Source organism: Actinoplanes sp. NPDC004185, assembly GCF_053603475.1.
In genome coordinates this window covers 169,048-280,931 of sequence record NZ_JBSGFR010000002.1, presented here as the reverse complement: position 1 = coordinate 280,931, position 111,884 = coordinate 169,048, and the positions used below count along the sequence as shown (strand labels likewise).

At 71.0% G+C, this 111,884-nt stretch carries 107 protein-coding genes, 1 tRNA gene, 1 pseudogene and 2 riboswitches (2 of these 111 only partly in view); of the genes and pseudogenes, 42 read left to right on the top strand and 67 right to left on the bottom strand.

Annotated features, from left to right (window positions below; translation table 11 throughout):
* A protein-coding gene (locus ACWEOZ_RS03455; protein WP_451909149.1) for a COG4315 family predicted lipoprotein crosses the window boundary here: on the top strand, window positions 1-775 show its 3' portion. The gene continues 5 nt to the left of window position 1, outside the view; only the last 775 of its 780 coding nucleotides appear in the window; its start codon lies beyond the left edge, outside the window; the stop codon is at window positions 773-775.
* On the opposite strand, the gene ACWEOZ_RS03450 is transcribed toward ACWEOZ_RS03455, so the two are convergent.
* Window positions 769-1,695, bottom strand: a complete 927-nt coding sequence (locus tag ACWEOZ_RS03450) for a DUF1996 domain-containing protein (RefSeq protein ID WP_451909148.1) — start codon at window positions 1,693-1,695, stop codon at window positions 769-771. The genes ACWEOZ_RS03455 and ACWEOZ_RS03450 overlap by 7 nt on opposite strands.
* Before the next feature lie 153 nt (window positions 1,696-1,848).
* Between ACWEOZ_RS03450 and ACWEOZ_RS03445 the strand changes: the two genes are divergently transcribed.
* Window positions 1,849-3,408, top strand: coding sequence for a diguanylate cyclase (locus ACWEOZ_RS03445; protein WP_451909147.1), 1,560 nt, complete (start codon window positions 1,849-1,851; stop codon window positions 3,406-3,408).
* 19 nt (window positions 3,409-3,427) lie between these two features.
* Complete coding sequence (locus ACWEOZ_RS03440) at window positions 3,428-3,946, top strand: GNAT family N-acetyltransferase (RefSeq protein WP_451909146.1); 519 nt, start codon at window positions 3,428-3,430, stop codon at window positions 3,944-3,946.
* Window positions 3,947-4,309: 363 nt separating this feature from the next.
* Here ACWEOZ_RS03440 and ygiD read toward each other — a convergent pair whose 3' ends face one another.
* The 7 genes from ygiD to ACWEOZ_RS03405 all read right to left on the bottom strand — a co-directional run bounded on the left by ygiD (window position 4,310) and on the right by ACWEOZ_RS03405 (window position 9,616).
* A complete protein-coding gene (gene ygiD, locus ACWEOZ_RS03435) occupies window positions 4,310-5,164 on the bottom strand; it encodes a 4,5-DOPA-extradiol-dioxygenase (RefSeq protein ID WP_451909145.1) in 855 nt (284 codons plus the stop codon).
* 17 nt (window positions 5,165-5,181) lie between these two features.
* Window positions 5,182-5,748 (bottom strand): hypothetical protein, encoded by a 567-nt coding sequence (locus ACWEOZ_RS03430; protein WP_451909144.1) that lies wholly within the window; start codon window positions 5,746-5,748, stop codon window positions 5,182-5,184.
* Between the two features lie 20 nt (window positions 5,749-5,768).
* Window positions 5,769-6,857, bottom strand: coding sequence for an AAA family ATPase (locus tag ACWEOZ_RS03425; RefSeq protein WP_451909143.1), 1,089 nt, complete (start codon window positions 6,855-6,857; stop codon window positions 5,769-5,771).
* Entirely contained in the window at window positions 6,854-7,477 is a 624-nt protein-coding gene (gene pnuC, locus ACWEOZ_RS03420) for a nicotinamide riboside transporter PnuC (RefSeq protein ID WP_451909142.1), read from the bottom strand. Before pnuC ends, ACWEOZ_RS03425 begins: the two co-directional genes overlap by 4 nt.
* Before the next feature lie 31 nt (window positions 7,478-7,508).
* Window positions 7,509-7,856, bottom strand: coding sequence for an Atu4866 domain-containing protein (locus ACWEOZ_RS03415; protein WP_451909141.1), 348 nt, complete (start codon window positions 7,854-7,856; stop codon window positions 7,509-7,511).
* 70 nt (window positions 7,857-7,926) lie between these two features.
* On the bottom strand, window positions 7,927-8,907 hold the full coding sequence (locus ACWEOZ_RS03410) for a glycerophosphodiester phosphodiesterase family protein (protein ID WP_451909140.1): 981 nt from the start codon (window positions 8,905-8,907) through the stop codon (window positions 7,927-7,929).
* 64 nt (window positions 8,908-8,971) lie between these two features.
* Window positions 8,972-9,616 carry a response regulator gene (locus ACWEOZ_RS03405; RefSeq protein ID WP_451909139.1) on the bottom strand — a complete coding sequence of 215 codons (645 nt, stop codon included), beginning with the start codon at window positions 9,614-9,616 and terminating at the stop codon, window positions 8,972-8,974.
* A gap of 21 nt (window positions 9,617-9,637) precedes the next feature.
* On the opposite strand from ACWEOZ_RS03405, the gene ACWEOZ_RS03400 reads away from it, so the two are divergent.
* On the top strand, window positions 9,638-10,756 hold the full coding sequence (locus ACWEOZ_RS03400) for a sensor histidine kinase (protein WP_451909138.1): 1,119 nt from the start codon (window positions 9,638-9,640) through the stop codon (window positions 10,754-10,756).
* Between the two features lie 2 nt (window positions 10,757-10,758).
* Here the strand turns inward: ACWEOZ_RS03400 and ACWEOZ_RS03395 are convergent, their stop codons facing one another.
* The gene (locus ACWEOZ_RS03395) at window positions 10,759-11,367 is read right to left on the bottom strand and encodes a TetR/AcrR family transcriptional regulator (protein WP_360551100.1); all 609 of its coding nucleotides are present in this window, start codon (window positions 11,365-11,367) and stop codon (window positions 10,759-10,761) included.
* A gap of 169 nt (window positions 11,368-11,536) precedes the next feature.
* Here ACWEOZ_RS03395 and ACWEOZ_RS03390 point away from each other — a divergent pair, with 169 nt between their 5' ends.
* Window positions 11,537-12,433, top strand: coding sequence for an ABC transporter permease (locus ACWEOZ_RS03390; protein WP_451909137.1), 897 nt, complete (start codon window positions 11,537-11,539; stop codon window positions 12,431-12,433).
* 4 nt (window positions 12,434-12,437) lie between these two features.
* Entirely contained in the window at window positions 12,438-13,214 is a 777-nt protein-coding gene (locus ACWEOZ_RS03385; protein ID WP_451909243.1) for an ABC transporter ATP-binding protein, read from the top strand.
* 18 nt (window positions 13,215-13,232) lie between these two features.
* Here ACWEOZ_RS03385 and ACWEOZ_RS03380 read toward each other — a convergent pair whose 3' ends face one another.
* Window positions 13,233-14,315, bottom strand: coding sequence for a coiled-coil domain-containing protein (locus ACWEOZ_RS03380; RefSeq protein ID WP_451909136.1), 1,083 nt, complete (start codon window positions 14,313-14,315; stop codon window positions 13,233-13,235).
* Window positions 14,313-14,462: riboswitch (cyclic di-AMP (ydaO/yuaA leader) on the bottom strand. Its footprint overlaps the gene before it by 3 nt.
* Before the next feature lie 277 nt (window positions 14,463-14,739).
* Window positions 14,740-14,875: riboswitch (cyclic di-AMP (ydaO/yuaA leader) on the top strand.
* A gap of 5 nt (window positions 14,876-14,880) precedes the next feature.
* Between ACWEOZ_RS03380 and ACWEOZ_RS03375 the strand changes: the two genes are divergently transcribed.
* Window positions 14,881-15,897, top strand: coding sequence for a coiled-coil domain-containing protein (locus ACWEOZ_RS03375; protein WP_451909135.1), 1,017 nt, complete (start codon window positions 14,881-14,883; stop codon window positions 15,895-15,897).
* A gap of 63 nt (window positions 15,898-15,960) precedes the next feature.
* Here ACWEOZ_RS03375 and ACWEOZ_RS03370 read toward each other — a convergent pair whose 3' ends face one another.
* From ACWEOZ_RS03370 to ACWEOZ_RS03345, 6 genes are all read right to left on the bottom strand, one after another.
* Complete coding sequence (locus ACWEOZ_RS03370) at window positions 15,961-18,327, bottom strand: glycoside hydrolase family 65 protein (protein ID WP_451909134.1); 2,367 nt, start codon at window positions 18,325-18,327, stop codon at window positions 15,961-15,963.
* 43 nt (window positions 18,328-18,370) lie between these two features.
* Entirely contained in the window at window positions 18,371-19,108 is a 738-nt protein-coding gene (locus tag ACWEOZ_RS03365) for a beta-phosphoglucomutase family hydrolase (protein WP_451909133.1), read from the bottom strand.
* Window positions 19,109-19,186: 78 nt separating this feature from the next.
* A complete protein-coding gene (locus ACWEOZ_RS03360; RefSeq protein WP_451909132.1) occupies window positions 19,187-19,705 on the bottom strand; it encodes an ATP-binding protein in 519 nt (172 codons plus the stop codon).
* An 83-nt stretch (window positions 19,706-19,788) separates the two neighbouring features.
* Window positions 19,789-21,087, bottom strand: a complete 1,299-nt coding sequence (locus tag ACWEOZ_RS03355; protein ID WP_360551086.1) for an ABC transporter ATP-binding protein — start codon at window positions 21,085-21,087, stop codon at window positions 19,789-19,791.
* A gap of 212 nt (window positions 21,088-21,299) precedes the next feature.
* Window positions 21,300-23,474 (bottom strand): bifunctional glycosyltransferase/CDP-glycerol:glycerophosphate glycerophosphotransferase, encoded by a 2,175-nt coding sequence (locus tag ACWEOZ_RS03350; protein WP_451909131.1) that lies wholly within the window; start codon window positions 23,472-23,474, stop codon window positions 21,300-21,302.
* Complete coding sequence (locus ACWEOZ_RS03345) at window positions 23,474-25,492, bottom strand: DUF5941 domain-containing protein (protein ID WP_451909130.1); 2,019 nt, start codon at window positions 25,490-25,492, stop codon at window positions 23,474-23,476. The genes ACWEOZ_RS03350 and ACWEOZ_RS03345 overlap by 1 nt, the downstream gene beginning before the upstream one ends.
* A gap of 218 nt (window positions 25,493-25,710) precedes the next feature.
* Here ACWEOZ_RS03345 and ACWEOZ_RS03340 point away from each other — a divergent pair, with 218 nt between their 5' ends.
* Entirely contained in the window at window positions 25,711-25,893 is a 183-nt protein-coding gene (locus tag ACWEOZ_RS03340) for a PspC domain-containing protein (protein WP_451909129.1), read from the top strand.
* 57 nt (window positions 25,894-25,950) lie between these two features.
* Here the strand turns inward: ACWEOZ_RS03340 and ACWEOZ_RS03335 are convergent, their stop codons facing one another.
* The 7 genes from ACWEOZ_RS03335 to pdxH form a co-directional block, all read right to left on the bottom strand.
* Complete coding sequence (locus tag ACWEOZ_RS03335) at window positions 25,951-26,718, bottom strand: DUF4230 domain-containing protein (RefSeq protein WP_451909128.1); 768 nt, start codon at window positions 26,716-26,718, stop codon at window positions 25,951-25,953.
* Window positions 26,719-26,779: 61 nt separating this feature from the next.
* Window positions 26,780-27,952, bottom strand: coding sequence for an acyl-CoA dehydrogenase family protein (locus ACWEOZ_RS03330; RefSeq protein WP_451909127.1), 1,173 nt, complete (start codon window positions 27,950-27,952; stop codon window positions 26,780-26,782).
* An 18-nt stretch (window positions 27,953-27,970) separates the two neighbouring features.
* A complete protein-coding gene (locus tag ACWEOZ_RS03325) occupies window positions 27,971-28,267 on the bottom strand; it encodes a type II toxin-antitoxin system VapB family antitoxin (protein WP_125807223.1) in 297 nt (98 codons plus the stop codon).
* Window positions 28,268-28,389: 122 nt separating this feature from the next.
* Window positions 28,390-29,040, bottom strand: a complete 651-nt coding sequence (locus ACWEOZ_RS03320; RefSeq protein WP_451909126.1) for a nitroreductase family protein — start codon at window positions 29,038-29,040, stop codon at window positions 28,390-28,392.
* Between the two features lie 2 nt (window positions 29,041-29,042).
* Entirely contained in the window at window positions 29,043-29,972 is a 930-nt protein-coding gene (locus tag ACWEOZ_RS03315; protein WP_451909125.1) for an aldose 1-epimerase family protein, read from the bottom strand.
* Between the two features lie 10 nt (window positions 29,973-29,982).
* A complete protein-coding gene (locus tag ACWEOZ_RS03310) occupies window positions 29,983-31,305 on the bottom strand; it encodes an MFS transporter (RefSeq protein WP_451909124.1) in 1,323 nt (440 codons plus the stop codon).
* Complete coding sequence (gene pdxH, locus ACWEOZ_RS03305) at window positions 31,302-31,928, bottom strand: pyridoxamine 5'-phosphate oxidase (protein WP_451909242.1); 627 nt, start codon at window positions 31,926-31,928, stop codon at window positions 31,302-31,304. Before pdxH ends, ACWEOZ_RS03310 begins: the two co-directional genes overlap by 4 nt.
* 204 nt (window positions 31,929-32,132) lie before the next feature.
* Between pdxH and ACWEOZ_RS03300 the strand changes: the two genes are divergently transcribed.
* The 4 genes from ACWEOZ_RS03300 (at window position 32,133) to sepH (ending at window position 37,009) form a co-directional block, all read left to right on the top strand.
* Window positions 32,133-33,239, top strand: coding sequence for a citrate synthase 2 (locus ACWEOZ_RS03300; protein ID WP_451909123.1), 1,107 nt, complete (start codon window positions 32,133-32,135; stop codon window positions 33,237-33,239).
* A gap of 30 nt (window positions 33,240-33,269) precedes the next feature.
* Complete coding sequence (gene serC / locus ACWEOZ_RS03295) at window positions 33,270-34,391, top strand: phosphoserine transaminase (RefSeq protein WP_451909122.1); 1,122 nt, start codon at window positions 33,270-33,272, stop codon at window positions 34,389-34,391.
* A gap of 139 nt (window positions 34,392-34,530) precedes the next feature.
* Window positions 34,531-35,712, top strand: coding sequence for a pyridoxal phosphate-dependent aminotransferase (locus ACWEOZ_RS03290; RefSeq protein WP_451909121.1), 1,182 nt, complete (start codon window positions 34,531-34,533; stop codon window positions 35,710-35,712).
* A 211-nt stretch (window positions 35,713-35,923) separates the two neighbouring features.
* Complete coding sequence (sepH, locus tag ACWEOZ_RS03285) at window positions 35,924-37,009, top strand: septation protein SepH (protein WP_360551060.1); 1,086 nt, start codon at window positions 35,924-35,926, stop codon at window positions 37,007-37,009.
* Here the strand turns inward: sepH and thpR are convergent, their stop codons facing one another.
* The 3 genes from thpR to ACWEOZ_RS03270 all read right to left on the bottom strand — a co-directional run bounded on the left by thpR (window position 37,010) and on the right by ACWEOZ_RS03270 (window position 39,312).
* Window positions 37,010-37,492 carry an RNA 2',3'-cyclic phosphodiesterase gene (thpR, locus tag ACWEOZ_RS03280; RefSeq protein WP_451909120.1) on the bottom strand — a complete coding sequence of 161 codons (483 nt, stop codon included), beginning with the start codon at window positions 37,490-37,492 and terminating at the stop codon, window positions 37,010-37,012.
* Window positions 37,493-37,509: 17 nt separating this feature from the next.
* Entirely contained in the window at window positions 37,510-37,965 is a 456-nt protein-coding gene (locus ACWEOZ_RS03275; RefSeq protein ID WP_451909119.1) for a hypothetical protein, read from the bottom strand.
* Window positions 37,966-38,049: 84 nt separating this feature from the next.
* Window positions 38,050-39,312: a CynX/NimT family MFS transporter gene (locus ACWEOZ_RS03270; protein WP_451909118.1), complete on the bottom strand. Its 1,263-nt coding sequence runs from the start codon at window positions 39,310-39,312 to the stop codon at window positions 38,050-38,052.
* A 22-nt stretch (window positions 39,313-39,334) separates the two neighbouring features.
* Here ACWEOZ_RS03270 and ACWEOZ_RS03265 point away from each other — a divergent pair, with 22 nt between their 5' ends.
* On the top strand, window positions 39,335-40,009 hold the full coding sequence (locus tag ACWEOZ_RS03265) for a FadR/GntR family transcriptional regulator (protein WP_451909117.1): 675 nt from the start codon (window positions 39,335-39,337) through the stop codon (window positions 40,007-40,009).
* A gap of 112 nt (window positions 40,010-40,121) precedes the next feature.
* On the opposite strand, the gene ACWEOZ_RS03260 is transcribed toward ACWEOZ_RS03265, so the two are convergent.
* The 3 genes from ACWEOZ_RS03260 to ACWEOZ_RS03250 form a co-directional block, all read right to left on the bottom strand.
* Complete coding sequence (locus ACWEOZ_RS03260) at window positions 40,122-41,459, bottom strand: MFS transporter (protein WP_451909116.1); 1,338 nt, start codon at window positions 41,457-41,459, stop codon at window positions 40,122-40,124.
* A gap of 67 nt (window positions 41,460-41,526) precedes the next feature.
* The gene (locus ACWEOZ_RS03255; RefSeq protein WP_360551053.1) at window positions 41,527-41,973 is read right to left on the bottom strand and encodes a MarR family winged helix-turn-helix transcriptional regulator; all 447 of its coding nucleotides are present in this window, start codon (window positions 41,971-41,973) and stop codon (window positions 41,527-41,529) included.
* Window positions 41,974-42,077: 104 nt separating this feature from the next.
* The gene (locus ACWEOZ_RS03250) at window positions 42,078-43,556 is read right to left on the bottom strand and encodes an NCS2 family permease (protein ID WP_451909115.1); all 1,479 of its coding nucleotides are present in this window, start codon (window positions 43,554-43,556) and stop codon (window positions 42,078-42,080) included.
* Between the two features lie 223 nt (window positions 43,557-43,779).
* Here ACWEOZ_RS03250 and ACWEOZ_RS03245 point away from each other — a divergent pair, with 223 nt between their 5' ends.
* The gene (locus ACWEOZ_RS03245; RefSeq protein WP_451909241.1) at window positions 43,780-43,992 is read left to right on the top strand and encodes a DUF2530 domain-containing protein; all 213 of its coding nucleotides are present in this window, start codon (window positions 43,780-43,782) and stop codon (window positions 43,990-43,992) included.
* 39 nt (window positions 43,993-44,031) lie between these two features.
* Here ACWEOZ_RS03245 and ACWEOZ_RS03240 read toward each other — a convergent pair whose 3' ends face one another.
* Window positions 44,032-44,904: a DUF3027 domain-containing protein gene (locus ACWEOZ_RS03240; protein WP_451909240.1), complete on the bottom strand. Its 873-nt coding sequence runs from the start codon at window positions 44,902-44,904 to the stop codon at window positions 44,032-44,034.
* 51 nt (window positions 44,905-44,955) lie between these two features.
* Between ACWEOZ_RS03240 and ACWEOZ_RS03235 the strand changes: the two genes are divergently transcribed.
* The 3 genes from ACWEOZ_RS03235 (at window position 44,956) to ACWEOZ_RS03225 (ending at window position 48,752) form a co-directional block, all read left to right on the top strand.
* Window positions 44,956-47,064, top strand: a complete 2,109-nt coding sequence (locus tag ACWEOZ_RS03235) for an MFS transporter (RefSeq protein WP_451909114.1) — start codon at window positions 44,956-44,958, stop codon at window positions 47,062-47,064.
* A 110-nt stretch (window positions 47,065-47,174) separates the two neighbouring features.
* Window positions 47,175-47,816, top strand: a complete 642-nt coding sequence (locus ACWEOZ_RS03230) for a futalosine hydrolase (protein WP_451909113.1) — start codon at window positions 47,175-47,177, stop codon at window positions 47,814-47,816.
* Between the two features lie 108 nt (window positions 47,817-47,924).
* Window positions 47,925-48,752 (top strand): 1,4-dihydroxy-6-naphthoate synthase, encoded by an 828-nt coding sequence (locus ACWEOZ_RS03225; protein WP_451909112.1) that lies wholly within the window; start codon window positions 47,925-47,927, stop codon window positions 48,750-48,752.
* 277 nt (window positions 48,753-49,029) lie between these two features.
* Here ACWEOZ_RS03225 and ACWEOZ_RS03220 read toward each other — a convergent pair whose 3' ends face one another.
* Genes ACWEOZ_RS03220 through ACWEOZ_RS03210 form a run of 3 tightly spaced genes read right to left on the bottom strand, consistent with a single transcriptional unit; the run spans window position 49,030 to window position 50,295 of the window.
* The gene (locus ACWEOZ_RS03220; RefSeq protein WP_451909111.1) at window positions 49,030-49,416 is read right to left on the bottom strand and encodes a cold-shock protein; all 387 of its coding nucleotides are present in this window, start codon (window positions 49,414-49,416) and stop codon (window positions 49,030-49,032) included.
* 46 nt (window positions 49,417-49,462) lie between these two features.
* On the bottom strand, window positions 49,463-50,089 hold the full coding sequence (locus tag ACWEOZ_RS03215) for an HAD family hydrolase (protein ID WP_451909110.1): 627 nt from the start codon (window positions 50,087-50,089) through the stop codon (window positions 49,463-49,465).
* Window positions 50,086-50,295, bottom strand: a complete 210-nt coding sequence (locus ACWEOZ_RS03210; RefSeq protein ID WP_451909109.1) for a hypothetical protein — start codon at window positions 50,293-50,295, stop codon at window positions 50,086-50,088. The genes ACWEOZ_RS03215 and ACWEOZ_RS03210 overlap by 4 nt, the downstream gene beginning before the upstream one ends.
* 83 nt (window positions 50,296-50,378) lie before the next feature.
* Between ACWEOZ_RS03210 and ACWEOZ_RS03205 the strand changes: the two genes are divergently transcribed.
* Window positions 50,379-52,814 (top strand): helicase-associated domain-containing protein, encoded by a 2,436-nt coding sequence (locus tag ACWEOZ_RS03205; protein ID WP_451909108.1) that lies wholly within the window; start codon window positions 50,379-50,381, stop codon window positions 52,812-52,814.
* Window positions 52,815-52,992: 178 nt separating this feature from the next.
* Entirely contained in the window at window positions 52,993-54,654 is a 1,662-nt protein-coding gene (locus tag ACWEOZ_RS03200) for a DNA repair helicase XPB (RefSeq protein WP_451909107.1), read from the top strand.
* A 4-nt stretch (window positions 54,655-54,658) separates the two neighbouring features.
* Here the strand turns inward: ACWEOZ_RS03200 and ACWEOZ_RS03195 are convergent, their stop codons facing one another.
* The 4 genes from ACWEOZ_RS03195 to ACWEOZ_RS03180 are packed head-to-tail and all read right to left on the bottom strand — an operon-like array spanning window position 54,659 to window position 57,510.
* Window positions 54,659-55,285, bottom strand: coding sequence for an HAAS signaling domain-containing protein (locus ACWEOZ_RS03195; protein WP_451909106.1), 627 nt, complete (start codon window positions 55,283-55,285; stop codon window positions 54,659-54,661).
* Window positions 55,282-55,623: a PadR family transcriptional regulator gene (locus tag ACWEOZ_RS03190; RefSeq protein WP_212991311.1), complete on the bottom strand. Its 342-nt coding sequence runs from the start codon at window positions 55,621-55,623 to the stop codon at window positions 55,282-55,284. Before ACWEOZ_RS03190 ends, ACWEOZ_RS03195 begins: the two co-directional genes overlap by 4 nt.
* A 32-nt stretch (window positions 55,624-55,655) precedes the next feature.
* A complete protein-coding gene (gene ligD, locus ACWEOZ_RS03185; RefSeq protein WP_451909105.1) occupies window positions 55,656-56,567 on the bottom strand; it encodes a non-homologous end-joining DNA ligase in 912 nt (303 codons plus the stop codon).
* The gene (locus ACWEOZ_RS03180) at window positions 56,560-57,510 is read right to left on the bottom strand and encodes an ATP-dependent DNA ligase (protein WP_451909104.1); all 951 of its coding nucleotides are present in this window, start codon (window positions 57,508-57,510) and stop codon (window positions 56,560-56,562) included. Before ACWEOZ_RS03180 ends, ligD begins: the two co-directional genes overlap by 8 nt.
* Before the next feature lie 94 nt (window positions 57,511-57,604).
* Here ACWEOZ_RS03180 and ku point away from each other — a divergent pair, with 94 nt between their 5' ends.
* Both ku and ACWEOZ_RS03170 read left to right on the top strand, forming a co-directional pair.
* Window positions 57,605-58,642 carry a non-homologous end joining protein Ku gene (gene ku, locus ACWEOZ_RS03175; protein ID WP_451909103.1) on the top strand — a complete coding sequence of 346 codons (1,038 nt, stop codon included), beginning with the start codon at window positions 57,605-57,607 and terminating at the stop codon, window positions 58,640-58,642.
* A gap of 13 nt (window positions 58,643-58,655) precedes the next feature.
* Window positions 58,656-59,144, top strand: a complete 489-nt coding sequence (locus ACWEOZ_RS03170; RefSeq protein ID WP_451909102.1) for an NUDIX domain-containing protein — start codon at window positions 58,656-58,658, stop codon at window positions 59,142-59,144.
* A gap of 99 nt (window positions 59,145-59,243) precedes the next feature.
* Here the strand turns inward: ACWEOZ_RS03170 and ACWEOZ_RS03165 are convergent, their stop codons facing one another.
* Together ACWEOZ_RS03165 and ACWEOZ_RS03160 are read right to left on the bottom strand one after the other, a co-directional pair.
* Window positions 59,244-59,789, bottom strand: a complete 546-nt coding sequence (locus tag ACWEOZ_RS03165) for a type 1 glutamine amidotransferase domain-containing protein (protein WP_451909101.1) — start codon at window positions 59,787-59,789, stop codon at window positions 59,244-59,246.
* A 29-nt stretch (window positions 59,790-59,818) separates the two neighbouring features.
* Window positions 59,819-60,283 carry a DUF2231 domain-containing protein gene (locus ACWEOZ_RS03160; RefSeq protein WP_451909100.1) on the bottom strand — a complete coding sequence of 155 codons (465 nt, stop codon included), beginning with the start codon at window positions 60,281-60,283 and terminating at the stop codon, window positions 59,819-59,821.
* Between the two features lie 175 nt (window positions 60,284-60,458).
* Here ACWEOZ_RS03160 and ACWEOZ_RS03155 point away from each other — a divergent pair, with 175 nt between their 5' ends.
* From ACWEOZ_RS03155 to ACWEOZ_RS03130, 6 genes are all read left to right on the top strand, one after another.
* Window positions 60,459-60,812 carry a DUF1304 domain-containing protein gene (locus ACWEOZ_RS03155; RefSeq protein ID WP_451909099.1) on the top strand — a complete coding sequence of 118 codons (354 nt, stop codon included), beginning with the start codon at window positions 60,459-60,461 and terminating at the stop codon, window positions 60,810-60,812.
* Between the two features lie 257 nt (window positions 60,813-61,069).
* A complete protein-coding gene (locus ACWEOZ_RS03150; protein WP_451909098.1) occupies window positions 61,070-61,510 on the top strand; it encodes a DUF6232 family protein in 441 nt (146 codons plus the stop codon).
* Between the two features lie 178 nt (window positions 61,511-61,688).
* Window positions 61,689-62,585 (top strand): helix-turn-helix domain-containing protein, encoded by an 897-nt coding sequence (locus ACWEOZ_RS03145; RefSeq protein WP_451909097.1) that lies wholly within the window; start codon window positions 61,689-61,691, stop codon window positions 62,583-62,585.
* A gap of 68 nt (window positions 62,586-62,653) precedes the next feature.
* Window positions 62,654-62,851 carry a DUF397 domain-containing protein gene (locus ACWEOZ_RS03140; protein ID WP_451909096.1) on the top strand — a complete coding sequence of 66 codons (198 nt, stop codon included), beginning with the start codon at window positions 62,654-62,656 and terminating at the stop codon, window positions 62,849-62,851.
* A gap of 656 nt (window positions 62,852-63,507) precedes the next feature.
* Window positions 63,508-63,708: a DUF397 domain-containing protein gene (locus tag ACWEOZ_RS03135; protein ID WP_451909095.1), complete on the top strand. Its 201-nt coding sequence runs from the start codon at window positions 63,508-63,510 to the stop codon at window positions 63,706-63,708.
* Between the two features lie 65 nt (window positions 63,709-63,773).
* A complete protein-coding gene (locus tag ACWEOZ_RS03130) occupies window positions 63,774-64,328 on the top strand; it encodes a DUF6226 family protein (protein ID WP_451909094.1) in 555 nt (184 codons plus the stop codon).
* Here the strand turns inward: ACWEOZ_RS03130 and ACWEOZ_RS03125 are convergent.
* Window positions 64,325-65,488: a geranylgeranyl reductase family protein gene (locus ACWEOZ_RS03125; RefSeq protein ID WP_451909093.1), complete on the bottom strand. Its 1,164-nt coding sequence runs from the start codon at window positions 65,486-65,488 to the stop codon at window positions 64,325-64,327. The genes ACWEOZ_RS03130 and ACWEOZ_RS03125 overlap by 4 nt on opposite strands.
* 41 nt (window positions 65,489-65,529) lie before the next feature.
* On the opposite strand from ACWEOZ_RS03125, the gene ACWEOZ_RS03120 reads away from it, so the two are divergent.
* From ACWEOZ_RS03120 to ACWEOZ_RS03110, 3 genes are read left to right on the top strand one after another with little or no spacing between them, the layout of a single operon-like run.
* Window positions 65,530-66,096 (top strand): sugar O-acetyltransferase, encoded by a 567-nt coding sequence (locus ACWEOZ_RS03120; protein WP_451909092.1) that lies wholly within the window; start codon window positions 65,530-65,532, stop codon window positions 66,094-66,096.
* On the top strand, window positions 66,093-66,668 hold the full coding sequence (locus ACWEOZ_RS03115; RefSeq protein ID WP_451909091.1) for a TetR/AcrR family transcriptional regulator: 576 nt from the start codon (window positions 66,093-66,095) through the stop codon (window positions 66,666-66,668). The genes ACWEOZ_RS03120 and ACWEOZ_RS03115 overlap by 4 nt, the downstream gene beginning before the upstream one ends.
* Entirely contained in the window at window positions 66,665-67,864 is a 1,200-nt protein-coding gene (locus tag ACWEOZ_RS03110; RefSeq protein ID WP_451909090.1) for an MFS transporter, read from the top strand. The genes ACWEOZ_RS03115 and ACWEOZ_RS03110 overlap by 4 nt, the downstream gene beginning before the upstream one ends.
* A gap of 144 nt (window positions 67,865-68,008) precedes the next feature.
* Here the strand turns inward: ACWEOZ_RS03110 and ACWEOZ_RS03105 are convergent, their stop codons facing one another.
* From ACWEOZ_RS03105 to ACWEOZ_RS03095, 3 genes are all read right to left on the bottom strand, one after another.
* Entirely contained in the window at window positions 68,009-70,522 is a 2,514-nt protein-coding gene (locus ACWEOZ_RS03105) for an FtsX-like permease family protein (protein WP_451909089.1), read from the bottom strand.
* A gap of 3 nt (window positions 70,523-70,525) precedes the next feature.
* The gene (locus ACWEOZ_RS03100; protein WP_451909088.1) at window positions 70,526-71,278 is read right to left on the bottom strand and encodes an ABC transporter ATP-binding protein; all 753 of its coding nucleotides are present in this window, start codon (window positions 71,276-71,278) and stop codon (window positions 70,526-70,528) included.
* A 121-nt stretch (window positions 71,279-71,399) separates the two neighbouring features.
* Window positions 71,400-71,966 (bottom strand): hypothetical protein, encoded by a 567-nt coding sequence (locus ACWEOZ_RS03095; protein ID WP_451909087.1) that lies wholly within the window; start codon window positions 71,964-71,966, stop codon window positions 71,400-71,402.
* Window positions 71,967-72,122: 156 nt separating this feature from the next.
* Here ACWEOZ_RS03095 and ACWEOZ_RS03090 point away from each other — a divergent pair, with 156 nt between their 5' ends.
* Genes ACWEOZ_RS03090 through ACWEOZ_RS03080 form a run of 3 tightly spaced genes read left to right on the top strand, consistent with a single transcriptional unit; the run spans window position 72,123 to window position 74,885 of the window.
* A complete protein-coding gene (locus ACWEOZ_RS03090) occupies window positions 72,123-73,313 on the top strand; it encodes an NHL domain-containing protein (protein WP_451909086.1) in 1,191 nt (396 codons plus the stop codon).
* Window positions 73,314-73,349: 36 nt separating this feature from the next.
* A complete protein-coding gene (locus tag ACWEOZ_RS03085) occupies window positions 73,350-73,751 on the top strand; it encodes a hypothetical protein (RefSeq protein ID WP_451909085.1) in 402 nt (133 codons plus the stop codon).
* A gap of 54 nt (window positions 73,752-73,805) precedes the next feature.
* Window positions 73,806-74,885: a hypothetical protein gene (locus tag ACWEOZ_RS03080; RefSeq protein WP_451909084.1), complete on the top strand. Its 1,080-nt coding sequence runs from the start codon at window positions 73,806-73,808 to the stop codon at window positions 74,883-74,885.
* 71 nt (window positions 74,886-74,956) lie between these two features.
* On the opposite strand, the gene ACWEOZ_RS03075 is transcribed toward ACWEOZ_RS03080, so the two are convergent.
* Window positions 74,957-75,033: transfer RNA gene (locus ACWEOZ_RS03075), tRNA-Thr, on the bottom strand.
* A gap of 189 nt (window positions 75,034-75,222) precedes the next feature.
* On the opposite strand from ACWEOZ_RS03075, the gene ACWEOZ_RS03070 reads away from it, so the two are divergent.
* Window positions 75,223-76,986 carry a metallophosphoesterase gene (locus ACWEOZ_RS03070; RefSeq protein WP_451909239.1) on the top strand — a complete coding sequence of 588 codons (1,764 nt, stop codon included), beginning with the start codon at window positions 75,223-75,225 and terminating at the stop codon, window positions 76,984-76,986.
* An 85-nt stretch (window positions 76,987-77,071) separates the two neighbouring features.
* Here ACWEOZ_RS03070 and ACWEOZ_RS03065 read toward each other — a convergent pair whose 3' ends face one another.
* Complete coding sequence (locus ACWEOZ_RS03065) at window positions 77,072-78,043, bottom strand: NAD-dependent epimerase/dehydratase family protein (protein ID WP_451909083.1); 972 nt, start codon at window positions 78,041-78,043, stop codon at window positions 77,072-77,074.
* A 20-nt stretch (window positions 78,044-78,063) separates the two neighbouring features.
* Window positions 78,064-78,900: a PSP1 domain-containing protein gene (locus tag ACWEOZ_RS03060; RefSeq protein WP_360550984.1), complete on the bottom strand. Its 837-nt coding sequence runs from the start codon at window positions 78,898-78,900 to the stop codon at window positions 78,064-78,066.
* A 151-nt stretch (window positions 78,901-79,051) separates the two neighbouring features.
* Here ACWEOZ_RS03060 and ACWEOZ_RS03055 point away from each other — a divergent pair, with 151 nt between their 5' ends.
* On the top strand, window positions 79,052-80,725 hold the full coding sequence (locus ACWEOZ_RS03055) for a hypothetical protein (RefSeq protein WP_451909082.1): 1,674 nt from the start codon (window positions 79,052-79,054) through the stop codon (window positions 80,723-80,725).
* Between the two features lie 211 nt (window positions 80,726-80,936).
* Here ACWEOZ_RS03055 and ACWEOZ_RS03050 read toward each other — a convergent pair whose 3' ends face one another.
* The 5 genes and pseudogenes from ACWEOZ_RS03050 to tmk all read right to left on the bottom strand — a co-directional run.
* Window positions 80,937-81,554 (bottom strand): hypothetical protein, encoded by a 618-nt coding sequence (locus ACWEOZ_RS03050; protein WP_451909081.1) that lies wholly within the window; start codon window positions 81,552-81,554, stop codon window positions 80,937-80,939.
* Window positions 81,554-81,850: a type VII secretion target gene (locus ACWEOZ_RS03045; RefSeq protein WP_451909080.1), complete on the bottom strand. Its 297-nt coding sequence runs from the start codon at window positions 81,848-81,850 to the stop codon at window positions 81,554-81,556. The genes ACWEOZ_RS03050 and ACWEOZ_RS03045 overlap by 1 nt, the downstream gene beginning before the upstream one ends.
* A gap of 1 nt (window position 81,851) precedes the next feature.
* The gene (locus ACWEOZ_RS03040; RefSeq protein WP_451909079.1) at window positions 81,852-82,178 is read right to left on the bottom strand and encodes a YbaB/EbfC family DNA-binding protein; all 327 of its coding nucleotides are present in this window, start codon (window positions 82,176-82,178) and stop codon (window positions 81,852-81,854) included.
* A gap of 102 nt (window positions 82,179-82,280) precedes the next feature.
* Window positions 82,281-83,474 carry a DNA polymerase III subunit delta' gene (locus ACWEOZ_RS03035; protein ID WP_451909078.1) on the bottom strand — a complete coding sequence of 398 codons (1,194 nt, stop codon included), beginning with the start codon at window positions 83,472-83,474 and terminating at the stop codon, window positions 82,281-82,283.
* A 619-nt stretch (window positions 83,475-84,093) separates the two neighbouring features.
* Window positions 84,094-86,181: pseudogene (gene tmk, locus ACWEOZ_RS03030) on the bottom strand (dTMP kinase); the annotation flags it as partial.
* Window positions 86,182-86,426: 245 nt separating this feature from the next.
* Here tmk and ACWEOZ_RS03025 point away from each other — a divergent pair.
* Window positions 86,427-87,632, top strand: coding sequence for an amino acid deaminase/aldolase (locus ACWEOZ_RS03025; protein WP_451909077.1), 1,206 nt, complete (start codon window positions 86,427-86,429; stop codon window positions 87,630-87,632).
* A gap of 1 nt (window position 87,633) precedes the next feature.
* Here ACWEOZ_RS03025 and ACWEOZ_RS03020 read toward each other — a convergent pair whose 3' ends face one another.
* On the bottom strand, window positions 87,634-88,263 hold the full coding sequence (locus ACWEOZ_RS03020) for a TetR/AcrR family transcriptional regulator (protein WP_451909076.1): 630 nt from the start codon (window positions 88,261-88,263) through the stop codon (window positions 87,634-87,636).
* Between the two features lie 137 nt (window positions 88,264-88,400).
* Between ACWEOZ_RS03020 and ACWEOZ_RS03015 the strand changes: the two genes are divergently transcribed.
* Window positions 88,401-89,690 (top strand): D-arabinono-1,4-lactone oxidase, encoded by a 1,290-nt coding sequence (locus ACWEOZ_RS03015; RefSeq protein ID WP_451909075.1) that lies wholly within the window; start codon window positions 88,401-88,403, stop codon window positions 89,688-89,690.
* 77 nt (window positions 89,691-89,767) lie between these two features.
* On the opposite strand, the gene topA is transcribed toward ACWEOZ_RS03015, so the two are convergent.
* From topA to ACWEOZ_RS02985, 6 genes are all read right to left on the bottom strand, one after another.
* Window positions 89,768-92,593 (bottom strand): type I DNA topoisomerase, encoded by a 2,826-nt coding sequence (gene topA, locus ACWEOZ_RS03010; protein WP_451909074.1) that lies wholly within the window; start codon window positions 92,591-92,593, stop codon window positions 89,768-89,770.
* A 198-nt stretch (window positions 92,594-92,791) separates the two neighbouring features.
* Complete coding sequence (locus ACWEOZ_RS03005; protein ID WP_451909073.1) at window positions 92,792-93,652, bottom strand: hypothetical protein; 861 nt, start codon at window positions 93,650-93,652, stop codon at window positions 92,792-92,794.
* A gap of 33 nt (window positions 93,653-93,685) precedes the next feature.
* A complete protein-coding gene (locus ACWEOZ_RS03000; RefSeq protein ID WP_360829758.1) occupies window positions 93,686-94,216 on the bottom strand; it encodes a hypothetical protein in 531 nt (176 codons plus the stop codon).
* 74 nt (window positions 94,217-94,290) lie between these two features.
* Window positions 94,291-96,657 carry a sodium-translocating pyrophosphatase gene (locus ACWEOZ_RS02995; protein ID WP_451909072.1) on the bottom strand — a complete coding sequence of 789 codons (2,367 nt, stop codon included), beginning with the start codon at window positions 96,655-96,657 and terminating at the stop codon, window positions 94,291-94,293.
* A 308-nt stretch (window positions 96,658-96,965) separates the two neighbouring features.
* Window positions 96,966-97,406, bottom strand: a complete 441-nt coding sequence (locus tag ACWEOZ_RS02990; protein WP_212993691.1) for an ATP-binding protein — start codon at window positions 97,404-97,406, stop codon at window positions 96,966-96,968.
* A complete protein-coding gene (locus tag ACWEOZ_RS02985; protein ID WP_451909071.1) occupies window positions 97,403-97,774 on the bottom strand; it encodes an STAS domain-containing protein in 372 nt (123 codons plus the stop codon). The genes ACWEOZ_RS02990 and ACWEOZ_RS02985 overlap by 4 nt, the downstream gene beginning before the upstream one ends.
* A gap of 141 nt (window positions 97,775-97,915) precedes the next feature.
* On the opposite strand from ACWEOZ_RS02985, the gene ACWEOZ_RS02980 reads away from it, so the two are divergent.
* On the top strand, window positions 97,916-100,306 hold the full coding sequence (locus tag ACWEOZ_RS02980; RefSeq protein ID WP_451909070.1) for a DEAD/DEAH box helicase: 2,391 nt from the start codon (window positions 97,916-97,918) through the stop codon (window positions 100,304-100,306).
* Here the strand turns inward: ACWEOZ_RS02980 and ACWEOZ_RS02975 are convergent.
* From ACWEOZ_RS02975 to ssd, 7 genes are all read right to left on the bottom strand, one after another.
* A complete protein-coding gene (locus tag ACWEOZ_RS02975) occupies window positions 100,270-100,617 on the bottom strand; it encodes an Rv3654c family TadE-like protein (RefSeq protein WP_451909069.1) in 348 nt (115 codons plus the stop codon). The two genes, ACWEOZ_RS02980 and ACWEOZ_RS02975, sit on opposite strands and share 37 nt — an antisense overlap.
* A complete protein-coding gene (locus ACWEOZ_RS02970; RefSeq protein ID WP_451909068.1) occupies window positions 100,614-101,000 on the bottom strand; it encodes a TadE family type IV pilus minor pilin in 387 nt (128 codons plus the stop codon). The genes ACWEOZ_RS02975 and ACWEOZ_RS02970 overlap by 4 nt, the downstream gene beginning before the upstream one ends.
* Window positions 100,997-101,179, bottom strand: a complete 183-nt coding sequence (locus ACWEOZ_RS02965; RefSeq protein WP_451909238.1) for a DUF4244 domain-containing protein — start codon at window positions 101,177-101,179, stop codon at window positions 100,997-100,999. Before ACWEOZ_RS02965 ends, ACWEOZ_RS02970 begins: the two co-directional genes overlap by 4 nt.
* Before the next feature lie 109 nt (window positions 101,180-101,288).
* Complete coding sequence (locus tag ACWEOZ_RS02960) at window positions 101,289-101,999, bottom strand: type II secretion system F family protein (RefSeq protein WP_451909067.1); 711 nt, start codon at window positions 101,997-101,999, stop codon at window positions 101,289-101,291.
* 285 nt (window positions 102,000-102,284) lie between these two features.
* Window positions 102,285-103,073, bottom strand: a complete 789-nt coding sequence (locus ACWEOZ_RS02955; protein WP_451909066.1) for a type II secretion system F family protein — start codon at window positions 103,071-103,073, stop codon at window positions 102,285-102,287.
* Complete coding sequence (locus ACWEOZ_RS02950; RefSeq protein ID WP_451909065.1) at window positions 103,070-104,278, bottom strand: TadA family conjugal transfer-associated ATPase; 1,209 nt, start codon at window positions 104,276-104,278, stop codon at window positions 103,070-103,072. The genes ACWEOZ_RS02955 and ACWEOZ_RS02950 overlap by 4 nt, the downstream gene beginning before the upstream one ends.
* On the bottom strand, window positions 104,275-105,372 hold the full coding sequence (gene ssd / locus ACWEOZ_RS02945; RefSeq protein ID WP_451909064.1) for a septum site-determining protein Ssd: 1,098 nt from the start codon (window positions 105,370-105,372) through the stop codon (window positions 104,275-104,277). The genes ACWEOZ_RS02950 and ssd overlap by 4 nt, the downstream gene beginning before the upstream one ends.
* Before the next feature lie 245 nt (window positions 105,373-105,617).
* On the opposite strand from ssd, the gene ACWEOZ_RS02940 reads away from it, so the two are divergent.
* A complete protein-coding gene (locus ACWEOZ_RS02940) occupies window positions 105,618-105,983 on the top strand; it encodes an STAS domain-containing protein (RefSeq protein ID WP_451909063.1) in 366 nt (121 codons plus the stop codon).
* 339 nt (window positions 105,984-106,322) lie between these two features.
* Window positions 106,323-107,123 carry an HAD family hydrolase gene (locus ACWEOZ_RS02935; protein ID WP_451909062.1) on the top strand — a complete coding sequence of 267 codons (801 nt, stop codon included), beginning with the start codon at window positions 106,323-106,325 and terminating at the stop codon, window positions 107,121-107,123.
* Window positions 107,124-107,440: 317 nt separating this feature from the next.
* Here ACWEOZ_RS02935 and ACWEOZ_RS02930 read toward each other — a convergent pair whose 3' ends face one another.
* Both ACWEOZ_RS02930 and ACWEOZ_RS02925 read right to left on the bottom strand, forming a co-directional pair.
* Entirely contained in the window at window positions 107,441-107,920 is a 480-nt protein-coding gene (locus tag ACWEOZ_RS02930) for a PH domain-containing protein (protein WP_451909061.1), read from the bottom strand.
* Window positions 107,921-108,001: 81 nt separating this feature from the next.
* Window positions 108,002-108,745, bottom strand: coding sequence for an oxidoreductase (locus ACWEOZ_RS02925; RefSeq protein ID WP_451909060.1), 744 nt, complete (start codon window positions 108,743-108,745; stop codon window positions 108,002-108,004).
* 220 nt (window positions 108,746-108,965) lie between these two features.
* Here ACWEOZ_RS02925 and acs point away from each other — a divergent pair, with 220 nt between their 5' ends.
* Both acs and ACWEOZ_RS02915 read left to right on the top strand, forming a co-directional pair.
* Window positions 108,966-110,951 (top strand): acetate--CoA ligase, encoded by a 1,986-nt coding sequence (gene acs, locus ACWEOZ_RS02920; protein ID WP_451909059.1) that lies wholly within the window; start codon window positions 108,966-108,968, stop codon window positions 110,949-110,951.
* 273 nt (window positions 110,952-111,224) lie between these two features.
* Window positions 111,225-111,884 carry the 5' portion of an immune inhibitor A domain-containing protein gene (locus ACWEOZ_RS02915; protein WP_451909237.1) on the top strand. It continues 1,746 nt past the right edge of the window, so 660 of the gene's 2,406 nt are visible here — the first part of the coding sequence; the start codon lies at window positions 111,225-111,227; the stop codon falls past the right edge of the window.

The following is a 111,884-nucleotide window of genomic DNA, read 5'->3' as shown; positions in this document are numbered from 1 at the left end:
GCGCAGCCGCACCACCATCGCCATCCTGGCGCTGACCAGCGCGTTCGGTCTCGCCGCGTGCGCACCGGCCGGCACCACCCCGACCGAAGTGCGTTTCGTGGCCGCGGAGGGCGAGACGCCCGCCGCGCCGGCGGTGCCGCCCGAGCCGAGCACTGCACCCGAGCAGGCCGAGCTGGCCGCGGAGACCCCGGACCGGTCATCCGAGCCGATCCCCGAGCCGACCGTGGCCAAGACCCAGAAGTGGGTCAAGATCTTCAGCGGTGCGTCCGACCAGGACATCACGCCGCCCAGGAGCATCCGTAAGGGCAGCAAGACGGTCGAGCTCAACACCGCCGAGAACCCCGTCATCGGCACCTACGTGACCGACGGGGCCGGGCGCACGCTCTACCGCTTCGACGAGGACAGCAACAAGCCGCCGAAGGCGACCTGCAACGGCGACTGCGCCAAGGCCTGGCCGCCGCTGCTGATCAAGTCGCCCGGCAGGATCTTCCCGAAGGGCATCAACCCCAAGATCCTGGGGTACGTCGAGCGCGCCGACGGGACCTGCCAGGTCACCATCAACGGCTGGCCGGTGTACTTCTTCGCCAAGGACGCCAAGCCGGGCGACATCCTGGGTCAGGGCGTCAAGGGCACCTGGTTCGCGGTCGACCCGAAGGGTGGCCGGACCGGGGCGCTGCCCGAGTCCGCCGGCGGGACCGGTGGCACCGCGGACTCCGGTGGCACCGCGAAGTCCGATGACGCCGGTGGTGACGCTCCCGCCGACCCGGGCTACTGACAGCTGCGAGCGGCGTTCAGGCACCGTACGACCTCGTTCATCAGGGCATCCGGCATCAGATTGACGAAGAACGCGTGATCGGTCAGGGAACTGTGCCGCTGCGCGTCGAAGGAGTCGATCCGGTACCGGGTGCCCGGCGCGATGGCGTAGGCGACGACGATGCGCAGCCGCGGCACCGCGAAGGTCGAGATCGGACAACCGCCCCCGGGCCGGGCGAAGACGAGCTGCTGGCGATGGTCGTTGCTGTCCACCCGCCGGCCGTCCCAGCAGCTCGGGAAGTCGAAGACCCGCAGCACCTGCTCACCACGGGGGCAGACGACGTACCGCAGGCTGCGGCGCTCGGGGCTGCCGGAACAACTCCAGACCGCGGCGGCCCGCGCACCACCGTTCGTCACCGCGTACGCGTCCCCCACCGCCCCCCGGAGCAGACGCGGCATCGCCAGGACCGGCCCCCGCGGGTTGCCGTGGAAAGCGAAGCTGACCCGGACCGGCGTCTGCACCGCCCCGCCGTGCGGACCGTCCTCCCGCCCGAAGGTGCGCAGCACCGGCCAGTAATAGCTTGATTCGTCGCCGTTGGTACAGGTGGTGCCGCCCCCGGCGAGGCTCTTCACCGTGCTGCCGACGTCGACGGACAGGTTGCCGAAGAAGTCGTGCAGATGGTGCACCGGCCCGGCCTTGCCCGGCGTCACGACGATGTTGCTGCTGTTGCGATGGCCGTTCTCATTGCGCCCGCAGTCCCACGTGTACGACCCGGTGACCGCCTCCACCGGCAGCGCGGCGACGTCTTCGATGTCGACATAGTCCGCACCCAGCGACGGCCGGCGCAGCGTGCCCGCGGTGATCGCGCCGGCGGCGAGCAGCAACTCGACGGCCAGGGCCCACAGGGCCGCCCTGCGCCGACCTGTCGCGGCGTACGCCATACCGTCACCATACGCAAACATTCCGCACCCGCCGCTGGCACAAACAGGACAGTGCAGGCAAAGTCCTCGACTTCGGCGGCCATCGGCGAACCCGAATGCAGGCCTATCGGTCCGGTGGATTTACTAACGCCCGGAACGGCTGATACTGGGCAGATGGCGGACTGGATCTCGGGGGACCGACGATTGCCGGTGCCGGTGACCGTGTACGGGCCGCTCCATCTGCTCGCCCTGCAGGTGCACCGGATGGCGAACGACGGTCAGGCGTACGAGGCAGTCGCGGCGGCCGACGCCTTCCTGATGATCGCCCGGACGGTCCGCGACGACCGGACGGCCCGGTTCCTGATCCAGGGAAAGATGTACGCCCTGCTGGCCATGGGCCGGCTCGTGGAGGGCACCGCACTGGGCGAGGAGCTGCTGCGCACCGCCGGTTCCCTGCTCAGCGAGGCCAAGGCCCGCTGCGACCTGGCCCAGCTGCACCTGCTGCGCGGCCACTACGTCGACTGCATGCAACACCTGGCCCGCGCCGGCGCCCTGCTGAAGGCGGGCCCGGCGGGCACGGACCGGCACCGGTCGGCGATGTGCTCGTTCGCCGAGGCCGCCACCGCCGCGGAGATGTACGAGACAGCGGCGACGGCGTACGACCAGCTGTGCGCCTCGGACGCGCCGAACCGCTCGTCGTCGTTCGACCTGGTGCACGCGGTCACCCTGCTCTACTGGGGACTGCGGCTGTCGCACGTCGGCCGGGCCGAGGAGGCCCGCAGCAAACTGCGCCGCAGCGCCGAGATCACCCGGCACCGTCTGGACTCCCAGCCGGACGTGCACGCGACCGCCGTGCACGCCCTGGCCCTGGCCAAGCTGGGCGAGACCACAGTGGCCGAGAAGCTGGCCCGCGAGGCGATCATGCCGCTGCGCGGCGGCGGCACCCACCAGTACGCCCGGATGGCGCACCTGGCGCTGGGCATCAGCCTGCGGGCACACGGCTTTCCGCACGAGGCCCGCCGCGAGTTCATCGCCGCCCGCGAGCTCAGCGAGCAGGGCTCCCGCCCCGACGAACGACCGATCATCCGCTTCGAACTCGCCCTGACCGCCCTGGAGATCGAGGACTGCCAGTCCAGCCGCGACCTGTTCGAGACGGTCGAGGGCCAGGTGCGCGAGCTGTGGCGGCTGCGGCTGCAACGGCTGGCGATGCTGCGACAGGCGGGCCAGCGCGAGGAGGCCGAGGAGGCCCGGGCCCGAGCGGAACGCGAGATCCTGCTCGACCCGCTGACCGGGCTGGGCAACCGGCGCCGGTTCGACCTGCTGATCGAGGACGTGGACCGGGCCTCGGGGGCACGGCCGCTGACGGTGCTGCTCATCGACCTGGACCACTTCAAGGCGGTGAACGACGCGTACTCGCACAGCGCGGGCGACCGCGCCCTGCGCGAGGTGGCGACGATCCTGCGCGCCCACTGCCGCACCGGCGACGAAGCGGTCCGGTACGCGGGCGACGAGTTCGTGGTCTTCCTGCAGGGCGACGGCACGACGGGCCGCGAGGTGGCGGAACGCATCCGCACCGCGGTGGCCGCGGCGACGATCCTGCCGGAGGTCCGCCTGACGGTGAGCGTGGGCGTGGCAACCTGGTCCCCGGGCATGACGGGCGACGCCCTGTTCCGAGCAGCCGACGACCGCCTGTACGCCGCCAAATGGAGCGGCCGCAACACCACCGCCGCCTGACCGGTGCCAAGATCTGGTGGTGGAGCTTTCGGGACAGCAGGTTCGGATCGTTCATCTCTCGGAGCCGGTTTTTGCCGCGCTGGCCGCCGGTGATCTCGCTGCGGCGCAGGCCGTCAGCCCTGTGCCGCTCTCGGAGTATCTGGCCGGGCCGGACAACCGTGGCGTCTGGGAGCGGCGCCGCGGCCAGGTCGAGCGGGATCCCGCCGAGGCCGGGTGGGTCACCGGGGTCATCTGGGACGAGCGGCGGCAGCTGGCCGTCGGGCGGGCCGGTTTTCACTCCCGGCCCGACGCCGCCGGCCTGGTCGAGATCGGCTACGCCGTTGATCCCGCGTACCGGCGGCAGGGTCATGCCCGGGCCGCGTTCGAGGCACTGCTCGCCCGGGCCGCCGCTGACCCGGAGGTCCGGACCGTGCGGGTGACGATCAGCCCGGACAACGTGGCCTCGCTCGGCCTCATCGCGCAGTATGGCTTCACGGAGGTCGGCGAGCAGTGGGACGACGAGGACGGGCTGGAGATCATCTATGAGAGGAACGCCTAGTGCTGCAACGGGTTCCATGATGGTGTGATCTCACCTTGTCCTGGTATGAAGTTCGGCATCCCTCATAGCCCTGACGGGATGTACGGCCGCGACCGACCCGTCGACAGCGGGACCTGGTGAGTCCTCCAGGACCACGACGAGTGCATCGGCGACAACGGGCGTGCGGGGAGCTGCTGCTGTTTGGCACCTCAGGCCGGGCCAGGACCTTCAAAGATCATCCACAACGTTCACTGCTCTTGTCCGGCGACTCGACTGCAACAGCGGGGTCACCGGGGAGGTGCAGCCACAGCCGACTGCGTTCACCGCCCCACGCGCTTCAGGCTGTAGGGCCGATCGAGGGCGTTCCGCTCGTGAACGGGCGTCCTAGATGTTCACGCCGTCGGCGGGCAGGCCGGCCGGGATCGCCGCTGCCGCGGTGGTGTCCGTCGACGGGGTCGCGGCCGGCAGGCCCAGCGTGTACGCCGTCATCGACAGGCTGCCGTACGCGTACCCGTCGACCAGCACGTCCGTGCCCTCGCCGCTCGCGCCGGCCAGTCCGGCCAGGTAGAGCAGCGGGAGGAAGTGGTCCGGGGTCGGCACCGCGTGCCGGAAGTCGCGGTGGGCGTCCAGCCGGGCCGCGTTGAGCGGGTCGTCCAGCATCGTCTCCTTGGCGTCGGAGTCGAAGCGCTGCGCCCAGTCGAAGCCCTCGTCCGGCATGTCGCGGTTCACCCCGCCGAGGTTGTGCACGACGTTGCCGCTGCCCAGGATCAGTACGCCGGACTCGCGCAGCGGGGCCAGCTTGGCCCCCAGCTCCAGGTGGTAGTCGAAGCCACGGTCAGCGTTGATCGAGAGCTGGGTGACCGGGATGTCGGCGTCCGGGAAGGCGTGCACCAGCACCGACCAGGTGCCGTGGTCGATGCCCCAGGAGTCGATGTCGGCGCCGACCCAGGTCGGTTCGACGATGTCGCTGACCTCCTCGGCCAGTCCGGGCAGGCCCGGCGCCGGGTAGTCGACGTCGAAGAGCTGCTGCGGGAAGCCGAAGAAGTCGTGGATCGTGCGGGGCCGCGGCATCGCGGTGACCGCGGTCGCGTTGATGTACCAGTGCGCCGACACCACCAGGATCGCCCTCGGCCTCGGCACCGACGCGCCGAACGCCCGCCACGCCTGGGTGTAGCGGTTGGTCTCGAGCGCGTTCATCGGGTTGCCGTGGCCGATGAACGCGGCCGGCATCGTGGTCATCGTTGCAGCTTAAACCTTCACCGCGGGTAGACGACCCCGGAGCGGCCGCTGTACGGGTGCCGGGCGCCGTCCAGCTCGTGCCCGGTGTTCGGCGCGTCCAGCCAGACGATGTAGGGCACGCCCCGCTGGAGCCCGGTGATCGTGGCGGTGACGGTGCAGCCGGTCCCCGTGGGCACGTTCTGCCAGGTGTAGGCCGGTTGATTGCCGGCGATCAGCGGCTGCTTGACCGCGGTGATCCGGTATCCGGAGTCGTACTGGCGCGGCCAGGTCACGGTGAGTCTGCCGGCGCCCGGCACGACCTCGACCGGGATCAGCGGCGGGTTGACGGTCCAGTCCTTGGCGCACCCCGGCTGGACCGGCAGGAAGGACACCGGCGGCAGGACGGGCGGCCGCGAGGCAGCCGGCGACGCCACCGGGCTGGGTGTGGCGCTGCCGGTGGCCACCACCAGCCAGTCACCGCCGCCGGCGATCGGGGTGGCGCTCGCGGCCGCGCCGGGGGTGCCCGCCGACGAGCCGAGCATGCCGCAGCCGCCCAGGGCGATCGGCAGGGCCAGCAGCGGGAGCAGGAGTTTTCTGAGCCGCATGCACCTTGCTTCGGCCCGGATCAGGAATGGCTTAGCGGAGGAGCAAAAGACCACCCGGACGCCAGCAGGTCGTCGCAGGCGGCGACCGCGGCCCGCAGCCGGGCGGCATAGCGTCCGGTCAACACCAGTGACGGTACGCCGCGAGCAGCCAGTTCACGCTCGAAGCGGGCGGTCATCCACGCCCGTACGCCCTCGCCGTCGCGCAGCCCGTCGTCGACGAACGGCACGCCCTCGTGATGGGTGAGCAGATACAGGTCGGGTGCCCGTACGCGTTCCGCGACGCCCGGCGAGGTCGTCCAGGCGCCGCCCTCCCCCAGGTAGCGCTCTTCCCAGATCGTGGTGGCCAGGACGTCGGTGTCGCCGAAGAGGATCGGTGCACCGTCGCGGGCAGCGCTGTCCTCGGCCGCATTCTGCTCGGCGGCGACCGTCACGAAGTCTTCCCGCCCCCACGTCACGTCCTCGACCACCGCTCCGGGCCGGGTCAGACGCAGGCTGTCGAGCTTGCGCGCGGTCAGCTCGCGGCCGAACTCGGGCACCCAGCGGGTCCGCGCCCACACCCCGCCCCGCGTGCGGTAGTGCCGGGCCAGGGCCCGGGCCATCGTGGTGGTCCCGGTGGACTCGGCCCCCACGACGATCACCCGGCGGGTCAGCCAGGCGCGTACCCCGGGACCGAGCAGATCCCAGTACGCGACCGGATCAGCCCGGACCGCCGTTCCGGACACCGGTGTCCTGATCCGCTCCGGGTCGACGGTGACGGCCTGCGCGCCGAACCGCCGGGCCAGCTCCTCGCCGTACGCCTCGGAGGAGAACACCGCATCCACCCGGTCCGGGCCGGCAGCCGCGCGGAACACGGCTGTGTGCAGCTCCCAGGCCCTGGGATCGGCGTAGTCGACCGGGTGATCGTCATGGACGCCGACGAAGCGGACGTGCGCCGGGTGGGCCTCGCGCAGCCAGGCGAGACGCAGTTCCAGCGGTACGGACTCCCGCGAGCTGGGCGCCACCACGACGGTGACCCGGTCACAGGCGGCGGCCGCGGCGTCGATCAGCTCGTGGTGCCCGGCATGCGGCGGATAGAACTTGCCCACGATGAGGCCGTGCCCCCACCTCATACGGCCACCGCGTGCTGGGTGCGCAGCGCCGCCCGCCACGCGCGCAGGCCCAGGACGCAGAGCGCCAGGAACGCCACGTAGAGCAGGGCGGTGAGCCAGAGGTCCTTGTAGCCGTACAGCGGGATGTAGATCAGGTCGGCCGCGATCCAGAGCCACCAGCTCTCCACCAGCTTGCGGGTCTGGCCGTAGGTGGCCAGCAGCGACAGCGCCGTGGTGAGCGCGTCGGCCAGCGGCACGGTGGAGCTGGTCAGCCGGTCCAGGAAGAGCCAGAGACCCCCGGTGAGCAGCACCCCGGCGACCGCCAGGCCGAGCCACTCGGCCCCGGTGGTGGTGCGCACGGTCAGCGGGGTGCGGCTGGCGCCGCCGTAGAGCCAGGCCCACCAGCCGTACGCGCCGAGCACCACGTAGACGATCTGCAGGCTCGCGTCGGCGTACAGGCCGGCGGACCAGAAGACCAGCATGAGCAGCAGCACGTTGAGGATGCCCACCGGCCAGTTGAGGATGTGCCGGCGCACCAGCAGTCCCACGTTCACCAGACCGGTACCGAAGCCGAGCACCTCGGCCCACGTGGTGCCGGCCCCGAAGGCGGTGAAGGCGACGCCGGAGAGCCAATCGATCATCGGGTCAGCATCGCATCCGGTCGCGGCGGTGTCAGGCCCGGAACAGCTGGTGCCCGGCCATCTCCAGGACGTCGTCGGCGACCGTCACCGGCGTACGCAGGCCCGTGTCGTCGCGCAGCACCAGCCCCGTACCCTCCGGCCGGTAGGTGCCCTTCGCCGCCCGGTGCCGGCCCGCGACCCGGCCCAGGTACGACCAGTCGGCGTCGAGCCGCAGCCGTACCGTCTTGTCGGCGCTGAGCCACAGCCCGGCGACCGCCTCCGCGTGCCCGGACGCGACCGGCACCGGCGCGGTCAGCTGCTCGGGGGCGACGCCGCCGAGCGCGAGCGTGAGCAGCGACGTCGCACCGAAGATGGTCGTGTCTACGCGGGGGGTTCGCATGAGGTGCTCCGGGGGGACGGCGCGGGTGGGGCCCCTACCTTCGGCACGACCCGCGTCCCGGTTGAGCACTTCAGGGCGTGATCGCGTCCACCCGGTTGGTCCACAGCCAGCCGGACCAGCCCGCGGGCACCTGGGCCAGGTCGGCCGGCCGGTCGAAGCCCGCCGACCAGGGTCCGTCCCCGGCCACCAGCACCACCCGGGTGTCCGCGGCCCGCATCCGGTCGACGAAGAGGTTGGGCCAGCCCCACAGCAGGCGGCCGTAGCGTTGCGGCAGGTGCAGTTCGGTGTGCCGGCAGGCGTCCGGGACGTGACCGGTCCAGCCGGTCCCGAGGTAGCGCACCAGGCAGTCCTTCATGATCTTCTTCGAGGTGGCGCGGAGCTGGGGCAACTGGTCCGTGACCGCAGTGACCGCGGCGTCCCCGCCGTACACGCTGATCGTGGTCAGTCGCTCGGCGGGCAGGGTGGTCAGGTAGCCGGCCAGCCGTTCACCCTCGGCCGGGTCGTCGTTCTTGAGGTCGACGAGCAGCTCCCGCTCCGGGAACGCGGTGACGACCTGGTCCAGCGTGGGCAGCAGCCCGGCACCGGTGCCGCGCAACGGGTGGGTGGCGCCGGCGTCGGCCGTGTAGCCGTACCCCAGGTCGAGCCGGCGCAGCTCGGCGAGCGTGTGGTCGCGCACCGGGCCGGTGCCGTCGGTGCGGCACTCGAGCGTCGAGTCGTGGAACACGGCGAGCTGGTCGTCGGCGGTGACCTGGACGTCGACCTCCAGCATGTCGGCGCCCGCGGCGAACGCCGCCCGCATCGACGGCAACGTGTTCTCGATGTAGCTGTGGTCCGGCGGGTGGATGCGACCGGCGGTGCAGGTGTCGTTCTCCACCCCGTCCAGCGGGAAGGTCTGGGCGATCCCGCGGTGTGCCAGCAACTGGGTGCGGCCGTCGCCGCCACCCCATAGCGCGGAGCTGTTACCCACCCAGAGCCCGGCGGTGATCAGCAGGACGACACCGAGGGTGAGCCAGAGCCGGCGGAACCGGCGCACGCGTTTGTCGTGGGGCATCCGGGCAGCCTCGCAGCGGCCGGCGCGCGCCGGAACCGGCGAAGGACATAGCCGGGCTACGTCCTTAGGACAGGTCCCGGGCGAGCAGGGCCGCCTGGGTGCGGCTGGTCACCGAGAGCTTCGCCAGCAGGTTGCTCACGTGGGCCTTGACGGTGCGTTCGGCGAGATTCAGGTCGCGGGCGATGACCTGGTTGGTCAGGCCCCGCCCGAGCAGAGTGAGCACCTCGCGCTCGCGGCCGGTCAGGGTGTCCAGCCGGGCCGCGGTGGCCGCCGGCGGCGCGGCGGTGGCCGACGGCCAGAGCAGCTCGGCCGCCGAGGCACTGAGCGCGGTGACCCCGGCGTGCGCGCCGCGGACTGCCGCGGCGAGCTCGCTGCCGCCGGCGTCCTTGAGCACGAAGCCGTCGGCGCCGGCGGCCAGCGCCCGCTGGATGTCCGAGGCCCGGCCGACCGTGGTCAGCATCACCACCTTCGCCGGCACCTCGGGCCGGCGGGCGCGCAACTGACCCAGCACCCGCACCCCGTCCGCGCCGGGCAGGTAAAGGTCCAGCAGGATGACGTCCGCGACGAGCGGGTCACCGGCCAGCAGCTCCAGCAGTGCGGTGCCGTCCGGCAGCTCCGCGACCACCTGGAGATCCGGCTGCGCCCCCAGGATCAGGCTCAGCCCTTCCCGGACCAGCGCCTGGTCGTCGACGACGGCAAGCCGGATCATCGGGCCATGGTAAGCAGTCGCATGGCGTTCAGGATCACGACCGGCGGGCTGCGCGGGCATTGGCAGCCGCTGGTGGATCTCTCCCTGGGCGCCGCGGTCACCCTGCTCTTCGTGCTGTCCGGCACGATCGTCTCGGCACCGCTCGCGCTGGCCCAGCTGCTGCCGCTGGTCTGGCGGCGGCGTTTCCCGGCCGCGGTGCTGATCGTCGTGGGCTGTGCGACCGCCGCGCACACCACGCTCGGCATGGCCCGCGCGGTCGGCTTCTTCCCCGCCACGATCGCGCTCTACACCGCGGCCACCCACCGCTCACCGGCGATCCGGTGGGTGCTGTGCCCGGCGGTCGGGCTGGTCATGGCGGCCGCCAGCGCGGTCCGGCACGGTCCGGTCGAGGGTCTGCTGATGGCCGCGGTCACGGTCACGGTGGCCTGGCTGGCCGGGGTGGACCGCAGTGAGCACCTGCGCCGGCGGGCCGAGGCGACGCACCTGCGCCTGGAACGCCGGTTCGCCGAGCAGGCCACCGCGGCCGCCGAAGACCGGGAACGCCTGGCCCGCCGGGTGCACGACACGCTCGCCCACACAGTGACGGTGATGCTGCTGCAGACCGAGGCTCTGAAGGCGACCACGCCGCTCGGCGACGCCGCCCGGGACCGGCTGGACGTGGTCCTGCGGGCCGGCCGGGAAGCGTTGACCGAGGTCCGGGCCGCGCTGGCCGACGCCGGCGAACCGGACTCCGCGGCCCGGCTGGCGGCGCGGCTGGAGTCCCTGGGCGCGGCCGGGCTGCGCCTGGCGGCTGACCCGCCGGACCTGCGGAACGTGCTGACGCCGCCGGTGCTCGCGCTGGCCGACCGGCTGATCGGCGAGGCCGCCACGAATGCCCTGCGCCATGACGGATCCGGCACCCTGCTCAGCATCAGCACCGAGCGCGGTGCGGAGACGCTGATCCTGCGGATCACCAGCGAACCTCCGGGCCCGCCGCGACCCCGGTCCGGGCCGGCGGCCGGCGGCTTCGGCCTGCTCAGCCTGGCCGAGGACCTCAACCGGTACGGCGGAAGCCTGGTCCACGGTCCACGTGTCCCGGCCGGCTGGCGGATCGAGGCGTCGTTCCCGCTGCGGGTGGGGAACGCCGTCGCGGGCCGATGACGTCAGTGCGCGGGGCGGGTCTCCTGCAGCGCACGCAGGACGGCGTTGCTGAGGTTCTCGAGGTAGTCGTCGTCGATCGGGGTGCGCGACACCGCCAGCCGCCAGTACAGCGGGCCCAGCATCATGTCGACGGCCAGGTCGGCGTTCGTGCCGGGGGGCAGTTCGCCGCGCTCGACCGCCTGGCCCACGATCTTCTCGCCGACGGCCTGCTGGTGGGTGCGCAGGGCCCGTTGCAGCGTCTCGGCGATCTTCGGGTTGCGGGCCGCCTCGGCCATCAGGTCCGGGATGATCTGTGACGCGATCCGGTGCTGCAGGGCCCGGCTCACGATGAACAGCAGCAGTTGCAGATCGCCGGCGAAGCTTCCGGTGTCGGGCATCGGCACGCTACGCTCCGCCACGGCGGAGACGATCTCGAGGACCATCTCCAGCTTGTTGCTCCACCGGCGATAGATCGCGGTCTTGCCGACGCCGGCCCGGCGTGCCACCGCCTCGATGGACAGGCGCCCGTAGCCGACCTCGGCCAGCTCGTTCATGACCGCGTTGCGGATGGCCGCGGTGATGTCCCCGCGGAGCACCGCCGCTCCGGCGGGTGCACGTTTCGCTGTAACCACAGGTGCACTATACGCCAGGACGCAACGGTTGCGTTCCGGCGCTCGTTCGGCTACTTTCGGGGCTGACGTCGATACGACGCCGTTCCATCGCGGCACACTGTTTAGTGTGTTCCCGCGCAAGTCATCCAGGTCCCCCATCCCCAGCGGACCGACCAGATCGGAGCGCCCCATGCCTCAGACGGCGGTCGCCGATTCCGAGACCGGCCTGACGCTCAAGGAGCTGGCCCGCAGACACGGGCTCAGCGCGGCCGGGAAGCTGCCTTCCCTGCCCGAGTACACGCGTCAGCTCTGGGCGTACCGGCACTTCATCGCGTCGTACGCCAACGCCAAGGTCTCCTCGGCGCTCGGCAAGACCCGGCTCGGTGTCTTCTGGCAGGTGCTGACGCCGCTGATCAACGCGTCTGTCTACTACCTGATCTTCGGTGTCATCCTGAACACGAAGAGCGGCGTCGACAACTTCGTCGCGTACCTGTGCACCGGCGTGTTCATCTTCGGCTTCACCCAGTCGACCGTGTCGGCGGGCATCCAGGCGATCAGCGGCAACCTCGGGCTGATCCGGGCGCTGCACTTCCCGAGAGCGAGCCTGCCCCTGGCCATCACCATGGTCGAGGTCCGCAACACCATCGCCTCGCTGGCCGTGCTGATGGTCATCGTGGTCGCCTTCGGCGAGCCGATCACCCTGGAATGGTTGCTCATCCTGCCGATCTTCCTGATCCAGGCCGTGTTCAACGCCGGACTGGCGCTGGCCGGCGCCCGGCTCGGCAGCAAGTTCCCGGACGTCCGGAATCTCATCCCGTTCGTCATGCGGATGTGGTTCTACATGTCGGCGGTGCTCTACCCGGTCACCCGCTTCACCGACCACCTCAGCGGCTGGAAGCTGCACCTGGTCGAGGCCAACCCGATGCTGGTGTTCATCGACCTCATGCGGCACGCGCTGATGGAGGACGTGCCGCTCGCGGCGAGTCCCATGTTGATGTGGCTCGAGGCGATCGGCTGGACGCTCGTGGTGGGCACCGGGGGTTACGTCTACTTCTGGCGCGGAGAGAAGGGCTACGGCCGTGGCTGACAACATGACCGGCAGCGACCGGCGCGATCCGACGGTCATCGTCGACAACGCCCACGTGGTCTACCGGATCCAGCAGTCGGCGAGCCCGGGCAGCGGCAGCCCGCTCGCCAGCTTCAAGCGGCTCGTCACCCGCACCAAGCCGGCGACCATGCGCGAGGTGCACGCCATCAAGGGTGTGAGCTTCGTCGCGTACAAGGGTGAGGCCGTCGGCCTGATCGGCACCAACGGATCGGGCAAGTCCACGCTGCTGCGGGCGATCGCCGGGCTGCTCCCGGTCGAGCGCGGGGCGATCTACGCGGCCGGCCAGCCGTCCCTGCTCGGCGTCAGCGCCGCCCTGATGAACGACCTGCCGGGTGAGCGCAACGTGGTCCTGGGCTGCCTGGCCATGGGCATGTCCCCGGCCGAGGTCAAGAGCAAGACCCAGGACATCATCGACTTCTCCGGCATCAACGAGCGCGGTGACTTCAGCTCGCTGCCGATGCGGACGTACTCGTCCGGCATGGGGGCCCGGTTGCGGTTCGCCATCGCGGCCGCCAAGCAGCACGACGTGCTGCTCATCGACGAGGCGCTGGCCACCGGTGACGCGAAGTTCCGCCGGCGCAGCGAGCAGCGGGTCCGCGATCTGCGCGCGCAGGCCGGCACCGTCTTCCTGGTGAGCCACAGCGAGCAGTCGATCCGCGACACCTGCGAGCGGGCCATCTGGCTGGAGTCGGGCCTGATCCGCGCCGACGGCCCGACCGACGACGTGCTGAAGGAGTACGAGGCCTACGTCAAGCGGTAGGCCCCGCACCCCCTGGAGTCAGCGCATCGACATGTGCACGTGGTTGGTGTGATCGCTCGACGGGTCGCCGCCGGCACCGGAGTACGACTTCCAGCCGCTGCTGGGCAGCCAGATCCGCCGGTACCAGATGACGTAGAGGATCCCGAGCCGGCTTGCGTTGTGGATGAAGTAGTTCGCCAGCCGGTTGCCGTAGTCCTTGCTGGCCCCGGTCGCGTCGCCGCCGAAGCCGCCCTTGTCGGCCGCCCAGTCGCAGGCCCGGCCCTTCGGGTGTTCACCGCTGTTCTGGTGGCGGAAGCAGGCGATGAAGTGGTTGAAACCGTCCTTCTTCGCCTCCTGCATCGCGTGCAGGGTGCGCGGCGTGATGCAGCCGGTCGTGGTCGGGTCGTTGACGCTGCACGACTCGTCCGGCAGTGAGCCGTCGGAGTTGCGCGGTGCGGCCGCGGCCAGTGAGCTGCTGCCACCACCGCTGGAGGAACCGCCACCGGACGACGAGGAGTCGCTCGTCCCGTTGGCGGCATTGGCGGCCTTCAGCGCGGACTCGGCCTGGTTCTTGCGCTTGGCCATGACGGTGAGCTGGCGCTGCTGATCGCGGACGGCGGTGTCGATCGCCGTCTTGGCCTGCGCCTGCTGGTCCCGGCTGTCCTTCAGGTCACGCACCGCGCGGTCCTGCTTGACGGCGATGGTCTCCAGGGTCTGGGCGCGGTCCAGCATGCTGCCGGTGGAGTCGGCGGTGATCATCGCCGTCATCGGCCCGAGCCGCCCGGTGCGGTACGCCCGCTGGACGATCTCGTCCAGCGCCGCCTGCTTGGGGCCGAGCTGGGTGTCGAGCTCCTTGAGCTTGGCGGACAGCTCCTGCTGGCGCTTCTTGGAGCGGTCCAGCGCCTCCTTGGCCTCGACGAAGCCCTTGGACGCCGCCTCGAGCTGCTTGATGAGGGACTTCGAACCGCCCTCGCCGTCGTCGCCCGAGTCGCCCGGCGCGGCGAAGGGTCGGGGTGCGGCGGAGGCGGAGGTCGGGGCGGCGAGCGCCAGCCCCGAGGTGGCGACGAGGACCGCGAGGACGGTCGCTAATCGCCGGCGGACAGGGTTGAACCTCACGGACATTCCTTCCGTCGGCCGCCGACCGAGTTAGCTGACGGGTTCGGGACGGAAGCGATCCCTACCGATCGCGCGGGGGTGCGCGGATCGGATTCACCCCATTACTCGAGTGGTTCCCCGGCTCGCCGTGCGGCGATTAGGCGGCGGTCTGCGCTGAGACCGTGACGAACACTACCCAGCAATGCTAGGAATCGACAGTCGTCACACCGAGCGCAATCGATCGTGCACACAAGGTGAGGGACGGCGGAAAGAATGCAACGACTCACATTAATGCGTCGTTACGGGCTATGACCTGCGTCATTTCATTGATCGGTGACGGAAAGTCGTTGCCCGGTAACCCTTTTGCCGTTCGCGGCAGCACTGCCAGTTCGGGCGTTGTCAGGTAAGCTGGCCGCCGGTCACTGCCAGAAGGCGCTGCCCCCAAGGCGCCGGCAGCCCACCATCTAATCGTCGCAAGATGAGCCGGGGAACCACAGAACTACCGGGGTGAATCCACGAGTCAGTGGTAGGGATCGCTTCCGTCCCGAACCCGTCAGCTAACCCGGCCGGTGGTCACGCGGAAGGATTCTGAATGACGGCAAGACCCCGCCGGTGGCTGATCCTCGCCCTGGCACCGCTCGCCGCGGTCACGATGATGCTCGTGCCCGCATCCCCGGCGAACGCCGGTCCGGACGGCACCAACTCCACCGCCGACGACGGCGACGACAACCCGATGCTGAACGACGTGCTGGACTCCACCGGCCGGCGTTATCTGGCGGCGAAGTCGGCCGTTGCCAAGTCGACCAAGACCCAGCTCGGTCTGGCCCTGAAGGTCAAGAACGCCGAGGCGAAGCGCGACCTGCTGCTGCCCGAGGTGGGCGCGGTCGCCGCTCAGCAGTACCGCACCGGCGGCATCTCGACCATGGGCTTCCTGCTCAACACCAGCAGCCCGGACGGCTTCCTCAAGAAAGCGGTCTCCCTGGAGGAGATCAACGCCCTCAACGACGGCAAACTGCGCGAGCTGGACCAGGCCATCGACGAGGTGACCGCCAACAAGACGCGCCTGGACCAGGAGGTCAAGGCGCAGAAGCAGAACCTCGCGCTGATGGAGAAGCAGAAGGAGTCGGCCGAGAAGGCGCTGGCCCAGGTCGGCGGCACGTCGGTCACCGGTGGCTTCGTGGACGTCAAGTCCAAGATCGCCGCGCCCGCACCGCGCAACTCCGACGGCGAGTTCGGCCCGGAGTCCTGCAACGTCGACGACCCGACCACGGGCGGCTGCATCACCGCGCGGACCTTCCACATGTACAAGGAAGTGAAGAAGGCGAAGTTCAACCGGTTCGTCGGTTGTCACCGCAACGGCGGTCCGTTCGAGCATCCCAAGGGCCGTGCCTGCGACTGGTCCCTGCAGAAGAGCGGCTTCTCACCCTGGCACAACCAGGACACCCGGGAGTACGGCAACAACCTGATGGCCTTCCTGGTGCGCAACGCCGACCGGCTCGGCATCCTCTACGTCATCTGGAACAAACAGATCTGGTTCCCGGCCACGGGCTGGAAGACGTACCACGGCCCCAGTGACCACACGGACCACGTACACGTCTCGATGCTTTAGCGCGGTGAGCGCAGAGAAGCCCCCGTCCTCCTCGCGGAGGACGGGGGCTTCTTCGTGGCAGGATCAGACGCCGGTGGCCCGGCGCACCGGGGCCCGACCGGCCGGCTGGCTGGGCGCGGGTCCCGTCGGCGGCGCCGGCGGGATCGGCAGCACGACCGGCTTCACCTGGGTGATGGTGACCTCCTTGCCGTGGTGCAGCAGGTCCAGACGCGCCGACCCACCGCCGTTGCGCAGCGAGTAGGTCACCTCGTCGGCGGTGACCTCCACCCGCAGCCGCAGGCCACGCCAGAGCAGCGAGAACTCCAGCGCGTTGATCCGGCTCGGCAGCCGGGGCGCGAAGGAGAGCTGCCCGTTGAAGTCACGCATGCCGCCCAGGCCCGCCACCAGGGCGATCCAGGAACCGGCCAGGGATGCCACGTGCACGCCGTCCCGGGCGTTCTGGTGCAGGTCGTGCAGGTCCATCAGGGCGGCCTCGCCCAGGTAGTCGTGGGCCAGCTCCAGGAAGCCCACCTCGGCGGCCATGACGGCCTGGATGCAGGCCGACAGCGACGAGTCCCGCACGGTACGGGCGTCGTAGTACGCGAAGTTGCGCGCCTTCTCCTCCGGGGTGAAGGCATCACCTCGCAGGTACATCGCCATGACCAGGTCGGCCTGCTTGACCACCTGCTTGCGGTACAGGTCGAAGTACGGGTAGTTCAGCAGCAGCGGGTACGCCTCGGGCGGGGTGTTGTCGAAGTCCCACTCCGCCAGCCGGGTGAAGCCCTCCGACTGCTGGTGCACGCCGAGCTCCCGGTCGTACGGGATGTGCACGGAAGCCGCCGCGTCCCGCCACGACGCCGACTCCTCGTCGTCCACGCCCAGCTTGCGGGCGAGCTCCGGGTGCCGCTTGGCCGCGTCCGCCGCGGCGAACATGTTCTGCTGCGCCATCAGGTTGGTGTAGACGTTGTCGTCGACCACGGCCGTGTACTCGTCCGGACCGGTGACGCCGTCGATGTGGAAGCGGCCGTGCCGGTCGTGATGCCCGAGCGAGCGCCACAGCCGGGCGGTCTCGACGAGCAGCTCCAGGCCGTAGTCGCGTTCGAATTCGAAGTCGCCCGTCGCCGAGACGTAGCGCCGCACGGCGTCGGCGATGTCCGCTCCGATGTGGAACCCGGCGGTGCCGGCCGGCCAGTACGCCGAGCACTCCTGCCCGCGGATCGTGCGCCACGGGAAGGCCGCGCCCTGCAGGCCGAGGGTCTGCGCACGCTCCCGGGCAAGATCCAGTGTGGAGTGCCGCCAGCGCAGCACGTCGGCCGCCGCGGACGGCTGCGTGTACGTCAGGGCCGGCAGCACGAAGGTCTCGGCGTCCCAGAACGTGTGACCGTCGTAACCGGGGCCGGTGAGACCCTTGGAGCCGACCGGGCGCTGCTCGGCCCGGGCGCCGGCCTGCAGGGTGTGGAAGAGGCCGAAGCGGACGGCCTGCTGCACCTCCGGGTCACCCTCGACCTTGACGTCGGAGTGGTCCCAGAACGCGTCCAGGTATTCCCGCTGCGCCTCGACCAGGCCCTCCCAGCCGTCCAGCCGGGCGCTGGCCAGAGCCGCACCCACCTGGTCACGCACGGCGGGCAGCGAGCGGTTGCTCGACCAGCCGTACGCGGCGATCTTGACGACCCGCAGCTTCTGTCCCGGCTCGAGCTTGCAGGCGACCGTGGTGCGCAGCCAGTCCGGGTGGCCCTCGGTGGTCACCGCGTGCTTGCCCGGCGTCTCCACCAGGTGCTCCATCGCCGCGGCCATCCGCAGGTCACTGGCCTTGGTGCGGTGCACGAGCAGGCCACCGGTGCGCTGCTCCAGCATCTCCTCGGCCTGCAGCGGGTGATCCAGCACCGCCGCCACCCGCGGGTCCTTGCTGGTCGCCGGGAGCTGCTCGTTGGCCACCAGCTCGGACTGCAGGATCAGCCGGGCGGAGGCGTCCAGCGGCTCGACCTCGTACAGGAAGGCGACGATGGCGCGGTGGGTGAACGACACCATGCGTACGGTGCGCACCCGGATCGCCTGACCGGAGGGTGAGACCCACTCCACGATCCGCTCGAGGGTGCCCGCGCGCAGGTCCAGCGTGCGCTCGTGGGAGCGCAGCTCGCCGTAGCGCACGTCGAACGGTTCGTCGTCGACGAGCAGCCGCATGAGCTTGGCGTTGGTGACGTTGACCATCGTCTGGCCCGACTCGGGGAACCCGTAACCCGCCTCGGCGTACGGCAGCGGCCGCAGCTCGTAGAACGAGTTGAGGTAGGTGCCGGGCAGGCCGTGCGGCTCGCCCTCGTCCAGGTTTCCCCGGATGCCGATGTGGCCGTTGGCCAGGGCGAAGACCGACTCGGACTGAGCCAGCACATCCAGGTCCAGCCGGGTCTCCCTGATGTGCCAGGGATCGACGGGGTAGGCCCGTTCACGGATCACGGTGGTGCCTCTCGCAACTGAGAAAGGAAGTCTGTAAGGGGAACTACTTGAGGAGCTCGGCGAGATCCTGCACGACGATGTCGGCGCCGTGCTCGCGCAGCGCGTCGGCCTGGCCGACCCGGTCCACGCCGATCACGATGCCGAAACCGCCGGCCTGGCCGGCGGCCACGCCGGCCAGAGCGTCCTCGAACACCGCGCACTGCTCCGGCGCCACGCCGAGCAGTTTCGCGCCGTACAGGAAGGTGTCCGGGGCAGGCTTGCCGGGCAAGTGTTGCTCACGAGCGGTGACACCGTCCACGCGCACCTCCAGGAGCTCCGCGATGCCGGCTGCGCGCAGCACGTCGGCGCAGTTGGCGCTGGCCGACACGACAGCCCGGCGCAGCCCGGCGGCCTTGGCGGCGTTCAGGTAGTCCACCGAGCCGGCGTAGACCTGCACGGCGCCCTCCTGGATCTTCTGCAGGACGAGCTCGTTCTTGCGGTTGCCGATGCCGTTGACGGTCTCCGCGTCAGGACCGTCGTCGGGCGTGCCTTCGGGCAGGGTGATGCTCCGCGAGGCGAGGAACGTGCGCACACCGTCCGCGCGCGGCCGGCCGTCGACGTACTGGTGGTAGTCGGCGCCCGAGTCGAACGGCACGAACGGCTGTCCGTGGTGCTCGGACCACGTCCGGAGGAACGCGTCGAAGGTCTGTTTCCACGCCGCGTTATGCACCAGGGCGGTCTGCGTGAGCACGCCGTCGAGGTCGAAGAGGCACGTCGTCACATGAGGAGGTAGTCCAAGCACTGGCCCAATGTAGTCGCCTCGGATGGCCGACACGCCTCAATGCCCTCGATCACATTTCCACGGCGTTTCATTCCGCGTTCAGCCGGCTGTCGCGCCCTCGTTGACCAGGCCAGACATGGTATTGCGGCCGGGCAGGTGTACGCACAGTTCGATAGTCGTGCCAATGGGGCCGGTCGCCATCGTCACTTCGTCGCACAGTTGGTGCGCCAGCCAGATGCCCCGGCCGCCCACCTCGAACGCCTCGGGCACGTTCGGCGGCCGGCGGAACTGCTCGGGGATGCCCGGCCCGGAATCGGTCACCGTGCAGCACACCGTCGTCGCCGTGACCGACAGCACGATGCGACCCTGGCCACCGGCGTGCAGGACGGCGTTGGTGATCACCTCGTTGATCGCGAGGACGAAGCCGTGCAGCCGGTCGGCGAGCAACCCGGTGTCCAGCCGCGCGGTGACCTCGTGGCGGACCACGGTGATCTCGTCGCGGCCGAACCTGCGGTCCAGCAGGGTGGACCCACCGGCCGGAGAGTGCACGAGGGTGGCGTCCGGCGACTCCCTGTCCGGAGCCGGACGCAGCACCCGCTGGTCGACAGTCTCTTCCACCGCCGGTCAGCCTACGCTGCGTACCGCCTCCGTGGCAGCCGTGGAACGGGTAATAGATCAGAACAAGGGCGACGGGGAGGTGTTCAGCGCCAGCCGACGTCGATCCGATCGCCGCGCTCGTCGAAGAAGTGCAGGGCGTCCATCCGTACGTTGATCGCCAGCGGATGCCCCGGCGACACAGCCGGGTACGGCGCCAGCCGCACAGCCAGCTCCGCGGGCCGCCGGTGGTGCCGGCCGGGATCGCTGAGCACCGAGGCCTTCTCGGCCTCCTCCCGCTCCAGCACGGCCTTGTCCGTACGCCCGGTGAGCCGCTGCAGCGCTCCCCCGATCCGCCGCACCACCCCGGTCTCGGAGTCGGTCTCGGTGACCGCCTTGCCGAGCTCGTCGACGACGACCGCGGTCGCCCCGATGTCCAGGAAGGCCAGCGACTCGTGTCCGTGGTGCTCGAGGTAGCGGATGCGTCCCTGCAACACGTCGCCCGGGGTGTCGGGGGCGACCGGGGTGAGCGCCTCGGCCCGCATGCCGACGACGATGCGCTCACCGTGGTAGTGCGAGATGGCCCGCGCCCGGATGTCGTTCCAGGGCAGGTAGAGGGCCTGCTCGCCGAGGTTCAGGGCGATGTAGCGGTCCAGGTGCACGTAGACCGAGGCCTCGAGCAGGTTCATCCGGGGCGCGCCCAGGAAGGCGGCGACGTAGAGGGTGGCCGGGCGGCCGTACACCTCGGTCGGGGTGCCCAGGTCCTGCAGCACGCCCTTGCGCATGATCGCCACCCGGTCGGCCATGGTCAGCGCCTCGGCCTGGTCGTGGGTGACGTACATGGTGGTGACGCCCAGCTCGCGGGTCAGGCTGGTGATCTCGGCGCGCAGCTCCGCGCGCAGACCGCTGTCGAGGTTGGACAGCGGCTCGTCCATCAGGAACAGCCCCGGGCGGCGCACGATGGCCCGGCCCATCGCCACCCGCTGGCGCTGGCCGCCGGAGAGCTGGCCGGGCTTGCGGGCGAGCACGTCACCGATGCCCAGCGCGCTGGCCACGTCGCCGATCCGTTCCCCGCGCGGCCCGGGCTCGATGCCGGAGAGCTTGAGCGGGAAGCCGATGTTGTCGCCGACGGTCATGTGCGGGTAGAGCGCGAAGTCCTGGAAGACCATGGCGATCCGCCGGTCGCGCGGCGCCAGGTCCATGACCGGTTCGCCGTTGAGCAGGATGGCGCCCGCCGAGGGGTCCTCCAGGCCGGCGATCATGCGCAGAACGGTGGACTTGCCGCAGCCGGACGGCCCCAGCAGGACCATGAACTCACCGTCCTCGACGTCGAGGCTGACGCGGTCGACCGCGACCGTACCGTCCGGCCAGACCTTGGTGACGTCCTTGAGCGCGACGGTGGACACCGTCAACCTCCTGCGTTTGAGCTGCGACGATGGCTTAGCGTGACTACAGCCATCGATGCCTGCCATCGGGTGAACGTGCCATTTGCCGACAGTCACCGGATCGTCACCCGTTTGTGGGCTTCGCAAGATCGACTAATTGCATCGTCTGTGCAGGTCGCAGCACTCAGGACCCCCGCGCGGGCGGAAGGACCGGGTGTACCGGACCGGAAGATTTACTTACCGGTACCGGCCAGTAACACGCGGCGTACGACCCGTTCGGCCGCTCTGCCGTCGTCGAGGGAGCAGAACCGCTCCCGGAACCGGGCCCGCCGCTCGCCCGCGGTGGCGTCCTCGTAGGTGCCGCCCTGGAAGACCTCGACCAGTTCGGCGAAGGTCGTCGCCACCGCCCCCGGCGGAAGTTCCATCAGGTCGAAGTACGTGCCCCGCAGCTCACGGTAGGCCGGCCAGTCGGGCGCGAAGATCACCACAGGCCGGTCGAGCACGGCGAAATCGAACATCGCCGACGAGTAGTCGGTGATCAGCACGTCGGCGGCCAGATAGAGATCCTCGACCACCGGGTACGCCGACACGTCCAGGATCCGCCCCCGCCGCGCCTCGGTCCGCTGAGCCGCGGTCACATGGAAGTAGTGCGCCCGGACGAGCAGCACCGTGTCCGGTCCGAGCCGGTCGGCGAACGCGTCGATGTCCAGCACCTGCTGACCGGGCGGCAGCCACTCCCGGTGCGTCGGCGTGTAGAGCACGACCCGCTCGCCCGGGGCGATCCCCAGCTTCTCCCGCACGGCGGCCGTCTCCGCCGGCGTCGCGAGCGCCAGCCGGTCGTTGCGCGGATAGCCGACCTCGAGGGTCTCGTACCGGCAGGGGTACGCCCGTTCCCAGGCGACCGTCGTGTGCGCGTTCGCCGTGATGCTGAAGTCCCAGCGGTCCGCCCGGCGCATCTGCGCCCGGAAGTCCTGATCCTTGGCCGCGGCCGGGTGATCGGCCTGGTCCATGCCCATCATCTTCAGCGGCGTGCCGTGGTGGGTCATCACGTGCGTGGTGCCGGGCCGCTTGACCACCCAGTTCGGCCAGTTGACGTTGTTGACCAGCCAGCGCGCCCGGGCCAGCAGGCGGTAGTACTCCCGCGAGCCGGCGACCACGTAGTCGGTGCCCGGCGGCACGGACTTCAGCCGGGACCGGCCGACCACCCACACGTTGCGCACGTCCGGGGCCAGCTCCGCCGCCTTGGCCGCGATCGCCGCCGGGTTGCAGCTCACCCCGCGATACCAGTACGCGGCGTACAGCGCGAGCTTGTCGTCCACCGGCCGCCGCAGCTGGAGGTTGTAGTAGCCGCGGTACAGGCCCTCCCGGACCATGCGGGCGAGCTTGCGGGCCCGGCGGATCGAGACCCGCTTGAACCGTCGCGCCTTCTTGGCCTTACGAGCCGCGCCCTCGGCGGCCCGGAACGGCAGGAACGCGTTCTTCTCCACGAGCCGGTACGGCAGCCCCTCCAGCCCGTCCGGGATCTCGTAACCCCCCGCCGGCCGGTACTTGCGGGCGTGCTCGACGATCCGCTGGAAGAACCGCCGGCGCGAGCCCCGCCGCACCCGCTCGGCGTTGCGCAGCACGCTGAGGTAGTGCCAGAGCATCCGCTTGTACAGAGCCGGCCGCAGCGCCTCGGGGTGCGCCGAGAAGGAGTCGACCATGGTGAACGCGTGCTCCCAGTGGTCGAAGATCTCGAAGTGCCGGTCCCCCAGGGTCCGGGTGATCGCCCCGGTCCGGCGCTGCCGGTAGTGCACGCAGGTGCGCGGCAGGCCACTGATCCGCTGGGCCGCGGCCAGCACCGGGTACGTGAACGAGACGTCCTCGTACCAGCCCTGCTCGAAGCGGAAGTCGAGCTTGACCAGCAGGTCCCGGCGGACGACCTTGTTCCAGGCGACGTGCAGCACGTTGAGCACCCGTGGCCACTCCGCCACGGTGAACGTCTCCGGCGCCTCGGCCAGCACCTTCGCGGCGCCGGCGACCACCACCCGGCCGTCCCAGTGCACCCGGTCGAAACCGAAGATCAGCACGTCGGGATCGGTGTCGGCGAGCCGGTCGGCGATCGCGGTGAGCGCGCCCTGGGCCAGCCAGTCGTCGCTGTCCAGGAACCAGACGTAGTCGCCGGTCGCGTGATCGAGGCCGAGGTTGCGGGCCCGGCCCAGCCCGACGTTCTCAGGCGCGGTGACGACCTTGACCCGGGGGTCACGCGCGGCGTACTCGGCGAGGACGGCGCCGCTGTGGTCCGGCGAGCAGTCGTCGACGGCCACGACCTCGATGTCGGTGAACGGCTGCTCGAGCAGGGAGTCCAGGCACTGGCGCAGGTAGCCCTGCACCTTGTACACGGGCAGGACCACGCTGAGCAGGGTCATCACTTACCTCCGGAGCGCCAGTCACGAACCGCACCCGCGAGGAACGAGCCGCCCACGACGACGGCGAGCAGCAGCTCCCCGACCGTGGTGACCCCGGCCAGTGCACTCAGCACCAGCAGGACGACCCGGCCGTCCCAGCCGAGCCGTGCCCTCGCCGCAGTGGCGTCGGGCGCACCCTTCTCCATCCGGGCGGTCAGGTCGTAGTGATCCAGTGCCAGGACGAACAACAGCAGGAAAACAATGGGTGGCGGCACGGCACAGATCAGGCCGACCGCGACGACCATGAGGTATTCGGCCGCGCGCAGCCCGGCGGGGACCAGCCAGTCCAGCGGGCCGCCGTGCCGCGCCCGGGCCGCCAGCCCGGCGCCGAGCACCAGCAGGGTGACCACGACCAGCCAGATCGAGGCGTCGCCGGCCCCGACCAGCTCCACCCGGAGGTCGCCGGAGGTCCACAGACCCCACTGGCTGCCACCCGGCACGCCGCCGGTCAGCAACCCGATCACCAGTCCCAGCGCGGCCAGGGCCGCCACGACAGCGCCGACCAGCGGGGCTTTGACCTTTGCCGCGGACAGGACCGCGCGGACGAGCAGGCCGTCGTCGCGGTGCCGCGAGGTGTCGACCGTGTCCAGCACGCCGACGCGCATCGAGATCGAGCGCAAAGAGCGCAGACCCAACGTGTACGCGGCCGCGAGCAGTCCCCAGCCCACCACGGCGGCCAGGGCGACCCGCCCGTTGCTCACCGCGGCGAGCACGGCGATCAGAGCCCAGCGCTCGCCGATCGGGAAGACCACGATCCGCTTGAGCCAGTACGCCGCCGACCCGGTGTCCGCCTGGACCCGGTTCGAGGCCCGGCTCAGCCGCGCTCCCACCCCGCCGCCGGCGTCACTGTTGCCCGCGGTGCCGACGGACTGCCGGGCAGCGGCTTCGTCGTGCAGGGCGCCGTACCAGGTGTCGGTCATGTGGCGGACCGTCTGGAGCACGATCGCGGTGATCGCGAGCGGCCACGCGTACGGCAGGCCGGCCCGTTCCGCCCCGGCGGCGAGACCGGCGTAGACCGCGTACTCCTTGGCGCGGTCGGCCATGGTGTCGAGCCAGCCGCCGAAGGCGCCGAACGTACGGGTGTAGCGGGCCAGTTGTCCGTCCACACAGTCCAGGACGAAGCCGAGGTAGAGCAGGACGGCCCCGGCGATCAGCCCGGGCCGTGAACCCTCCCAGAAGGCGAGGGCGGCGGCCACGGCGAAGGCGACGGACACCGCGGTGACGCCGCTCGGGGTCAGGCCGAGGCGGGCGCACAGCTTGGTGACGATCGGGGACCAGGTGCTCACCGCGTACGTGGTGAAGAAGTCGTCCTTCTCCTTGACGGCCAGCCGCAGCAACGCGGCGTCCTCGTCCACCGCGGCGACGGCGGCCCGGGCGGTGACGAGACCGGCCTCGGTGTGCACCCGCTCGGCGTGCAGCAGCCGCACCCGGGTGGCGATGGGCACCAGCCCGGCCTCCAGCAGGGCGCGCAGCAGCACGTCGATGGCGTCGCGCTGCGCGGTCGCGGTGGCCGCGCCCTCGCCGGCATCATTCGCGGGCGGCGGCTGAACCGAGTGGTCGGCCGCCTGCGACGCGGCGGCCGCCAGGATCGGCAGGTCGGCCGGGGCGATGCTGATCGCGCCCAGGAAGCGGGTCGTCCCGTCGGCGGCGAACACCAGGCGGCCGCGCTCCTCGCGCAGGTCGCCACCGTCCTCGGCGACCACCAGCGCGGTGCTGCGGCCGGCCGGCTCGGTGGCCAGGGTGCGCAGCAGGCTCGGATGCGCGACCAGGTTGTCGGCGCAGAGCAGCAGCGGCTCGCGGGCGCCGACGGCGATCCGGGCGACCTCGCGCAGCTGACCCGCGACGTCGAGACCATCCACCGGAACGACGGTCGTGGATCCCGCGGCGGCCAGCGCCGCGGTCAGCTCGTCGGCGAGCCGGCGGGCGGCACCCGGACCGAGGTCGTTGCCGGTGCTCCCGCACAGGACGGCGAGCGTCACCGAGACACCCCTCCCACCTCGGACGCCCGTGCACGCGGTGTGTGGGGGCGAGATTGCCCAGATGTTAACAGCGGCCTCACGACGGGTACGGGTAGCCCTTACGGGAATGTGAGCGCCCTTCTCCACCTCGGGACCGAGGGCGAGGGGGCGGCTGATCCATACCGTTGACAGTGGTTGCGGTGCTCGGCCGCAGCCACCACCGATGAGGAGTGAGTGACGTGACCCGCCGACTGGCCCGGCCCCGCAACGACCGATGGATCGCCGGCGTCTGTTCCGCCCTGGCCCGCCGGTTCGGAGTCTCCTCCGGCACGATGCGGCTGATCTTCGTGGTGTCCTGCCTGCTGCCCGGCCCGCAGTTCCTGATCTACCTGATCCTCTGGGTCCTGCTGCCCAACGAGTGACCTCAGCGCAGCGCGGCGCCCCTCCCCGATCGTGGGAAGGGGCGCCGCCTCTTTGCGTCAGGGAGTGGCGAAGGTGACTGTCACCGAGGTGTAGCCCAGGCTGGCGAGCAGGCCGGAGAGCATCTTCTCGGTGTTGTCGCGGGCCCGCTGATCCAGCCCGCTGCTGCGCGCCGCCTCGGTGATCCGCTGCTGGGCGAGCTGATAGACGCGCTGCTGCTGGTTGGGATCGTTGCTGAACGCACCGCCGATGCGGTTGAGCAGGCCGCGCTCCTCAGCGACGACGTAGCTGCGCTCCATGTCGAGGGCGGCCTGGCCCTGCTGCGGCGCGGGCAGCTCGATCTGCACCGACTTGTCCGCGTTGTTGACCTTGAGGGCGCCCTCGGTGAGCGTGCCGAAGTCGACGTACTCCTCGACGGTGCCCGAGCCCACGAACAGCGTGCGCTTGTTGAGCAGGAAATCGGGGATGTTCTCCTTGTTCTCCTGGAGGTCGACGATGACCTGGAAGGTGCCGTCGGCCGCGACGTAGCGGCTCAGGTCCCGCATCGACTGCAGCAGCACCGGCTGGCTGCGGTCGGTGGTCTTGTCGGAGAACGGATTGTCGAAGCTGGGCAGGACGTTGATCGCGCGCAGCCCGAGGCACATGGCCACGATCAGCGCGAAGACCACTCCGGTGAAGATGACGACACGGGCGAACCCGCCGAGACCCGGCTTGGGGTCCCGGGCCGGAGCCGGATCGTCCACGGATGGTGCGGGGCGGGTCGCTACCTGGTCGTCGACCTCGGGATACTCCCGGGTCGGCTCCTCGACGTCACGCGAACTTGCCATCGGTGCTCACCCCCTCCTTCTGCGGTCAACGGTACGGAAGGGGTGCGACACTCGCACCCGGTCAGCCGGCGAAGGCGCTCAGCCCCGTCAATTTCTGCCCGATGACCAGCTGATGGATCTCCGAGGTTCCCTCGTACGTGAGCACACTCTCGAGGTTGTTGGCGTGCCGGAGCACCGGATACTCGCCGCTGATGCCGTTGGCGCCCAAAATCGTGCGGCACTGCCGGGCGATCTTGATGGCTTCCCGGACGTTGTTGAGCTTGCCCACGCTGACCTGCTCGGGGCGCAGCCCGACCGAGTCGTGCCGGCGGCCCAGGTGCAGCGCCAGCAGATAGCCCTTCTGCAGCTCGAGGGTCATGTCGGCCAGCTTCGCCTGGGTGAGCTGGAAACCCGCGATCGGGCGGCCGAACTGCTCGCGGGTGCCCGCGTACGCGATCGCGGTCTCCAGGCAGTCGCGGGCCGCACCCAGCGCGCCCCAGACGATGCCGAACCGGGCCTCGGTCAGGCAGGACAGCGGAGCCTTGAGACCGCGCGCGGTGGGCAGCCGGGCCGAGTCGGGCACCCGGACGTCGTCCAGGGTGATCTCGCCGGTGGCCGAGGCCCGCAGTGACAGCTTGAGCTTGACCTCGCGGGCGGTGAAACCCTCGGTCGAGGTGGGCACGGCGAACCCGGCCACGCCCTCGTCGGTGCGGGCCCAGATCACCGCCACGTCGGCGACCGGGGCGTTGGTGATCCACATCTTGCCGCCGGTCAGCACCCAGTCGTCGCCGTCGCGCCGGGCCCGGGTCGCCATGTTCGCCGGGTCGGAGCCATGGTCCGGCTCGGTCAGCCCGAAGCAGCCGATCAGCTCCCCCGCGGCCATGCCGGGCAGCCAGCGCTGCTTCTGCTCCTCGCTGCCGTACTTCCAGATGGCGTACATCGCGAGCGAGCCCTGCACGGAGACGAGCGAGCGCACGCCCGAGTCGGCGGCCTCCAGCTCCAGGCAGGCCAGCCCGTACGCGACCGCCGACGCGCCGGCGCAGCCGTAACCCGTCAGGTGCATGCCGAGCAGGCCCAGCTTGCCGAACTCGAGGGACAGGTCGCGGACGGGGACCTCGCCGCGCTCGTACCAGTCGGCGACGTAGGGGCGGACCCGGTCGTCGACGACCCGGCGGGCGAGCGCGCGGACATCGCGCTCCTCGTCGGTCAGCAGAGCGTCCAGGTCCAGGAGATCGAGCGGAGAGACGACGGCCATACCCATAAACTAGCGGTGTTAGTTGTCGATGACGAGCACTCTCGCGTGGATCTGGTTGCGCTGTTGCAGCGCGGCCCGCAGCGCGCGGTGCAGACCGTCCTCCAGATAGAGGCCGCCGTGCCACTCGACGACGTGCGGGAACAGGTCGCCGTAGAACGTCGAGTCCTCGGCCAGCAGCTTGTCCAGGGCCAGCTCACGCTTGGTGGTGATGAGATCGGCCAGCCGGATCGGCCGGGGCGGGATCTCGGCCCATCTCTTGAGTGTCGTGTGATGGTCGGGGTACGGCGCTCCGTCCCGTACCGCTTTGAAGATCACGACGGCACGCTCCCCTCAGGTCCCTCACGCACGTCCAGCCCGCCCGGCGCGCAGCTCTGCCTGCCAGCCTAGCGAGCCGCCAGCCTAGCGGCCGGTCCGCGTCCCGGCGTCGTCACCCGTTGTCAGGTTTCCCTCGCGGACGGCCCACCGACCGCGGTCCATCGGCCATGATGCACCACCTCGTCCACCGGGCGGTGCCCCCGGCGTAGTGACGGTGACCTCTTGTCGGGTGCCGGATAGCCGATGGTCAGGGCGCCGACCGGGACAAATTCGTCAGGAACGCCGAAAGCGTCCCGGAATGCACCGACGCGGTCGGCCGGCACCCCGAAGAACAGCGAACCCAGCTCCTCGTTCACCGCGGTGAGGTGGATGAGCAGGGCGGCGAAGCCGGTGTCGATGTCCCAGTACGGCACCGGCCAGCGGCTCTCGTCCCGGTCGGTCCAGCCCTTGTCGGACTGGGCGTAACGCTCCAGGTAGACCGACTTGTTGGAGAGCGCCACGATGATCAGCGGCGCCGAGCGCATCCGGTCGAGCCAGGAGCCGGCCGCGGCCTGTTCCGCCGCGGTGTCGCCCCGCGGTGCGGTCACCGACCAGTAGAGCTCGCGGTCCGCCGGCTCGCTCAGCACCAGGAAACCCCAGCCCTGCGAGAAGCCGGCCGAGGGTGCCCGCAGGGCGTGCCGGATCAGCTTGTCGACGATCTCCGGCGGCACCGGCCGGTCCTTGTCGTACGTGCGGACCATCCGGCGCCGGCGCAGGACCTCGTCGAACTCCATGCTCAGGCCGCCGAGGGCCGCACACCCCAGCTGGCCCGCCAGGTCTGCCCGGGCGCCAGCACGATCAGGTCGCGGCCGGAGCGGAACGCGTCCGGCGGGCAGGTCATCGGCTCGATGGCCAGGGACCGGCGGAACCGCTCGCCGGTCAACGTGTCGCCAGTGAAGACCTGCCACCAGTGGAAGTTCTCGTCGCCCCAGACCGTGACGGACTGCGAGCCGTCCGGCGCGGCGATGGTCACTTCGGAACCGCTGTCCGGCCGGCGGTCCAGATCGCCCCAGGTGGTGTCCAGCACGGCCGAGCCCACCCGGCGGGGCTCGGTGTAGTCGTACTCGGTGCCGGCCACCTTGACCGCGCCGATCGGCAGCAGCCGGGCGTCGGCCAGGACCCGGCTGCGGCCGGGCACGTGCAGCAGGATGTCGTCGACCGCGACGCCGGGCAGCTGGACGTACGGGTGCACGGAGAAGCCCCAGGGCGCGTTCTGGTCGCTGGTGTTGACGACCTCCTGCTCGGAGAGCAGCCCGTCGGCGGAGACGCTCCACCGGGTGCGCAGGGTCAGCGCCCACGGGTAGCCGATCTGCGGCGGCAGGTCGAATTCCACCGTCACCGAGTCGCCCGTCTGGTCGGCGAGCTTCCACCGCGACCAGTTGGTCAGCCCGTGGATCGCGTTGTGCCGCGCCGGCTCGGTCAGCGGCAGCTGGTACGCGGTGTCCTCGAAGGTGTAGTGCCCGTCGCGGATCCGGTTGGGCCAGGGGGCCAGGATCTGGCCGGCCGAAGCGGGCGAGATCTCGTCCGGGCCGAAGCCGTCCAGAACCTCCCGGCCGCCCGCGGAGTAATGGCGCAGTGCGCCACCGACCTCCACGATCACGGCCCGATGGCCATCGGCCTCGATGGCCCACTGCAATCCAGATTTCGCCGCCACGACGTCAGTCATGCCGCTGACATTATCGGTTGTCCCCTTCAGCGGCGGGGGGACGGTAGCGAAGCAGGGCGGGGAAGGCCAGCGCGAGCACGACCGCCAGCCCGGCGGCGGCGAAACCGCCACCCGCCCAGGAGGCGGTGGGCCCGGCCACGTCGGCGGTGGCACCGGCCCGCAGATCACCCAGCCGAGGACCACCGGCCACCACCACGGTGAAGACACCCTGCAGCCGGCCGCGCAGCCGATCGGGCGCGAACGTCTGCAGGATCGACTGCCGATAGACGGCGCTGACCAGGTCGGCCGCGCCGCCGACGGCAAGCAGCAGCACCATGAGCCAGAGCGAGTGGGCCAGGCCGGCCAGCCCGACCGCGATGCCCCAGCCCACGACGGCGATGACCAGGGCGACCCCCTGCCGCCTGATCCGCCCGATCCAGCCCGAGGTCAGGCCGCCGAGCACCGAGCCGATCGCGATGGCGGCGAAGAGCCAGCCCACGGCCGAGCCACCGCCGAAGCGGTCCTCGGCGATCTCCGGGAACAGCGCCCGGGGCATGGCCAGCACCATCGCGACGATGTCCACCGCGAAGGAGAGCAGCAGCACCGGCTGGGTGGCCAGGAACCGCAGGCCGTCGGTGATGCCGCGCAGACCCGCGGTGGGCCGGGCGGTGACGCCGTCGTCGTACACCGGCGGGATCGGCGGCAGCCGGTAGGTGGCCCAGAACGAGATGGTGAACAGCAGCGCGTCGACCGCGTACGCGATGGTCACGCCGGTGTCGGTGGACCATGCGCCGAAGATCAGGCCCGCGGCCAGCGGGCCGAGCACGCCGCCGGCGGTCGTGGTCGTGTAGGCCAGGGTGTTCGCCGCCGGCACCAGGTCGCCCGGCACGATCCGCGGGATGATCGCCTGCCGGGCCGGTGAGCTCACCGCGAAGCCGGCCGACTGCACGGCGGTCAGCGCGAGCAGCACCCAGGGGCTGTGCAGGCCGAGCAGCGCCTGCGCCAGCAGGCCGGCCGTGGCCACCCAGGCCAGCGTGGAACTGGCCAGCAGCAGCTTGCGGCGATCCACCACGTCGGCGGCGGCGCCGCCCCACAATCCGAAGATCAGCAGCGGGACCAGGGCGGCGATCCCGAGCAGGCCCACCCAGGCGGAGGACCGGGTGATCGAGAACATCTCCACCGGTACGGCCACCGAGGTGAACTGGAAGCCGAAGTACGAGACGCCGTTGCCGATCCACATCCGCCGGTACGCCGTCCCGCGCAGCGGCCGGACGTCGATGACCCAGCTGCGGCGCCGCTCCTCGACGGCTTCCCCGGTGACCTGGCCCGCGGCCTCGACCGGCTCCTGGCTCACGGAGCCAGCCGCTCGACGACCCAGCCGTCCGCCGTACGGCGGAAGCGCAGTCTGTCGTGCAGCCGGTTGCTGCGGCCCTGCCAGAACTCGACCGTCTCGGGGATCACCCGCAGGCCACCCCAGTGCGGCGGGGGCGGCACGGGCCCGTCGGTGCCGAACCGCTCCACGGCGGCGGCCAGCCCGGCCTCCACCGCGGCCCGGTCGGGCAGCACCTGACTCTGCGGGCTCGCCCACGCGCCGAGCTGCGAGCCGCGCGGCCGGGTCGCGAAATACTCCTCCGTCTCGGCCCGGTCCACCTGCTCGACGGCGCCGGCCACCAGCACCTGCCGCTGCATCGGGAACCACGGGAACACCAGGCTCGCGGCCGGGTTGCTCAACGCCTCGGTGCCCTTGCGGGAGGTGTAGTTGGTGAAGAAGACGAAACCGCGCTCGTCGTAGCCCTTGAGCAGGACCGTACGGGCGCTGGGCCGGGCTGCCGCGTCGGCCGTGGCGACGATCATGGCGTTGGGCTCGGGCAGGCCGGCCGCGCCGGCCTCAGCGAACCAGCGGGCGAACTGGCTGGTCCAGTCCGCGGCCAGGTCGGACTCGAGCAGCGCGCCCCGCTCGGTGTAGTCGCGCCGCATGCCGGCGGGCGACAAGGATTCGGGGGTCACACGCTCTCCTTATCCGAGATTGACCAATCGAACCTAAGTCCCGGACGGGGGCCCGTCCCCTCGGCGAGGATAGGTGTCGCCGACAGCACATTTCCGCGGGTCGACCACCGGTCACCCAGCGGGCAAGATGAAACACCCACGGCTTTGTCCAGCCGGGATCCCAGGAGGCGCATCGTGTCCGATTTCAAGCCGGGCCTGGAAGGCGTGATCGCCTTCGAGACGGAGATCGCCGAGCCGGACAAAGCGGGCGGCGCGCTGCGCTACCGGGGCGTCGACATCGAGGATCTCATCGGACACGTCTCGTTCGGCAACGTCTGGGCCCTGCTGGTCGACGGGCGCTTCGGTCCCGGGCTGCCGCCGGCCGAGCCGTTCCCGGTCCCGGTGCACTCCGGCGACATCCGCGTCGACGTGCAGTCCGCGGTCGCCATGCTCGCGCCGTACTGGGGGCTCGGCCAGCTGCTCGACATCGACGACGAGCAGGTCCGCACCGACCTGGCCCGGGTCTCGGTCACCGCGCTGTCGTTCGTCGCGCAGGCCGCCCGCGGGCTCGGCCTGCCGGCCGTGCCGCAGAAGGACATCGACAAGGCGCAGACGATCGTCGAGCGGTTCATGAAGCGCTGGCGGGGCGAGCCCGACCCCCGGCACGTCAAGGCGGTCGACGCGTATTTCATCTCGGCGGCCGAGCACGGCCTGAACGCCTCCACCTTCACGGCCCGGATCGTCGCCTCGACCGGCGCGGACGCCGCGGCCTGCATCTCCTCCGGCATCGGGGCGCTCTCCGGCCCGCTGCACGGCGGCGCCCCGTCCCGGGTGCTGCACATGATCGAGGCCGTCGAGCGCAGCGGCGACGCGGAGGGGTACGTCAAGGGCGTGCTCGACCGCGGCGAGCGGCTGATGGGCTTCGGCCACCGCGTCTACCGCGCCGAGGACCCGCGTGCCCGCGTGCTGCGGCGCACGGCCAAGGAGCTGGGCGCGCCCCGCTTCGAGGTCGCCGAGGCCCTGGAGAAGGCCGCCCTGGCCGAGCTGCACGCCCGCAAGCCCGACCGGGTGCTGGCCACCAACGTCGAGTTCTGGTCCGCCGTCGTGCTGGACTTCGCCGAGGTGCCGTCGCACATGTTCACCTCGATGTTCACCTGCGCCCGGGTGGCGGGCTGGAGCGCCCACATCCTGGAGCAGAAGAAGCTGGGCCGCATCGTGCGCCCGAGCGCTCTCTACGTGGGACCGGAGCCGCGCAAGCCCCAGGACGTCGAGGGCTGGGACGCGGTGCCGCATAATCTGTAACGGCTGACTGACCCTCTGGAAGGACCCCCCGTGGCTGACCCGATCCGGATTCCCGACGACCTCAAGCCCGTCGACGGGCGGTTCGGCTCCGGGCCGAGCAAGGTCCGTCCGGAGGGCCTCGCCGCGCTGTCCCGGGTGGCCACCAGCTACATGGGCACGTCGCACCGTCAGCGCACGGTCAAGGACCAGGTGGCCCGGTTGCGCGCCGGCATCGCCGAGTTCTTCTCCGCCCCCGACGGCTACGAGGTGATCATCTCCAACGGTGGCACCAGCGCGTTCTGGGAGACGGCGGCGTTCGGGCTGATCCGCGACAAGGCCCAGTTCGCCGAGTTCGGCGAGTTCGGCGCCAAGTTCGCCAAGGCGGTTCGCGACGCGCCGTTCCTGGCCGAGCCGACCGTGCACAAGGCCCCGGCCGGCAGCGCGGCCTACCTGACCGCCGAGGCCGGGGTGGACGCGTACGCCAGCGTGCAGAACGAGACGTCCACCGGCGTGGCGGTACCGGTGCAGCGGGTGGCCGGCGCCGACCCGGGCGCGCTCATCCTGACCGACGCCACGTCGGGCGGTGGCAGCATCGACGTCGACCTGACCCAGACCGACGTCTACTACCTGGCCCCGCAGAAGGCGTTCGGCTCGGACGGGGGCCTGTGGATCGCCCTGATGTCACCGGCCGCGATCGCCCGCGCCCACGAGATCAAGGAGTCGGGCCGCTACATCCCGCAGTTCCTGGATCTGGTCACGGCGATCGAGCAGTCCCGGCTGGAGCAGACCTACAACACCCCGGCGCTGGCCACCGTCTTCCTGGCCGCCGAGCAGGTCGACTGGATGAACGCGCAGGGCGGCCTCGGGTGGGCGGCCAAGCGCAGCGCCGAGAGCGCGGCGGCGATCTACGGTTGGGCGGACCGCTCGGAGGTGGCGAGCCCGTTCGTCACCGACCCGGCGCTGCGGTCCCACGCGGTCGCCACGATCGACTTCGCCGACGGTGTGGACGCGGCCCAGCTGGCCAAGGTGCTCCGGGCCAACGGCATCGTGGACACGGAGCCGTACCGCAAGCTGGGCCGCAATCAACTGCGCATCGCGCTGTACCCGACCGTGGACCCGGCCGACGTCGAGGCGCTGACCCGCTGCATCGATTACGTCATCCATAAGTCCTGAACGATCCCGCGGCATCGCCCGTACTGACGGGCGGCAAGGTCGCCGGACTCGGGAGGGCACGATGGCACGGACGGGTATCGATACCTCGATCCTGCACAAGGGTGCACACAGCGCCTCTTATTTCGATCTCTCTCGCAGCATGAACGACGGCGCCGAGATCGTGGACTTCTGCATCCCGTGCAACCCGTACTTCCCCACCCCGGAGATGTTCGACGAGCTGTCCCGCGACCTGAAGAACATCCTGAAGTACTACCCGAGCGACTCGGCCAGCATCACCAACAAGCTGGCCGCCGTGCTGGGCCTGCACCCGCAGACCGTGGCGATGGCGAACGGGTCCACCGAGCTGATCACCTGGATCGACCACCTCCTGATCAAGGAGAGCGTCGCCATCCCGATCCCGACGTTCGGCCGGTGGACCGACCAGCCACTGGAGACCGGCAAGCGGGTCGACATGTTCCCGCTGCAGGAACGCGACGGCTTCCGGCTCAACCTGGAGGACTACGTACGGTTCATCCGCGACCGCGGCTCCCGGGTCGCGGTCGTCTGCAACGTCAACAACCCGGACGGCTGCTACCTGCCCCGCCGCGACGTCATCCGCTTCATGGACGCCCTCGGCGACCTCGACCTGGTCGTCATCGACGAGTCGTTCATCGACTTCTCCGACGCCGAGCAGTACCCCTCGGTCGGGCCGGACGCGGTGATCAGGCCGAACACCGTCGTGCTGAAGAGCCTCGGCAAGAACTTCGGCCTGCACGGCATCCGCTTCGGCTACCTGATGGCCAACCCGGCGATCGCCGGCAAGATCGCCAAGGTGCTGCCCAAGTGGAACCTGAACTCGCTGGCCGAGAAGGTCGTCTACATGATCGAGGACCACCAGGACGAGTACGAGGACAGCCTGCGCCTGCTCAGCCGCGACCGCCGCGCGATGGCCGCCGAGCTGGCCCGCATCCCGGGGCTGACCGTCTTCCCGTCGCAGGGCAACTTCATCCTGGTCAAGTTGCCGACCGAGTGGTCCGGCGTGGCCCTGCGCGACTACCTGGTCGCCAACCACGGCGTCTACACCCGCGAGTGCGGCAACAAGCTGGGCATGACCAGCCAGTTCATGCGCCTGGTGGTCCGGCCGACCCGCGACGTCGACCGGCTCATCGACGGCATGCTCGACTACGGCCGGCAGTTCCGCGGCCGGCTCATGTACGAGGAGGACCCGCTGGAGCCGGCCCGCCGCTGGGCCAGCACGGTGGAGGAGGAACCGGACAACCTGATCCAGTACCCGGCCCACCGCACCACGGAGTACGCCGGCCGCCGCGCGGCGAACGGCTAGACCGAGCGGATGTAGGCCTGCCCGGCGCGGGCCGCAACGCCTTATCACCGCCGGAGATCGTTGAAGATCATCTCTGCAGGTCAATGACTTTGACGGCGTGGCATACCCCCATCGAGTGACCGGGGCGCGTACCGTGTTCCGAGACGCGCCCGGGTGGCTGACTCTCGGGAGCACAGGCCAGACAGCGGCGAGCACGGGACGGAGGCAACGCATGCGGCCGGTACGCTTCGTGGCCCTCTCCGAAGATGGTCAGGCCCTGGTGCTCGCCGACGAGGTCGGCAGGCTCCTGGCACTCCCGATCGACGACCGGATCAGCGGTGCGTTGCAGGCCGACGGCACGCCACACCCGGTCGGCACGGCCGTGGCGGTGGCGAACGCCGAGGTGATGGCGTCCCTGTCCCCCCGCGACATCCAGGCCAGGATCCGCTCCGGCGAGTCCGCCGAGGACGTCGCCCGGGTGGCCGGTGTCCCGGTCGATCGCGTCTTGCGCTACGCGGGCCCGGTGCTGCAGGAGCGGGCCATGCTGGCCCAGCACGCGCGCCGCACCCGCCTCAAGACCTCCGACTCCGGTGCCCCGCTGGCCGAGGTCGTGGACAGCCGGCTGGCCCAGCACGGCATCGACACCGAGAAGATCTCCTGGGACGCGTTCCGCCGCGAGGACGGCACCTGGCGCATCGTCGCCACGTGGCCGTCCGGCAAGGCGACCGCCCAGGCGATGTGGGATCTCGACAAGGGCCGCCAGGTGGTGGCCCCGCACGACGACATGGCGCAATACCTGTGCGCCGAGCGTCCGACCCAGATCCTGGGTCAGGAGCCGGTGCCGGAGCGCACCCCGCACGAGCGCGGCGGCCACGGCCTGCCGGGCCCGTCGCGGATCAACGAGCCGGCCCGCGGTGGCCGCGGCCTGCCCGCCGCGTCCGACGCGCCCCGGCAGACCCGCGACCCGATCCGGGCCGGTCGCGACGCCCTGCTGGCGTCGCTGGACCGCCCGCTCAGTGGTCAGGGTTCCGGCCGTGGCCTCGAGCCGGCCGCGCAGGAGTCGCGCCGGCCGGTCGCCGGCGGCGCGGCGGCATTGCTCGGTGGCGGCGCCGGTTCCGCGTTCGACGACGACGCCGACCTGCCCAAGGAGGTCCCGGCGGTGCCGAGCCTCGCGGTCCTGCGCCCCCGCCGCACGGTGGGCCAGTCCCAGGGCGGCGACTCGACCGATTCCGAGGAGACGGCGAAGCCCCGCAAGCGCCTGCCGAGCTGGGACGACGTCCTCTTCGGGGGCGGCCCGGCGGCCCGCGAAAGCTCCTGATCACCAGCTCTTCAGCGTGACATAGCCCTCGCCCGGAACACTGTGGACGAGGGCTATCTCGCGCAGCGGCCAGGACGGCCCGGCGTAACCGTCCAGGGCCAGCCTGACCACGGGATCATCCTTGTACGCCACGGTGAGATGCGGCGTGAACTCCCGCTCCGCCAGCCCCAGCCGTCCCGAGACGTCCCGGTGCAACGCCGCCAGATCGCCCTCGACGCCGGCCCACAGCACGGTCGACCTGCCTTTACCGAAGTGCCCACCGCCGCGCAGCCGCAGCACGACATCCCGGGGCACGGTGATCCCGTCGAGCGCCCGCTCCACCTCGGGCAGCCCCTCCTCCGCGACCTCGCCGAGGAACGCCACCGTGATGTGCCAGCGCTCGATCGGGGTGAGCCGCACCGGCCGGGAGCTGCCGTCGGTCAGGCGGTGGCGCAGGTCCCGGCACACGTTCCCGGGTGGATAGATCGCCACGAAGAGCCGCACGCTGCGACCCTAGCCGATCAAGCGGCGCTCAACCGCAGGCCCGCGGCGTGCAGCAGCCCCTCCACCCGGACCCGTTCGATCTCGCGGTCCATCCCGTCGAGCTGGGCGAGATGCTCGGTGAGCCCGAGGGACCGGCTGGCCATGGCGAGCCGCTGGTCGTAGGCCCGCAGCACCGCGGTGAGCCAGGCAACCGAGTCGATGGTCGGCGAACTGCGCCGCTGCCTGTTGAGCCGGCGCAACTCGGCGACCAGCTCGTCGATGCTCGGCTCGAAGTCGGGCGGCCGCAGCTCCAGCTCCGCGACGGACAGCTCCCGTTCGAGACACCGCAGGGCACGAACCTCCTGCCGCCCGCCCCGGCTCCAGAGACGACGGGCGACCAGCTCGTCGGCGCAGACGACGACCGCGACGGCACACGGCAGACACAGCAGCGCGAGCAGCGCCGTCGCGAGCACAGCTATGTGCGTGATTGCCACGGTCTGACGCTAAGGCAGCCGTCGAGTAAACGGAGAGGGCCGTTCGGATGACCCGGTCTGCCATACATATCCACAGGTTTGTCCTCAGCCGATCTGCCGGTCCCGGCCGGCCAGCACCCCGGCGATCATCTGCGGCACCATGAGGACGGTCAGCAGGGCCAGCGGAATCCGCCAGCTGCCGGTGTGGTCGTAGAGCACACCGACCACGATGGGCCCGGGAACGGACAGCAGATACCCGGTGCTCTGCGCGAAGGCCGACAGCCGCGAAACGGTGGCAGCATCCCGGCCCCGCAGCGCGATCATGGTGAGCACCAGGGGGAACGAGCAGTTGGCCACGCCCAGCAGCACGACCCACAGCCAGGGGGCGGCGGCCGGATCGAACCACAGGCCGGCGTAACCGGCGATGCCGAAGAGCCCGATGAGGACGGCGACCCCGCTCTGCCGCGGCAGCCGGCCCGCGAGGGCGGAAAGAACAAAAGACAGCGGTACGCCGAGCAGGGCGGTCACGGCGAAAAGCAGACCAGCGGTACGCGCGGAGAGCCCGGCATCCCGGAAGATCTGCGGCAACCAACCCATGATCACGTACGCGACGGTCGACTGCAGCCCGAAGTAGACCGCCAACGCCCACGCGATCGGCTGCCGCCGCAGCTGCAGGGTCCCCGCACCACCGCTGACCGGCGTGCTCGACCCCGCCGCGGTCGGAGCCAGCACGGCTCGGCCCGACGTGGCCGGGCCCGGCGCAGGCTGGCCGGGGGTGCGGTCGCGGGCGAGCAGGATCCAGGCCGGCAGGGCCGCAGCCGCGATCACGGCCCACACTCCCAGCCCGAGCCGCCAGTCACCGCCGAAGACCCCAGCGGTCAGCGGAACCGTGACCGCCGCCGCGGTGGAGGCGCCGAGGTTGAGCGCGACCGAGTACAGCCCGGTCATCGCCCCCACCCGGTCCGGGAAGCGCTGCTTGACCACCACCGGGAGCAGGACGTTGGCCAGCGCGATACCGGCCAGCGCCAACGCGGTCAGCGCCAGGAACGAGCCAGTGCCCCCGGCGAAGGGCCGTACCGCCAGGCCGAGCGCCAGCGCGGTGGTGCCGAGCGCGATCACGCCGCCGGTCCCCCACCGCCGGGCCAGCAGCGGCGCGGTCGAACCGACCAGCGCAAAACACACCGCGGGCACCGACGTGAGCAGGCCGGCCACGGCCGCGCTCATGCCGAGACTGGCCCGCACCTCCTCCAGCACCGGCCCGAGGCTGGTGACGGCCGGCCGCAGGTTGATGGCGACCAGCACCAGCCCGACGACCGCGAGCGGACGGATCTTCGCGCCGGTACGCGGCTCGATGCTGGTGCTCGTCATGGACCCATCATAGAATCATGGGATGAATCTGGGTCCAGTGTCGCGGGGCACATCGCTGTCCGATCAGGTGATCGCCCGGCTGCGGATGCAGATCACCTCGGGCGCCTGGCCGGTCGGCTCGCGCATCCCGACCGAGCCGGAGCTGGTGGCTCAGCTCGGCGTCGCTCGCAACACGGTGCGCGAGGCGGTCCGGGCACTCGCCCACAACGGGCTGCTCGACATCCGGCAGGGCTCGGGCACCTGGGTGATCGCCACCAGCGAGCTGGCTGGGGTCATGCAGCGCCGCTTCGCAGCCGCGAACCCGGCCGACGTGACCGAGCTCCGAGGCACGCTGGAGGCCGCGGCGGCCGGCTTCGCGGCGCGCCGCCGCACCGCCGAGGACCTGCTCCGGCTCGACGACCTGCTGGCCCAGCGCGAGCAGGCCTGGGCGTCCGGTGAGCGCGACGCCTTCGTCGACGCCGACACGGCATTCCACCAGGCGGTGGTCGCGGCCTCGCACAACGAGGTCCTGATGGAGCTGTACGCCGACCTGGGCCAGGTGATCCGCGACTCTCTCCGGGACCACTTCGGCGCCCGGCTGAGCCCGGAGGAGTACATGGACCACACCCGCCTGCTCGCCGCGATCCGCGCCGAAGATCCCGCGACGGCCACCGCCGAAGCGGCCGCCCACACCGCGAGCTGCGAAGCCGTCCGCTGACCTCGCGCAGCAACCAGGGGGCCGGCGCCGGCCCCGAAGCCCGCGCGTCCACCTGAGGCGGCGACCGTCCGGACCCTCCGGCCCCCGCTGACCGCAGAGCCGCCCCACGACCTCAAGCAGCGACCGTGCGGGCCGGCTCGGCCGGCGCCTGCGCCGGCTCGTCGATCTCCTCGTCCGGCGTCGTCCGGACCAGCGTCAGCCCAGGCCGGGAACCACCGTGCAGGGAGAGCCGGTCCCCACTGGTGCGGAGCTGCCAGACCAGCGCCACGACCGCCGCGACCAGGCAGAACGCCCCAGCCGCCCAGATGCTCGACGGAACGCCGAAGTGCTCCCCCCACCATCCCGCCAGCGACGCGCCGATCGGGGTCGTGCCCAGGAAGACCAGCACGTACAGGGCCATCACCCGGCCGCGGTAGGCCGAGTGCAGCCCCATCTGGACCCGGTGGTTCGCCGCCTGGGCCAGGTAGATCGAGAAGAACCCGGTCGGCACCAGCAGGATCATCGCCACGATGAAGTTGGGGGCGAAGCCGACCGCCACCTCGAAGACCGCGAATGCCAGCGCCGCGCCCAGGACGACGTACACCCCGGGCCTGCTGCGGCGGCCGCTGCCCGCCAGGGCGCCGCCGAGCGCGCCCACCGCCAGGGCCGTGGTCAGCAGGCCGAAGGATGACGGGCCGGCGTGGAAGTTGATTTTGGCCAGGGCGGCCAGGGTGACCGGGAAGTTGAAGCCGATCATGCCGATCGCGGCCATCAGGGCGATCGGGAGCAGCAGGTCGTGCCGCTTCCACACGTAGCGCAGGCCGTCGGCGATGCGGGTGTCGTCCGCGGACGGGCGGGACATGGAGCGGTGCAGGTCCTGGGGGCGCATGGCCAGGTAGCTGAAGATCGGCGCGACGGCGAGGGCGGTGGCGATCAGGAAGACCGGGCCGGTGTCGAACAGCGCGAGGGCCACGCCGGCCAGGGCCGGGCCGCCGATGCGGGCGGTGTTGAACGTCGCGGCCGACAGTGCGAGGGCGTTCGGCAGCAAGGGCAGCTCGACCAGTTCCGAGACGAAGGACTGGCGCACCGGGGTCTCGATCGCGTTGGCCACGCCGAGCAGGGAGGCGAACAGGAACACGTGCCAGAGCACCACGACGCCGCTGGCCACCAGGATCGCGAACAGGATCGCGGTGACCGCGAAGGCGGCGTTCGCGCTGATCAGCAGCTTGCGCTTGTCGAAGCGGTCGGCGAGCTTCCCGGCCCACAGCGTCAGCAGCAGAACGGGCAGGAACTGCAGGGCGGTCACGATGCCCAGGGCGCCGGGCGAGTTGTTGGACAGGTTGAGCACCAGCCAGTCCTGCGCGGTGAACATCATCCACACGCCGACGAGCTTGACCAGCTGCCCGATCGAGAACAGCCGGTAGTTTCGGACCTGCAGGGACCGGAATGTCGTGCTCAGCACTGCCCGCACTCGGGTTGCGCCTCCTCATCAGCCGTACGCGTCATCGCGGTGTGACGGAGGCTGCGGGTGCGCTCGCTCAGTTGCGGGCGACCTGCCGCAGGATCTGCGCGGCCCGCTCGAGCGTGTCGCGTTCGTCCTCGGTGAGCTCGGCCAGCTGCAGCGCCAGCCATTCGTTGCGCGCCTTCTCGAACTGGGCGTAGACGGCCCGGCCCTCCTCGGTCGCCGCCAGGATCACCTGACGGCGGTCGGTCGGGTGCGGCGTCCGCGCGACCAGGCCGCGCTCCTCCAGCTTGCCGACGATCTTGGTCATCGTCGGTGGCTGCACCCGCTCGACGTCGGCCAGCTCCCGCGGGGTCAGCGCGCCGGCCAGTTGCAGGCTGGTCAGCGCCGAGAGCTGGCTGAACGTGAGGTCGCCGACCGCGCGGGCCTGCCGCAACCGCCGGTTGAGCCGCATGATCGCTTCGCGTAGCGAAATGGCCAGTTGCTCGGCTGTAACCCGCTCCGCCACCGACCGCTCCATCACGTTTCTTAGCCTAGCTAATGAGCTTGGCTAACGACATGCCAACGGCTATGACCGTGGTCACCGGGCACGCTAGCGCACCCGGTGACCACTTCGTGCCGCCGCCGTCAGAGCAGGATCGACTCCAGCGGACCCCGCAGGAAGTACAGGACGAAGAGCACCGCGACGCCGTACAGCAGGGGGTGGACCTCCCGGGCCTTGCCGACCGCCACCTTGATCACGACGTAGGAGATGATCCCGGCACCGATGCCGTTGGAGATCGAGTACGTGAACGGCATCAGCGTGATCGCCAGGAACGCCGGGATGGCGATCTCGTAGTCCGTCCAGTCGATCTGCCGGACCGCCATCATCATCAGGAAGCCGACCACCACCAGCGCGGTCGACGCCGCCTCGAACGGCACCACCGTGACCAGCGGGGCCAGGAACATGGCCAGCAGGAACAGCACGCCGGTGACCAGGTTGGCCACGCCCGTACGGGCACCCTCGGCGACACCGGACGCGCTCTCGATGAACGAGGTGTTGCTCGACACACTGGCCGCGCCACCGGCCGCCGCGGCGACCGAGTCGACGAGCAGGATCTCCCGGGTGCGCGGGGGCATGCCCTCCTCGTCCAGCAGGCCACCCTCCTGGCCGACCGCGACCATCGTGCCCATCGTGTCGAAGAAGTCGGTGATCAGCAGGGTGAAGATGAACATCAGCACGACCAGCCAGCCGGCCCGGCCCCACGAGTCGAAGACGTTGAACTTGCCCAGCAGCGACAGGTCGGGGGTGTCCACGATCTTGTCCGGCAGCGCGGGCACGTTCAGCGACCAGCCGCTCGGGTTCGGCTTGCCGTCGACGAACGACGGGCCGACCTTGGCGATCGCCTCCACGATGATCGCCAGCACCGTGGTGACCAGGATGCCGATCAGGATCGCGCCCTTGACCTTGCGGACGAAGAGCACGAGCGTGATCAGCAGGCCGAGGCAGAAGACGAACAGCGGCCAGGTCGCCAGCTTGCCGCCGAGGCCGAGCTCGACCGGGACGGTGGTGCCGGCGGCGTCCGGGATGCGCCGCACGAAGCCCGCGTCGACCAGGCCGATGATCATGAGGAACAGGCCGATGCCGACCCCGATGGCCGTCTTGAGCTGGGTGGGCACGGCCCGGAAAACGGCGGTACGCAGCCCGGTCAGCACCAGGACGGCGATGATCACACCCTCGATGAAGACCAGGCCCATCGCATCGGCCCAGGTCATCTCGGGCGCGATCTCGTACGCCACCAGCGCGTTCACGCCGAGGCCGGCCGCCAGCGCCAGCGGGAAACGCGCCACGACGCCCATCAGAATCGTCATCACGCCGGCCACCAGCGCCGTACCGGCCGCCAGGGCCGCGACGGGCAGCTTGCCGCCGACCGCGTCCACGCCCGCGGCCAGGATCAGCGGGTTGAGCACCACGATGTAGGCCATCGTGAAGAAGGTGGCGAGACCACCGCGAACCTCCCGGCCGACGGTCGAGCCGCGGGCCGAGATCTCAAAATATCGATCAAAACCGTTCTTCGGGGTACGCCCGGACGCGCCAGCATCCGTCTCGGCAGCAGCAGTGGACATTCGCGCCTCTCCACAGGACCTACAGGGGTCGATGGGCGCATCAAATCAGAACCCTGACCTCGGCAAAAGTCAGGAACTGTTACAACTGTCACGAGGGCCCCCGAAGGATCTCCGCGGCCGTAGTCTGATGGTCGTGGCCGACCTGTCCCCCGCACACGAACACCCGCACGGCCTGGACGCGGTGACGGGCACCAAGCCGCGCCCCGAGCCGCTGGATCCGCCGATGGTCCCCTTCGCCCTGGCCGGCATCGCCGCCTTCACCGTGGCGGGAGTGATCCTGCTGCTCGCCGGCGCGCCGGAGGACTGGCTGTGGACGTGCCTGGCCGGGGCGCTGTGCGGCATCCCGGGCCTGCTGACCATGCTGCGCCACGACGCCAACCGCAAACGCCGGCGGGCGCTGTCGCATCCCGAGTTCAAGGTGACCGAGACGGCTTAGGTCTGTCCGGCCGTCAGGGCTGGACAGGACAGGACCGGACTAGCTGTGGCCGTAGGGCTCCGCGGGCTCGCCGGCCTCGACCGAGCCGGGTGCGCGGCTGACCGCGACCGCCTCGACCTCGCTGTCGTCGTAGACGGTCGGCAGCTCCTCGACCGGCTGCTCCGTCGCGCCGAGCAGAGCCTCCGAGTGGGCGCCGCAGCCGTGGTCGGCACTGACCGCCTTGGCGTCGTCGGGGGCGTACAGGTTGCCGCACACGCCGAACATGCGGCGCAGCGAACCGGCCAGCGGCAGGTAGAAGCCGCAGGTGCCGCAGCGGGCGTTGCGCGGGGCGGCGGTGGAGATGGGTGCCTCGGGGCCGGCCTCGCCGTCGTACCAGCGCTGGGCGGTCTCGATCCGGCCCTCGCGGGACATCACGCGGGGGCGGCCCAGGCCGAGCTCCCAGGAGACCTCCTCGACGGCCGGGTCGTCGCTGAGGACGTACCCGGGGGCGAGCCGTTCGTCGTCCGGCGCGGTCGGCATGAGGTCGCCGACGCCCAGGTCGCCCGCCTGCACCCGCTCGTTCCACGGCACCCAGGCCGGGGCGAGCATCGCCTCGGGGCCGGGCAGCAGCACGGTCTCGCAGACGGTGACGTGCCGCGAGCGCGGCACCCGGGTCACGGTGACGGCCCAGCGCCAGCCCTTGTAACCGGCCAGGTGGCTCTCGAAGAAGTGGGTCACGACCCGGTCGCCCTCGGCCACCGCCTCGAGATGGTCACCGATGTCACTCGGATCCACTTCGGTGATGGCACCCCGCGCAACCCCGACAGCATCGGCACAGACCTGGTCGAGTCGGGCAGCACGCACTGAGGTCCTGGTCGTCACGTCTCCATTGTCCCCTACTGGTGGACGGCCGACGCAGCGACTCCCCCAGATCTCCGCGCCCGGGAGGGGACGGAAGTCGCCTCGATGCGACAGGATGGGGCGATGCCGCTGCTTCCCACCATCGGACGCACCGTCGGCACCGGCGTCAAGGCCCTGCGGATGCTGGTGCGGGGATCCCTGCGCGGCAGCGCGTGGGCCACCCGCCGGGTGGGCGACGCCCGGGCCCGCGGCGCGGCCAACGAGGTCGGCATGGTCCGGCTCTTCGACCTGCACGCCGTCTCCTGCGCGGGCGACACCCTCATCGCGATCGGCCTGGCCGGCACGATTTTCTTCAACGTGCCGCTGGGCGAGGCCCGCAGCAAGGTCGCGCTCTATCTGCTGATCACGATGGTGCCGTTCGCCCTGCTGGCCCCGGTGGTGGGCCCGGTGCTGGACCACTTCCGGCACGGCCGCCGGTACGCCCTGGCCGTGACGATGCTGGGCCGGGCGTTCCTGGCCTACGTGATCTCGGACAACCTGCTGGGCTGGGGCCTGTACCCGGCAGCGTTCGGCGTGCTGGCGCTGTCCCGCGCGTACGGGGTGGCCCGCTCCGCCGCCGTCCCCCGGCTGCTGCCCAAGGACATCGGTCTGTCCCAGGTGGGCGCCCGCGCGAGTGTCTACGGCACCTTCGCGGGGGCGGTGGTCGCACCGATCGGGCTGGCCGCGTTCTGGTTCGGTCCGCAGTGGCCGCTGCGGGTCGCGTTCCTGATCTTCCTGGTCGGCGTGGTGATCTCCCTGCGCCTGCCGCCCCGCGCCGACTCCGACCCGCCGGAAGCGGTGCCCAGGCCGTTCCGCACGATGCTGCGCCTGCGCCGCGGCGACGACCGCCCCCTGTCGGGCAAGCTGGTGATCGCCACCCTGATCGGCAGCGCGAGCTTCCGATGCCTGTACGGCTTCCTGCTGCTCTACTTCGCCTTCGCGGTGAAAGCAGGCTCACTGGGCACAACATTCTTCGGCCGCGACATCGGCAGCCAAGGCGCGGTGGCCCTGGTCGGCGGCGCCCTGGCGGTCGGCACCTTCCTGGCGACGGCGGTCGGCACCCGGCTCCGCATCCGCCGCCCGACGGCCCTGCAATCGAGCGGCCTGACAATCACGGCCGGGGTGGCCGTGCTCACAGCGATCTTCTTCACCCTCCCGATGGTGGCGCTGCTGTCTCTGGTGGCCTCGATCTTCAGCGGCATCTCCAAGCTGACCGTCGACGCGAGCATTCAGGAACGCGTCCCGGAACGGCTGCGGGCGAGCGCGTTCGCCCACTCGGAAACGGTGCTGATGATCGCCTGGGTGGTGGGCGGCGCGGTCGGCATCATCCCGCTGAACGGCAGGCTGGGCGTATCGGTCATGGCGGCCTTCGCGGTGGCGGCCGCGGTACGCGGAACGATCGCGGCCGGGCGCCTGCACAAGGAACGGCTGCACGGGCGGCCGGATGTGGCGATGGAGGAGCCGGGGGTCGAGGGTGGTTCGGCGGCCGAGGTGATTCCGACGTCGCCGGCTCCGGCTGGGGCCTCGACCGACCGGACGGCGGGAGGCTCTGGGACGCGGGGCCGACCGGCTTCTGGCGCAGGCTCAGGCGCGTCGGCGGGCCCCGGTTCGGGCGCGCCCGCGGGCTCGGGCTCGGGCGCGTCGTCAGCCCCCGGTTCGAGCGCGCCCATGGGCTCGGGTTCGGGCGCGTCGGCGGCCTTGGGTTCGGCGGCGGGTACGGGTTCGGCCGTGGGCACGGGTTCGGCCGCGGGCACGGGCGCGCCCGCCGGCAGAGGCTCTGGCACGTCGGCGGCGCCGACGGAATCGTCGGCTGAGACGGCATCCGGCCGACCCACCTCCCAGCGGACGGCTGGCAGCAAGCCCGGCGAGGGGAATGCGGAAGCGGGCCCGGCCAAGCGTCGCCTCTTCTCGCGATCGAGTTCTCGGAAGGGGTCGACGGCCACGCCCGGTTCGCCTTCCTCGCCATCCGCAGCAGCGGCGGGGACAGACGCCAGCCCGGACGTGCCGAGCCGACCGGGTTCCGCGGACGAGACCGGGTCCGCCCTCGGAGCCGGGTCCCGCCTCGGAAAAGGAGCCGGCGCGGGAGGCGGCCCGGACGAGCCCAAGGACGACCTGGCACCGCCCGGCTTCCACATCTACCGGCCCTCATCGGCCACGAATGGCAACGGCTCCCGCGAGGAGCCCAACCCGTGACGCCAGGCCGATCGACCCCGTCAAACCAATCCGGCCGGCGAGGCCAGCTCGCCCAGTCAGGCCAGCTCGCCCAGTCAGACCAGCCCGACCAGCCCGCATCGCGTGGCCGCTTGCTCATCGTCACCGCGGTGGAGGCCGAAGCCGCTGCCGTCCAGGCCGGCGTCCACGCCTCCGGCACCGACCCCGACACGGTCGTAGTCGCCCTCATAGGCGTCGGTCCGGCCGCCGCTGCCGCCGGCACAGCCCGTCTGCTCACCCTGGCCGAGGCCACAGGCGCCCCGTACCGTGCCGTCATCAGCGCCGGCATCGCCGGTGGTTTTCCCGGCCGTGCCGCCGTCGGAGCGACCGTCCTGGGTGCCCGGACGATTGCCGCTGATCTGGGCGCGGAATCCCCGGACGGCTTCCTCCCGGTCGATCAGCTCGGCTTCGGCAGCAACCTCCTCGAAGCCGACCCAGCCCTGCTCAAGGCCCTGACCGCCGCCCTGCCGACCGCCATCGTCGGCGACGTCCTCACCCTCGCCACCGTGACCGGCACCGCGCAGACCGCCGTCGTCCTGCAGGCCCGCCATCCCCTCGCTGTGGCCGAGGCCATGGAGGGTTACGGCGTCGCCTGCGCCGCGCAGATCGCCGATGTCCCGTTCATCGAGCTACGCACCATCTCCAATCCGATCGGCCCGCGAGACCGGGCTGCCTGGCGCCTCCGAGAAGCATTTTCCGCCCTCACCGAGGCGGCCGCCGCAGCCTGTGGATAACTCTGTAGAAAACAGCCGGGGCACGGCGGTGTGGGCGAAACTACGTGTGGCAATGCAGACACCGTTCGTTGCGGGTATCGGGGGTCCGGCGTCGTTACCGTGAGGGGCGTGGCGCTTTCTCTGGCGGTTTCGCCCTGTCCCAACGACACGTTCGTCTTCCATGCGCTCGTGCACGGTCTGATCCCCGGCGCCGAGCCGGTGGAGTTGACCTTCGCCGACGTGGACGTCACCAACACCGCAGCCGAGCGCGGCGCGTTCGACCTGGTCAAGGTCAGTTTTGCGGCGTTGCCGTGGCTGCTCGACGACTACGAGCTGCTGCCCTGCGGCGGTGCGCTGGGCCGGGGCTGCGGCCCGCTGGTGCTGACTCGCGGCGACGGCCGGTTCGCCGACGGCGACCTGTCCGGCGCGACGGTCGCTGTGCCCGGCGACCGCACCACGGCGTACCTGTTGTTCCGCCTCTGGTCGGAAAAGCACCCGGCCGCGCGCATCGAGGTCGTTCCGTTCCACCAGATCATGCCCGGGGTCGCCGAGGGCCGGTTCGACGCCGGCCTGGTGATCCACGAGGCGCGTTTCACCTACCCGCGGCACGGGCTGACCGCGCTGGTCGACCTCGGCGAGTGGTGGGAGGGCGACACCGGCCTGCCGATTCCGCTGGGGGCGATCCTGGCCCGCAAGGGTGCCGTGGATCCGGCCGAGGCGGCGGAGTGGATTCGCAAGTCGGTCAGCATGGCGTGGGCCGATCCCGACGCGAGTCGTGAGTTCGTGCTGAGTAATGCGCAGGAGATGGAGCCGGAGGTCGTGCAGCAGCACATCGGGCTCTATGTCAACGAGTTCACGCTCGACCTGGGTCAGGAGGGCTTCGCCGCGGCTGACGCTCTGCTCGGCCGTGCGGCGGCGGCAGCAATCACTCCGGCGGTCAAGCCGCTGGCCGGCTAGGCGGCCGGCGCGGAGGCCGAGCGGACAACAGGCCTGCCGCTCGCCCCGGCCGAGCGACAGCCCAGACCGAGCGACAGCCCAGACCAGACCAAGCGGCGGCCCGGGTCAGAGCGGCAGCCCAGGCCAAAGCCACAGCTCAGACCAAGCGGCAGCCCGGACTAAAGCGGCAGCCCAGACCCGAAAACCGGCCCAAGCAAAGCCGGACCGAGCAGAAGGCCGGCAAAAGAAAGCCGGACCGAGCAAAAGCCCGGCCCGGCAAACCCCCACCCAAAAACTCCTAGATCTCCAGCTCCCGAGCCACAGCATGCACAATCTGCGCGACCTTCTCAGCCGTCCGCTTGTCCGGGTACTTCCCCCGCCGCAGATCCGGCTGGATCTTCGCCTCGATCACCTTGATCATGTCTTCGACCATGCCGTGCAGCTCGTCGGCGGGCCGGCGGCGCAGCTGGGCCATCGACGGCGGCGCGTCCAGCACCTTGACGCCCATCGCCTGCGCGCCCTTGCGGCTGTCCACCACCCCGAATTCCAGCCGCTGACCCGCTTTCAGGTCCGCGGTCCCGGTGGGCAGGGCGCCCTTGGGCAGGAACACGTCCCCGCCCTCGTCACTGGTGACGAACCCGAAACCCTTTGCCGCGTCGTACCACTTCACTCGACCCGTGGGCACCGCTGACCTCGACTTCACTCATTGGACTCGATTGCTCACGGCAAGGTTATCCAGCGCCTGTGCCGGGCCCAACCGTTATCTTTCGCAGCAGCGCCGGGAAGGTGGTCAAGTCGGACAGCACGTGTGCCGCGCCGGCCTTCTCGAGTTCGTCCGCGCTGCATGGGCCGGTGGCGACTCCGATGCCCGGGATTCCCGCTGTCCGGGCCGCCACCATGTCTCCGACGTGGTCGCCCACGTACCACTCGACGCCGTGGGCTGTCAGAGCCGCCGCTTTGCCTTCGGCGAACAGGTCACCGGCCAGCTCGTCGGCTTTCAGGCCGAGGTGGGCCAGGTGCAGGGCGGCGAGCCGACCCAGCTTGGACGTGACAACCACCACACGAAAACCTTGATCCCGTACGGCGGCCAGCGCGTCGACGGCTCCCGGCATCGGGACCGTCGGCGTGATCGCGTAGTCCGGGTACAGGGCCCGGTATGTGGTGACCGCTTCCTCGACCTCCGCGGGCGGGAACCACTCGCTCATCTCGGTGCGCAGCGGTGGGCCCAGCCGGCTGACCGCCAGGTCGGCGTCGACCCACACGCCGGTCTTGGCCGTCAGGGCCCGGTAGGCCTCGCGGATCCCCGGCCGGGAGTCGATCAGGGTCATGTCCAGGTCGAACCCGACCGCCGGGGTCACGGCGTGGTGGTGGGGGTGTACGTCAGCTGGTCCACCGGCAGCGGGAACTCCTGGTCGTCACCGAACGGCGACGGCGCGGCCGGCCGGTCGGCGATCAGCTCGGAGACGGGCAGGTGCCCCTCTTTGATGGAAGACTCCCGGCCCGGGTTCTGGGTGGCGTGGCCCTCCGCGACCGACGTGCCCGGCATCTTGTTGTCTGCCCCCACAGTTACTCCCCTTGGTATCTCACCGGGTCCGGCCAAGCCCCGGACCCCTCACCATGCTCCCACGGCGGCTAGCGTTGAGAACGATGGCCACCGCATTCGCCGACCAGCTCCGGTCGCTCACCGATGACGCCCTGGGCGCGCTGATCCAGCTGCGCCCGGATCTCGTCGTGCCCGTGCCGTCCGACGTCTCCGCGCTGGCCGTCCGCGCCCAGTCCCGGGGTTCGGTGGCCCGCTGCCTCGACGCGCTGGACGAGTTCACCCTGGCCGTGCTGGACGCCGCGCGGCTCAGCCGGGCCGAGGAGACCGCGCTGACCTCGGTGGCAGCCATCGTCGAGCTGGCCGCGGCCACGGTCGCCCCGGAGGACGTACGGGTGGCGATCGACCGTCTCCGTGCCCGGTTCCTGCTGCACGGCCCCGAGGACGCGCTGCAGATCGTCGGTGCGGTCGATGAGGTCACGTCGCCGTACCCCGCTGGTCTGGGCCGTCCCGCCGACTACCTTGACCCGCAGGCGGCGGTCCTGTGCGCGGACCGCGCGAAGCTGCGCCGGGCCGTGCTGGCCGCGCCGCCGGGCGCCCGGGCGGTGCTCGACCGGCTCGCGGCCGGGCCGCCGGTCGGGGCGCTGAGCTCGGGCGGTTCGGTCGCCGAGCCGGTGCAGTGGCTGATCGACCAGCACATCCTGGTGCCGGTCTCGGAGGCCGGCCGGGCCCCGCGGGCCGACGGTGAGCTGGTCGAGCTGCCCCGCGAGGTGGGTCTGCTGCTGCGTCGTGACTCCGGGCCGCTGGGCCCGCTGCGACCGTTGCCGCCGACACCCGAGGGTCCGGTACGCGAGCCCAAGTCGGTCGATTCCGCCGGGGCCGGGCAGGCCATGGAGGCGGTCCGGCACGTCGAGACCCTGCTGGAGGCGCTGTCGGCCGAGCCGGCCGTGGTGCTCAAAACGGGCGGGCTGGGCGTCCGCGACCTCAAGCGGCTGGCCCGTTCCGCGAACCTGGACGAGCCCTCGGCGGCGCTGCTGATCGAGGTGGCGCATGCGGCGGGCCTGCTCGGCGAGGCGGACGCGGCCGGCACCGGGCGGGGCGTCACAGCCAGCCGGGCGTCCGGGCTGGTCGACGAGATCTTCCTGCCCACCGGCGGTTACGACCTGTGGCGGGCGTTGAGCATCGCGCAGCGCTGGGAGGCCCTGGCCAACTCGTGGCTGGCGATGACCCGGCAGCCCGGTCTGATCGGGCAGCGTGACGACCGGGACCGGCCGATCAATCCGCTGGCCCCGGACGCCGAGCGGGCGGGCGCACCGCAGGCCCGCCGGGAGGCGCTGGCCGCTCTGGCCACGCTCGGGCCCAGCACCGCGCCCAAGGCGGACGAGGTGCTCGAGCTGCTGGCCTGGCAGGCCCCACGCCGCGCTCGCGGCCGGGAAGCGGCCCACCGTGACGCGCTGACCGGAGCGGCCACGCTCGGCGTGACCGGGCTGGGCGCGCTCACCTCGTACGGGCGGCTGTTGCAGGAGGACGTCCCGACCGCCGACATCGATCCGCTGGGTGCCGGTCCGGGCGGCGGACGGGTGCCGGGCGCTTCTGACACCGTTCGCACGCTCGATGCTCTGCTGCCCGCGCCCGTTGATCACGTACTGGTCCAGGCCGACCTGTCGGTCGTCGTGCCCGGGCCGCCCGAGCCCGAGCTGGCCGCCGAGCTCGACGTCGTGGCCGAGCCCGAGTCCGCCGGCGGCGCGAGCGTCTACCGGGTCACCACGGCGAGTGTGCGCCGGGCCCTGGACGTCGGTTACAGCGCCGGTGACCTGCACGCGCTCTTCCGGCGCCGGTCGCGGACCCCGGTGCCGCAGGCGATGACCTACCTGATCGACGACTCCGCCCGCAAGCACGGTGGCCTGCGCGCCGGCTCGGCCGGTTCCTACCTGCGCAGCGACGACGAGGCCCTGATCGCCGAGGTGCTGGCGGACAAGCGGCTGGGCACGCTCGCGCTGCGCCGGCTGGCTCCCACGGTGCTGTGCAGCCCGGTGCAGATCGCCCGGCTGCTGGGCGCGTTGCGGGACGCCGGCTTCGCCCCGGTGGCCGAGGACGCCGCCGGGTCGGCCGTGCTGGCCCGGCCGAAGGTGCGCCGCGCGGTGACCCGTACCCCGGTCTCGTCGCGGCTCGGTGAGCAGACCGGGCCCCCGATCCTGGCCGGCCCGCGGCTGGCCGGAGTGGTCGAGCAGATCCGGCGCGGCGACGTCGCAACCCGCGCGGCCCGCCGCGCGCCGGTCACCGTGCGGGCCGCGAACGGCCAGCAGGTGCCCGGGCTGACCTCGGTGCAGGCGCACACGCAGGCGATGGCGGTGCTGCAGCAAGCGGTACGCGACAAAGCCCGCGTCTGGGTCGGTTACGTGGACTCGCACGGCGCGACGCTGTCGCGGCTGGTGCGGCCGGTGTCCCTGAGCGCCGGCTATCTGCGCGCCGAGGACGAACGGACGGAGACGTTGCACACCTTCGCGCTGCACCGGATCACAGCCGCGGTCGTGGAGGACTGACGGCCGGGACCGCGCGCCCCCGTTGCCCTGCTCGCGCGCGACCCGCCCGCCGTCCGCTGGTGCTTCTTGTTCAAACGCCCGGCCTGACCGAAGCGTTGCACATGGGATCAACCTTCTACAGTGGGTGGGAAGCCGTGTCACACTGGAGGGTCTTCTCTCGCTCGTCGAAGGGCACCTGGTGACCGGCGGACCATTGATCGTCCAGTCCGACAAGACTCTGCTGCTGGAAGTCGACCACCCGGACGCGCAGGCGTGCCGGATGGCGATCGCCCCGTTCGCGGAGCTGGAGCGCTCCCCCGAGCACGTGCACACTTACCGGCTGACGCCGCTGGGTCTGTGGAACGCGCGCGCCGCCGGGCACGACGCGGAGGGCGTGGTCGACTCCCTGATCAAGTTCTCCCGCTATCCGGTGCCGCACGCGCTGCTGGTCGACGTGGCCGAGACCATGGACCGTTACGGCCGGCTGCAGCTGATCAACGACCCGTCGCACGGGCTGGTCCTGCGCGGGCTCGACAAGATCGTGCTGGTCGAGGTGGCCAAGAGCAAGAAGCTGGCCGGCATGCTCGGCGCGCGGCTCGACGACGAGACCATCGCCGTGCACGCCTCCGAGCGGGGGCGGCTCAAGCAGGCGTTGCTCAAGCTGGGCTGGCCGGCCGAGGACCTGGCCGGTTACGTGGACGGCGAGGCGCACGAGATCGACCTGGCCGAGGACGGCTGGACCCTGCGGTCGTACCAGCAGGAAGCGGTGGACGGCTTCTGGGCCGGTGGCTCCGGCGTGGTCGTGCTGCCCTGTGGCGCCGGCAAGACGCTGGTCGGCGCGGCCGCGATGGCCACCGCCAAGGCGACCACGCTGATCCTGGTGACCAACACGGTGGCCGGCCGGCAGTGGAAGCGTGAGCTGGTCGCCCGTACGTCGCTGACCGAGGACGAGATCGGCGAGTACAGCGGCGAGCGCAAGGAGATCCGCCCGGTCACCATCGCGACATACCAGGTGCTCACCTCGCGGCGCGGCGGCGCGTTCACCCACCTCGACCTGTTCGGCGCGCGCGACTGGGGCCTGGTCATCTACGACGAGGTGCACCTGCTGCCGGCGCCGATCTTCCGCTTCACAGCCGACCTGCAGGCGCGCCGCCGGCTGGGTCTGACCGCGACGCTGGTCCGCGAGGACGGCCGCGAGGGCGACGTGTTCTCGCTGATCGGCCCGAAGCGTTACGACGCGCCCTGGAAGGACATCGAGGCGCAGGGCTGGATCGCCCCGGCCGAGTGCACCGAGGTCCGGGTCACACTGACCGACGCCGAGCGCATGACGTACGCGGTGACCGAGGCCGAGGAGCGCTACCGGGTGGCCGCGACCGCCCGCACCAAGCTCCCGGTGGTCCGCGCGCTGGTCGAGAAGCACCCGAACGAGCAGGTGCTGGTGATCGGCGGCTACATCGACCAGCTGCACCAGCTCGGCGAATACCTCGACGCCCCGATCGTGCAGGGCTCGACGACCAACAAGGAACGCGAGCGGCTGTTCGACGAGTTCCGCTCGGGCACGCTGAAGACGCTGGTGATCTCCAAGGTCGGCAACTTCAGCATCGACCTGCCCGAGGCGGCCGTGGCGATCCAGGTCTCCGGCACGTTCGGCTCCCGGCAGGAGGAGGCCCAGCGCCTCGGCCGGGTGCTGCGCCCGAAGGCCGACGGCCGCCAGGCGCACTTCTACACGGTGGTGTCCCGCGACACGATCGACACGGAGTACGCCGCGCACCGCCAGCGCTTCCTGGCCGAGCAGGGCTACGCCTACACGATCGTGGACGCCGACGACGTGCTCGGCCCGCCGTTGCCGCAGGTCGACTGACCGGTCACTCGACGGTCGGCGGCACGGGGACGGCATCCGGGGCGTCGGGCTCCAGCGGGGCCTCGGTGCCGGGCACCACGCTCACCGCGGGGGCGTCGACGGAGGCGCTCCGGGTCAGGAAGACAGCCCCGGCCGCGCAGCCGAGCAGGGCCATGACCACGGCGACGATCCCGGCCGCGACCACCGCCCGCAGCCCGCTGCCGGTGTCCTGCTGACGAGTCGGGGGCGGCGGCGCGAGGGGCGGCCCGGCGACCGGCGGGACGGAGTACGGGCGGTGCCCGAACGAGGGCGGGAACGGGCCGGAGTAGGCCCGCGGCGGCGAGTCCGGCGGCGGCGGGATCGTCGGCAGCGCCCGGGCCGGCGCGCGGGTCGCCCCGGCGTACGAGAGCACCGGCTCAGCCATGCCGGCCTCCTCGTACGCCGCGGCCGCGACGACCTCCGGGCTGCCCAGCCGTTCCAGTAGCTCCAACAGCTCGCTTTCCGAGGTCACGGCCCGTTCGACGCGCTCGTTGCTGATGTGCGCCGCGATCTCCGCGAGCAGTTCGCGGCGCTGGAGCACCGGCAAGCCGGTGAGCCGCAGCTCCAGCTCGTGCAGATACTCCGCGACGGCGTCGTTGGTCTTGTCGCTCATGCCCCACCGGTCCCTACGAGACGGTCGACGGTCTGTCGAAAGGAAACCCACTCCGAGCGGAAGTGCTCGAGTGCCGACCGCCCGCTGTCGGTGAGCGCGTAGTAGCGCCGCGGCGGCCCGGACGGCGACTCGCTCCACTTGCTGTCCAGCCAACCCACCCGGCGCAAGCGGGACAGCAGCGGATAGATCGTGCCCTCGGAGGCGGCGAGGTTCCGTTCCTCACCGAAGCGCCGGACGATCTCCGTGCCGTAGCGGTCCTCGTGCTCGACCATGGCGAGCACACAGAACTCGAGCGTCCCGCGCCGGAGGCTGGTGGAGAGTTGCGCGACGTCGGCCATGCGCCACACGGTACCTTGCCACGCAAGGTAGCTCAACGAGTCGGTACGGCCGGTCCAGGTTCCAGCAGGTCAGCCAGCAGATCGCCATGGGCTTCCACGCGCTCCAGCACCTCAGCGGCGCCGAACTGCCGGGCCACGTCGGAGCCCAGGGCCATCTCCGCGACCTCGTCCCAGGTCAGCGGCGTCGAGGCGGTCGGGCTGGTTTGGGCCCGCAACGAGTACGGCGCCACCGTGGTCTTCGCCGCGTTGTTCTGACTCCAGTCGATGAACACCTTGCCGGGCCGGACCGCCTTGGCCATCTTGGCCGTGATGGACCCCGGCACCCGCGCGGACAGCTCCTCGGCGACCCGCTTGGCATAGCCCGAGACCGTCTCGGCGTCCTGCGTCCCGGAGATCGGCACGCACAGCTGCATGCCCTTCTTGCCGGAGGTCTTGGGATAGGCGGTGAGGCCGTCGTCGGCGAGCCGGTCGCGCATCAGCATCGCGACGCCGCAGCACTCCTTGAGCGCGGCCGGCGCGCCCGGGTCGAGGTCGACCACCAGCAGGTCAGGGTCCGCACCGATCCGCCACTGCGGGGTGTGCAGCTCCAGGGAGGCGAGATTGGCCACCCAGACCAGGGTGGCCAGCTCGTCGACGACCACGAAGTCGATGGTCTCGCGGTCCTTGGTCGAGCCGGGGACGGGCAGCGTCTCCAGCCGTACCCACGACGGGGTCCCGCCGGGGGCGTTCTTCTCGAAGAAGTGCATGCCGTCGACGCCGTTCGGATAGCGGATCCGGGTCAGCGCGCGGTCCTTGAGATGGGGCAGCAGCACGGGCGCGATCCGGGTGTAGTAGTCGATCACCTCACCCTTGGTGAAGCCGGCCGCCGGATACATCACCTTGTCGAGGTTGGACACCTCGAGGTCGCGGCCCTCGATCTGCACCGCATACCGCTGCCTAACCATCCTCGTCCTCCTCGGCGCACTCGTCGGGAGACTTATCCGGGCGCAGCCGCAGGAAACGCGGGAACCGCAGCCGGCCGTCCGGGGTCCGGTTGCCGTACCGCACCTCGGTGACCAGCTCCGGCCGCACCCAGTGCGCACCCCGGGAGTCCTCGCGGGGCACCGCGCCGGGCAGGAACGGCGACTCCCGGGTCTCCAGCGGCGCCAGCACCGACAACAGCTCCTGCTCGGCGGCCGCCCCGATGCCGCCGCCGACGCGACCACGGAACCGCAGCCGCCCGTCCGGGCCCGGTACGCCCACCAGCAGGCCGCCGAGCTTGCGCACCCCGGCCCGCCAGCCACCGATGACGTAGTCCCCGGTCCGGTCGAACTTGACCTTGATCCAGTCCGGTGACCGGGCCCCCGGCAGGTACGCCGAGTCCAGCCGCTTGGCCACGACACCCTCGAGGCGGTTCTCCCGGGCGGCGGCCTCGGTGGCCACCCCGTCCGTGAACGCCGGGGGCACCATCCACGCTCCGCTGCCCAGGTCGATGCTCTCCAGATGACCCCGCCGCTCCACGTACGGGACGTCGAGCAGGGACTGGTCGCCGTACCGGAGCAGGTCGAAGATCATGTAGGTGACCGGCAGGGTCACCGCCAGCCGGGCCGCCCGGCCGGGATCGCGGACGTGCATCCGCTCGGCCAGCGCGGTGAACGACGGCCGCCCGGCCGCGTCCAGCACGACCATCTCGCCGTCCAGCAGCGATCCGGGCGGCAGCGAGAGACCGGTGACCTCGGGATATGCCAGCGTCACGGCCGCGCCCGAGCGGGCCCACAGCTGCGGCGGCCCGCCGGTGAACGAGGACAGCACGCGCACGCCGTCCCACTTGAACTCGTAGCTCCAGCCCGGCCCAGGGGGCAGCGTGCCCGCGGTAGCGAGCATCGGCGAGAGCGGCGCACCCGGCACGTGATCACCATAGGCACCAGCGAACACCTTACGCAGGAGTCTCACTAATGCGATCCTTGATCGGGGACTGCTCACGGGTGGTAGGAGAAGCGAAATGCGAGCGATCTGGAAGGGCGCGGTCTCGTTCGGCCTGGTGTCGATCGCCGTGAAGCTCTTCTCCGCGACGGAGGAGAAGGACATCCGGTTCCACCAGGTGCACCGCACCGACGGCGGCCGGATCAAGTACAAGCGCACCTGCTCGATCGACGGCGAGGAGGTGACCTACGACGACATCGCCAAGGGTTACGACCTCGGCGGCGGCGAGATGGTCATCCTGACCGACGAGGACTTCGCCGAGCTTCCGCTGACCACCTCACGGGCGATCGACGTGCTGCAGTTCGTGCCGGCCGAGCAGATCGACCCGCTGCTGTTCGCCAAGGCCTACTACCTCGAGCCCGAGGGCCAGGCCGCGAAGCCGTACGTGCTGCTCAGAGACGCGCTGACCGAGTCCGACCGGGTCGCGATCGTCAAGGTCGCGCTGCGTCAGCGCGAGCAGCTGGCCACCCTGCGGGTGCACGACGACGTCCTGGTGCTCAACACGATGCTCTGGCCCGACGAGGTCCGCACGCCCGACTTCGGCTTCCTGGACGAGGACATCGAGACCCGCCCGGCCGAGCTGGCGATGGCCAGCTCGCTGATCGACTCGATGGCCGGCAGTTTCAAGGCCGAGGAGTTCACCGACAACTACCGGGCCGCGTTGCAGGAGGTCATCGACGCCAAGGTCGAGGGCCGCGAGATCGTCGCGCCGGAGGAGGCCGAGGAGGCGCCGGCAGCCGCCGTCGACCTGATGGCCGCGCTCAAGGCCAGCGTCGAACGCGCCAAGAAGGCCCGCGGCGAGGCCCCGGAGGAACGGGCCCGGGAGATCGGCGCCACCCCGATCGGCGCGGCCAAGTCGGCCGCCAGGAAAACCTCATCCGGTACGGCTACCAAGTCGGCAACCGCAAAGAAGGCCGCCCCGGCGAAGAAGTCGGCAGCGGCCAAGAAAACTCCAGCCGCGAAGGCGACTGCCGCGCCGTCCAAGACCACAGCGGCGAAGAAGGCTCCCGCCAAAAAGGCCGGCACTGCCACGAAGGCGGCGAAGAAGTCCGCCTAGTTAGTCTTGTCCCGTGGCATTGACGTGGGCTGAGTCTTATCTGGGTCGGGTCCGTTCGAGCGTGGGCGACAGCGACACGATCCTGTTCGTGGGGGCGCGGGGTGTGATCCTCGACGAGCAGGACAGACTTCTGCTGATCCAGCGTTCCGACAATCACCGCTGGGCCATCCCGGCGGGCGCGATGGAGCTGGGCGAGAGCATGGAGGAGTGTGCGATCCGTGAGGTCTGGGAGGAGACCGGCCTGCGCGCGACGTCGCTGACGCCGTTCGCCTTCCACACGTCGTACACGTACACCAACGAGTGGGGACACACCTACCAGCAGATCCTGATGTCGTTCCGGATCCACACCTGGGAGGGCGAGCTGCTGAAGGTGACCGAGGAGTCGGTGGACGCCGGCTTCTTCCCGCTGGACGCGCTGCCCGGCCCCAAGTCACCGATCATCGACGAGGTGCTGGCCGACCTGGCGTCCTTTGAGGCCACCGGCCGGATGGTCCTGAAGTAGGCGTGCCCCGCCGGGTCAGCCCGGCGGCCGACCGGCGCGGCCGTGGCGCACGGACCGGGGTCTGTGCGCCACGTCAGCTCGGCTGGGTCCGTACCGTTGCTATTTGGTGTTCCCGATCTCCTCGATGAGCTTGTCGCAGAAGGCCGGGATGTCGTCGGGTTTGCGGCTGGTCACCAGGCCGTCGTCGACGAAGACCTGCTCGTCCACCCAGGTCGCGCCGGCGTTGACCAGGTCGGTGCGCAGGCTGGGCCAGCTGGTCAGGGTGCGGCCGTCGACGACGCCGGCCTCGATGAGGGTCCAGGGGCCGTGGCAGATCGCCGCGACCGGCTTGCCCGCGCTGAAGAAGTCGCGCACGAAGCGCACCGCATCCGGGTCGGTCCGCAGGAAATCCGGGTTGGCCACGCCGCCGGGCAGGACCAAGGCGTCGTAGTCGGTCGCCGCCGCGTCCTTGACCTGCTTGTCCACCGGGTACGTGCCGGCTTTGTCCATGTGGTTGACGGCCTGGATCTCGCCGTCCTTGATCGAGACGAGCTCCGCCGTCCCGCCAGCCTCCTCGACCGCCTTGCGGGGCTGGGTGTACTCGACTTCTTCCACGCCGTCGGTCGCGAGGAACGCGACCCGCTTGCCACTGATCGATGTCGCCATCGTCCGTGCCTTTCGCCGTCTCCGCTCTGTCAGTAAGAGCGGTTCCCGGCTTCGGCGCGGGCAAACGCCGGGGCGCGCCGCCGGCGGTTGACGAGCTCGCCGCCGAACCAGGCACCGAAGACGGCTCCGGCCAGCGCGAGCAGCTCGACCGCGACGAGACCGCCACCGGCGACCCGGTCGGGGGTGCGCATGCGGACCATGAGGATGACGGCGAAGATCAGCAGGACGCCCATGTTGACCAGGCCCTGGAGCACGCCGCGCCGCTTCGCCAAGGTGTCACGGACGAACATCAGGTCGATGGCGGAGGCGGCCGCGGCCAGGACCCCGCCGATCAGGCCGGCGACGAGGTTCCAGTAGGCGAGCGCACCGAGGATGTCCGGCCCACCGAAGACGTTGCCGAGGTCGAACAGGACGGCCATCGCGAACAGGCCGAGCGGGAACATCACCAGGACCGGCTGGACGGCCTGATTGGCGATCCGGAGTCTGCTGTCCATGCGGGCTGTACCCTCCCCTACCTGCTCGTTCTTCAACGTCGACAATTCGCCTACCCGGGGACCGCGGCGGCGAAACGCACCGTGTCGATGGTTAGGTCCATCGATGAACGGCCATGTCCTATCGTGTGCCCAAGATCCGGCCGCGCCCCGCTCGCCGGCGGCGGAAGGAATTGCGATGGAATGGGCAGCCCGGATCGTGGTCGGCCTGGTAGCCGCGATCCACGTCTACATCCTCGTCCTCGAGATGTTCCTGTGGCGGACAGATCGGGTGCGTGCCACGTTCGGTACCACCGCGGAGTTCGCCGAACAGACCGCGACCCTGGCGGCCAACCAGGGCCTCTACAACGGTTTCCTGGCGACCGGCCTCACCTATGGTCTCATCTCGGACGACCTGACGTTCCAGGTATTTTTCCTGTCCTGCGTGATCGTCGCAGGAATTTATGGCGCCCTGACGGCGACCACCCGGATCTTGTTCGTGCAGGCCATCCCGGGTGCGGCGGCCCTGCTGCTGGTGCTGCTGGCGGCGTGATCGCCAAGTCGGCTTGTACGCAATCTGCAACATGGCAGATTGAGTGGTAGCGGGCAGCGCTATGGCCATGCTCTACTGAGTGCAGGCATTGAAGGGCGGATCTGGAGGGAAACAAGGAACGGCACCCGGCGGCAACCGGGTGCCGTTGTCGCCTCCGGGGCGTCGTGCGATGCGACGCGCGAGGCGGGGTCGACTCTCTACGCCAATGGTGGCCCGCTCTTCCCCTCCTCGCAAGGAGTCGTGGAAGGGAGTTCGCCATGCGCATCTACTACCGTGGACCCGACGCAGTGGTGACCGACGGACATTTCGCCTGGCTCGGGGACCCCGTGAGAATGGTGCTCATCCGGGACCTGCGCAACGTCCGGAGGGCCCACACCGACGCCCGCCGCGGAAACCCCCGGGCGATGCAGATCGGGTTGGCCGCCCTGCTGGTAACGGCGGCGGGATGGAGCACCCTCGGCACCACCGCGGTCCTCGTGACGGCCCCGCTCTGCGCCGCCATCGCCGGCATCAGCACAGCGGCGTACTGGCGGCTGCGGCCCCAGCGGTGGGAGTTGCTCGCCACCTACAAGGGGAGCACCGTGACCCTCTACGCGACCTCGGACGTACGAGTCTTCAACCAGGTGGCCAGGGCCCTGCGCCGCGCCGTCGAGGACTCCCGGCCGGCCGCCGACGGATACGACCTGGTCGCCGCATGACGGACAAACCATGTCACGCAGTGCTCCTAACGGGTGACAACTAACAGTTTGATCAATACCAGAGACGTGGTGATTCGTTCTCAGTACGATTTGGTCGCAACCTCGCTGTCTGCAAGATAGCCACCAGCGAGGTTGCGATCGCCTCGTCCGACGTACTCCTCGCGCTGATGAAGGACTCATGACTGAAGGTGATTCGCCGACAGTCGCGCGCCGCCGCATACGCCTAGCGTTGCGCGAAGCCCGCGACGCGGCCGGACTCACCCAACTTCAGGTCGCCGAGGAGATGGAGTGGTCCCTGTCCAAGGTGATCCGCATCGAGAACGGCGACGTGACGATCGCGCCCAATGACCTTCGGCCGCTTTTGTCGTTTTATGGGATCAAGGACCGGAAGCAGGTCAGTGATCTGCTGACGTCGGCACGGATCGCGCGGGCCCGGCAGCGGCAGGCTTGGTACCAGGCCCCGGATTTCCGCGATCACGTGTCGGAAGCGACGCGCCGCCTGATCGAGTATGAAGCCGAAGCCGTGGCTATTCGCTCGTACTCGATTTATTACATACCAGGCCCGCTGCAGACGGACGAGTACGCCAAAGCCCTCACGGGCAAATTCGACGAGGAAGACATCGCCTCCAAGAAGGCCGAGCTTCTCGTCAAGGCTCGACACTTGCGTCGCCAAGCGCTGGTCTCCCGCTTGGACACGATTCAGGTTTACGTCCTTCTTGAAGAATCCGTGTTCATGCGACCGATCGGCGGAGCCCAGGTCTTCGCGGAGCAGCTGCTTGAGATCCGCCGACTCGCCGGTCAAGGACTGCTGCATCTACGAATGCTTCCCTTCGCCCTTGATTACCCGATCGCCAACAACGGTAGTTACGATTTGCTGGCGCTGAGCGACCGTGACGTGGACAGCGAAATTCTGTACCGCGAGAACGGCATGGCGGACGAGATCGTCGAGGACAAAGCGACGACCGCACGCCATCGCAAGCGCTTCGAACAGCTTTGGCATCTGTCGAATGACGAGACGGACACGATCCGATTCCTCGACAGTCGTATCCAGGAACTGGAGACAAAATCGCCCTGACGCCAAAGAACCTCAGCAGTCATAAGTGGGCACACTATGACAGTGTGTCGGAAGAGACCGGAGAACCAGTGTCAACTCCAGAGCCGCTGCAGTGGCGCAAGAGCTCTTACTGCAGCAACGGCACCTGCATCGAAGTGGCCAAGCAGGACGACCAGTACCTCATCCGTGATTCCAAGAACCCCGACACCGCTCCGCTGGCGTTCACAGCTGATGAGTGGTCGGCGTTCTCCCGGGGTTTCCACGAGGGCCAGTTCCGCTTCGATTAAGGTGTCCGGCCGTTCCATGTGCAGTCGACGTTTCAGAAAGCGTCGAGGGCTCAGGGAACGGCCGCATCTATTTCTGGCCTGAGACCGGTCCTGCGTACGCCGTCCCGCATTGCCGAGCCGGCAACCCGCCGACTGCGGCACTCATGGTGATCAGCAGTACTTGCCGCACTGATAGCCCATTCCAGCAGCGGCTTCCTTTGCGCTTTGCACCTAACGAGAATCATACCTCAACCCCGGGGTCTTCGCACCTATGTATTTCTCATGACGCGGTCGCCATCAGGCTTTCGAGTCCAACACCGCTTTAATGAGCCGGCCTTCACCGGCGGCACGTCGATGAATTGCAGGAATGGCACGAACGACTGAAGACGCTCAATTTCGGCGCATACCCGCGGGATTTCGCTTACGCCGCGCGCCGGAACGAAAGAAGGCACCAGAGCTCCGATCGACCAGCCGGCCGGTTCCGATTTTGATCATCAGTTAGCCATTTCGCGCACGGAAGACATGCCAAAACATGCGTTAACTGGACATACTTAAGTAACTACTTGCGCTTAACGGGCAATCCGCTCATGGGATGACGGTTCACTCACTGCTGGCTTCTCCCGTACCTGTCGGACGTCGCCTACCGTGTACTCGGGAACCGTCACGGAGGAGCGAGCATGATGAACTCCAAGGAACAACCGGCGTGGCGCAGTAGCGGCATGTGCACGGGCGGCAACTGCGTGGAGATCGCCGCGGTCGACGGCGGATACCTGGTCCGGGACAGCAAGCACCCCGAGCAGCAGCCGATGTTCTTCACCGCCGAAGAACTGTCCGCCTTTGCGACATCGTTCGTGGCCGGGGAGTTCGCGCCCGAGTGAGCATTTCCGGTCGCTGATCTGGCGTTCCCGGCTGTGCCCCGGGCCGAGCGGGGCATACTTCGCTGGTGGGCGACACCGGATCGCGACCGGACAGCTTCTCTTCCCGGGTTACTGACGCGGGGCGGTTCCTCGTGCTGCACGAGGCCGCCGAGGATGTTCTCGATGAGCTGACCGAGCGTTACGTCGTCGACCGGCGCGAGAGCAAGGAGCCGGTCGGGCCCGCGCCCGGTGCTGAAGTCGTGCGCACCGTCCTGCTCATGCCTCGCAGCCCGGCCGCCGGGCCGCTCTCGATCGCCTTCACCGACTTTCCCGGCGTCGTGCTGCGGCTGGGCCGCTGGTTCTTCGAGGCGCTGCCCGACTGTGGCTGCGATGACTGCGCCGAGGACCCGGCCGCCCTGGTTGAGGACCTGCGTGCCCGGGTGTCCGCGCACGTCGAGGGCGGCCTGTGGGAACGCGTCCGGCGTGGGGTCACCGGGTCGTGGCTCGAGACGCGGCTCATCGGGCCCGGGCTGCGGACCACCCGCCAAGCGCCGATCGACCCCGCTGAAGCACGGGCCGCCCGGCGTGAGGGCTTCGCCGCTGCCGTGCAGTGGGCACCCTGGATCCGCCGCGCGCCCTAAGCGGCGCGGCCGCCGAGCAGGTTGATCGCCGTGCTGATGGAGGGGCGGCGGACCACGTTCGCCATGGAGAGTTCGCCTCGGCAGAAGGCCTCGAAGGCGCGCCAGCCCATCGGGGTTGCGAAGGCCGCGTGCATCAGCCGGGGGTGCTTCGCGAAGACCCGCAGCAGGCGCCGGCCCGCCGCCATCTCGGGCGCCAGCTCCCGTTCCACGTGCTGATCGTATTCGGCCAGCTCCGCCGGCTTCTGGGCATGCGCCGCCACCTCGCCCGCCCACGTTCCCGACCGCAGGGCGTAGCTGATCCCTTCCCGGGTCCACGGCTCCAAGAGCCCCGCCGCGTCGCCGACGACCAGCACTCTGCCCTTGCGCAGCGGCGCGTCCGTCCGGCGGCAGCGGGTCAGATGCCCCGAGTCACGGACGACCCGCCGATCCGCCAGGCCGAGCTGGGCGAGGAAGTCGGCCAGGTACTTCTTGGTCTCGGCTCCCCGCCCCTTCTCCATGATCACGCCGACGGTGAGCTCGTCGTCCTTCGGGAACACCCAGCCGTACGAGCCGGGCACCGGCCCCCAGTCCAGCAGGACCCGTCCCCTGTACGCCGCCCGGTCGGCCTCGGTCGCGGCCACCTCGACCTCCAGGCCTAGGTCCTGCTGGTCGAACGTGACGCCCACATGCCGGGAGCTGATCGCCGCTGAGCCGTCGGCGCCGATGACGAACCGCGCGGTGATCACCTCACCGTCGGCCAGGGTCACGGTTGCTTCGTCTGCGTTCTGGTCCAGGGAGCGGACCTGGGCGTTCTGCCGTACCTCGGCGCCGGCCGCGCGGGCTGCCTCGTACCAGGCGAAGTCGAAGTCGTCCCGCCGTACCATCGTCAGCACCGGGTGTCCCGGTGACCGGCGGGTGAACGCTCGGCGGCCGTTCTCGGTGAAGGTTATGGCCGCGACCATGTCGCGGGCCGGGACCTTGATCCGCGGGGCCGCCATCGCCAGCGACGTGCCGATCAGCCCGCCGCCGCAGGTCTTGTAGCGCGGGTGCTCCGCGCGTTCGAGCACGATCGTCCGGGCTCCCGCCGTGGCCGCGGCGTGTGCCGCTGCCAGGCCGCCCGGACCGGCGCCGATCACGGCGACATCCCACTGCGCTGTCACCTGGCGGATTCTAGCGATCATCGCTGTGTACAAACGTACACATGATATGTACGGTTGTACGCATGGGCGAACGGACGATGCGCGAGCGGATGCTCGCCGGTGAGCTGTACCTCGCGGATGACCCTGAGCTCGGGCGTGAGCTCGACCGGGCCGCCGCGCTGAGCCACCGGCTCAACACCATGGACCCCACCGACGGTGCCGCCCGGCTGGCTCTCCTCACGGAGCTGCTCGGCGCTTTCGGTACGGACAGTGAGATCCGTCCGCCCTTCCACTGCGACTACGGCTACCAGACGTTCGTCGGCGCCCGGACCTTCGCGAACTTCGGGCTCGTCAGCCTGGACGTGGCCAGAGTGACCATCGGCGACGACGTGCAGATCGGCCCGAACGTGCAGCTGCTCACCGCCACCCACCCGGTCGCGGCCGGCCCGCGCCGCGACAAGTGGGAGGCGGCGTTGCCCATCACCATCGGTGACAACGTCTGGCTGGGCGGGGGTGTCATCGTGTTGCCGGGCATCACGATCGGCGCCAACACGGTGGTCGGGGCGGGCTCGGTCGTCACTCGTGACCTGCCCGCCGACGTGGTGGCGGTCGGCAACCCGGCCCGGGTCATCCGGGAGGTCGAGCCGTGACCACCGAAGCGGGCGCGGCGCGGTCGGCCCGCCGGTACGACCCCGATCGCAAGGTGCGGATCATCGATGCCACGGTCGACGTCATCGCCGAGCACGGAGTCGCCGGCACCACCCACCGGCGGATCGCGGCGGCTGCGGACGTACCCCTGGGGTCTTTGACCTATCACTTCGACGGCCTGGTGGATCTGCTGGCGCAGGCGTTCCGCCGGCATGCGGAACGCATGTCGCGGTCCTACGAGGCCGCGTTCGACGGTGTCTCGACCACCGCCCAGCTGATCGACGCGATCACCGACCTGATCCACGGCGACGCCGACGCCGACCCGCGCGACTGGGCGGTGGCCTACGAGCTGTATCTCGCGGCGCTGCGGGATCCGGCCCTGCGCACCGTCACGGAGTCGTGGATGCGGACCAGCCGCGCCGTGCTCGAACGTTTCATGGATCCGACCACCGCCCGGGGCATCGACGCCCTCATCGAAGGCCTGGTCATGCACAAGACCCTGGCCACCACCCCCGGCGCGACCCGCGCCGAGACCCGCGAGATCGTCGCCCGTCAGCTTGGAGCCACCGTATGACCACCACCCTCGCAGCACCACCGACTGTCGACGTCCTCGCGGCGCGGCGCGCGGTCTACATCGCGTTCACCGGCTGCGGTTTCGCCATGGCCTCCTGGGCCACGCGCATCCCGCAGGTCCGCGACGGCCTCGGGCTGACCCCGTCGCGGCTCGGCCTGGTGCTGCTGGCCATCGCGGCCGGCTCGATCGTGTCGCTGGTGCTCGCCGGCCACATCGTCGCCCGCTTCGGATCGCGGGCCACGGTGGCCACGATGGCAGGACTGCTGCTGGTCGCGCTGAGCGCGGTCGGCATCGGCTACCCGTACGGCATCACGCCGGTCGTGATCGGACTGTTCCTCTTCGGCTTCGCCAACGGCGCCTGGGACGTGGCCATGAACGTCCAGGGCGCGGTGGTCGAGGGGCACCTGGGCAAGTCGATCATGCCCCGCTTCCACGCCGGCTACAGCGTCGGCACGGTTGCCGGTGCCCTGACCGGTGCCGGTGCGGTGGCGTTGCACGTACCGGTCACCGCGCATCTGATCTTCTCAGCGGTCCTGATCGGAGTGATCGTGATCCTGGCGGTCCGCCGCTTCGGCCCGGACGACGTGCACCCGCCCACCTCCGACGAGGGTGGGGGCCTGCGCCGCACGCTGGCCACCTGGCGCGAGCCGCGGACGCTGCTCATCGGCCTGTTCGTGTTGGCGTTCGCCTTCGCCGAGGGCGCGGGCATCGACTGGATCAGCGTCGCGGTGATCGACGGCTACGGCGCCGAGGCGACGATCGGCACCCTCGCCTTCGCCACGTTCCTGACGGCGATGACGGTCGGCCGGTGGTTCGGGCCCGCGCTGCTGGACCGCTACGGCCGGGTGGCCGTGGTGCGGATGCTCGCGGTGCTGAGCCTGGCCGGGCTGATGCTCTTCGTCTTCGGCCCGAACGTGGTGACCGCCTTCGCGGGGGCGCTGCTGTGGGGGGTCGGGGCGTCGCTGGGCTTCCCGGTCGGGATGAGCGCGGCGGCGGACGATCCGGCCAAGGCCGCGGCGCGGGTGAGTGTGGTCGCCACGATCGGCTACTGCGCGTTCCTGGGCGGGCCGCCGCTGATCGGCTTCCTGGGGGATCACATCACCGTGCTGAAGGGGCTGGGGGCGGTGGCGGTGCTGCTCGCCGTCGCCACAGCGGCCGCCGGAGCACTGCGGCCGCTGCGGCCCACCGAAGACTGACGAGAAGAACGGCACCCGGTTGCCGCCGGGTGCCGTGTGGTGTTTCCCCTCGGACTCCGCCCTTACTTGTTCCAGTGAAGCACGGCCAGTGCGCTGATCGCTACCACTCAGACTGCTACATCGCAGATTGGGTAGTCCGGAGATCTACTCACGCAGGCCGATGCCCTCGATCGGGGGTGTACGCAGGACCCGGCCGATCGGCAGCATCGTCGCGACCAGCGCCAGCGCCACCGTGCCGCCGAGGATCGTCGCCGCACCGAGGGCCGGCACGTACGGGATCAGTACGCCCGAAACCGCGTGGACGACCGACGACAAGGTGATCGCCGCGATCGCCGTACCGATCGCCAGGGCCACCCCCAGCAGGCCTGCCTGTTCGGCGTGCACCATCCGCTTGAGCTGGCCGCGGGTCACCCCGACCAGGCGCAGCAACGACAGCTCCCGGGCCCGGGCCAGTGCCGCCATGATGAGGGTGTTCGCGGCCGCGAGGACCGCGTACCCGACCAGGACCATGATGAGCAGCTTGTTGAGCCAGGCGCTGATCGCCAGGTCCTGGGCGAGCTCGCCGGTCAGCTGCTCGGTGCCGACCACGGTGCTCAGCGGATAGGCGCTCGCGAGATCGGCCAGTCCCGCGGTGACGTCCGCCCCCGGCGCGGTGCGGATGAGGAGGTGGTCGTCGAGTCCGGTCGCGGTGTGGCCGGTGAGCGTCTCGGTGTCCAGGGTGACGTCGCCGAAACCCCAGCCGCGGTCGTACAGCGCGACGATCCGCAAGGTCATCGGCACGCCGTCGCCGAGCCACAGCCGGGCGTCGTCGCCGAGTTCCCAGCCGGCCGAGTTCGCCAGCGTCGTCGACACGGCCACGGTGGAGACCCGCAGTTCGGCCAGGCTTCCCGCCCGTACCCCCAGGTCCAGGGTCTGGTCCGCACCCACCGGGTCGATGCCCTGGGCCGCGACCGCCTGGGCCTCGAGCTGGTTGGGGACGATCACCGACGTGCGGCGTACCCCGGTCGCCGCGACCACCCCGGGGATCTTGCGGGCCTTGGCCGCGGCCGTCGCCGGCAGGCCGGCCCCGCCGGTCAGCGCGTGCTGGGCGAGCGTGCCGTCGTGGCTCTGGACCACCGTCTGGCGTTGCAGGTTGTCCTGCAGGAACCACACGGTGCCGCCGAAGCCGACCGAGAGCACGAGCGCGCTCAGCACCGCGACCATGCCCCGGGCGTTCGCCCGGAGGTTCGCCGCCGCCAGATAGCCGCTGGTGCCCCAGACTGTCTTCAGCACCGGCGTGAGCAGCCGGGCCGCGGCGCGGTTGATCCACGGCGCGAGCAGGGCGATGGCCAGCACGAACGTGTAGAGCATGCCGGTCGCCGCACCCAGCGCCGTCGTGCCGTCGGTGGCGCCGGTGAGGCCGATCAGCGACACCCCGCCGGCCAGGAAGACGAGGCCGGAGATGATCCGGACCCGGCCGCCGAGGGCAGGCTCGACGGCCGCCTCACCCAGCGCCTCGGTGGGGCGGATCCGGGTGGTGCGCAGCGCGGCGATCCAGGCGGAGCTCAGCGCGACGATTGCCACCGCCACGGTCACGGCCAGGGCGGACAGGACACCACCGCTGAGTTCGAAGGTGTCGGGGACGAAGCCGCGGGTCACGAGCTGGTCCCGGGTCCAGGCGGTGGCGGCCAGGCCGGCCGGGACGCCGACCACGGCGGCGAGCAGGCTGAGCAGGCCGACCTCGGCGAGGATCATCTGCCGTACCTGGCCGGGGGTGGCCGCGATCGCCCGCAGCAGCGCCAGATCGCGGCGACGGTGCCGGACCGACAGCCCGACCGTGCCGGCCACCACGAAGATGATGATCATTGCGGCGTAGCCACCGAACGCGGAGCCGGCCTGCACGGTCAGCGCCCGCGCGGCCACCGCCTCGGGCTGCTCGACGAGTCCTCGCTCGCTGTCCACATAGGTCTTGACATTCGGCGCGGCCTTGCGGACCGCGGCCACCACAGCCGATCTGTCCGCGCCGGGCTCGGCGAGCACGCCGATCGCCGTGAAACTGCCCGGGTTGGGATCGAGCCGCGCGGCCTGCGCATCGGTGAAGAACACCGCTGCCTGCGGGCCCACCGCGTCGACCACACCGCTCACCCGGAACTTGCGCTCGGCCCCGCCCACCACGATCGCGGTCGCGTCCCCGGGCTGCAGCTTTCCGCCTGCGGCGAGCCGGGCGTCGACGGCGATCTCACCGTCGGCCCGCGGCTGGCTGCCGGACACCATCCGGTACGGGGCCAGCGCGGCACTCCCCCAACCGTGGCCGGTGGTCCGCACCCCCGGCGCCGCCACCGGCGTGACCGCGATCGAGTGGTCGCCCACGGCACTCGCCACGCCGGGCACCGCCGCGATCGTCGCGAGCAGCGTGTCCGGCACCCGGCCACCCTCGGGCAGCGACACGGTGGTGGACTCGGTCTCGCCGAAGATCTCCGGCCCGGCGATGGTGCGATCACGGTCGGCCACGACGGCCACCGTGGCCGCGTACCGCTGGGGTGAGCCCTGATAGCGCAGGCCGGACTCGACCAGCAGCCCGCAGGTCATCAGGATCATGACGCCGGCGGCGAGCGCGACGAACGTCGCCACGAAAGTGCCCTTACGGAAGCGCAGCATCTGCGCGGCCAGTCCCAGCACGGCTCAGCCCTCCCGGCTCGCGACGGGCTGCCAGCGGCCGAGCCGGGCCAGCTGCTCGGCGATGCGCTCGGCCCCGGGCTGCGGCATGTCCTGCACGATCCGGCCGTCCGCGAGCACCATGACGCGGTCGGCGTACGAGGCGGCGACCGGGTCGTGGGTCACCATGATCACGGTCTGCCCGGTGTCGTCGACCACCGACCGCAGCAGGGTCAGCACTTCGGCCGCGGTCTGGGTGTCGAGCGCCCCGGTGGGCTCGTCGCAGAAGATCACCTCGGGCCGGGTGACCAGCGCCCGGGCGATCGCCACCCGCTGCTGCTGACCACCGGACAGCTCCGACGGCCGATGCGTCAGCCGGTCACCGAGCCCGACCCGGTCGACGACCTCGGCGAGCCAGGCCCGGTCCGGGCGGCTGCCGGAGAGCCGGGACGGCAACAGGATGTTCTGCTCGACGGTCAGGGCACCGACCAGGTTGAACGCCTGGAACACGAAGCCGATCCGGTTGCGGCGCAGCTTGGTGAGGGCCTTCTCGGACATCGACGAGAGGTCGGTGTCCCCGATCCGTACCCGCCCCGCGGTCGGCCGGTCCAGGCCGGCGGCGACGTGCAGCAACGTGCTCTTGCCGGAGCCGGACGGCCCCATGACGGCGGTGGCGGTCCCCTTGAGGAACCAGGCGTCGACGTCGGCGAGGGCAACGACGGGCTGCTCACCGCCGTACGTCTTGCTGACACCTTCGACGGTGACGGCGATCTCTGACATGGCTGGGGCCTTCCGGAGCGGTCTTGTGCGGTCTCCTCTGACGCTAGGGAGATCACCGCTCGGCTTCGATCAAGCAGGCTGCCCGTCCGGGGTACAGCAGGCGCTACCGTCCGGGGCGGCGCTAGGCCCGGCCGCGGTTCTGGGTGCGGAGCCGGCGCAGCAGCTCGGTCCAGACCCTCGGCACGCCCAGGTCGAGGAACTCCGCCTTCAGACCGGCGATCTTCTTCTCCCGGTCGGCCAGCATCGCTTGAACCGCCGTGGTGAGCTGGGAAACGAACGCTCGCTCGCCCAGCCGGCCGACGGTGCCGTCGGGAAAGTCCACGTCCCAGTAGAGCGCGCCGGTGGTGCGGACGGTGATGGAGCCGTCCGGCGACGTACCGACCCCGATCACCTCGTTGAGCGCTTCGGCGTAGGCGGCCTGCTCCGGCGTGCGTTCAGGCGGGTCGCCCGGCCCGGTGACCACGAGGAAGGAGTTCAGCCGTCGCTCGTGCAGGTCGTCCTGCGACCGCTGGAACGCGATCCACATCGCCTGGCCGAGGCGGCTGAGCTGGTGCGCGAGGACCGCGTCGGGATAGTGCTCGAACGAGCCGTGGCTGAAGCTGATCCGGACGTCCGTCCCGTCGGTCGTGGCCGCCCAGATCCGGCCGTCCGGCGACGACGCGGAGATCTCCGGTCTGTGTTCGAGCATCTTTCCCCCGTTCGCCGGCGGGCCGAAGCCTCGGCCCGGCCGGCGTTGCGACGCGCTGAAAGATGTCACGATAAACCCGCGTCAATGTCCCGGGAGGCCTCTCCGCAGGCTCACAGCGGGACAGCGGCCCCTCGGGCGACATGCTAGAACCTGCCTATGAATCGAGCCGCTCGCGCACTGGCCGCCGGTGTCATCGCGGTGGCGACGGTCGGCACGCCCCAGGCCGCGCTGGCCGAGAGCGCTGCGGCAACGGTGTACGCGGGCACCGGTTCGGCGGGATACGCCGGCGACGGCGGTCCGGCGACAGCGGCGACTCTCAACAAGCCGGGCGGCATAGCAGCCGGACCGGACGGGGTCGTGTATGTCGCCGACACCGCGAACGGAGTGGTCCGGGCCATCTCCTCGGACGGCGTGATCCGAACGGTCGCGGGCCGGGGCGGGTCGGCTCAGAAACCGCAGGACACCCCCGTACCGGCGAATGCCCAGGTGCCCGGCTCCGACGTCACCCTGCGCAATCCGGCCGGCCTGGCCGTGAACGCGACGGGCACTGTCTACATCGGAGACAGCGGGAACAACCGCATCCTCTCGCTGTCGGCGAATCGGGACGTCAGCCTGGTGGCGGGCGGAAACGGCGCCGGCTTCTCCGGGGACGGCGGGCCGGCCATCGATGCTCAGCTGCGCGACGTCAGCGGCATCGACATCGACGACGCCGGCGCTCTGGTCTTCGGCGATCTGCGCAACTACCGGGTCCGCCGCATCGGGTCCGACGGCGTCATCACCACACTCATCGGCAGCGGCGACGTCGGTCTGCTGGCCGGTGGTGAGGCCAAGTCGTTCACGTTCCCGTACGCACCGATCTCTACGGCGGTGGGCGGCGGGAGTGACCGCTGGGTGGCCAGCACCCTGCTGTACGCGCTGTCAGGCACCCAGATGCGAGCGGTGGTCCGGGACGGTGACGGCCGATGGTCGTACTCCGACAACCAGAGCGCCACGATTCCCCCCGGCGGATGGCAGGGCAACCTCTACGTCGCCGCCACGAAGAACGCCGTGTATCTGTCGGCCGACGACGGTCTGTACCGGTTCTACCCGGACGGCCGGGTCGAGACCCTGCTCGCCAAACCGTCGATCGTCGGTCCCCTGACCATGGTCGACGACCAGACCGGCTACCTGGCCGACGCGCGCGGCAACAAGGTGTACAAGCTGCAGCTGAATGGACTGTCCAGCGACGAATCCGCCGGTGGAAGCGAATGGTGGCGGCAGTGGTGGACGGTGGCGCTCGCGATCGTCATCGTGCTGGCGCTCGTCGCCGCGGTGGCCGTGACCGTGGCCCGCCGCCGCCGGGCGTGAGACGACGTTCGCTGACTATTGACGGAGGTGATGGTGATGGCAGAAGTCACCGGAGGTGACCTGTACGCGTTGTGGCGGGTGTCCGAGGCGCTGCTCCCTCGCGTGGCGGACGTCTACTACGACGCCAACCGCCTGGTCGCGGCGGACGGCAGCGCCGCCGGCCTGACCTTCGCCCTGACCATGTGGAACACCCTGAAGGACGAGCTGCAGGACATGTACGCCGACATCGGCGGCGTGGTCCTGGACGGTGCCACCGGGGTCCGGGAGGCGCGGCTGGCCTACGAGGCCACCGACGCCGGGGCAGCCCAGGGTCTGCAGGTCATCCTCAAGGATCCCTACCAGAACTCCACCGACCCTTCGGTAGCGCCACCGGCGCCGGGGTCCGAGGACGACCCGGGCGCACCGGTCGTCGTCGCCCAGCCCGGAGGCGTGTCCTGACCGACGCCCGCGGGCCGCAGTTCAATTTGTTGTTCACGGAGGGGCCGAACAGTTGTGGGTAACGTCGATACGCCGTCCCAGTTCACGAACGCGAGCTACGTGCCGGCTCTGACGCAGAAGGCGGAGAAGCTGCGCCAGGAGTTCGTCCGGCAAACGCTCGAGGACCTGAACTCCTACCTCGACGCGCTCCTGGCGGAGTACAACAAGGCCAACCCGGACAAGCCCGCCTCCACCGTCACGAGCGGTGGCTTCTCGGCCGTCGTCCAGAACGGTCCGGGGCTGCCGGACAGCGAGGTCTACCTGACCGAAGCCCAGATCAGGCAGTGGCAGGACGCCATCCAGCACGAGCACTACGCCTGGGTCGTCCCCACGTTCGAGAGTTACCTGACGCCCGACCCCGACGAGGCGAACCCGGCCATCGAAGGCCTGGGGACCATCGCCGAGAAGTTCGGCGGAGTCGCCACCGAGTCCGGGAAGCTGGGAAACCGTGACCTCGGCCTGACGGGGCTGCAGACGGTCCGGGACCAGATGGAACAACACTGGGAAGGCGCGTTCCAGCAGACCTTCGTCACGAACTTCCTCGCTCCGCTGGAGAACGGGCAGGCATGCCAAGCCGCGGCGGCCCGCATCTCGAAGGAACTGCTCGAAGCCAACAAGATCAGCAAGATCGCCCAGCGCAAGGCGATCCTCGATCTGCTGGACAAGGCGATCGCCGCGCTGGGCGATCTCGGTTCGGGCAGCAAGTCCTCCAAGGAGTTCATCTGGAGCACCCTCACCGGCATCGCCGCAGGCACCCTCATCGCCGCGACGGGCGGCACCATCGCCGTCTGGATCGGCGCCGTCATCATCTCGTCCAGCACCCTGGCGCAGGGCCTGTCGGTCGGCACGGACGCCCAGAAAACCGACATCGGCGGCGCCACCGCCCAGGAGATCGCGGTGGCGGTGCAGCGCGCGCTGACCGCACAGAACGAGAAGTTCGTCGAGGACGAGACCAAGGTGGCCGACGCCATGACGCAGCTGCAGAAGGACATCGCCGCTGCCCGCCAGGTGGTCGGGCAGCTGGGCGTGAACAGGCCCAACCTGTACGGGGCGAGCTCCAAGGACATCCACCGCGGCCTGACGCCGGCACACTGACGGTTGTTTCCGAACCGCAGGGAAAGACACAAGGCCCTGACCAGCGTTCCCGCTGATCAGGGCCTTGTCCTTGGAGCCGCCTGACGGAATCGAACCGTCGACCTACGCATTACGAGTGCGTCGCTCTAGCCGACTGAGCTAAGGCGGCAACGATCGTTGAGTATACTGCATCGGTCGTCGTACTTCGGAACGGGTCCGGCCGCGGCGCGCCGGAAGCGGACGGCAGGTGTCATACCCCCGGGCTAGTCTGCCTCTCGTGACCGATCAACAGCCGCTCCCGCGGCATCGACGGCGGTCCGCCGAGGCCGAGCCCTCGGCGGCACGGCGGCCGGTGAGCATGGATCCGCAGCAGCTCGGGTTCACGCCCCAGCGACCGGTCGGCTGGCTGGCTCCGTTACTCCTGCTCAACACCGGTCTGCGCACGCTGATGGCCACCCTGTTCGGCGCCTATCTCGACAAGCGCGAGCTGCAGAACGCTCTCTCCGGCGACTCGTTCCAGCAGCCGGGCACTGACGGTGAGCTGTGGCTCGACTACGTGGCCGACCTGGGCGACGGCTTCCACGCGACCTACTCGGTGGCGTACCTGTTGGCGCAGCCGCAGCTGGAGGTCGACGGCCGGGTCCTGCCCCGCGGCCAGGTGCTGCTCATGGGCGGCGATCAGGTTTATCCGCTCGCCAACGGCGACGGTTACGAAAACCGGATGAAAGGGCCGTACCGCGCGGCCCTGCCGGAGGCGCCGGCCAGTGGGCCGCGGCCCACTCTGTTCGCCCTACCGGGCAACCATGACTGGTACGACGGCCTGACCGCGTTCCTCCGCCTTTTCGCACGCCGCAAGGACGGGCACATCGGCGGCTGGCGCACCCAGCAGCGCCGTTCGTACTTCGCAGTGGAGCTGCCGGCCAACTGGTGGCTGTTCGCGATCGACGAACAGTTCGGCGCGTACATCGACGACCCGCAGCTGCTCTACTTCGAGAAGGCCGCCCGCAACCTCGGCCCCGACGACCGCATCCTGCTGATGACGCCGTCGCCGACCTGGGTCAAGGCCGCGAAGAAGCCCGAGGCGTACGACGCGGTCGACTACTTCATCCGCACCATCCTCGCGCCGACCGGGGCTCAGGTCCGCCTGCTCGTCTCCGGCGACCTGCACCACTACGCGCGTTACACCGGCGAGGACCGCGAGCTGATCACGTGCGGTGGCGGCGGCGCCTACCTGCTGGGCACCCATCAGCTGCCGGAAACGCTGACCGTGCCGCCGAAGGAGACGCTGACCCGCAGCGCCAGCCGCAGCCGGGAGTATGCGCTGGCGTCCCGCTTCCCCAGTGCCACGCAGTCCCAGCGGATGGGCTGGGGAGTCTTCGGCAAGCTCCCGGCCCGTAACACCGGCTTCGCGACGATGCTCGGCATCATCCACACCCTCACCATGCTGGCCATGGCCGGCGCGGCCAGCCAGGGCGGCACGATCCAGCGGCTGTTCAGCATCCCGCTGGTCTTCATGCTGGTGCTGATCCTGACCGGCACGGTGCTGTTCGCGCAGCCACCGGGCGCCAGCTCCGACAAACACGCCCGGCACTGGATCCTCGGCCTGGCCCACGGGTTCGCCCAGATAGCGCTGGCGGCGGGCGGCACCTGGGTCTGGCTGCAACTGCCGTTCCGGGATTGGGTCTGGCCCGGGCCGCTGGCGGTGGCGGCGGTGCTCTACGGGCCGTTGATCGCCTACCTGGCGACGCAGCTGCTGGCGCTTTATCTGCTGATCGCGAGCTATTTCGACGTCAACGTCAACGAGCTGTTCGCGGGTCAGGGCATCGAGGACGCCAAAAGCTTCCTCCGCCTGCATATCGCGGCGGACGGCACTCTGACCGTGCACCCGATCGGCATCGAGAAGATCTGCCGGAAGTGGACGGCCGACCCCGACGGGGCGCCGGACAGTTCGTGGCTGCGCCCGGAGGAGCCACTACTGACGCACCTGATCGAGCCACCGATCATCGTGGATGGCCCGGCCCATCCAGCGCCGTCGTCCGTTCCGGCGGCGCCCGGCACGGCAGGCCCGGCCCACCCGGCACCGTCGTCGGCACCGGCGGCGCCCGGCACGGCAGAGCTGTAGGCGGAGGGGGTCGCACCAGGCCCGGCCCACCCGACGCCATCGTCGGCACCGGCGGCGCCCGGCACGGCAGAGCTGTAGCAGGGGGTCAGATCTTGAGCGGGCCGGCCACGCCGAGCTGGTCATGGTCGATGAGCCAGCGCACTGATTCCAGGACGGCATCCTCCGGCTCATAGCGCGGTTTGTATCCGAGGAGCGTGCGAGCTTTGTCGATGCTGAAGTAGTGGCTGCGGGAGAGGTGTTCCCAGCTGGCTTCGGCGGCCTCGTCGGAGGTACCGCTGCGGAACTGCTCCCAGGTCACCGTGCGCAGCGTCGCCGTCCGGCCGAACCAGGATGCGGCGATCTCGGCGTAGCCGCGGACGTTGAGCGCTGAGGGCGCGACGACGGTGACGTCCTGCCCGGCGGCGGCTGCTCGGTGGTCGACGGCCGCCTCGAAGGCCTGGGCCACGTCGTCGGCGTGCACGTGGTGCATGAACTCGGCGCCGATCCCGGGCACGTCGATCGGCTCGCCCGCGGAAAGCCTGGCCCAGACCCCCGGGTCGAGATTGCCGAGCGGGCCGATCGGGTGCCAGCCCGGGCCGACGATGTGGCCCGGGTGCAGCGACGTGGTGACCAGTCCGCCGGACCTGGTCTCGGCCTGCAGCATGTCGGCGATGGCGGCCTTCGCGATGCCGTAGTCGCCGAGCGGCGGGGCCGCGTTGTCCTCGGTGATCGGGAACTTCGCGCTCGGGCCGGCGCGCCAGATCGAGCCGCAGTGCAGCAGGTGGCCGGTCTCGCCGCGCAGCCGCTCGACCAGGGCGGTCGCGGAGTCGAGGGTGAAGCAGATGAGGTCGATGACGACGTCGGGGCGCAGGCCGGCGACCCGGTCGCCGAAGGTGCCCGCCCGGTCCTCGGCCTCCCGGTCCGCGCTGACCTGCCGCACCTGCCGCCAGGCCGGATCGTCGGTGTAGCTGGACCTCTGCCCGCGGCTGATGCTGATCACCTCGTGACCGGCGCGGACCAGTCGCGGGATCAGGAACGTGCCGATGTGCCCGCTGCCGCCGATGACCACAACCCTCATGACGTCAGGCTATGGGCCGCTCAGGAGTATTGCTCGTCGTGGGCCTGGCGCGGCCCGCAGACCGAGGCCCGGCTGCACGAGCAGCGGGAGCCGTCCGCGTCCATCCGGACCACGACCGCGTCCTTCGGAACGCTGTGGGCCACCACCCTGCCGTCGCCCTCCGGGGTCGTCACCCGGCTGCCCACGGCCGGCGCCGACGCCTGGAACTTCTGGTACAGCGGGTGTTCGTATTTGAGGCAGCACATCAGGCGGCCGCACGCGCCGGAGATGCGCAGGGGGTTCAGGGGGAGGTCCTGGTCCTTGGCCATCCGGATCGTCACCGGCTCGAAGTCCGTCAGGAACGTCGCGCAGCACAGGTCCCGGCCGCACGAGCCGATGCCGCCCTGGACCCGGGCCGAGTCGCGGGCCGACAGCTGGCGCAGCTCCACCCGGCAGTGCAGGGTCGCGCCGAGGTCGCGGACCAGGGAACGGAAGTCGACCCGGTGCGGGGCCGTGAAGTAGATCGTGGTGCGGGCGCCGCCCGTACCGGCCTGCTCCAGGACGTGGTCCACGGCCACGACCTTCATCGGGAGCTCGTGGGCCTTGATCAATTTTTTGGCCGCGACCTTCGCCTCGGCCTTGCGCTTGCGCAGCAGCTCGTCGCGACGCAGGTCGCGGTCGTCGGCGAGGCCGGCGACCTTGGGGAAACCGTCCGTGTCCTCGCTGACCCACTGCGCCGCCCAGACGCATTCCGCCACCTCGGGCCCGTCGTCGGTCGGGACCAGCACGCGGTCACCCACCTGAGGCGAGAACTCGCCCGGGTCGAGGTAATAGAGACGGCCGTAGCGGTTGAAGCTGACGGCGCACAGCATGCCCATCACCACACCCTACGGCGACGGACCGGCGGTGCGAAATAGCGCAGAACTACATAGATCAGCGCAACCCTTGGCATTGACTCTCGTTGGGCCATCCCGTAGACGCCGCTGATTGCGGTGATCCTTGGGGGAGGACTTTTTCATGATGCCCGCCGTGCCAGCACGGGTTGATCTTGTGACACCCGCCGAGCCCGACCAGGGCGTTCCCAGCACCACCCGGGCCCGGCTGAAAGCCGCCGCGCTCGGGGTGGTCGGGGCCCTGCTCGTGCCGCTGCCCGCGGCCGCCGCGCCCGCACCCTGCGAACAAGCCCTGCGGTACGCCGCCCAGTCCGGCACCCAGGTCATGCGCATCGCCGGCCTCGACCTCGGCCCGGCCGGCCGCGACGACCAGCCGATCAAGGACGTCGGCGTGGGCGACGCCAAGTCCGCCCTGGTCGCGCAGGCACCCGTCAACGCCGCCGCGCTGGGCCGGATCCTCGACGGCGGTCCCGCGGACCAGAAAGCGCTGGCCAAGGTGCTGCAGCAGACCGCTCCGCCCAGCCACAGGAAGCCCGAGCAGCGCAGGTATGCGGCCACCGAGGTGGGCCCGTTCCGGCTCGGCGCGAGCGAGCTGAGAGTGCACGCCCGGTGGGACCCCAGGATGGCCTGCGGCAACGTTGCCCGTGAGGCGACCCGGGCTGAGGCTGTGCTGCGGCGGGCGGGGGTGCTCGACGGTGGGGATGCCGCGCTGGTTCGCGTACCCGGAAAGATCTCGGCCTTGAGCACGACGGCGATGGAGCGGCGCGGGCCCGCCGCGCGGGCTGTGGCGGCGGCCTCCATGGCCGCCGGCAAGATGCAGCTGCTGGGCGGGGCGATCACGGTCAAGGTGGTCAAGCCGCCGTCGCTGCTGGCCACGATGTCGGGCGCGGACGGCGGCGAGGTGCGGTACGAGCCGGCAGTGCTCGAGGTGTCCGGGGAAGGGTTCGAGACCGCTCAGCTGGACACCGCGGGTGACAGCGTGGAGCTGCGGCTGGGCGAAGACGGCGCGGTTGCCGGACCGGGCGGGGCCCGGAACGGCGAGACCGGGAGCGGCAAGGACCACACCGGCGCGGCTCACAACGTCGGCGCCGGTCACCGCGCCTTCCGCCTCGCGGCTCAGCGGGACCCGGACGACGGCAAGGCCCACAACGCCGGCAAGAGCGGGAAGGGCAACGGCGGCAACGGCGGCAACGGCAAGGCTGGGTCCGACGACAAGCGCGTCCACAAGGGCGTCCCCGACCCAGCCGGCGCAAGCAACGACAACGTTCGCGAGCCTGGCGGGCCCGTCAGCGATCACGACAAAAGCGGCAAGTCCGGCTCGGGACCCTTCTCCGGCCTGCCGGCAGCCGGCGCGCTCAGCCCCGTCCCGCCGCTCCCCCTGCCGAGCATCCCCGGCGTTCCGCCGATCGCCGCTCCCGGCCAGGGCCCCGAGGCCGGGCCGGCAACCGGTCCCGGTACGACCGTGACGATCTCGCTCGGCGACGTGCGCCAAGCCGTCTCCGGCCACGCCATCGCCGCGAAGGCCACCGCGATGACCATCGCGATCACCCAGGGCTCCGACCGTCAGGCGTACGCCGACAGCACCCCCAACCGCACCGGCGCCGTCCTCGACCTCGACATGGGACTGCTGGAAGTGGCCGCCGTGGCCCCCGAACCCGCGGGTGGACCGTCGGGCGTGGTCAGCGGCGACGGCGGTGGCCTGCCGATCACCGGTCCGCGGGTGGACGTGCTGGCGCTGGCCGGCGTCGCGCTACTGATCGCCGGCGCGGCAGCTCTGATCTTCGGTATGCGCGGCCGTCCCCGCCCCTGACCTACGTCCTCCTCCGGGAGCCGGGCAACCATGGTCCATCGAGGTGACAACGCCGTCCGCAGGTGCCGTCCTGCCCGGACGAGCGGCTCGTTCCGCGGGCGCCCGGGCGACAAAGGCCCACCGCAGGCGTTGAGTGTGACGTGGACCTGCGGGGGGTGCAGGGGACGCGGCGCCGCGCTCGGAACCGGCTATCCGAGCGTGGCGCCCGTCGTCACCGCACAGCCACCAGCGGCTCGGCCAGGCGGGCCGAGGTGTGCAACAGTTCCGCGCCCGGCTCGTACGCGTCGGCGACCGCCCGCAGCACCTTCATCGCGACGTCCGCCGCCGCTTCCTGCTCCCGGGCCGAGGCCAGGTCCATCTCGGTCGCTGCCAGCGCCACCGCCTGGGTGGAGCTGAGCACCTCGGCCAGCACCTCGGCCAGTGCGTCGCGGGCCGACCGCATCCAGGTGACCAGTGAATCCGCCAGGTCCGCCGAAGCCTGCAACCGTTCGTCGAGGCTTTCCGGGCCGCCACTGAGGTGTGCCGCCGCGCGCTGCCGGGCCGCGTCGTACGCCTCGGCCGCCGCCCCGGTCCACTCCCCCGGCCCCGGCAACGACGCGGCGAGCACCGCGTAGGCCCGGGCGTCCGCGCGCAGCTCGGGCGCCGCCTCCCCGAGCTCCTCGGGTCGCAGCACCGCCACCGCCCGCGCCGCGTCGCCCGGGAGCAGGCGCACCCGGCGCAGCTGGATCCACACCCGGTGCTCCGGCGGCGCACCGACCGTGGCCAGGACGTCGTCGACCCGGCGCAGCAGCGGCCCGGCCGTGGCCAGCAGGCGATCGAGCCGGTCCATCACATGCTCCGGCGGATGCGGCGGCCGGCCTCGTCGTCCGTCTCGGTGTAGACCTTGGCTGTCAGCCGTACGTCGGCCGCCAGCATGGTCAAGTGGGCGGCCGCGGCCGCGGCCTCCTCCGAGCGGGCGGCGAGCACCTCGAGCCACAGGTCGTGCAGTCGGCGGCCCAGCCGGCCCGGCACTCCCTCGTCGTCGGCGCCGAACGCACCCGGCGACGAGGCGTGGGCCGACAACGAGCGGTCCACTGTGGTCAGGGCGTCCGCCGCGGACTCCAGGCGTTCGGCGAGCTTCTCCATGTCAGCGGTCTCCCAGCGATCGGAACGCCCCGAACACCTCGTCGTGCAGCTTCTCCCGGGCCCAGCGGGCCGCTTCGGTCGCGGTGGTCACCACTGCCTGCACCTCCCGGGCCAGGTCGGCCGCCGTGCGATGCTGCAGGCTGCCACGGATGTGTACGTCGGTGATGTCGCCCGCCGCGGTGACCAGCACCTCGATCGAGTCGTCGGGCGAGTGCACCGACACCACGTGACCGGCGACCGCCTTCTCGAACTCGGCCCGCAGCACGTCGAGGCGGCGGTAACGTTCGATCGCCTCGTCGATCCATGCCTCGTCGATCTCGCGGGGCATCCACAGGCTCCTTACCGGGCGTACCGCCTTGGTTGCTTTACGGCACCGCGACCGTACCCGGTTGCCCGACTGTCGCGCATCCCCCGGCGCGCCCCTTGTGGATTACCCGCGCCAGAGATTGAGCATCATCGCTTCCACGGCGATCTTCGGCTTCACGTTCTGCTCGATGGCTTCGCGACAGGCCAGCACGGCCTCCAGCCGGCGCAGCGTGCTCTCCGGTGTCCACTTGCCGGCTGCCGCAGCCGCCTGCTCGGCGGTGTCCCGGTGCACCACCGCGACCGGCGCCTTGAGACCCGTGACCAGCACGTCCCGGTAGAAAGCGGCGAGATCCACCAGCGCCCGGTCCAGCGCGTCGCGCTGCGAGCGGGTCGACCGGGACTTCTGCTTCTTCTCCAGCTCCTTGAGCTGACCGGCGGCGCCCCGCATCGCACCGGTCGCGCCCCGGCCCGTACCGCCGGCACCGAGCGCCTGCTCCAGCGCCGCGCGTTCCGTGCTGTCGTTCTCGGCGAACGCGGTCGCCGCCTCCGCCTCCGCGGCCTCGATCAGCGCGGAGGCCGCGTCGAAGCAGGCACCGACGCTGGACAGCCGGCGCGGCACGGCGAGCACAGCCTCCCGGCGGCCGCGGGCCTCCGGGTCGTTGGCGAGCCGCTTGGCCCGGCCGACGTGGCCCTGCGCGGCGGCCGCGGCCCAGGCCGCGACGTCGGGCGCGATCCCGTCCCGGCGGACCAGGACCTCGGCCACGGCCTCGGCGGGCGGCTGCCGCAACGCTACGACCCGGCACCGCGAGCGGATGGTCACCGAGATGTCGTCCGGGTGCGTCGACGGGGTGCAGAGCAGGAAAACGGTACGCGGGGGAGGCTCCTCGATGGCCTTGAGCAGCGCGTTCCCGGCCGCCTCGGTGAGCCGGTCGGCGTCCTCGATGACCACGGCCTGCCACTTGCCGCCGGAGGGAGCACTGCCGGCCCGCAGCACCAGCGCGCGCATCTCGTTGACGCCGATCGACAGGCCCTCGGGCACCACGAAGCGCACGTCGGCGTGGGTGGCACCGAGCACGGTGTGGCAGCCGTGGCACTCGCCGCAGCCGACACCGTCGCGCTCGCACTGCAGAGCGGCGGCGAGGGCCCGGGCGGCGACCGAGCGCCCTGATCCGGGCGGGCCGGTGAAGATCCAGGCGTGGGTCATGGCGCCGTTCCCGCCGTCGGCACCACCGGCCACGATCCGGGCGGCGGCCGCGGCGGCCCGGCGCAGCGTCTCGACGGCCTCGTCCTGCCCGACCAGGTCGGCGAACACACTCATGGCGTCGATTCTCGCTCGCTCACGGCTTGCTGCCCACCGGCGGCGGCGTCTCGTCATCGGCGGCCCGGGCCCGGTTGCCGGTGAGGTCCTCGAGCACCTCGACCGCCGTCTCCTCGTCCTCGTCCTCGGCGGCGGCGTCGGCGGCGTCGGCGGCGTCGGCGTCGGCGTCCTTGGTGGCGGAGACCGCTCCGGCCGCCGGGACCGCCATCGTCTCGTCCGACTCGCTGCCGGACGGGGCCGGCCGCACGACCACCGTCTCGTCCGGGCCGCCGGCCGGGAAAGCCGTCGTGGCGTTCGGATCATCGGAATCAGGCCGGCGCACCACCACGGTCGCGTTCGGGTCGTCCGACACCGGCCGGGACACCATCACGGTCGCGTTCGGGTCGTCCGGCGTGGACCGCGGCAAGGCCATGGTCGCGTCCGAAGGCAGAGCCGTGGTCGCGTCCGAGGGCAGGGCCATCGTCGCGTCCGGGCTGTGGGAGGAGACCACCATCGTGTCGTCCGGGCCCGCGCCCGGGCGGATCACCATGGTGTCGTCCGGGCCGGCGGCCGAGGCCGGCCGGACCACGATGGTCTCGTCCGAGCCGCTCGTCGCCACCGCGCCCGACCCCGTCCGCATCACCAGCGTCTCGTCGGGACTCGCGTGCGGCGGGACCACCATCGTGTCGGCCAGGTCCGGCGCGTTCAGGTCCGGGCCCGGCGGCACCGCCGTCGACGCCGGATCCGGGTGGCTGTCGTCGCCCTCGGTGAGCATCGCGTTGAGCCGGGTGGCGACCGCGTCGGCGATCTCGTCCGCCGGGCGCGCCGCGTCCAGCACCAGGTAGCGCTTCGGGTCCGCCGAGGCCAGGTCGAGGAAGGCGTAGCGGACGCGTTCGTGGAAGGACCGGGACTCGCTCTCCAGCCGGTCCGCGCCCAGGCCACGCTGGTCGACCCGGCCCAGCCCCACGGTCGGGTCGACGTCGAGCAGCACCACCAGGTCCGGCTTGAGACCGCCGGTCGCCCAGGACGACAGCCAGGAGATCTCCTGGACCGGCAACGTGCGGCCGGCCCCCTGGTACGCGAGCGACGAGTCCACGTACCGGTCGCTGATCACCACCGCGCCCCGGGCCAGCGCCGGACGCACGACGGTGGCCACGTGATGGGCCCGGTCGGCCGCGTAGAGCAGCGCCTCGGCGCGCGGCGACGGCGCGTCGGCGCCCTCGCCGTTGGACAGCACCAGGCTGCGGATCCGCGCGCCCATGTCCGTCGCGCCCGGCTCGCGGGTCACCACCACGTCGTGCCCGGCCTCGGTCAGGGCCTCCGACAGGCGGGTGACCTGCGTCGACTTGCCCGCGCCCTCGCCGCCCTCGAAGACCACGAAGATGCCCTGGCGGGTGAAGTCCTCGCCCGGTGACAGCGGGCGGCCGCGGATCGAGCTCCACAGGTCGGCCAGCACCGGCACGCCGCGCTTGTCGTCCATCTGGCGGAACGCGCTGATCCCGGTCCAGACCCCGATGATGCCGGCGACCAGCAGCAGGATGCGGGTGGAGGAGATGCTGACCGAGAGGCTGCCGGCCGAGATGGTGCGGGAGCTGCCCAGGCCGACCAGGAGACCGGCCAGCGAGATGGCCAGCAGCAGGACGAGCCGGGCACCGATCTGCACGACGGCGAAGACCCGGCCGCGTACCTCGTCGTTGACCTGGCCGCCGAGCAGGGTGACACCGGCCAGGAACGCCATGCCGGCGCCCGCGCCGACGAACAGCGCGCCGAAGAGCGCCATGGACAGGTGGAACGCCACGGACAGGAAGCCGACCGCGCCGCTGGCGAGCACGATGCTCATGCCGAACCAGCGGCGCCGGGACAGCTCCTTGACGACCATCGGGCCGAGGCCGATGCCGACCGCCAGGCCGATGAACAGGGTGGCGAAGAGCAGGTAGAACGCGGCGTCACCGGCGCCCAGCGAGGCGGTGAAGAAGCGGGCGGTGCCGATCACGATGCCCGCGCCGGCGAACGCGCCGAAGATGCCGAGCACCAGGCCGCGGACGAACGGGGTGCCGCCGATGTACTTCCAGCCCTCGACGAACTGGCGGAACATCGACGTCTCGGCGTTCTTCTCCTTGCGTTCGCGGTGGCCCTCGCTGATCTCCTTGATGCCGAAGAAGACGACGGCGGCCGTGGCGGCCCGGGAGAAGGCGTTGATCCAGAGCGCGATCTGCACCGGCTCGGCCCAGTCCGGCAGGCCGCCGATCGGGCCGCGGACCACCCCGTCGAGGGCGGCCAGCGCGAGGGCGGCCAGGATCGGGGTGATGCCGTACGTGGTGATCAGCGTGAGCTGGTTGGAGACCTCGAGGCGGCCCTTGGGGATCAGGTTGGGGACCGCGGCCTCCTTGGCCGGGATCCACATCAGGGTGATGGTCTCGCCGATGAAGGTGGCGATGACCGCCCAGGTGACCGTGAGGCCGCCGGACTCGCTGAACAGGGCGACGACCGGGATCGAGCCGTACACGAAGAAGCGCAGGATGTCGCAGATGACCATGGTGTAGCGCCGGTCGAACCGGTCGGCCATGACGCCGGCGATCGGGCCGAGCAGCAGCGCCGGGAGCAGCCGGATCGCGATCGTGCTGCTGAACGCGCTGCCCTGGGCCACGCTGCCGGTGACCTGCTGGGAGGCGAACAGCGCGGTGGCCAGGGTGCCGATCCAGTCGCCGAACGAGGCCACGCTGAGCACGAGCCAGAGCCGCCGGAACGGGCGGATCCGCAGGACGGAACGCAGCGCCGCCGCCCCTGACAGATCGACCGGGGGGCTGGCCTCCTTGCGTGCCGAGCTCGTTTCGGTGTCGATGGCCCTACCTCCCCGTGGTCATTGCTCGAAGCACTCTAACGGGCGCCCCTGACAGACCGCGGGAACGCTCGTTCGGGTGGCGCAAAAATGAAGGTGTTTCGCATAAGGCCGGGACCCGTTAAGTTGCCGTTGTGATCGTCGAACGCAGTGCGCTGCAAAAACGACTGGACCGGGCCACCGACGGCCTGGAGACGCCGCTGGCGGTGGTGGATCTGGCCGCCTTCGACGCCAATGCCGCCGCGCTGACGGCCCGGTCGAGCGGCAAACCGATCCGGGTCGCCAGCAAGTCGGTCCGCGTGCGGTCCCTGCTCGAACGGGTGCTGGCCCGCCCCGGCTGGTCCGGCGTGATGGCGTACACCCTGCCGGAGGCGATCTGGCTGGTGCGCAGTGGTGTCACGGACGACGTGCTGGTGGCGTACCCCAGCGTCGACCGGACCGCGATCGCCCAGCTGGCCGCCGACCCGCAGCTGGCCGCCGCGATCACGATCATGGTCGACCATCCCGCCCACCTCGACCTGGTCGATGCCGTGGTGGCGCCGGGCCGGCGGCCCGACGTGCGGATCTGTCTGGAACTCGACGCCTCCTGGCGGCCCGCCGGGCCGCTGCACATCGGCGTCCGGCGCTCCCCCGTGCACTCCGCGGCTCAGGCCGGATCCCTCGCCGCCCGGCTGGTCAAGCGGCCGGGCTTCCGCCTGGTCGCGATGATGTCCTACGAGGCGCACATCGCCGGGCTCGGCGACGCCCCGCCCGGGCAGGCCCTGCGGGCCCGGGCGATCCGGATGATGCAGCGCCGGTCGCTGCCCGAGCTGCTCCGCCGCCGGCTGGCCGCGGTCCGGGCGGTACGCGAGCACGCCGACCTGGAGTTCGTGAACGGCGGTGGCACCGGCAGCATGGCGCTGACCGCCGCCGACCCGTCGGTGACCGAGGTCGCCGCCGGGTCGGGACTGTTCGGACCCACCCTGTTCGACGGGTACCGCGCCTGGCAGCCGACCCCGGCGGCGTTCTTCGCGCTGTCGGTGGTCCGCCGGCCGGGACCGCGGATCGCGACCGTGCTCGGCGGCGGCTGGATCGCCTCCGGGCCGACCGGACCGTCCCGCCAGCCCACCCCTTGGCTGCCCGAGGGGCTGCACATGCGGGGCGACGAGGGCGCCGGCGAGGTGCAGACGCCGTTGCTGGGCGCCGCGGCCGAGAGCCTGCGGCCGGGCGACCGGGTGTGGTTCCGCCACGCCAAGGCCGGCGAGCTGTGTGAGCACGTCAACGAGGTGCACCTCGTCGACGGCGACACGGCCGCGCCGACCCCGACGTACCGGGGAGAGGGGTATGCGTTCCTCGGTTGACTCAGGCGGGCACGTGCCGGTGCAGATACTCCCTGATCAGCGCCTTGGCCTCGGTCAGCACGGCCTCGTCACCGGTCACGTCGCGCCGGAACGCCAGCTTGATCAGCGCGTCCGACGCCTCCACCGCGATGAGCAGGGCGAAGCGCAGCCGTCCCCGGTCCATCAGCTGGAACTGCTCCACCAGCAGCTCGGCCAGCCGGTCGGCGATGACCGCGTTGTTGTCGCGTTCGGCGTCGAGCAGGTGCAGGTCCACCACGTCGCCGAAGTGCAGCGTCCGGAAGCCCGGCACGCTGCGGTGCATGTGGATGTAGGCGTCTATCGCCGCGTCCACGCCGTCCCACCAGTGGGCGAACGTCTCGTTGGCGAAGCGTGCCGACAGCGACTGCAGGTACGCGTCCATGTTGCGCATGGCGAGGGCCTGGACGATGGCCCGCTTGTCGGGGAAGAACTGGTAGACCGAGCCGATGGCGACCTCGGCCCGCTCGGCGAGCAGGGTCGTGGTCAGGCCCTCGTACCCGACCTCGTCCACCAGCTCCGCGCAGGCGTCGAGCATGCGCTGGACCCGGGCAACGCTTCTGCCCTGCACCGGAACCCGCCGCAGCGGTCCGGTGGTGACGGTTGGTGTCGACACGCGTCGCCACTCCCTCTCAGCAGTGATAATGGGAACGTTACTCGGATCAACGAGCGAGATGCATCGACGGGACGCCGGGGACACGCGGCATTCCCGGTTTTGTGCGACTGTCCGCTCGTCGGGAGGACAAAGCCGGAATGACTATGTCTCTGCACTGGCGTAACTGGGGCGGTAACCAGCACTCCGTGGCCGCCGAGGTCCTGACCCCTGGCACTGTCGACGAGGTGGCCGCCCTCGTCAAGGAGGCGTCCGCCACCGGACACAAAGTCAAGGCGGTCGGCAGCGGGCACTCGTTCACCGCGATCGCGGTCGCCGACGACCGGCGGCTGCTGCTGCACCGGCTGAGCGAGCTGGTCGCGGTCGACGGTGACCTGGTCACGGTGCAGGCGGGCATGCCGCTGCACCGGCTCAACCGGCTCCTGGCCGAGCACGGCCTGGCGATGCCCAATCTCGGCGACATCGACCAGCAGACGGTCGCCGGGGCCATCTCCACCGGTACGCACGGCAGTGGTCAAGCCCACTCCACCCTGGCCTCCTGCGTCGAGGCGGTCACCCTGGTCACCGGTACGGGCGAAGTGCAGCGCATCGATGCCAGCTCGCCCCTGTTCCCCGCGGCCCGTCTGGGCATCGGGGCGCTGGGCGTCCTCGTGGAGGTGACGCTGCGCTGCGTGCCCGCGTTCGTCCTGCTGGCCGACGAACGGCCGATGCCGCTGTCCGAGGTGCTCGCGAGCCTGGACGAGGGCATCGCCACCAACGATCACCTCGAGTTCTACTGGTACCCGTACACGGACCGGGCCCAGCTCAAGCGCAACAACAAGGTGCCCGTCTCGGATCAGCCGCTGTCGGCGTTCCGGGGCTGGCTGGACGACGAGCTGCTGGCCAACACGGTCTTCCAGGCCGCCTGCCGGCTGGGCCGGGCGGTCCCGGCGACCGTGCCGGGCATCAGCGCCGTCGCTGCTCGTGCGCTGACCGCCCGTACGTACACGGACCGTTCCGACCGGGTCTTCTGCACGCCGCGCCGGGTCCGGTTCACCGAGATGGAGTACGAGATCCCCCGGGAGTGTCTGGGCGAGGCGCTGGGGGCGCTGCCCCGGATCATCGAGAAGCTGCCGTTCAAGGTGCAGTTCCCGGTCGAGGTGCGGTTCACCGGCCCGGACGACGTCTGGCTGTCGCACGGCTACGGGCGCGACTCGGCGTACATCGCGGTGCACCAGTTCAGCGGCAGCCCGTACGAGCCGTACTTCCGGGCGTTCGAGGCGGTGTGCGAGCCACTGGGCGGACGGCCGCACTGGGGCAAGATGCACTACCGCGACGCGGAATCGCTGCGCCGGGCCTACCCGAAGTTCGACGACTTCGTGGCCGTCCGCGACCAGCTCGACCCGGCCCGCACCTTCACCAACGCCTACCTGGACCGCGTCCTCGGCTAGTTATCCACAGCCTCATCCACAGGCAGGAAACCTCCGCCACCCTGGCCCGGTGAACTCAGTAGTCGTGCACCGCTCCGCTATTCCGCGCTGGCAGTCGCCCTGGCGGGAGCCTTCTTCGCGGTTGGGGAGGCGTTGGTGGCTCGCTTGGCCGGCGTGGCCTTCTTGGCGGCTGCCTTCTTGGCGGGCGCCTTCTTGGCTGCGGCCTTCTTGGCGGGGGTGGCGTCGGAGGAGGCGGCTGCCGCCTTCTTGGCCGGGGCCTTCTTCGCGGCCGCCTTCTTCTTGGGGGCGGGTCCCTTGGCGCGCTTCTCGGCGAGCATCTCGGAGGCCTGCGCGACGGTCAGTTCCTCCGGCGTCTGGCCGCGGCGCAACGACGCGTTGAACTCGCCGTCCGTCACGTACGGGCCGAAGCGGCCTTCCTTGATCACCATCGGCTTGTCGGTGGCCGGGTCGTTGCCCATCTCCCGCAGCGGCGGCGCGGCGGCCCGGCGCTGGCGGGTCTTCGGGGCGGCGAGCAGGGCCAGCGCCTCGTCGAGCGTCACGGTGAAGAGCTTGTCCTCGCTCTCCAGCGAACGGAAGTCGTCACCACGCTTCACGTACGGCCCGTAGCGACCGTTGGCCGCGACGATCTCCGCGCCCTCAGGGTCCTTGCCGACCGTGCGGGGCAGCTCCAGCAGCCGCAGGGCCTGCTCGAGGGTGAGGGTGTCCGGCGTCTGGGACTTGAACAGGCTGGACTTCTTCTCGCCGCTCTGCACGTACGGGCCGAAGCGACCCGACTTGAGCGTCACGGACTCCCCGGTGGCCGGGTCGTCGCCCAGGCTGCGCTCGCCGCCGCCACCCAGGTAGAGCTCGGTGACCTTCTCGACGGTCAGCTCGTCCGGCGCGACGCCCTCGGGGATGGACACCCGGTCCTCGGGCGCCTCCTCGGTCGCGTCGGGCAGGGCGCGCTGCAGGTACGGCCCGTAGCGGCCCACGCGGACCACCACGTTGCGGCCGGCGTCGTCCTTGAACAGCGGGATCGAGTTGACCGCGCGGGCGTCGATGTCGCTGAGGTTCTCGGTGACCATCTTCTTCAGGCCGCCGGCCTTGGCGATCGAGTCGTCCGCGCCCAGGTCGCTGCCGAAGTAGAAGGAGGTCAGGAAGTCCAGGGCCGCGTGGTCGCCACCGGCGATGTCGTCGAGCTGGGTCTCCATCGCGGCGGTGAAGTTGTAGTCGACCAGCCGCGGATAGTGGCCCTCGAGCAGGCCGACGACCGCGAACGCGATGAACGACGGGATCAGCGCCTGGCCGCGCTTCTCCACGTACCCCCGGTCCTGGATCGTCCGCATGATCGACTCGTAGGTCGACGGGCGGCCGATGCCCAGCTCTTCCAGGGCCTTGACCAGCGACGCCTCGGTGTAGCGGGCGGGCGGCGAGGTGTGGTGGCCGATCGCGTTGAGCTCCTCGGCCGTCAGCGGCTGGTCCTTGACCAGGTTCGGCAGGCGGCGCTCGGCGTCCTCGGCCTCGGCGTTCTCGTCGTCGGAGGACTCGACGTAGGCGCGCAGGAAGCCCGGGTCGGTGATGGTCTTGCCGCTGGCGCCGAAGTCGACCTCTTCACCGGCGGTGGAGATCGCGCGGATCCGTACCGAGACGGAGTTACCGACGGCGTCGGTCATCTGCGAGGCGACCGTACGGCGCCAGATCAGCTCGTAGAGCTTGAACTCGTCGGTGGACAGCTCGTTGGCGACCTCGCCGGGGGTGCGGAAGTTGTCCCCCGCGGGGCGGATCGCCTCGTGCGCCTCCTGCGCGTTCTTGACCTTACCGGTGTAGCGGCGGGGCTGCGGCGGCACGTTGTTGGCGCCGTACAGCTCGGCGATCTGGCGGCGGGCGGCGCTGATCGCGGTCTCGGAAAGGTTCACCGAGTCCGTACGCATGTAGGTGATATAGCCGTTCTCGTACAGCCGCTGGGCGGTGCGCATGGTCTGCGACGAGGAGAACCGCATCTTGCGGGCGGCTTCCTGCTGCAGCGTCGAGGTGATGAACGGCGCGTACGGCTTCCGCCTGTACGGCTTCTCCTCCACGCGGGTGACCGTGAACGGGCGGTCCTCAAGTCGCGCCGCGAGCCCGCGGGCCCCGTCGCCGTCCAGGTGGACCACGCCGGCACCGGGCTTGACCTGGCCGGTGGTCGGCTCGAAGTCACGGCCGGTGGCGATCCGGTCGCCGTCCAGGGCGATCAGGGTCGCCGAGAACGATCGGGTGCCCTCGGTCTTGCCCTGCACCGACAGCAGAGCGTTGATGTCCCAGTACTCCGCGGTGCGGAACGCCATCCGCTGGCGCTCCCGCTCGACCACGATCCGGGTGGCCACGGACTGGACGCGCCCGGCGGACAGGCGGGGCATCACCTTCTTCCACAGGACGGGGCTGACCTCGTACCCGTAGAGCCGGTCCAGGATGCGCCGGGCCTCCTGCGCGTCGACCAGGTCCTTGTCGATCTCGCGGGGGTTGGCCACCGCGGCCTGGATGGCCGCCTTGGTGATCTCGTGGAAGACCATCCGCTTGATCGGGACCTTGGGCTTGATCGTCTCGACCAGGTGCCAGGCGATGGCCTCGCCCTCGCGGTCCTCATCGGTGGCGAGCAGGATCTCGTCCACCTCTTTGGCCAGCTTGGTCAGCTTGGCGATCTGCTGCTTGCGGTCCTGCGAGACCACGTAGAGCGCGTGGAAGCCGTTGTCGACGTCGACGCCGAGCCGCGCCCACGACTCGCCCTTGTACTTGGCGGGCACGTCGGCGGCGTTCTTCGGCAGGTCCCGGACATGGCCGAAGGAGGCCTCGACGAAATAGTCGGGCCCCAGATAGCCGGCGATCGTCTTGGCCTTCGACGGGGACTCGACGATGACCAGACGGGTCGTCCTGGCTTTCTCCGGCACGGCACTCCCACACTTCTCGATCGATCGGCGGCCCGTCGCGGACGACGGACACGCGGACGTTCAACGTAACGCGCCGGACGAGCAGGCATTCCCCGGGCAACGGAGAAGTCGGATGGTAACGGTCCGGCCACCGCATGCGTCCGACGGCGACACCGTACACCGGGAACATGGCGTCGTGTCGGACACAATCACCGAAGGTCAACCGGCGGCGGCGCCCGGCCACAGCCTTTCGGGTGCCGCGGCGGGCCGTTCGCCGACCAGCTCCGCGAGCCGGGCGAGCCGCCTGCGACCTGCGATGACGTACGCCGGACCGGCCTGCACGGTGCCGGCCAGACCGACCCGGGTCAGCGCGGCGTCGGCGGCTTTGTCAAGAAAGCCGTCGGGATCCAGACCGAGCGCGTAGCCCTCGGGCCGCGGCGACCCGGCCGCGGCGACCCAGAGCCGCAACTGCGGCCCGGTCAGAAAGAGCCGGTCGTCCGGCGGCGGCCAGGCCCGGGCGAGCGGGTCCAGCCGGCTGCTGTAAGCGGTCCGGACCTCGAAAGAGACGGTACGGGGATCCGCGTCCTCCTTCTTATCTACGGTCGCGGCTTCGACGTCTGCGGGCTCGTCGCTGGTCGCGCCCTCGTCGTCGGCTGCGGCCGGTTCGTCGGCCGGCTCGGCGGGCTCCTCGCCGGCCGCCAGCGTCAGCTCCACCGGCTCGGCCGTGAGTTCCGCCACGTGATCGTCGACGCCGTCGGTCGTCACCGGGGCCCAGGTGACCACCAGACCCCGCGACACCAGCTCCTCGACCAGCACGTGCACCCGCCAGGCGGCGTCCACCCGGACCGCGACTCTGGCCGTACCGCCCATCCGGCCCAGCCGTCCCGGACCGGTGAGCAGCCCGGCCAGGTCGGCCAGCGATGGATCGGCCGCTTCCACCCCGAAGATCGACAGTTGCCGGACGGCCGGCACGGTCAGCGCGGCACGGCGCCGGACTTTCGGCGCGGCCGGGATCCGGGCGTCCGGAACCGGCGCGGGCAGCACCTCACGCGGGATCAGCGGCCACCCGGGCTCGGTCATGGTCAGCGGCGCTCCGTCATCAGCAGGTGCCCGTCAGCGGCATTCCGGCGCCTCGTCGAACGCCTTCTTGAGCTCTTCCGAGTCGAGCCGGCTGGTGTCCAGCTCACTCTGCTTGTATTCGACGTTGAGGGTGTCCACCACGGAGCCGACCTTGGTGTAGAAGTCCTTCGACGGGCTGGTGGCCAGCGCCGCGATGCCGCTCTTGGCCCGCCCGTACGCGTCGCGCATCGCGCTGAGCGAGGCGGTGAAGCTGTCGGCGACCTCTTTGCCCTGCTCGACGTCCGGGACGCCGGCCTTGCGCACGCCGGCCCGGGCCTTCTCACTGGCCGACTCGGCCCCACCGAACAGCCGGGTCAGGTTTTCCTTGGCCTGTGCCGGGGTGGTCTCGGCGGTCATCTGCTGCTGGGTGCGGGTCGCCAGGGTGCCGATCTCGGAGCGCCAGGGCGCGAGCACCGTGCAGACCGAGGCGGCCCAGGCGCGGGGCGCGGGACCGCCCGCGCAACCACCCAGTGTCACGACGAACGAGAGAACAAGCAGTAAGGGTGTGGTGCGGGCCGTGCGCATGGATTGCAGCGTACGGCCAACCTCCGACAGAGGGCACCCGGCGAGTGCCGGGTGCCCTCTCCGTCGTGCTGGGATCAGGCGCTGATCCGCTCCGACTTGGTCTCCGTGGTCGGGCTGGGCTCGCCCATGGAGATCGGCTTGCGCTTGCTCCAGATCACCGCACCGGCCACGATCAGGGCCGCGACCACCGCGAGGGCGATCCGGACCGGGTCGTTGGCGTCGGTGCCGACGCTCAGGGTCACCACGGCCGGGGCGATCAGCAGCGACACCAGGTTCATGACCTTGAGCAGCGGGTTGATGGCCGGACCGGCGGTGTCCTTGAACGGGTCACCCACCGTGTCACCGATGACCGTGGCCGCGTGCGCCTCGGAGCCCTTGCCCCCGTACGCACCGTCCTCGACCAGCTTCTTGGCGTTGTCCCAGGCGCCACCGGAGTTGGCCAGGAAGACGGCCATCAGGGTGCCCGCGCCGATCGCACCGGCCAGGTAGGAGGCCAGCGCGCCGGCGCCCAGGCCGAAGCCCACCGCGATCGGCGCCAGGATGGCCAGCAGACCGGGAGTGAGCAGCTCACGCTGGGCGTCCCGGGTGCAGATGTCGACGACCTTGCCGTACTCGGGGCGCTGGGTGCGCTCCATGATGCCCGGGAACTCGCGGAACTGGCGGCGTACCTCCATCACGACCGCGCCCGCCGAGCGGGACACGGCGTTGATGGCCAGGCCGGAGAAGAGGAACACCACCGCGGCGCCGATCAGCAGGCCGACCAGGTTGCGCGGGTTGGAGATGTTCAGCAGGCCGAGGATCTCGGTGCCGATCCGGTCGGCCGGGATGCCCGCGTCGGCCAGCGACGACTGCAGGGTGTTCGTGTACGAACCGAACAGCGCCGTCGCGGCCAGCACGGCCGTGGCGATCGCGATGCCCTTGGTGATCGCCTTGGTGGTGTTGCCGACCGCGTCGAGCTCGGTCAGGATCCGGGCGCCGTTCTCGTCGATGTCACCGGACATCTCCGCGATGCCCTGCGCGTTGTCCGAGATCGGGCCGAAGGTGTCCATCGCGACGATGACGCCGACCGTGGTGAGCAGGCCGGTGCCGGCCAGCGCCACGGCGAACAGCGACAGCGTGATCGAGGTGCCGCCCAGCAGGTACGCGCCGAAGACGCCCGCGCCGATGAGCAGCGCCGAGTAGACGGCCGACTCGAGGCCGACGCTGATGCCGGCGAGCACGACGGTGGCCGCACCGGTCTGCGACGACTTGCCGATGTCCTGCACCGGACGCTTCTCGGTCTCGGTGAAGTAGCCGGTCAGCGCCTGGATGGCGGCGGCCAGCACGATGCCGATGACGACGGCGCCGATGGCGACGAGCTGCGGGTTGCGACCGCTGTCGATCACGCCCTGGTCGATGCCGGCGTCGGCGCCGAAGCCCGCGAAGGTGTCCGGCAGGTAGACGAAGCTGACGATCGCCACGATGACCGCGGAGAGCACGGCCGAGATGTAGAAGGCGCGGTTGATGGCCGTCAGGCCGTTCTTGTCCGACGCGCGGAGCCGGGTGATGAAGACACCGACGATGGCGATGACCACGCCGACCGTGGAGACGATCAGCGGGAAGATCAGGCCGTCCTGGCCGAACGCGGCCTGGCCCAGGATCAGCGCCGCGACCAGCGTCACCGCGTACGACTCGAAGAGGTCGGCGGCCATGCCGGCGCAGTCACCGACGTTGTCGCCGACGTTGTCCGCGATGGTCGCGGGGTTGCGCGCGTCGTCCTCCGGGATGCCCTGCTCGACCTTGCCGACCAGGTCGGCGCCGACGTCGGCGGCCTTGGTGAAGATGCCGCCGCCGACCCGCATGAACATGGCGAGCAGCGCGGCGCCGAAGCCGAAGCCCTCGAGCACGGTCGGGGCGTCGCTGCGGTAGATCAGCACGACCAGCGCGCCACCGAACAGGCCCAGGCCCACGGTGAGGAAGCCGACCACGCCACCGGTGCGGAACGCGATGCCCATCGCCTTCTCGCGGCCACCGGCCTCGCCGGCCGCCGCGGCGACCCGCAGGTTCGCCCGGGTGGCCAGGGCCATGCCCGCGCCGCCGATGAACGAGCTGAAGACCGCACCGACGATGAAGAACAGCGACCGGCCGACCTTGACCGCGGTCTCGCTGTCGGTGTTGTGCACCGGCAGCAGGAAGAGCAGCACGACCGCGATGACGACGAAGATGGCGAGGGTCTTGAACTGCCGGAACAGATACGCCGAAGCGCCCTCCTGAACCGCCCCCGCGATCTCTTGCATGTTGGTGGTACCGCGGCCCGCGGAAAGCACCGACTTGACGAAGACAGCAGCGAATGCCAGCGCCACCAGCGCGAAGACGATCGCGACGATGACGAACGTGACATTCGAACTGTCGAGCGACCCGCCGCTGCTTTCGGCAGCGAGGGTTATGGAGGTCCGGGACATCAATGTCCTCCTGTACACCGACCGCACCCGGGCAGCGGACGAAACCGCCGGGCGCACTCCCTGCTCTAGGAGACGACAACCTGGTCCCGCGGACGCGGAACCAGGGAGCAGTAGCTGATTACCGGCGTACTGTAGCGGCCGAACGTGGTGATGGTCACACCTGGATCCGGCCGTGTCAGGGTGATGTTTACCGCTGTGTTAGCGGTTGGCACCCGAATCGGTTACCGCCTAGGCTCCGCGCCTCCAGCAGCGGTTTCCCATGCCATGCGCCGAACGGCGTGATTTGTGCGGTGAACGGCACCTTTGTCTCAGCGCCGGTGGACGGGCCAGACCATCCGGACCTCGGTGCCGGCGCCTTCTTCCACCGGGCGCACCTGCAGGTCGTCCACGAAGCCGGCGAGCAGGGCGAAGCCCACGCCGGTGGTCAGCGCCTCGTCGGTGAGCGACTCGTCGGCCAGCTCGTCCGGCGGCAGCTTGGCCAGGCCGACACTGGCCTCGATCGGCGCCCGGTCGATGACCCGGACCGTGTACGAGTCGGTGTCGGACATCTCGACCATCACCAGGTCGGGCAGGTTGTACTGCCGGTGCAGGGCGACCGCCCGGGTGCACGCCTCACCGATGGCCAGCCGCACCTCGTCGAGCAACTCCTCGGCGACGCCCGCCCGCCGGGCCACCGCGACGCCGACCAGCCGGGCCGTACGCACGTGCACCGGTGCCGGGGAGAACGACAGCCGAACCGTGGCCATCACGCCGTCGGGGGGTTGTCGTCGCGATCGCCGGACGACGTCGAGGTGGCCGCCTCGACGGAGGGGTAGATCGGGAACACCTGGTCGAGCGCGGTGATCCGGAAGATCTTGAGCAGCGGCTCCTTGCTGCAGACCAGGCCGAACGTCCCGTTGGCGGCGCGCAGCCGCTTCAGGGCGCCGACCAGCACACCGAGACCGGTCGAGTCGAGGAAGTCGACGCGGGCGAGATCCACCACGACGTTGCGCGACCCACCGTCGACCAGCTCCACGAGCCGCTCACGCAGGCGTGGCGCCGTGTAGACATCGACCTCACCACCGACGTCGAGCACCGTGTGCTCGCCGACGGTACGGGTCGTCAGCGACAGCTCCATCGGTCCTCCTCCCTCGGGGTCAAGCCTTCAGGCAGCCGATCTCCACAGCGAATCTAACCACCGACGCTCCGGGCACGACGCGTCGCACCCTCCCGTCGTACCCGTTTGAGGTTCGGGCCATACCGATGTCACAGTGCAGACGTGACCACGACCGTCCCGGGAATCCCGGCCGCACGCGGCGCACTGACCGGGCTCGGACCGGCCGAACTGCTGCACCGGCTGCGCGCCCGCAGCGCCGGCCAGTCGCCGGTCACCCACGTGGAGGCGCTGCCCGCCCGGCCCGGCCGCCCGGTGCCGTGGCCGCAGTGGGCGGCGCCGGCTGTGATCTCCGCGCTCGCCGACCGCGGGATCATCGCGCCCTGGGAACATCAGGCCGCGGCGGCGGAGCTGGCCCGAACGGGCCAGCACGTCGTGCTGGCGACGGGCACGGCCTCCGGCAAGTCGATGGCGTACCAGCTGCCCGCGCTGACCGCGCTGGTGGAAGACCCCCGCGCGACGGTGCTCTACCTGTCCCCGACCAAGGCGCTGGCGGCGGACCAGCTGCGCGCGCTGGTCCGGCTGGGCGTCGAGGGGGTACGCCCGGCCACATACGACGGTGACACCCCCCGCGAGGAACGCGAGTGGATCCGCCAGCACTCCCGCTTCGTGCTGACCAACCCGGACATGCTGCACCACGCGCTGCTGCCGGGCCACGCGCGCTGGGGTACGTTCCTGCGCCGCCTGCGGTACGTGGTGATCGACGAGTGCCACACGTACCGCGGGGTCTTCGGCTCGCACGTGGCGCACGTCCTGCGCCGGCTCCGCCGGGTCGCGGCCCGGTACGGCAGCGAGCCGACGTTCATCCTGGCCTCGGCGACCTCCGGCGACCCGGCCCACGCGGCGAGCCGCCTCACCGGCCTGCCGGTCGAGGCGGTGACCGAGGACGCGTCGCCGCGCGGGGCAACGACCTTCGCGCTGTGGGAGCCGCCGCTGCTGCCGCGCGAGCTCGATGACCTGGAGGCGGAGCTGCCCCCGGTACGCCGGTCAGCGCTGAGCGAGACGGCCGACCTGCTGACCGACGCCGTCGTGGCGGGCACCCGGACGCTGGCGTTCGTCAGGTCCCGGCGTGGCGCCGAAGTGGTGGCGACGATGACCCGGCGCGCGCTGGACGAGGTGGTGCCGGGCCTGGGTGACCGGGTGGCGGCGTACCGGGCGGGGTATCTGAAGGAGGACCGGCGGGCGATCGAACGGGCCCTGCTGACCGGCGAGTTGCTGGCCCTGGCCTCGACCAACGCACTGGAGCTGGGCGTCGACCTGGTCGGTCTGGACGCCGTGCTGATCTGCGGCTATCCGGGCACCCGGGCGTCGTTGTGGCAGCAGGCGGGGCGCGCGGGCCGGGCCGGGGGCGAGGCGCTGGCGGTGCTGGTGGCCCGGGACGATCCGCTGGACACGTACCTGGTGCACCACCCGGAGGCGCTGTTCGGCCGGCCGGTCGAGGCGACGGCCCTGGACCCGGCCAACCCGTACGTGCTGGGCCCACAACTGTGCTGCGCCGCCGTGGAGGCCCCGCTGACGAAGGCGGACCTGGAGCTGTTCGGCGGTGCGCCGGCGCTGGCGGCGGCGGAAGCCCTGACCGAGTCGGGGGCGCTGCGCCGCCGGCCGTCGGGCTGGTACTGGACGCACCGCGGCCGCCCGGACGTGGACCTGCGCGGCACGGGCGGGGCCCCGATCTCGGTGGTCGAGTCGGCGACCGGCCGCCTGCTCGGCACGGTCGACCAGGGCTCGTCGCACGTCATGCTGCACACCGGGGCGGTCTACCTGCATCAGGGCGTGTCGTACCTGGTGGACGACCTGGACCTGGAGGACGCGGTGGCCCTGGTGCACGCGGCCGAGCCGGACTGGTCGACGCACGCCCGGGACGTGACGGATCTGTCGGTGGTCTCGATCCGCGAGTACGTGAACGCGGGCCCGGTCGGCCTGTTCCTGGGCGAGGTGGACGTGACGAACCAGGTGGTCTCGTACCAGCGCCGCCGGATCGGCTCGGGCGAGGTGATCGACACCCGGCCGCTGGACCTGCCGCCGAGGGAACTCCGCACGGTGGCGGTCTGGTTCACGCTCTCACCGAATCTCCTGGTGGCGTCGGGGGTGGAGCCGGCGGACTTCCCGGGGGCGCTGCACGCGGCGGAACACGCGGCGATCGGCCTGCTGCCGCTGATGGCGACGTGCGACCGCTGGGACATCGGGGGCTTGTCGACGGCGAACCACCAGGACACGGAAGCGCCGACGGTGTTCGTCTACGACGGCCACCCGGGCGGGGCGGGCTTCGCGGAACGCGCCTACGCGACGGCGGCAGAGTGGCTCCAGGCGACCAGGGAGGCGATCGCCAGTTGCGGCTGCGAGACCGGCTGCCCGTCGTGCGTGCAGTCCCCGAAGTGCGGCAACGGCAACAACCCCCTGGACAAGAAGGGCGCGGTGGCCGTCCTGGACGCGGTCCTCGCTCAGTTCTCCGGAGTGGCTCAGACCGGTCCCGCGCGGGCGGCGGCTGACGCGTAGCGGGTGAGTCCCGGTAACGGCGTCACGGTGACCTCGACGCCGACGACGATCTCCAGACCGTCGACGCGGCAGGAGACCAGCCGCGCCCCGTTGGCGAGAACGAACCGCTCCGCTCTCCCGCAGGCCACCTCGGCGCCTTCCACCGCGCGGGCTGCGCCGGCCAGTGCGCCCAGGTCAGCCGCTGTCCGAGCCTGATGCCGGCCGACCCGCGCCGCCCCGACGGCCGCCCCGGCGATCCCGGCGGCGACCAGCACCAGCCCGATGGCCAGCACCAGGATCGAGGCGGCCCCCCGATCGCTGCTCGTCCTCATGGGACTGTGCCGGTCAGCTCGGGTTCGCGAGCGGCGACTGCTTCCGCGCGTACCGACATGGCCGGGAGGTGGCCGCCCAGAATCGGAACCGGAGCACGCACCGTGACCGTCACTGTCTCCTCTCCCGTCACCAGATCGATCTGCGCTTCCGCCGGAGCTATCCGGGCGGCCTCCGCGAGGCCCGACCCGCCGCGGGCGGCGACCAGCGCACCCTCTCTGGCGGCGTCCACGCACCGGCCCTGAGCGGTCACCGCCCCGACCGCCGTCAGCCCGGCGAACAGCAGCAGCATGAGCGCCGGCAGCCCGGCCGCCATCTCGGCGGTGAACGCACCCCTGTCCGACCCGAGCGCCCGCAGACGACCGGACCACCGGCGCCCGCTCACTTCAGCGCGTCGTTGATCACGCCGGTCAGCGACGCCTGCACGGTCGGGCTGCTGAGCACCTTGAGCAGAACGCCGGCGAACGCGACGGCGGCGAGCGTGCCGACGGCGTATTCGGCGGTGTTCATGCCGTCGTCGCCTCGCAGGCCGGCCAGGCGGAGGAACAGTCTGTGCACGTGGATCTCCTTCTCGTGGTGGGTTCTCCCAGGACGTCGCCGCGGACGGCGACCAGCACCGGCGACTGGGCCGGCGAGTTTGCGGTGGGCTCTCACAGGGTCTTGCGGTGGGCTCTCACAGGACGTCGCCCAGGACGTCGACGACCACCGGTACGAGCCCGGCGAGCACGAAAGCGGGCAGGAAGCACAGCCCGAGCGGCAGAACGATGAGGACTCCAGCCCGGTGGGCAGCCGCCTCCACCGCCACCGACCGGTCGCCGCGCAGGTCATCGGCGAGTCGGGTCAACGCGCCGGCCAGCGCGCCGCCGCTGGCGCTGGACCGGACGGCCGCCGCGACGAGCCGGTCAGCGCCGGGCACACCGGCCAGGTGCGCCCACGCCTCCGGTGGTTCGGCGCCCAGGCGCAGCGAGCGGCCCACCCGGTCGAGCCGCTCCCCGAGCGGGCCGCCGAGCGCGTCCGCCACGGCGGAAACCGCCCGGTCGACGGGAGCTCCGGCGCGCAGCACCGCGGCGAGGAGGTCGGCACCCAGCGGCAGGTCCTCGACGGCTCGTTGGCGGGCCGCCCGCACATCGGCCGGTTCGCGGCGCCGCAGGAACCGATCCACTCCGACGGCGGTGGCGACCCCGAACGGCACGGCCCACCAGTGCCCGACCAGCCCGACCACTGCCAGCCCGGCGGCGACGTCAAGCAGGAAGCGCGGGCTGCGGCCGGGCGAATTGCCGGGCGATCTGCCCAGTCGGCGTAGTCGTCGCCGCACTGCCCACCGCCGGGCGAACGGCAAGCCGAGAAGTGCCGCGAGCCCGGCCAGGCCAAGGATGACTATCAAGGGATCACCTCGCGGACCGGCGTGAGCACGAAGAGCGCTGCGGTGGCTTCCAGCAGGGCAGCCTGTGAGCAGGGCGGAGGGGATGATTCGGGCGCTCGTGCGGCGTGCAGGATCGCTGCGGCGCAGCAGGGCTTGAAGGGCACTCGGCCGGGTCGACCCGGTCGGAGAAACGCGGCAGCGCCGCACATTGGCTCAGTCATCGCGCCGGTCCGGTCATTCCGTCGAGCTCGGCCTTCACGTCAGCACCCACCATTCCGTCGTCATCGCGTCGATCTGTTCGAAGCTTCATTGCGTCGGTCCGGTCGAGAGCCGGTCGGCCCAGAGGAGGCCGGCGCACTGCAGGAGGACCGCGCCGATCGCGCACGCCGCTCCCAGTGGCGTTCCCAGCAGCACTTCCAGCGGGTCGGCCCCGATCCCGTAGCCGAGTGCGATCCCGCCGACCGGCAGGCCCGCCAGCAGCAACGCGGTCGCCTGAGCGCCGGCCGCCTGGGCAGCCGCCGTGGCCCGCGAACGGTCACCGGCCCGGGCGTCGGCCTCGATCCGCTCGACAAGATCAGCCGCGGGCGCACCGGTCTGCTCGGCCAGCCGCCACACCGCCGCGGTCAGCTCGGCCAGCCGGAGATCGAAGTCGCGGGGGCGTGCACCTGAGGCGGTGAGGGGCATCGCCCCTACCGCCAAGCCGGCACGCAGGTCGGCGGCCAGCGCGTTCAACCCGTCGAGGCTGCGGGACCGCGCCGCGACATCCCGGCGACGGGCAGCCCGGCGGACAGCGGCCCGAGCCCCGAGCGCCCCGTAGACCGCGAGCACCAGCCCAGCCACCGGCCCGGCCACGATCGTGCCCACCGCCGCACCCGCCGCGATCGCGATGCCGACCGCCCGCCGCGGTGACCCGTCGGCAAGGGCCCGCACCCAGGCCAGAACCCGCACCCGGGACCCCAGCCGGCGAAAACTCACGGCGCTGACACCCTGGCGTCGCCCGTTGAGCCGCCGCAGCACCGCCCCCGCCGGCCAGGCCGCAACGGCGGCCGCCCCGGTCAGCAGCCCGGCGGCGAGCACCCAAGCCACCCCGCTCACGGCCGCGCTCCCCCGGCTGTCTGCAGGATCGGTGGGACCGCGACGCCGCGATCGGTCAGGTGCCGGGCCAGCGTCTCGGCGCCCGGCCCCGCGCCGCGCCCGAGCTGCCAGGCCGGTACGACCGACACCAGCCGCTGATCCCCCGCCGCCCGCAGCACCCCGACGGACTCCAGGACCCGCCCCCGGTCGGTACGCCGTACCTGCAGCACCACCTGCAACGCCGCCAGCACCTGCGCGTGCAACGCCGCCCGGGGCAGACCGCCGAGCATGCCCAGCGCCTCCAGCCGGGCCGGTACGTCACCCGGCGCATTGGCGTGCAGCGTGCCCGCCCCTCCGTCGTGCCCCGTGTTCAGCGCACCCAGCAGGTCGACGATCTCGGCGCCCCGGCACTCACCCACCACCAGCCGGTCCGGCCGCATCCGCAGGGCCTGCCGTACGAGATCGGTGAGCCCGACGGCCCCGGCACCCTCGACATTGGCGGTACGCGCCTGCAGAGCCACCACATGCGGATGCACCGGCCGCAACTCGGCGGCGTCCTCCACCAGCACGATCCGCTCGGTGTGCGGCACGAGCCCCAGCAACGTCCCCAGCAGTGTCGTCTTCCCCGACCCCGTCCCACCGGTGACCAGGTACGCGAGCCGAGCCGCCACCACCGCGGCGAGCAGCGGAGCCAGCCCGGGCGGAACAGTGCCGTGCTCGACCAGGTCGCCGAGGCTGAACGGCCGCTGCCGGAAGGTCCGCAGCGACAGGTAGGGCCCGCTGGTCGCCACCGGCGGGAGCACAGCGTGCAATCGGGTGCCGTCCGCGAGCCGCGCGTCGGCGTACGGCTGACCGTCGTCCAGCCGCCGCCCGCAGGCAGCCGCCAGCCGTTGGGCCAGCCGTCGCACGTCGTCGGCGTCCCCCAGCGCAACGGCCGCCCGCTGCAGCCCCGCACCCCGGTCGACCCACACCTGCACGCCGTTGACCAGCACGTCCGTGACCGTGGGGTCCGCCAGCAGCGGGGCCAGCGGTCCGGCTCCGACGAGCTGGTCGTGCACCCGGTCAGCCAGCCGCAGGACAGCGGTGTCGCCGAGCACAGCGGCACCCGGCTCGGCACGCACCGCCGACACGACGGCTGCCGGGGTGGCCTCCACACCGTCGGCGGCGAATTGCCGGCGTACCCGCTCGGTGACCTCGGGATAAAACGTGCCGAGGGCGTCGCTCACGCGGCCACCTCCGCGCGCTCTTCCTGGACCAGTTGCCGGATGAGCCGTTTGCACAGCTCGGCCAGCGGTCCACGACCGTCGGCCGCCGGGGCGTCGCCCCTCTCCAGCGCCTGGCAGATCGCCGCCTCCGGCCGGAGTGACCCGGCCAGCGGCAGCCCGATGGACCTCGCCACCTCTCGCGCTTTCAGCTTTCCGGGCGCCGGACCGCGCACCACGACCGCGAGGTTGTCGCAGTGCGTCCTGACCATCGCCGCGATCCGGGAGGCCGCCGCTGTCGCCCGCAGCTCGGCCGGCACGATCATGATCGTCTGGTCGGCCGCGGCCAGGGCCAGCGTCGCCGCGTCGTCGAGCCGGCGGGGCAGGTCCGCGATGATCACGTCGCGACCGCGGCGGGCCGCGTCCAGGGTCGCCGCCATCGCTTCGGCGGGCACCGGCGCCACCTCGTCGCGGGCGAACGACAGCAGCACCAGGTCGCCGCGGTGCGGCAGGGCCTCGAGCAGCGCCGGCGGGTTCACCCGGCCGCCCGTGCCGGCCAGGGCCGGCCAGCGCAGGCCGTCCATCCCCTCCCAGCCGAGGACCAGGTCGAGCCCGCCGCCCACCGGGTCGGCGTCGACCAGCAGCGTGCGGTGGCCGCTGCTGGTGGCGGTCACCGCCAGGGCGCCCGCGAGGATGCTCGCTCCCGCGCCGCCCCGGCCGCCGATCACGGCGAGCACCCGGCCCGGCGGAGCCGGCTCGCTGCGTTCGGCGAAGCGGTCGACGAGCCACGGCTCGGCCGTGGGCAGGGCGGCCACGTGCTCGGCGCCGAGGTCCCCGGCGACCTCCCAGGCCGCCTCGACCGCCGCGGTGTGGCCGACGATGACCATGCGGGGGCGGCGTGGGAGCGGCGCCCGCAGGCAGGCCGCGGCCTGGTCGGCACCGATCACGACCAGGGGGGCGGCCGCGAAGCGGGGACGGGCCGCCACCGGGTCGGGCGCCACGTCGACCTCGGTGCCGCCGGCCGCGGCCAGGCGCAGCAGATCGTCGAGGAGGTCCGGATCGGCCGTCACGACGAGCGGCAGGCGCGGTCCGGAACGGACGGGAGTGCGGGCTGGCATCGTGGCTCCACGGGTACGGCGGGCTGTTGGGCGCTCACCGTCGCGCTCCGACCCGGCCCCCTTCAACGGGCCCGGCCCCGGCCTGTGGACAAACCCCTGGCTGTGGACGACGCCCGCGGGCGGGAAGTGATCTGTTATCTGGCGGCGATCATGGGTAACTTCGGGGGTCGCCCAGCCGATACGTGAGGGGAATGAACGCCCGCGGGGTTGGGTATGTTGGGCCGACCCGGACCGATGGAGTTGGCATGGAGCACCCGACCGAGAGCTCGCTCGGCGATGACGGGACGGCCTGCGTCGCCGTGCTGGGCGAGATCGACTTCACCAATGCCGACGAGGTCGCTCAGGCTCTGCGGGACGCCGTCGCCGACTGGTCCCCGCCGGAGCTGCGGGTCGACCTGCGCGGGGCCACCTTCATCGACTCGACCGGCCTCGGCGCGCTGATCGAGGGTTATCGGGCCGCCACCGAGCACGACGCGCGTTTCGTCGTGACGAACCCCAGCCCGAGCTTCCGCCAGGTGCTGACCGTCACCGGCCTGTGCGATCTCTTCGGCATGAGCGAGGCCGACGGACGCGCCGAGCAGGACGAGTCGGTCTCCGCGGCCAGGGCCTAGCAGCACAGATGGGAACGACCCCCGACGGGGGAGTCGGGGGCCGTCCTGGGATTCGGCTCCGGGGGGGTCGAGCCGAATCGGACCCGGTGACCGCGGGGGGCGCAATCACCGAGAATCTGTGTGCGGGAAGGGTGTGTGCGACTCCGCCGATTCCCACCTGTTGCACAGACAACACCTGTCGCACAGACAACATGAATCACAGTCGCACCACAAGCATGCCTCAGGAGTGCGCCACCGTCGAGTACCCACGGTGACCGACTACCGTCCACGGGTGTTTTCGTCGCGGTCCGTGGCCCGAGGCGGCCGGGCCGGTGCTCGGTGCGGCTACACTTTCGGCCCGTGGGCCCGAGTGCCGCCTTCTTCGACCTAGACAAGACCGTCATCGCCAAGTCCAGCGCGCTGGCCTTCGGACGGCCGTTCTACCGCGATGGGCTGATCAGCCGCCGCGACGTGGTCAAATCCGCCTACGCCCAGTTGATGTTCCGGCTGGGCGGCACGGACGAGCAGACCATGGCCCGCACCCGCGACTATCTCGCCGCGCTGTGCAAGGGCTGGAAGGTCGAGCAGGTCCAGCAGATCGTGGCGGAGACCCTGGAAGAGCTGATCAACCCGTACGTGTACGCGGAAGCGGCCATCCTGATCGGTGAGCACCAGGCCGCCGGCCGGGACGTCGTGCTGGTGTCGGCCTCCGGCGACGAGATGGTCCGGCCGATCGGGGCGCTGCTCGGGGTGACCGACGTGATCGCCACCCGGATGGGCATCGTCGACGGCCGGTTCAGCGGCGAGGTCGAGTTCTACGCGGCCGGCGTGCGCAAGGTCGACGGCGTCCGCGAGCTGGCCGAGGAGCGCGGGTACGACCTGGCGGAGTGTTACGCGTACTCGGACTCGAGCAGTGATCTGCCCCTGCTGGAGGCGGTCGGTCATCCCAGCACGGTCAATCCGGACCGCACGCTGCGGCGGGTCGCGCTGGAGCGGTCCTGGCCGGTGCTGGAGTTCCGGCACCCCGTACCGCTGGGCCGCAGGCTGCGGGAACGCCCGGCCGTGCCGGTCGCCGCGGCCGCGCTCGGCGTCGGGGTGGGGGTGGCGATCGGGATCGCCATCTACGGCCGCCACCGCCGCACCCGGGCCGCCCTCGCCTGAGCCGGGCAGGCACACCGGCGAGCGGGCCGGCCGAATGTCAAGACCGATACCGCATGTGTCTGACTATCACCCGCGGTGGCTTCACGCTGCCGAAACTCTGGCGATCAAGGGCGGCCGGGCGTAGAAAGAAGGAGCGGAGCCCTTCACGGAGCACCGTGCACGGCCACCGGGAACCCACGCGCGATCAGCCACGGCAGGCACGTTGCGGCGGCACCTCATCAGGACTGCCGACAACGACCCAGGTGCACGCTTGATAGCCCGGTAGGACGTGCGAAGCGACGGCGCCTCACCCGTGAGGCGCCGTCCTCATGTCCGGCTCAGGCCGGGGCGACCGCGGCGAGGTGCCGCTCACGCAGCTCGCGGTAGACCTGGCGGAAGAGGTGCGGCCGGGAGTGGAAGTCCATCCCCTGGGCCCACAGTTCGGTGTTCACCATCGTGCCGTCGCGGCGCTCGATCAGCACGGTCATGCCGGCCTCGATCTCCCAGCGACCGAGCTTGTGGGTGTGCCGGTGCAGCCGGACGTGGGCGATCTCCTCCCACCGCATCGTGCGGGAGCGCAGCAGCCCCCGGACGCGCAGGCCGGCCGGGCCGATGTAGACGCCCATCTCGCGGATCCGCCAGCCGCCGACCACCCAGACCGTGGTGATCACCGCGGCCAGGATGCGGACCCCGGCGCCGGCCAGCCCGAACTGCTCGACCGTGCTCCAGCCGAGCAGGGCCAGGGCGACGGCTTCCCAGCCGATCACCAGCCAGCGGCCCGAGCCCGGGGTGTACGGACGTTTCCACTCGTCTCCCACCCGGCCGAGTATGCCAACCGAGCCCGGCAGAAATAGGGTGTTCCGGACATCGATGCAGATGGCAGCCAACCGGGCGAGGGGCTACGTACCCGAAGGGCTCAGCACGGTGTCGCCGATCTCCGCGATCTCGTCGGCTCCCGCGGACACCGCTGCCGCGTAGTGCCGGAGCCAGGACCGCACGCCGTCGGGAGTGCCGGTGGCGTAGGCCCCGGCCGCGCCCACGTACTCGGGCTCGCGGGCCAGGTGGCCGGCCTCCACGCCGACCAGGCCCCGCGGGTCGAATCCGCGGCCGATGAGGGTGAGCCGGGCCGCGGCGCGGGCCACGATCCCGGCCGGACCGGCGAACGGCTTGAGCGTCAGCAGCTCGGCGTGCACGATGGCCGCGAGCAGCAGGGGCGGGGTGCGGTCGTTGCCGGCCACGAGCCCGGCCAGCGCGTCGATGCGGTCGGCGCCGGTCTCGAGCCGGCCCAGCGCCGGCTCCGGGACGACGCCGCGGGCCGCCAGCACGTGCAGCCGGGCGAGCACCTGGCGTGGGGCGCGGGGCCACAGGTCGACGAGCCCGCCGAGCGCTTCGGCGACCCGCAGGGCTCCTTGGATCACCGGGTCCGTGACCGTGCCGGCGCGTACCTCGTCGAGGTCGTACCGGTGCTCCTCCAGGGCTGCGCTGGCCACCGCGGCCCGCAGGCTCACCTCGGCGGCCACCTGGCCGCCGTTGCGGCGCAGCGCGCGGTGCCGCATCGCGGCGTCGACGCGCTCGCGCGCGGCGGTGAACGCGGGCTCGACGTCGGCCAGCGCGAGCAGCGGGGCCAGTGGATCAGCAGTCACGGGCCAACCGTAGCCGGAAAAAGCCCGGAAACCCGGGGTGCGCGAAGTGGCTCGTAAGTGGCAAGATTCGCGCAGTACCGATCATCTCGTGCCCGATCGGCGCGCGCGGATCGCCATTCGGCGCGGCCACAGGGCACTACAGCTTGCAACTCTCGCCGGGCCACCCCGGCAGAACTAGTGTTCAGACGAAGCGACCGGTCATGGCAGAGGAGCCGCCCTCATGAGCGAGACACTGGAGAACCTGTACTCGGAGACGCGGACGTTCCCGCCGCCGGCCGAGCTTGCCGCCGCCGCCAACGTCAAGGCCGCGGCATACCAGGAGGCCGACGACGACCGCGAAGGATTCTGGGAGCAGCAGGCCCGGCGACTGCACTGGGCCAAGCCCTGGGACCAGGTGCTGGACTGGTCGAACGCGCCGTTCGCCAAGTGGTTCGTCGGCGGTGAGCTCAACATCGCCTACAACTGCGTGGACCGCCACGTCGAGGCCGGCCACGGCGACAAGGTGGCCATCCACTGGGAGGGCGAGCCCGGCGACACCCGCACCATCACCTACGCGGACCTGCTCCGCAGCGTCAGCCAGGCGGCGAACACGCTGACCGAGCTCGGCGTGACGGCCGGCGACCGCGTGGCGATCTACCTGCCGATGATCCCGGAGGCCGCGGTCGCGATGCTGGCCTGCGCCCGGATCGGCGCGCTGCACAGCGTGGTCTTCGGCGGCTTCTCCGTCGACGCGCTCGCCACCCGCATCCAGGACGCCGACTGCAAGCTGGTCATCACGGCCGACGGCGGCTACCGCCGCGGCAAGCCCTCGGCGCTCAAGCCGACCGTCGACGAGGCCGTCGCGCAGTGCCCGAGCATCGAACACGTGCTGGTCGTCCGCCGCACCGGCGAGGACGTCACGTGGGGTGACAAGGACCTGTGGTGGCACGAGAGCGTCGAGCAGGCCAGTGACCAGCACGAGGCGCAGGCGTTCGACTCCGAGCACCCGCTCTTCATCCTCTACACCTCGGGCACGACCGGGAAGCCGAAGGGCATCCTGCACACCACCGGCGGCTACCTGACCCAGGTGTCGTACACCCACCACGCGGTGTTCGACGTCAAGCCGGAGACCGACGTCTACTGGTGCACGGCCGACATCGGCTGGGTGACCGGCCACTCGTACATCGTCTACGGTCCGCTGTCGAACGGCGCCACCCAGGTCATGTACGAGGGCACCCCGGACACCCCGCACCGCGGCCGGTTCTGGGAGATCGTCGACAAGTACAAGGTGAGCCTGCTCTACACCGCACCCACCCTCATCCGCACCATGATGAAGTGGGGCGACGACATCCCGGCCAAGTACGACCTGTCGTCGCTGCGCATCCTGGGCAGCGTCGGCGAGCCGATCAACCCCGAGGCCTGGATGTGGTACCGCGAGCACGTCGGCCACGACAACGCCCCCATTGTGGACACCTGGTGGCAGACCGAGACCGGCGCGATGATGATCTCGCCCCTGCCCGGCGTGACCGCCTCGAAGCCCGGCTCGGCGATGACCCCGCTGCCGGGCATCTCCGCCGACGTGGTCAACGACGAGGCCGAGTCGGTGCCGGACGGCGGTGGCGGCTTCCTGGTGCTGCGCGAGCCGTGGCCGTCGATGCTGCGCGGCATCTGGGGTGACGAGCAGCGTTTCAAGGACACGTACTGGTCGCGCTTCGGCAAGGGCGCGGGCGTCGGCGACGAGTGGATCTACTTCGCCGGCGACGGGGCGAAGAAGGACGACGACGGCGCGCTCTGGCTCCTCGGCCGGGTCGACGACGTCATGCTGATCTCAGGACACAACATCTCGACCACCGAGGTGGAGTCGGCCCTGGTGTCGCACCCGTCGGTCGCCGAGGCGGCCGTGGTCGGTGCGACCGACCCGACCACCGGGCAGGCTATTGTTGCCTTCACTATTCCACGGGGCAATGTGGACACTTCGGGCGAGGCCGGCGAGAAGCTCATCCAGGATCTGCGCAACCACGTCGCCAAGAAGCTCGGCCCGATCGCCAAGCCGCGCCAGATCATGCTCGTGGCCGAGCTGCCCAAGACGCGGTCCGGCAAAATCATGCGGCGCCTGCTCAAGGACGTTGCGGAGAACCGTTCCCTGGGTGACGTCACGACGCTGCAGGACTCCGCCGTGATGGATCTGATCTCCTCCGGCATGCAGGCGGTTAAGTCCGAAGACTGAGACAGTTATCGATAAACGGCGGCAGCCCTGCGATCGTGCAGGTCTGCCGCCGTTTCATGAGCACAGTCCACTTTTGGGTATATGCCGGTACTTGCATGATGGAAAAACCATAATGCGTAACCATCTCTCATCAATATCTCCGGGCTCTTCCAAGACATAGGTGTGTTTGCATACGTTCACGTGAGCCTCGAATCCGAGGCCGGTTTACCGCCGTCCGCTGCACCCCAGCGCTCGGTCACGTCAACGGAGGTACACGTAGTGCGCAAGGTGGTCGTGGGACTACTCGGCGCCGCGATGGTCACCAGCGTCGGGGTCATGCTCCCCGCCGGTGCCAACGCCGCCCCGCCAGTGGATCCAGCGCCGGTCGCTAAGGCCGATGCCAACTCAGCACCTGTCGACGATCTGCCCAACCCCCTCGAGGACAAGCGCCGCGCCCTGCGCGAGCAGGCAGTCGCCGACGTGGTCAGCGGCAAGGCCAAGGCCGTGACCAAGAACGGCAGCTCGGTCGTCAAGGTCGGACGGACCCAGGGCTCCGGCACCAGCAACCGCGCGGTCGCCAAGGCCGGTCAGGACCAGTACGTCGAGATCAGCCGTGAGCGGACCGACCGGATCTTCGTGATCCTGACCGAGTTCGGCAACGAGCGCAGCCCCAGCTTCCCGGACAAGGACATGGCTCCCACCGTGCCCGGCCCGGCGCGCTTCGACGGACCGCTGCACAATGAGATCCCCGAGCCGAACCGGGCCGTGGACAACTCGACGGTGTGGCAGGCGGACTACTCGGCCGACTTCTACCGCAACCTGTACTTCGGTGAGGGCGCGGGCACGGAGTCGGTCAAGACCTACTTCGAGAGCCAGTCCTCCGGCCGGTACAGCGTCGACGGCGAGGTCACCGACTGGGTGAAGGTCCCGTTCAACGAGGCCCGCTACGGCCGC

What these genes read in the sequence shown, in the direction of transcription:
- ACWEOZ_RS03150 (WP_451909098.1), top strand. Translation starts at nt 61,070, where the DNA reads ATGCGCATCTACTACCGTGGACCCGACGCAGTGGTGACCGACGGACAT.
- ACWEOZ_RS03380 (WP_451909136.1), bottom strand. Translation starts at nt 14,315, where the DNA reads ATGTCCGTGAGGTTCAACCCTGTCCGCCGGCGATTAGCGACCGTCCTC.
- ACWEOZ_RS02940 (WP_451909063.1), top strand. Translation starts at nt 105,618, where the DNA reads ATGGAGCACCCGACCGAGAGCTCGCTCGGCGATGACGGGACGGCCTGC.
- ACWEOZ_RS03290 (WP_451909121.1), top strand. Translation starts at nt 34,531, where the DNA reads ATGAACGACGGCGCCGAGATCGTGGACTTCTGCATCCCGTGCAACCCG.
- pnuC (WP_451909142.1), bottom strand. Translation starts at nt 7,477, where the DNA reads ATGATCGATTGGCTCTCCGGCGTCGCCTTCACCGCCTTCGGGGCCGGC.
- ACWEOZ_RS03385 (WP_451909243.1), top strand. Translation starts at nt 12,438, where the DNA reads ATGACCGGCAGCGACCGGCGCGATCCGACGGTCATCGTCGACAACGCC.
- ACWEOZ_RS03060 (WP_360550984.1), bottom strand. Translation starts at nt 78,900, where the DNA reads ATGGGCATGCTGTGCGCCGTCAGCTTCAACCGCTACGGCCGTCTCTAT.
- ACWEOZ_RS03320 (WP_451909126.1), bottom strand. Translation starts at nt 29,040, where the DNA reads ATGGAGTTCGACGAGGTCCTGCGCCGGCGCCGGATGGTCCGCACGTAC.
- ACWEOZ_RS03000 (WP_360829758.1), bottom strand. Translation starts at nt 94,216, where the DNA reads ATGCGCACGGCCCGCACCACACCCTTACTGCTTGTTCTCTCGTTCGTC.
- ACWEOZ_RS03165 (WP_451909101.1), bottom strand. Translation starts at nt 59,789, where the DNA reads ATGGCGACATCGATCAGTGGCAAGCGGGTCGCGTTCCTCGCGACCGAC.
- ACWEOZ_RS03145 (WP_451909097.1), top strand. Translation starts at nt 61,689, where the DNA reads ATGACTGAAGGTGATTCGCCGACAGTCGCGCGCCGCCGCATACGCCTA.
- ACWEOZ_RS03315 (WP_451909125.1), bottom strand. Translation starts at nt 29,972, where the DNA reads ATGACTGACGTCGTGGCGGCGAAATCTGGATTGCAGTGGGCCATCGAG.
- ACWEOZ_RS03450 (WP_451909148.1), bottom strand. Translation starts at nt 1,695, where the DNA reads ATGGCGTACGCCGCGACAGGTCGGCGCAGGGCGGCCCTGTGGGCCCTG.
- ACWEOZ_RS03375 (WP_451909135.1), top strand. Translation starts at nt 14,881, where the DNA reads ATGACGGCAAGACCCCGCCGGTGGCTGATCCTCGCCCTGGCACCGCTC.
- ACWEOZ_RS03035 (WP_451909078.1), bottom strand. Translation starts at nt 83,474, where the DNA reads ATGAGTGTGTTCGCCGACCTGGTCGGGCAGGACGAGGCCGTCGAGACG.
- ACWEOZ_RS03100 (WP_451909088.1), bottom strand. Translation starts at nt 71,278, where the DNA reads ATGTCAGAGATCGCCGTCACCGTCGAAGGTGTCAGCAAGACGTACGGC.
- ACWEOZ_RS03330 (WP_451909127.1), bottom strand. Translation starts at nt 27,952, where the DNA reads ATGGCCGTCGTCTCTCCGCTCGATCTCCTGGACCTGGACGCTCTGCTG.
- ACWEOZ_RS03095 (WP_451909087.1), bottom strand. Translation starts at nt 71,966, where the DNA reads ATGCTCGAACACAGACCGGAGATCTCCGCGTCGTCGCCGGACGGCCGG.
- sepH (WP_360551060.1), top strand. Translation starts at nt 35,924, where the DNA reads ATGCGGCCGGTACGCTTCGTGGCCCTCTCCGAAGATGGTCAGGCCCTG.
- ACWEOZ_RS03430 (WP_451909144.1), bottom strand. Translation starts at nt 5,748, where the DNA reads ATGCGGCTCAGAAAACTCCTGCTCCCGCTGCTGGCCCTGCCGATCGCC.
- ACWEOZ_RS03390 (WP_451909137.1), top strand. Translation starts at nt 11,537, where the DNA reads ATGCCTCAGACGGCGGTCGCCGATTCCGAGACCGGCCTGACGCTCAAG.
- ssd (WP_451909064.1), bottom strand. Translation starts at nt 105,372, where the DNA reads ATGCCAGCCCGCACTCCCGTCCGTTCCGGACCGCGCCTGCCGCTCGTC.
- acs (WP_451909059.1), top strand. Translation starts at nt 108,966, where the DNA reads ATGAGCGAGACACTGGAGAACCTGTACTCGGAGACGCGGACGTTCCCG.
- ACWEOZ_RS03070 (WP_451909239.1), top strand. Translation starts at nt 75,223, where the DNA reads ATGGATCCGCAGCAGCTCGGGTTCACGCCCCAGCGACCGGTCGGCTGG.
- ACWEOZ_RS03270 (WP_451909118.1), bottom strand. Translation starts at nt 39,312, where the DNA reads ATGACGAGCACCAGCATCGAGCCGCGTACCGGCGCGAAGATCCGTCCG.
- ACWEOZ_RS03425 (WP_451909143.1), bottom strand. Translation starts at nt 6,857, where the DNA reads ATGAGGTGGGGGCACGGCCTCATCGTGGGCAAGTTCTATCCGCCGCAT.
- ACWEOZ_RS02985 (WP_451909071.1), bottom strand. Translation starts at nt 97,774, where the DNA reads ATGGAGCTGTCGCTGACGACCCGTACCGTCGGCGAGCACACGGTGCTC.
- ACWEOZ_RS03190 (WP_212991311.1), bottom strand. Translation starts at nt 55,623, where the DNA reads ATGGCCGACGTCGCGCAACTCTCCACCAGCCTCCGGCGCGGGACGCTC.
- ACWEOZ_RS03110 (WP_451909090.1), top strand. Translation starts at nt 66,665, where the DNA reads ATGACCACCACCCTCGCAGCACCACCGACTGTCGACGTCCTCGCGGCG.
- ACWEOZ_RS03195 (WP_451909106.1), bottom strand. Translation starts at nt 55,285, where the DNA reads ATGAGCGACAAGACCAACGACGCCGTCGCGGAGTATCTGCACGAGCTG.
- ACWEOZ_RS03065 (WP_451909083.1), bottom strand. Translation starts at nt 78,043, where the DNA reads ATGAGGGTTGTGGTCATCGGCGGCAGCGGGCACATCGGCACGTTCCTG.
- ACWEOZ_RS03050 (WP_451909081.1), bottom strand. Translation starts at nt 81,554, where the DNA reads ATGGACCGGCTCGATCGCCTGCTGGCCACGGCCGGGCCGCTGCTGCGC.
- ACWEOZ_RS03125 (WP_451909093.1), bottom strand. Translation starts at nt 65,488, where the DNA reads ATGATCGCTAGAATCCGCCAGGTGACAGCGCAGTGGGATGTCGCCGTG.
- ACWEOZ_RS03005 (WP_451909073.1), bottom strand. Translation starts at nt 93,652, where the DNA reads ATGACCGAGCCCGGGTGGCCGCTGATCCCGCGTGAGGTGCTGCCCGCG.
- ku (WP_451909103.1), top strand. Translation starts at nt 57,605, where the DNA reads ATGCGAGCGATCTGGAAGGGCGCGGTCTCGTTCGGCCTGGTGTCGATC.
- ACWEOZ_RS03085 (WP_451909085.1), top strand. Translation starts at nt 73,350, where the DNA reads ATGGCAGAAGTCACCGGAGGTGACCTGTACGCGTTGTGGCGGGTGTCC.
- ACWEOZ_RS03400 (WP_451909138.1), top strand. Translation starts at nt 9,638, where the DNA reads ATGGCGTTCAGGATCACGACCGGCGGGCTGCGCGGGCATTGGCAGCCG.
- ACWEOZ_RS03205 (WP_451909108.1), top strand. Translation starts at nt 50,379, where the DNA reads ATGGCCACCGCATTCGCCGACCAGCTCCGGTCGCTCACCGATGACGCC.
- ACWEOZ_RS03160 (WP_451909100.1), bottom strand. Translation starts at nt 60,283, where the DNA reads ATGGACAGCAGACTCCGGATCGCCAATCAGGCCGTCCAGCCGGTCCTG.
- ACWEOZ_RS02995 (WP_451909072.1), bottom strand. Translation starts at nt 96,657, where the DNA reads ATGTCCCGGACCTCCATAACCCTCGCTGCCGAAAGCAGCGGCGGGTCG.
- ACWEOZ_RS03410 (WP_451909140.1), bottom strand. Translation starts at nt 8,907, where the DNA reads ATGCCCCACGACAAACGCGTGCGCCGGTTCCGCCGGCTCTGGCTCACC.
- ACWEOZ_RS03040 (WP_451909079.1), bottom strand. Translation starts at nt 82,178, where the DNA reads ATGCCCCGCGAGATCGACGAGGCATGGATCGACGAGGCGATCGAACGT.
- pdxH (WP_451909242.1), bottom strand. Translation starts at nt 31,928, where the DNA reads ATGCGGCGCGACTACACCGAGCGGGGCGCGCTGCTCGAGTCCGACCTG.
- ACWEOZ_RS03335 (WP_451909128.1), bottom strand. Translation starts at nt 26,718, where the DNA reads ATGGCAAGTTCGCGTGACGTCGAGGAGCCGACCCGGGAGTATCCCGAG.
- ACWEOZ_RS03265 (WP_451909117.1), top strand. Translation starts at nt 39,335, where the DNA reads ATGAATCTGGGTCCAGTGTCGCGGGGCACATCGCTGTCCGATCAGGTG.
- ACWEOZ_RS03120 (WP_451909092.1), top strand. Translation starts at nt 65,530, where the DNA reads ATGGGCGAACGGACGATGCGCGAGCGGATGCTCGCCGGTGAGCTGTAC.
- ACWEOZ_RS03045 (WP_451909080.1), bottom strand. Translation starts at nt 81,850, where the DNA reads ATGGAGAAGCTCGCCGAACGCCTGGAGTCCGCGGCGGACGCCCTGACC.
- ygiD (WP_451909145.1), bottom strand. Translation starts at nt 5,164, where the DNA reads ATGACCACGATGCCGGCCGCGTTCATCGGCCACGGCAACCCGATGAAC.
- ACWEOZ_RS03350 (WP_451909131.1), bottom strand. Translation starts at nt 23,474, where the DNA reads ATGACCCTGCTCAGCGTGGTCCTGCCCGTGTACAAGGTGCAGGGCTAC.
- ligD (WP_451909105.1), bottom strand. Translation starts at nt 56,567, where the DNA reads ATGGTTAGGCAGCGGTATGCGGTGCAGATCGAGGGCCGCGACCTCGAG.
- ACWEOZ_RS03235 (WP_451909114.1), top strand. Translation starts at nt 44,956, where the DNA reads ATGCCGCTGCTTCCCACCATCGGACGCACCGTCGGCACCGGCGTCAAG.
- ACWEOZ_RS03445 (WP_451909147.1), top strand. Translation starts at nt 1,849, where the DNA reads ATGGCGGACTGGATCTCGGGGGACCGACGATTGCCGGTGCCGGTGACC.
- ACWEOZ_RS02975 (WP_451909069.1), bottom strand. Translation starts at nt 100,617, where the DNA reads ATGAGGACGAGCAGCGATCGGGGGGCCGCCTCGATCCTGGTGCTGGCC.
- ACWEOZ_RS03090 (WP_451909086.1), top strand. Translation starts at nt 72,123, where the DNA reads ATGAATCGAGCCGCTCGCGCACTGGCCGCCGGTGTCATCGCGGTGGCG.
- ACWEOZ_RS03415 (WP_451909141.1), bottom strand. Translation starts at nt 7,856, where the DNA reads ATGCGAACCCCCCGCGTAGACACGACCATCTTCGGTGCGACGTCGCTG.
- ACWEOZ_RS03250 (WP_451909115.1), bottom strand. Translation starts at nt 43,556, where the DNA reads ATGTCCACTGCTGCTGCCGAGACGGATGCTGGCGCGTCCGGGCGTACC.
- ACWEOZ_RS03245 (WP_451909241.1), top strand. Translation starts at nt 43,780, where the DNA reads ATGGTCCCCTTCGCCCTGGCCGGCATCGCCGCCTTCACCGTGGCGGGA.
- ACWEOZ_RS03405 (WP_451909139.1), bottom strand. Translation starts at nt 9,616, where the DNA reads ATGATCCGGCTTGCCGTCGTCGACGACCAGGCGCTGGTCCGGGAAGGG.
- ACWEOZ_RS03155 (WP_451909099.1), top strand. Translation starts at nt 60,459, where the DNA reads ATGGAATGGGCAGCCCGGATCGTGGTCGGCCTGGTAGCCGCGATCCAC.
- ACWEOZ_RS03135 (WP_451909095.1), top strand. Translation starts at nt 63,508, where the DNA reads ATGATGAACTCCAAGGAACAACCGGCGTGGCGCAGTAGCGGCATGTGC.
- ACWEOZ_RS03015 (WP_451909075.1), top strand. Translation starts at nt 88,401, where the DNA reads ATGACTATGTCTCTGCACTGGCGTAACTGGGGCGGTAACCAGCACTCC.